Below are 114,769 nucleotides of genomic sequence, written 5' to 3'. Positions count from 1 at the left end.
CTGCCCACGGGTGCCCAGCCGGGCCGGGCGGCGGCCATCCTTTCCATCGTGGAAGGCATAAGCCTGCTGGAAGCCGCCAGCCCGGGCAGCACAACGGGGGTCGCGGCCTATCTGGCTGCGCTGTCAGACCCCGCGCCGCCCCGGCCTGACAGCCCGTAACGGACAGCTTATCCGTGCTGTCAGGCGTGCCTTGGGCATATTGCCTGAACATGCGCGAAAAACAGCCTTTCTGGGGTGCTGCCTTTTTTCAAAACGGCGGTGTTCGTTGAAGCTTTTTGAAAAAAGCTTCGCCAAAAATTTTCTTATGATTACGGGATGTTTTCTGAGCTAACTTTTCAAACAGTCTCTTAAAAAGAACGCCGCTTTCCTCAAGAAAAGCGGCGTCCGGATTTTTTGATTACATGCCGCAAAAGCGGTCTTGTCAGGTCACCGCGTTCAGGCCGTGCGCGGGCGATCCGTGGCTTCAAACAGCAGCGGTTCACCCTGCGCGGTAGGCGCAAGCTGGTTTTCCCACATGACCACGTTGCCGCGGATGATGGTGCCCATGGGGCGGCCCGTCAGTTCATCGCCCACAAACGGCGACCAGCCACATTTGGAGGCCAGCCATTCCTGCTGCACCGTCCAGCGCGCGCCAAGATCGACCACCGAGAAATCCGCGTCATACCCCACCGCGATGCGCCCCTTGCGCACCAGCCCGAACAGGCGCTGCGGGCCAGCCGATGTCATGTCCACCAGGCGGCGCAGCGACAGCCGGCCCTGCGCCACATGGTTGAGCATGAGCGGCAGCAGGGTCTGCACGCCCGGCATGCCCGATGGGGTATCGGGATACGCGCGCTGCTTGGCCGCGAGCGGATGGGGCGCATGGTCCGAGCCGATAATGTCGGGCACGCCCTGGCCCATCCAGTACCACAGCCCGTCGCGGTATTTCTGGCCGCGGATGGGCGGGTTCATCTGCGCCAGCGTGCCAAGCCGGGCATACGCGTCCTCGCCTGCCAGCGTCAGGTGCTGCGGCGTTACCTCGCAACTGGCAATGTCCTTGTGGCCGGACAGAAACTCAAGTTCCGCCGGGGTGGTGATGTGCAGCACATGGATGCGCCGCCCCGTGCGCCGCGCCAGTTGCACGATGCGCCGTGTTGCGCGCAGGGCCGTTTCCTCATCGCGCCAGACCGGGTGGCTCGACGGGTCGCCTGCCTTGCGCTCCCCCATGCGCTCATGCAGGCGGGTCTCGTCCTCGGCATGGATCGCAACACGGCGGCGGCCCGAGCGTAGCACCCGCTCCAGCACCGCATCATCGGACACCAGCAGGCTGCCGGTGGAAGACCCCATGAAAATCTTGATCCCCGCCATGCCCGGCAGCATTTCCAGCTCGGCGCAGCGATCGGCGTTATCGGTCGTGGCCCCCACATAGAAGGCATGGTCGCACCACATGCGCCCGCGCGCGTGCTCCAGCTTGGCCACCACCGCCTCGGGGCAATCGGTGGGCGGCTTTGTGTTGGGCATTTCAAACACGGCGGTGACGCCACCCATCACGGCGGCAAGGCTGCCGGTGGCCAGGTCTTCCGCCGCCGTCAGCCCCGGCTCGCGAAAATGCACCTGCGTGTCGATCACGCCAGGCAGCACAGTCAGCCCCGTGCAGTCAATGACCCGGCCCGCGTCACCGACGCCGCCAATGCGGGCAATCCGCCCGTCACGCACGTAAACATCGGTCACAACCGTGGCGTCCGGCAGGACAACGCTGCCATTTTTCAGACAGAGATCAAAAATGGGTAAGGTCATGGAATTATCCTGTGGCCATGAACCCGTAACCGACCGCATGCGGCAGGCGGGCGCAGGGATTGCTGATCGTATTTTTATGGCATGCGTCCGGCCGCGTGCAAACCACCCATACAAAGACACCCCGGCCCTTGCGGGCCGGGGTGCGGATCATGAAGACCGATGCAGGCAGGGGCCTTATTTGCTGGCGGCGGCCTGGCTTTCCTTGGCTTCCTTCAGCACGGCGGAGAGACGGTCGTTACGCAGCCATTCCTCCAGCTTTTCGGGTGTCATGGGGCGGGCGAACAGGTAGCCCTGCACCACATCGCACCCAAGCTGGCACAAAAGGTCAAGCTGGCGCACGGTTTCAACACCTTCGGTCACCACCGTCATGCCAAGACGGCCGCCAATGCCGATCACCGCCGTGGTCACGGCCTGGGCGTTGGCATCGTGCTCGAGGTTCATGATGAAGCTGCGATCGATCTTGATCTCGGTCAGCGGCAGGCGCGTCAGCCTTGAAAGCGACGAATACCCCGTGCCGAAATCATCCATCGACAGCGCAACGCCAAGGTTGCGGATGGACTGGAGGACCATGTTGGTGTCCTCGTTTTCGGTCATCATCACGCTCTCGGTAATCTCGACCGTCAGGCGGTGGGGCTCGAGCTTGCTGTCACTGAGCAGGCGGGCAATGAAACCGGGCAGGTTGCGGTTGCGGAAGTGCCCGGCGGAAAGGTTGACCGCCACCGTGGGCACGTAAATGCCATGGGCATCCCATTCCAGGATCTGCCGCACCGCGCGCTCGAGCGACCAGGTGCCGATCGCCTCGATCTGCCCGGTTTCCTCCGCCACGGCAATGAAGCGCGAGGGGTAGATGTTGCCCAGCGTGGGGTGGTTCCACCGCGACAGCGCCTCCACGCCATACAGCGTGTTGTTACGCACGTCGACCTGTGGCTGGTACTGCAGGTTGAGCAGGCCCTGCGCCAGCGATTCACGCAGTGCCGAGCCCAGCAGCAGCCGGTCCTGCGCGGCCTTGTTGTCTTCCGAGCGGGCAAGGTGGGTCATGCCCAGCCCCGAGCGCTTGGCCTGCCGCATGGCCTGCTCGGCATAGCTGAGCAGGGATTCGCCATCCGGCCCGTTCTCGGGGAACAGGCTGATGCCGATGCCCAGCGTGGGCACGATCATGTTGCCGCCGATCTCGATGGGCTGCTTGACGCTGCCATGCAGGATATCGGCGAATTTGAGCGCCTCCTCCCGGCGCGTGTTGGGCACGATGATCAGGAACTCGTTCGGGCCGGAACGGCTGAGCACGTAGTTGCTGCGCGATACCCCCTTGAGCCGCTCGGAAACCGATTTCAGGAAGCCATCGCCATTGATATGGCCCAGCGCGTCGTTGATATCGCGGAAGCGGTCGATATCGATCATGTACAGCGCGAAATGATTATCCCCCGGCTGCCCGATCAGCGAGCGGATGACCTTGTGCACCGCCGTGCGGTTGAGGAAGCCGGTCAGCGGGTCGTAATTCGACAGTTGCGAGATGTGCTGGCGCGCCTCGTGCTGCTCGATCAGCACGCCACAGAACGGCACGCAGCTATTTACGATCTGCGCGGGCCAGCCGCCCCGGTTGCGCTCGGAGCGCGAATACAGCGCGAAGATGCCGGTAATGCGCCCGTTACGCGTGCGGATGGCCGAAGCCCAGCAATGATGCAGCCCCAGCGAGATGCCAACCGAGCGGTAGCTGTCCCACACGATGGTCGTCGCCTCGTTCAGGTCGTTGGCGAGGGCGGCGATATCGGCCTCGGTCAGGCGCATGTCTTCGAGGGCTGCGGCGAAGCGGCGCGGCATGCCGGGACCCGAGAGAATACGCAGGCGGCTCTGCTCATCAAGCAGGATCAGCACGGCCACCGTATTGGGCACCAGCGTCTCGACCTCGCGGCAGACCATGTCCGCCACGTCCTGGATCTGGATCTCGCTTGATAGCGAGCGGAACACCGTATTCTGCAGTTCGACCACGCGGCTGCGATGGCCCGCGCCGGTAATGCCGCGCACCATCATCAGGCGGTAGCGGCGCCCGTCGGCCCCCACGCGCGCCGCGGTCAGGCTGACCTCGGCGGAGATGTAGTCGCCGCTGCGGTTCTCGAACGTGACCTCCCCCGACACCGGCTCAACCGCCTGGATCGAGGCGTTGATGTCAAAGGGTGCCGCCCCATTCTCCACCGATGCGGCCATGAGTTCCCCCACGGGCCGCCCTGTGAGCTGGCCCGGGTCGTAACCCCATAACGTCTCGGCTGCCGGGTTGGCATAGAGGATCGTGTTATGGTCATCGATGATGACCATGCCATCTTGCGCCTGATGCAACAGTTCAAAACTGATCTCAGGAATGGCTACAACGGCTGGTGAAGGGGTAGGGTTCTGCGTTTTCATAGGGATCCAAGGTTAAGCAGGCCTGTTTCCAACCAGGCATGGGGACAGCGAACAAGCCAGGGATGGGGGCGAAACTATTTCTTCGTCTTGCTTTCGGCCGCATTCGAGGCAATCAGCTCGAGCGCAAGGGTCTTGGCTGGCCCCTGCGACCATTCAAGCAGTTCCGCCGGTGGCATGGGCCGCGCGAACAGATAGCCCTGCACCACATCGCAGTTCAGTTCCTGCAGCAGCTTGAGCTGGGCCTCGGTCTCGACGCCCTCGGTCACGACGGTCATGCCCAGGCGGTTGCCGATGCCGATCACCGCCGTGGTCACGGCCTGGGCGTTGGGGTCATGATCAAGGTTCATGATGAAGCTGCGGTCGATCTTGATCTCGGTCAGCGGCAGGCGCGTCAGCCGCGAGAGCGACGAATACCCGGTGCCGAAATCATCCATCGACAGGCCAACACCGAGGTTACGGATGGCGGCGAGGCCTTCCATCGTATCCTCGTTCTCGTCCATCATCACGCTTTCCGTAATTTCCACGCACAGGCGCTCGGGCGAGATCTGGCGCTCCTTGAGGATGCGTTCGATCAGCGCAGGCAGCCCGCGATTGCGGAAATGGGCCGCCGACAGGTTGACCGAAACGGTCGGCACGTAAAGCCCGGCGCGCTCCCAGTCGATGATCTGCCTTGTCGCCTCTTCAAGCGACCAGGTGCCGATCGTCTCGATCTGCCCGGTATCTTCCGCCACCGCGATGAAGCGCGAGGGGTAGATGTTGCCCAGCGTCGGATGCTTCCACCGCGAGAGCGCTTCCACGCCATACAGCTTGCCGGTCTTGATATCGACCTGCGGCTGGTAGTGCAGGTTGAGCATGCCCTTGGCCAGTGAGTCCCGCAGCGCCGAGCCGAGCAGCAGCCGGTCCTGGGCGGCGCGGTTGTCAGCCGTGCTGGACACGCAGTAGCCGCCGCGTGCCTCCTTCTTGCACCGGCGCATGGCAATCTCGGCATGGCCAAGCAGGGATTCGCTATCTGGCCCGTTCTCGGGGAACAGGCTGATGCCGATGCCAAGGGAGACGACGAGCAGGTTCCCCGCGATCTCGATGGGTTCCTGCATGGCCTTGATCAGCGTTTCGGCAAAGGCCACGGCCTTGGCTTCATCACTGTCGGGCATGACGATGACGAACTCGTCCCCGCCCGACCGGCTGAGGATGTAATTGCTGCGCGACAGCTCCTTGAGCCGCTGGGCCACCGCCTTGAGGAAGGCATCGCCATTCATGTGGCCAAGCGTGTCGTTGATATCGCGGAAACGGTCGATATCGATCATGAACACCGCGAACTCGTTGTCACCCGGGCGGTCAATCATCGACTTGATGACCTTGTGGATGGCGGTGCGGTTATGGAAGCCGGTCAGCGAATCATGGTTGGCGAGCTGGGCGATATGCTGCTGCGCCTCATAGTTCTCGATCACCACGCTACAGAAGGGCACGCAGCCCGACACGATCTTCTGCGGCCAGTCGCTCAGCTTGTACTGGTTGCGCGAATACAGCGCGAAAATGCCCGAAATCCGCCCGTTGCGCGATTTGATGGCCGAGGCCCAGCAGTTGTGCAGCCCCAGCGAGATGCCGAGCGAGCGGTAGCTGTCCCACACGATGCTGTTGGCTTCCGACAGGTCATTGCCCAACGCCGCAAGGTCGCCTTCGGTCAGGGACATGTTCTCGAGTGCCGCGGCATAACGGCGCGGCAGGCCGGGACCGGACAGGATGCTCAGGCGGTTGTTCTCATCAAGCAGGATGATGACCGAGACCGTGTTGGGCACGAAGCTTTCCACCTCGCGGCACACCAGATCGGCCACGTCTTCAACCAGCATGTCGTTGGAGATGGCCTGGAACACCGTATTCTGCAGGTCAAGCAGCTTGCGGCGGTGGCTCTCCTCGGTCACGCCTTTCATGAAGGCCATGTAATAGCGCTTTTTTTCCGGCCCGAGCAGCGCGGTCGAAATCGACATCTCGCCCGAGATGTAGTCACCCGCCTTGTTCTCGAACGTCACCTCGCGCGAGGTGCCGACAATGCGGTTCATGCCCGTCTTGCGGTTCTTGTAGATATAGCTGTCATGATCGCCACGATAGACCGATGGCACGAGGCAGCTCACGTTGCGGCCCAGCACCTCGTCCTCGGAATAGCCCCAGAGCTTCTCGGCCGCCGGATTGAAAAAGACCACCTCGTTGCGTTCGTTGATGATGACCACGCCATCGGTCGCCTGCTCGAGCAGCTGGAGGCTGACATCGGCGGTCATGTCAAGTTCGCGCTTCGGGGTCTGGGCAGACGTCATTGCGGGGGCATCGTGAGGATTCATTACATGCTCTTGCTGTTTCATGAGAAAATTAGCGCCTCTCAGGTACAGGGACTGGATACGGGAGAAGAGACGGCGCGTATGGAACCGGCGGGAGACCCCGCTCCTGTCATGGCCGCGGCCTGGGCCGACTGCGCGGGGTGGCCGATCAGATAGCCCTGGCCTTCGTCACACCCTTCGGCGGAAGCGATGCTGAACTGGCCTGTGGTTTCGATCCCCTGTGCCAGAACCGATATGCGCAGCGCGTGGCCCATGAGCAGGATGGAGCGCACAAGCTGCGCCGCCACCGGGTCAGTATCGACCTGCTGCATGAGCGAACGATCGATCTTGAGCTTGGTGAAGGGGAACGCACGCAACATGTGCAGCACCGACTGGGCGCCCCCAAACTCATCGAGGGCAAGGCGCACCCCGAGGGCCTGCAGGCTGTTGGCCATGGCCAGCGCACGGTCGGGATTGCGCTGTACGGTTTCTTCCGTGATCTCGATGACCAGGCGGTCAGCCGCCAGCCCGCTGCGGGCAAGGTTTTCCTGCACGGCCACGACAAAGCGCGGCTGGAGGAACTGGGCGGCGGACATATTGACCGCGATGCGGATGTTTTCATCCCACCCTGCGGCAGCCGCACAGGCGGTCTGGAGCACCCATTCGCCGAGCTTGATGATCAGGCCGCTTTCATCCGCAAGCTGCAGGATCTCGGGCGGGGTTATGGCGCCGCGCTCGGGGTGCTCCCAGCGCAGCAGCGCCTCGTACCCGGAGATCTCACCCGTGGCCACCACGGTCTGCACCTGATAGTGCAGCGAAAGCTGCCCGTCGGCCATGGCGGCCTTCAGGTCCTCGCCCAGCGCGCGGCGTTCGCGCATGTTCTGGTCGAGCGTGCTTTCATAATACCAGATGGTGTGGTGCGGGTCGGTCTTGGCGCGATACATGGCCATGTCCGCGCGCGAAATCAGGGTCTCGCTGTCGGTCGCATCCACGGGGTAGACCGCAACGCCAATGCTGCCGCCACTGGTCACCACGTAATCCTCGATGGGGATCGGCTGGTTGAGCGCCTGCTGAATCCGCTCGACAAAACCGTGCAGTTCGGCACTGTCGGACGTGCGGTGGATGGCGATGAACTCGTCACCGCCAAGTCGGGCCACGAACTCGCCATCCGCAAGCAGGGCACTGAAGCGCTCGGCCAGCGTGGTCAGCACGATATCGCCTGCGGCATGGCCACGGGTATCGTTGATTTCCTTGAACTTGTTCAGGTCGATGCCAATGACGGCAAACTGTTCGCCATCGCGGTTGGCCCGGCTGACCTCGTTTTGCAGCCGCTCGTTGAAGCTAATGCGGTTGGGCAGGCCGGTCAGCCCGTCCGACATGGCCATGCGATGCAGTTCCTCATAGGATTCCTGCCGCACGCTGCCATCAATGACGAACGAGGCGATACCGGCGATGAGCATGAGCAGCGTGCCCCCGATGACCGCAAGCCCCAGCACCATGAGCTGCCCGTTATCGTGCGCGGCCAGCATGTGCTGCGGCATGGCCACAACATGCATGGCTTCCATGCCGGTAAAATGCAGCCCGGCAACGGCGCCGACGAGGGCGAGCGTCGTCTCGATCTCGCGGCGCGGATTGACCGGCCGCAACGCCAGCATGAAGGCGGTGGCGGACAGGGCCATGCCAACGACGATCGACACCACCACAAGCAGGCTGCTCCACACCACGGGCGCATCAAGCCGGTAGGCGGCCATGCCAGTGTAATGCATGCCGGCAATGCCAAGCCCGAGCACGATGCCACCGAGCATGCAGCCGCCACGGCCATACAGCCCTACGGCCAGCATGACCGCCAGCGGCACCGCGGCGAGCATGACAAGAAGCGAAAGCCCCGTGCGCAGCGGGTCAAGATGTAGATGGGTATTGCAGTGATAGGCCAGCATGGCGGCAAAATGCGTGCACCATACGAAACTCGCCCCCGCCATGCTGGCAAGGCAGTACCAGCCCAGCCGCTGGCGGCCATGGGTCTGCGCCACCCGCGTGACCAGCCGCATTGTAATCCACGCGCCTGTTACGCAAACGATCAGCGCACCAGCGAGCAGGAAGGGATCATACACCTTCAGTTCATAGATATGATTGCTCATGACTTCCATTTTTGAGCGCCAATACCATGCGTTTACGAAAACAGGTTCCAACAAACACCTGGCTCCACATGGGGCATTGTGGAAACCTTCTGGCATCAACCGCTCGCAACAAGGGCATCCAATGGGTTAATCAGCCATTTGTTTTTATATTTGCTGAGATTAATCGTATATTAGTAAACATTCATTCATAATGCAACAAAAAATTATCCTAAGAAAATTTAATGAATACCTTAGAGCATCCATAGCCCTGACAGTTAAAGATATTTCCTATTTTAAAGTCGTAACGGCTAAATTCCAGAATAAGGAGATTTAGGCTTATATTCCTATTTTTTTATTTATAGAGAGATGATCTTTACCATTGCCAGACGCCATCAGGACAAACATCCTTGCCCATATCCGTCAGGGTAACATCCGCTGAAAAATTCGGTCACGATAAATGAACAGGTGATAAAACCCTGCAAAACCATGAAAGAGCGCAACCCAGAACAGTAACCATGCATTCCAGTGATGTAATCCTGAAAAAAAGGAATGCGTCCCGTGCATCAACATGGGCAGGGGGGAGTTGATCGGCACGCCAAACGCCATGATGGGCCGCCCGGTAGACCAGCGCGCCATGTAGCCGAACACGATCTCGCCGCCGAGCAGCATATAGAGCAGGCGATGCACGCTGCGCCCTACGCGGTCCTGCATTGTCACGATGGGGAAATGAATGGCCCGGCCGCCGGTCAGGGCCCATACCACGCGAATGATGAACACCGTGGCCAGCACCACGCCGAGCGAGGTATGCGTGGCTACCAGAAAAGGCCGCCACGGCGCCGTGCGGGCCATGAAATGCCAGCCCACCTGCCCCACCACGAACTGCTCGAGCACGAGCACGGCGGTCAGCCAGTGCAGCCACCGCGTCTCCCAACTGTAGTGCTCTGGCCGCGAGGGTAGAGAAGATGCGGTCATCCGGCGACCTCTAATCAAATTTATCTATTAAGAAGGCCGTGGCTTACCCCGGCCTGCCATCAGTTGACGCCTGGCAGAATCGCGCTGTCTTCGCCACCAATATTCATATTGGTATAGTTGCCATCGGTCATGCCGGGTGCAGCACTGCCCGAGGCGGAGCCAGGCATCATCATCGCGCCGCTCATCTGGTCGGATTCCGCATTGTCGTTGCGGAACTGCGGCACGCCCCCACCGGTTCCGGTCTCGGGGGCGCTGTAGGCAGGCGGCATGCCTGCCGCACCATCACCATTATCCTCGCCCGCCGCATAGCTGCCCCCGCCTGATGCAGCACCTGCCGAATGACCGCGCGCATGAGCCACGCCAGCCGGGCCGCAGGCCAGCACTGCGCCAAACGCCAGGACCGCCAGCCCTTTCGTGATTTGACCTGCCATGTGGTTACCCTCCCTCTGTGGAGCATGGAGCTGTTTCCATGGCCCCTTTTTAAATTGGCGCAGTCGCCCCATATTACCAATGTTAATCATGCATGCATGAACGGCTGTGCATTCCCGCCACGCATGAAGCATGCGCATGCCATGTAACATTATGCCACGTAGCACGTAACACCGGCAGGGGTGCATGGTTGTCATGAAACGTAACGGAGCGCACAGTCCGCTCCCGCGTCCCCTGGCAACTGCCGCGATGGAGAATGAAAAATGACCAGACTCGCCACCCTTCCCCTGTCAGACCTGATTGTGGTGCCCGACCTGCTCGCAGCACCGGTCGGCACCGTGATGCTCGCCTCGGAAATCTCGCGCGATGACCAGAAAATCGTCATCCGCAGCCACCTTGTCGGCCCCAACGGCACGACGCCCGGCCTGATATTGATGACAGCGGATGCGCGGGGCTATTTTGCGCCTGATGAAGCCTGCACCGCCTTCGTGCGCACGGCCATTGACGTCACCGCTGCCATGCCGCTGCTCTTGACGAAGATCGTACCCGGCTTTCGCTACAAATACGACGCCGTGGTGCGTGGCGATGTGTGGCAACTGAAGGATGCGCAGGGCAAGCCGTTCACCGGCCTTGCCATTGGCTCATCAGATGAGGAGGAAAGCAAGGTCTTCGCCTATGCCCGCATTGAAGGCGGCCGGATTGGCGATATCGTACCCGGCGAGCGCGTGGCCTATCTGGGGCAGCTTGATTTCGGGGCAGGTCCCGCCGTGCCCACGCTGGGCTGAACCCCTTCCCCGCCCGCCTGATGCGGGCGGGGAAAACCACAAGCGCGGGTCATGCCGCGCCGGGCTGGCTTTCAAGGCTGGCCGAATTGGGCGTGCGCGGCAGGAAGAAGCGGATGATGCGCGCAAGGTTGGGCGCAAGCTTGGGCCGCACCAGACGCGGGTCATAACCCGAGAAGCGGCGCTCGTTCTCGATCAGGCAGATATCGATCATGTCACGCAGCTTCACATCGACATCGGCCACTTCCTTGGTGCCGTTGACGGTGAAGTTGTTGTCCTGCTCGTGCTTGTTGCCATCGGCATCGAACGTGGTGACCATGCCCAGCCGCTCATAGAGCAGGAAGAACCATACACCGAGCACGCGCGCCTCGAACCACGGGCGCTTCCACCACGGCATGGTGGCGCGGTGCCAGGCCAGCCAGTTGGCGAACAGAAGGATGTGGCGGCATTCCTCCTGCATCACCGGCTCGAACGTATCGATCAGCGCGGGCGGGAAGAAGGCGGATTTCTGGGCAATGGCAAACAGGCCGAAGGCAAAGAAGCTGTCCACGCATTCGGAAAAACCGGTGACCATATAGGCCCATTCCACATCGCGCGGCTCGATGTAGGGCGGCTCGGAGGCGAGCGGAATGTTGTAGGCCGCCACCATCTTGGACAGCACTTCCTTGTGCCGGTTCTCCTCCCACGCATTGCGTGACAGGGCGTCCTTCATGTCCGGGTCATCGATCAGGTGGGCATAGGCTGCCATGCGCAGGCGGGCCTTGCCTTCGGTCTGGACCGCAATGTCCCAGATCGGCAGGGAGGTGACGCGCTGCAGCGTCTCGTCATCGAGCTTGGGCCACTCGATGACGGATGGCTTGTAGGGGTTGAAGGTCTCGCGGAACATGTCCGCCACGGCCTTCTTGTGCGCGGCCGAACCCGGCTTGAGCGGGCCGGCAACCGGGCTGGACCAGTGCCGCGCATTGAAATCGGCCTTCGCCACGGCATCCGCCGTGGCGGTACCCGGATCACGGGCTTCAGGCAATGTTGTGTAAATGTCAGAAAGTGATTTCGTCATGTCGGCTCGCTGTTCGGAACGGTGTCGCGTGAATACGCCGGCCGATGAGGCGTTCATTCAAACTGCCTGACACCCTCGTTGCCGGTTCCCATATCATAAGTCCATGCAAAGTGCAGAACTGTTATCTGAAATCCGCAGAAGAGGTTTTTACCCTCTCCTGCGGAACGGAACGCCAGCATTATGGGCGAGCCCGAAACCTCGCCTTGCCCTAGATCAATGCAGGTCCGAGATCTTGTCGATCACGCGCGTCACCAAGCCATAGGCAATCGCTTCGTCAGCCGACATCCAGTAGTTACGGTCGGTGTCCTTGCACACCTTCTCGTAAGGCTGGCCGGTCTCGCGGGCGAACAGGTGGTTGAGCCGCGCGCGCATCTTGACGATCTCGCGGGCCTCGATGTCGATATCGGTGGCAGGCCCCCGCACGCCGCCCATGGGCTGGTGCAGCAGGAAGCGCGTGTTGGGCAGGCAGTAGCGCCGCTCCTTGTTGCCGGCGGCAAAGATCAGCGCACCAGCGGAAGCAACCCAGCCCGTGCCGATCATGTTCACCGGCGCCATCGAATCGACAAAGCGGATCATGTCGTGAATGGTGTCGCCGCTCTCCACATGGCCGCCGGGCGAGTTGACGTACACATCGATCGGCTTGTCGGACGCACCGGCAAGGGCCAGCAGGCGGCCGGTCACGTCACGGGCGATCTTGTCGTTGATCGGGCCGAACACCAGCACCTTGCGCTGGTCGAACAGGCGGCTTTCAAGCTCGCCAATGGGCGAGGACAGCGTGCGGTTCTTGTCGGGCTCCTCGGTTTCCGGGCCCTGGGGTTCGGGGATATCGGGATCTCTCGGGTCTTCATCATCCATGCGGATGCGGTAGTTCGGCTGCATGCCGTTCATCGGGTTCTCCCTCTTCTCCGGGACTGTCCTGGTCATGCCCTTATCCTGCGCTGCCTTGCGCCCGGTGCCAAGTCCCGAGCGTGCAATCAGGTGGAGAGGTGGTGCACGTCATGACGCAAGTGACGCAACCCCTCTCGCTAAGAGCGGCATTGCAGGCTAGTTTGCCCCGGTCGTGTCGTGTGCAGGCCACAAGGGCCATGGGAGCTAGAGATTGGGAAAGCGGGTGCCATCGCCAAGTCCCGGAAGAATTTTTTTTCCGCCATCATGCAGCGCGCGTGCCGCACGGCCCGCCATGCTGGCCCTGTGCGCGGCAGCGCTTGCGGGCTGCGTGCACCACCAGGACACGGTCGATACCGTGACACAGTGGTACCACCAGTACCAGGGTGGCGTGATCAGCCACCAGCGCCCCCCGCCACCGGGCACCCACCAGCCCTACCCCAAAATCGGGCTTGGCCCGCGCAAGGCGCCTGAACTCCCCTCGCCCGACCTGCGCGAGGACATTACCGCCGACCTCGAGGCCCAGCACGAACTCAACGAGCGCCAGGATGCGATCATGGGCACCATGCCCACGATGGCGGATATTCCACCCATCCCCTCGCACACGCAGTTCGGCACGCAGTCCGCCTCGCTCAAGGCGGCGGACAGCCCCGACACGCCTGCTACCCCCGCCCCCCGCGCCACGGCCAGCCCGGCGGCGGACGGCGCGCCCGCAGCCCCCCCCGCCACGCAGACCGGCCCGGACGGAAGCCCGCTCTATGGCAGCAATGGCCAACTGCTCATGCCCGCGGTCTCGGCGATGGTGAGCGAACACCCAGAGGCCATTCCCACCAACCTGCCCCCCATTGCCCAGGAAGCACCCGCCCTGCCCAAGGTTGGCGGCATCAGCCTGCCCGACAACGCGGCGCGTGACGGGCTCGACCTGCCCAGCTACCACCTTGCCAGCGCCGATGACGGGCCAACGGTGCATTTCCTGCCCGGCTCGGATCACATTGCCGATGGCGAGGATGAGGTGGTGGACAACGCCGTGAAGGAACGCGGCGACAATTTCGTGATCGTGAACGGCTACGGCAACGCCACCAGCGCCACGGCGGAAGGGCAGACCGCCGCCCTCAACCTCGCCATACTGCGCACCCGCACCATCACGTCCATGCTCGTGACCCGTGGCGTGCCCACGTCAAAAATCGTGGTGCGCGCGCATGCCTTTGGCAATGGTGCAAGAATTGCCGTGCTGCGCTAGAGTACTGCCCGCAGGCCCGACACGCGGGCCTGCATGAGCTGATTCATAACCCGGCGCGCGCATTTTCCGCCCGCCCGCAACAGAGCGTCCCATGACCGAAGAATTCCATCGTATCCGCCGCCTGCCGCCCTATGTCTTCGCTGAAGTCAACAAGGCCAAGGCCGCCGCCCGAGCGCGGGGGGAGGATATTATCGATCTCGGCATGGGCAATCCCGACACGCCCACGCCGCCGCATATCGTGCAGAAGCTGGTCGAGACCGTGTCGGACCCGCGCGCGCACCGCTATTCGGTCAGCCGGGGCATTCCCGGCCTGCGCCGGGCGCTGGCGGGGTATTACGAGCGCCGCTTCAACGTAAAGCTCGACCCTGAGACCGAGGTGATCGCGACCCTTGGCTCAAAGGAAGGGCTGGCCAACCTCGCCTCCGCCATCACCAGCCCCGGCGACACCATTCTGGTGCCCAACCCGTCCTACCCCATCCACCAGTTCGGCTTCATCATCGCGGGTGCCTCCGTGCGCTCGATTCCGGCCACACCGGATGATGAAATGCTCGAGGCCCTCGACCGCGCGGTGCGCCATTCGGTGCCCAAGCCCACGGCGCTGATCGTCAATTTCCCGTCAAACCCGACCGCGTACCTGGCCGATCTCGATTTCTACCGCAAGCTCGTGGCATTCGCCCGCAAGCACGAGATCTGGATCCTGTCCGATCTGGCCTATGCCGAGATCTATTTTGGCGACAACGTGCCGCCCTCGATCCTTGAAGTGCCGGGCGCGAAGGATATCGCGGTCGAGTTCACCTCGCTGTCCAAGACCTATTCCATGGCGGGCTGGCGCATGGGCTTTGCCGCGGGCAACCCGAAACTCATTTCGGCGCTGACACGCATCAAGTCCTACCTCGATTACGGCGCATTCACCCCCATTCAGGTTGCAGCGGTGGCGGCCCTGAGCGGCCCGCAGGACTGTGTTGCCGAGATTCGCGACATCTACCGCAAGCGCCGCGACGTGCTGATCCAGGGCCTGCACGCGGCAGGATGGGACGTGCCCTCGCCCGAGGGCTCGATGTTCGCCTGGGCGCCAATTCCCGAGCGGTTCCGCGACCTTGGCAGCGTCGGCTTCTCCAAGCTGCTGCTCAGGGAGGCAGGCGTTGCCGTAGCGCCCGGCCTTGGCTTTGGCGAGCATGGCGAAGGCTTCGTGCGCATCGGCCTGGTGGAAAACACCCAGCGCCTGCGGCAGGCCTGCCGCTCCATCCGCCATTTCATGACCGAACATGGTGGCATTGCCCCCACCAGCCAGCAGGCAGCCCCCCTGCCCGATGAACAGCCCGCCCATTCATGACGGCCCACCCGGTTGACGGAAAACAGATGACTTCTTCACCTTCCCCCTCCCCCGCACCCAAACCGCCCCTGCGCATCGGCATTGCAGGGCTGGGCACGGTTGGCGCTGGCGTTATGAAACTGCTGCGCGAGAACGCGGCCCTGATCCGCGCCCGCGCCGGCCGCGAACTGGCAGTCACCGCCGTGAGCGCGCGCGACCGCACGCGCGACCGCGGGGTTGACCTGTCCGGCGTGGCCTGGTGCGACACACCCGAGGAACTGGCCACTCACCCCGATGTGGACGTGGTGGCCGAACTGATTGGCGGCGCCGAGGGCGCCGCCCGCCTGACCGTGACCCGCGCGCTGGAAAACCGCAGGCCGGTGGTGACCGCCAACAAGGCGCTGATCGCCATCCACGGCGCGGAACTGGCCTGCACGGCGCAGGCCGCAGGCGTGCCGCTGATGTTCGAGGCGGCGGTGGCCGGCGGCATTCCCGCCATCAAGACCGTGCGCGAGGGGCTGGCGGCGGACCGCATCCTTCAAATCGGCGGTATCCTCAACGGCACGTGCAACTACATCCTGAGCGTGATGCACGAGACCGGCCGCGACTTTGCCGAGATCCTGGCCGATGCCCAGAAGCTGGGCTATGCCGAGGCTGATCCCTCCACCGATGTCGATGGCATCGACACCGCCCACAAGCTGGCCATCCTGGCGGGGCTGGCCTTCGGGCGGCCGGTGGTGTTTGCCTCGCTGTATATCGAGGGCATCCGCCGCATTGGCGCGCTGGACCTGCAGTTCGCGCGCAAGATGGGCTACCGCATCAAGCTGCTGGGCATTGCCCGCCAGCATGAAAACGGCATCGAGGCCCGCGTGCATCCGTGCCTCGTGCCGCAGGATGCCCCGATCGCGCAGGTCAATGGCGTGTTCAACGCCGTGGTGGCGGAAGGCGCGTTTGTCGGCCGCCTGATGCTTGAGGGCCGGGGTGCTGGCGAAGGGCCAACGGCCACCGCCGTATGCGCCGACCTGATCGACATCGCGCGCGGGGCCGCCATTCCCGTATGGGGCTGCGATGCCGACAGCCTGACGCAGGCCGTGGCCCTGCCCGCCAAATCGTTCATGGGCGAATACTACCTGCGCCTGAATGTGGAAGACCGCCCCGGCGTGATTGCCGACATCACCGCCGTGCTGCGTGACAATGGCGTTTCGCTGCGCAGCATGCTCCAGCATGCCGATGCGCATGAAACCCGCCCCGACGGCACCCATGCCGTGCCACTGGTGCTGCTCACCCACAAGACCAACGAGGCGGCCATGCAGCATGCCCTGCATCATATTGCCGAACTAAGCGCCGTGCTGGACGAGCCTGCCCTGATCCGCATCGACGCGGGCTAGGAACGGCGCGGATGGGCACAGTTCCATCCGCGCCCCGCCGCTGATTCTGGCCCCTGCACAAGGACCTGCCCGTGCCTGTTACCGACCTGACATCGCCCGCTCCCGCCACGCAACTGGCTCAGGACGGGGCAGCGCCCGCCGTGCTGGGCGTAACCCGCAGCGTGACGGGGCGGCGATGGACATGGCGCGCGGGCAGCCAGGCCAGCCATGCCGACCGCATGGGCATGGCCATTGCCCAGCAGACCGGCCTGCCCGAGATCGTGGCCCGCATGCTCGCACTCCGCCATGTCAGCCCCGAACAGGTGGAGAGCTATCTCAAGCCCGTCATGGGCCAGATGCTACCTGACCCCTCGACGCTGGTAGATATGGACGTGGCCGCCGCGCGTATGGCGCGCGCCATACGCGATGGCGAGACCATCGGGCTGTTTGGCGATTATGACGTGGATGGCGCATGCTCCACCGCACTCCTGACCGCCTTCCTGCGCACGCAGGGCTGCACGGTGCTCACCCACATCCCCGACCGCATGACGGAGGGCTACGGCCCCAACATTCCCGCCCTTGAAGCCATGCAGGCGCAGGGTGCGCGCCTGATCATCTGCCTCGACTGCGGCACGGCGGCGGTCGATGTGCTCGAGCATGTCAGCCAGAGCTGTGATGTGATCGTGCTCGACCACCACCAGGTGCAGGGCGCGCTGCCCCGCGTGGTGGCAACGGTCAATCCCAACCGGCCGGACTGCCCCTCTGGCCTGCGCCACATCTGCGCGGCGGCAGTCGCCTTTCTGGCGGCAGGGGCCACCACGCGCCTGCTCCGCCGCGAAGGGTGGTTTGAAACCCATCCCGACCCGCAGCTCAAGCACAGCCTCGACCTGGTGGCGCTGGCCACCGTGTGCGACGTGATGCCGCTGACCGGGCTGAACCGCGCCTTCGTCATCCACGGGCTGAACATCATGGCCCAGCGCGGGCGCACGGGGCTTGCCGCCCTGCTGGAAGCCGCAGGCGCGCGTGACCCGCTCTCCGCCTTTACCTGCGGGTTTGCGCTCGGGCCGCGCATCAATGCCGGGGGGCGCATTGCCGATTCCGGGCTGGGGCTGCGACTGCTGCTGTCAGATGACGCCGCCGAGGCGCAGGCACTGGCCGACAAGCTGAATTCCGTCAACCATAACCGCCAGAGCGTAGAAGCGGGCATTCTGGACCGCGCCATGGAACTCGCCGCCGCCCAGCTCGAACAGGGCCATGCCGTGCTGGTGCTTAGCGGACGCGACTGGCACCCCGGCGTGGTGGGCATCGTGGCCGGGCGCATAAAGGAAAAATTCAACCGCCCCGTGCTGGTGGGTGCGGAACTTGATGATGGCAGCGTGAAAGGCTCGGCCCGCTCCGTGCCGGGGCAGGACCTGGGTGGCGCCATCATCGCAGCACGCCAGGCAGGGTTGCTCACCTCGGGTGGCGGCCATGCCATGGCAGCAGGGTTTGGCCTGCCTGCCGAAGGGGTTCCGGCGCTGCACGACTTTCTCGACCGCTACCTTGCCTCCGCGGCCGACCTGCCTGATGCGGTAGACCTGACCATTGATGCCGTGGTGAACGTGGCCGCGGCCGACGTGGCGCTTGCAACCGACATGGACCGCCTTGCCCCCTTTGGCGCAGGCAATGACGAACCGCTCCTCGCCCTGCCCCGCGTGCGCGTGGCCTATGCCGAGCGGATCGGGCGCGAGGGCAATACCCTGCGCCTGACACTCCAGGGCGAAGGCCGCGGCCCGCGGCTCAAGGCGCTGGTGTTCCGCGCCAATGAAAGCCCGATCGCCCCGGTGCTCGAAGACCGCGACGCGCCCCCGCTGCACCTTGCGGGCTGGCTGCGGGCCGAGAGCTGGAACGGGCGGACATCGGCCACGTTCTTTATCCGCGATGTGGCGATCGCTCAATAATTTCAGTCTTTTTTGAATCAGGGGGTTGACCTGCCCCCCATGGCGGGATACTTACCGCTCACGCCTTTAGTCCCGTTCGTCTAGAGGCCTAGGACACCGCCCTTTCACGGCGGCAACACGGGTTCGAATCCCGTACGGGACGCCAGCTACTTTACCGCAGTTTTCTGCAGGTCATGGCTGATTACAGGTACTTCTCTGATTTCCAGTCTGTTGGGGCTTGAGCCAGACGGGTTTCCGTCATTTGGCTATATCAGAAATTGTCGTGAGAAAATCACGGTCAATGTATCCGCAAAACATGCGCCTCAGCCGCTTTGCCGCAACGCAAAACGGGCCGAGATCGATTCGAGCCGGTTTCGTGATATCTCTGCCATTGAACAGCATCCCGATCGGGCAGTTGATCGAACGCTATCGGGCGTCCGCACAGATTCTCTGCATGTGCGGAAGTGGCATTTTACGAAGGTACTGATGCGGGCAAGGATGCCAGAAACTGACGGGGAAAGCATCGGGAAGAGAATGTTTATCGCCCCATGAAGTGCGCTTCAGATTAAATAAGAATCCTTACTTGCATACGGTTTCAACTAGGAAACCCGCACTATCATCTCCGTTCATGACTTTGGCTACAGCCTGACCACACGCCGATTGACGACGATTCAAATACGCATCTGGCGCCACTCCAGACGCAATGGCATGGTTGACCCCGGCTTCATTTAGACGATCTTCAATCGTGGAGCTGAGAATACTGTTGGCGTTAGCATTAGTGTCGTCCAGTTCCAATCTATATTCGTTAGTCGATGCATCAAGAACCAAGTGACAGTTAAGAATTTCTATATCTTTGGGATTATAAGAAGAACCACCATGCACTTCATAACGGTCGGGTTGTGTCGGCCTGGCATAATGCTTCTGAACCATATTTCCATTTACAAAATCGGTATCATCATATGCCGTATGAATATACTCGATGATATCACCCTTTTTATAATAATCATCAGGATGTGTTACCAGAATCCTGCCCTTGCAGTCTGGTTCGGCATGCGCGATGCCAGCCATAAAACCGGCAAAAGTTACGAGGAATAGAGTTATTTTTTACGATGATTTCTTTCTGGTGTATAATAAATTTTTATAAATCATCTGCCGTAATTATTAATTCAGAACTTAACAGATTTAAAATATAGAATCACAATTCAAAATCAGAGATCTTCACGCAATGTGCGCGCGGCATACCCATGATCGCAAACAACATAGACCGGTAGGTGTGCCGAATCATCAAACAGGCATACCCCCCGGCCGTTCGTGCGCCTGTCCACGTAAAAGAGCGTGGGGGGGGCAATGTCCATCCGCAGCCACGCCGCTCACTGATCAGGCGCGGGCGCGAAACGATAGCTTTCGGCCTGGCGTTCCAGCGCGCGGACAGTGTCATAGGGCACGGTCATTTTCAGGCGTCCGGCGAGCGTGTCCCAGCGCTGGGCCACAGACTGAAGCGTCGCCTGGCATGGCATGGCGGGCGGGAGCTGCTCGGTCCAGGCCAGAATGGGACCGGACCCGAACAGGATGCCGGCCGAGGCCGCGACCAGCACAATGGCCAGCAGGCGGCGCGTGGGGGATGGATTGGAAGCCTGCATCATCAGAACTGGAAATAGATGAAGGGGGCGACGCCGCTTGGCCCCGCGGCGTCAATCATCAGCACGCACAGACCAAACGCAACGGCCAGCGCCCAGTCCGGCATACGCTGCACGGCGGCAAGGGCGCCCACACGCTCGGGTATGTTCCTGGACACGAAATGCAGGCTGATCCCGAGCACGATCAGCCCCAGCGTGAAAGGGGTGACCTGGGCAAAGCCGCCCGGGTGCAGGGGCGTCATGGAGGTCAGGTAAAGCCACACGCTTTCCATGTCTTCCGCATGGAAGAACAGCCATGTGAAACACACAAAGTGGAAGATCGCTAGCACGGCGGCCACGCGCGCGATCCCCCGCGTGTTTTCCAGGCGATCGGAGAACGGACGCTCCAGCAGCAACCCACCGCCATGCAACGCCCCCCACATGACGAATTTCATCGCCGCGCCATGCCACAATCCGCCAAGCAGCATGGTGATCATGAGATTGGCGGAGGTACGCAGCCGACCATGTCGGCTGCCGCCAAGGGGAATGTAGAGATAGTCACGCAGCCAGAAAGACAGCGTCATGTGCCACCGCCGCCAGAAATCGCGCAGCGACGGGCTGCGGTAAGGCTGGTTGAAGTTCTGCGGGAACGTGAACCCCAGCAGCGCAGCCAGACCGATGGCGATATCCGTATACCCGGAAAAATCACAGAAGATCTGCACGGCAAACCCATAGAGCGCAAATAACAGGTCCAAGGTGGAAAAACTGGCAGGATCGGCAAAAACCGGGTCGACAAGCTGCGTGCCGAGGTAACTGGCCAGGATCACCTTTTTGAACAGCCCGCCCGCAATCATCAGCAGCGCTGTCGCGATGGGCGGCGGCGTGGGCGAGGGCCGCTCGAGTTGCGGCAGGAATTTGGAAGATCGCACGATCGGGCCTGCCACAAGCTGCGGAAAAAAGGACATGTAGAGCATCATGTCTGTAAAACGGCGGCAGCGCGTGACCTTGCCACGATAGACATCGACAATATAGCTGATGCCATGAAAGGTAAAAAACGAAATGGCAACCGGCAGAAGGATTTCAATCAGCGGAACGGGCTCGCCCCAGCCGATATCGCGCGTCATTCTGTTAAAGGACGTGGCGAAGAAATCGTAATACTTGAAAAAGGCCAGAACAAGTAGCTGGATGCCAATCCCGCAGCCAACCATCCATTTGCGCAGCCGTGGCCTGTCTTCCCCGGGGAGCCATCGCCCGACCGAATAGCTGACCGCCGTGCTCGACAGCAGCAGAATGCAGAAATGCCAGTTCCAGAACGCATAAAAAACATAGCTTGCGACAACCAGGAAAAGCTTCTTGATTTCCCACAGGCCACCGATCAATGCCAGGATGACCGCAACGGCAATAAAGAACAGAGCGAAGTTAAGTGTCGGGAAAAGCATTATTTCTTATGTTTCTTTGAAGACCACAGCCCGTAACCTTCCATCAGGTCATGATGCAATGACACGGCCGTCTGCTGGTAGCCTGCTTTCAGAAGATGGACATGGTCCTTCGCCGCCATGGGGGGCGTGCGACTGCCCCAGACAAGAATGGTGCAGCGCCCGTCGGGATGCGTGGCGTCAGCCATGGCCTGCCGCCAGTCCCACTGCATCCAGTGGTTACGCCGGGCCACCTCCGTCTGGGCCCGCCGGACGGTATCGAGCGCGGGCGGCGTAGCGAAGCCCCTGGCCCCGGAGGCCAGCTGGTCGCACGAGCGGGCATAGGGGGCCTGGCGTTCGGGGTGAACGCCATCAGGCGGCAGCGTCACGACAAGGCCCGCCATGGGCGCCGCATTGTGCAGTTCCTGTATGACCTGTTCATACCGGGCCGCATAGGACTCGAAACCCGTCGTGCTGTTGAAGCCTTCATTGGTGCCAAAGGCCACGATCAGCAGGCTGGGCCTGAGGCGCCTGATTTCCTCGGACAGGATTTTGGGGTCAACCCTGCCCAGGATATCGATGGTCGAGCCGATCACGCCCAGGTTGGAATACAATATGCCCGGCTCGGGCCTGGTCTGGGTGCCCCTGCCCGCTTCCCAGCCCAGGATGTCGACCGGGCCATCGCCAATGGCCGAGACGGTGACCGAACGGGTATCGGGCGTGGTGGGCATGCGCAGCCACTGCGCCTCCGTGCCCTGTGCCGAGGCCGTTGGAATGACGACGCGCCCGCCAGTATCGGCCTGCACGACAATCTGGCCACCGCCGGGCTGGCTCAGGAATTCCACCCTGCCACGGCCAAGGCCACCGGGTTCATCGGCAGTGATGGTCATGCTGGCAGGCCCATCGGCATGCTGCCTGAACAGGCTGATGCCCCACGGGCCCTGTGCCGTCTTGCTGAAGGCGCTGACAGCGTTCCACCCCGTAGAGGCAACCGTAACCTGCGCGGGGTGGGCGTAGCGGAACGGCACGCCGGGTTGCAAAAAGCCCCTGCCCGCATTGCCGAACTGCTGTTGCAGCGCGGTGCGCATCTGGTCGCTGAACGCATCGTTGGCGGTGTGGCTGTCGCCAATCTGCAATATGGTGACGGGTTCCGTGGCCTTGCCGGCCTGCAGGGCATCCAGGGCTTTATAAAAAGGTGCGACGGAAGAATAGCGGCCCAGTTTTTCAATGGATCGGGCCGGCGCCGCATCACGGGATGCGGCACACCCCATTAACAGCACCGCACAAAACAGGGACAAGAAGCCATTACGGAACAGGCTATTGCCCAGCATGAGGCGTGTGAGTGACACGGAGTTCCCAGTAAAAGTTTTTATTGCCTGAATTCTACCATGGAACACGATAAGCCGTAACCACATATTTTTACCACATGACCAGTATCGGGCCTGTCCGGCAACCCGCCCCGTGCTCCGCCGTTGATGGAAGTGAGCACGACCAGCACAAGCATGAGGAAACAGTCCTGTCATGTCCTGTTACAATATACATCATGTTGCCATAAATTGAATCATACCTGAACAGGGGCTGATTAACGGAATGGGATTCTGGCATTTATTTATTTTGGAATATCTGTTACCAGCCGTCATCATGCGGTCTGTTTCTCATCCCCTGAAGCACGGAATGACAGGTCTTTTTTCCGTTGCATCTATTGCTGTTTTTTCTTTGGCAACAACATTCTGTCAGACATCTGGCGCTTTCGCTCACGCCCGGCCGGCAGATGAAGTGGCCATGGCCGCACCCATGACGCAGGGGCAGCCTCCCCTGCTCCATCCCCTTTCCGCCAGCGATGCCGCCCGCATCCGTGCTGCTTTCGCCGCCCAGTCCGCTGGCAATTTCGAGGGCGCGGATACCCTGCTGCAACAGGTGAAAGACGATGGCCTGACCGGCACCATCGTGGCGGAACGCTGCCTTCATGCCGCACATGCCTGTTCCACCCCCATGCTGGAAAGCTGGCTGGCACGCTACCCGGACCTTCCCCACGCCCCCATGATGCGGGCCATGCTGGCAGGGCGCAGCACTGCTGCTGCCCCTGCGGGCGGGAGCATCAGCGCGGCCGAGGCGCAGACCCTTTACACGCAGGGGCAGGACCAGATCCTGCTCGGCAGGGCCATGGCGCCATCCGCCTTCAGGGAAGCGAGTGGCACGGTGGCGTTTTACGCGGGCCTGTCCGCCTGGCGGCTGGCCAAAATGCAGCAGGCACAGCAACTCTTCGCGTGGGCAGCCAGTGCCGATAAAGGCTCGAAGGATGTGCGCAGCGCCGCCGCCTGGTGGGCCGCCCGCGCAAGCGAACAGGCTGGCAATACGAAGGATGCCATGCGCTGGCTTGTACAGAGCGCGGGCTGCAGGGACTGTTTTTATGGGGTCATCGCCCGGCGCGCGCTCGCCAAAACCGACGCACGCAACGATGCAGCCGTACCCACGATTGCCGATGTGAACGTGGTTGCCGCGCGGCCCGCAGGCCACCGGGCGCTGGCATGGCTGCAGGTTGGCCGCAAGGATCTGGCCGAAGCCGAACTGCATGATGACTGGGCGGATGCAGGAAATACCACGGAACGCCAGTCCATCGGGCTTGTGGCGCACGCGGTTGAAAATACCGCCACCACGCCCTATGCCCCAGCCCGCTACGCGGGGGGCAGCAGGCTTGTGCCGGGCCATGCCCTTGCCCTGCCGCAGCGCTTTACGCCACAGGGCGGGTTCGTAGTGGACCCGGCCCTCATCTATGCCATCATTTCCATTGAATCGCGCTTCCAGCCCACGGTCGTCTCATCGAGCGGCGCAAGGGGGCTGATGCAGCTCATGCCGCGCACGGCCGCGAATTTCGCTGGTGGCCAGACGCAGGATCTCAACAACCCATCCGTCAATCTGCTGATTGGCCAGCGTTACCTGATGGCGCTGGCGCGGGACCGCCACATCAACAACCACCTCATCCGCCTGCTGGCAAGCTATGCGGTGGGCCATATCGAAGTCGCCCACTGGAAGGCGCCCGCACAGAGCACGGATGAACCTCTTGTGTTTCTGGAGGCCATTCCCAAACCCACGGTCCGGCACTGGATCGAGACCGTGCTCCTGCATAGCTGGATCTATTCGGAAAAGCTCAATCTGCGCCCCGCAACCCTTGATTCACTGGCCCTGGGCGAGAAAGCCAGGCTCCCCCTCGCGGCAGAAACATCCCTCCAGTAAAACCTGCCCACACAATGACGGACCAGTAAGGCCCGCATTGCACAACCTTTTTTTCCACCCTCGCGGCATATTTGACCAGAGCTGGACCATTTTTTACGGGACAGGGTGGTTTTTTCAAGGACATCGGCACACCATCCCCCTATAGATCAGTTTTTTATATCTTAACTATTCTTTATAAAAGAAAATATTTTTTCTTTTTGAAGTTAAACCCTACGATAAAGAAATTATTGATGTATCCTGTTCTTCCGGGAAATGTGTTGTAATTAGCCCCTATCAAAATCAGGGTTTTCTAGTTAAATTCTCATCACCGTGCACCAGTGCGGCCGCGAATGCGTTTGAGGTATTTATGTTTTTTTCTTCCGATTGGCTAAAAGAAAATAGCGTTTTCCAAAGCCGGTTTCGCCATCTCATATGTGCAACCGCGCTGTTTTCCGCGCTATGCACTGGTGCCAATGCACAAGCCCCCGCCGCAACACCTGAAAGCGGAGCGTCCCAATCCACTTCCCCTGCCACACCGGCACCTGTAGCCGCACCACAGTCCAGCACGGCACAGCCAACACCCGCCACATCGCAGGCCGCCGATGCCGCCCCCGCGGCAACAACCCCGCCCGCCGTGCCGGCCTGCGTTCCCACGCCGGGTGAAACCGGGCGGGTGCTGGTCATTGGTGATTCACAGGCCCAAGGGCTGGCAGGCGGGTTGCGCTGGCTTTATCGCACGAACCGAAATATGCGCGTTCTGGACCACAGCAAGATTTCCACCGGCCTGGTATCCGTCTCATTCTATAACTGGCCAGATGAAGTACATAAACTGGCCGCCAGCGAACATGCCGATGTTGCTGTTGTCATGTTTGGCGCCAATGACAGGCCGCCGGTCAGGGTGCATGGTGCCGTTGACCCGGGCCAGTTGGCCAACTTCACAAAAATCTATTCCGCCCGGGTGCGCGATATTATGGTCACGCTGAAAAATGCCCATATTCCCGTTATCTGGGTCGGACACCCGATGGTGCGTGATGATGTTTTCTCGGCGGACATGGCCATCCTGAACAACATCTTCCAGGACCAGGCCGCCAAAAACGGCGCGCAGTTTGTGCCGCTATGGTCGGTTTTTGCTGATGACGGGCATTTTTCTGCCTATGGCGAAGGGGTCGATGGCTCAAAAGTGCGCCTTCGCGCGGATGACGGCGTGCATCTGACCCCAAGCGGTTACCAGAAAGCAGCCAAGATACTCGAACCCCTGATTGCCTGTTACCAGCCCAACGCGGTGCAGAAAGCCAGGGCGGCCGAGGCCGCAACGCCCACATCAGGTCAGCCTGCCGCCGCGCATGATCCATCCTGACACGCCATTGACATGGCGCGTTGCGGAGTGGTGCAGCGCAGGATGCAATCCGGGGTAGCCTGTCATGGTGTCGGCACGCCCTGCGTCACCTTTCCACCATTATGGTGAAGTATGCCATACTGCCCCGCTACCGAGGGAGATAACAGGCTCATGGAACCGTGGAATTCATTCACGCTGTTTGGAAAATCCGGCACGCTCTACCAGTTTCATCGCGTGCCCACGCCCCTGCCGGACCAGGCGGGCGTGTTTCTGCTCACCACCGTCATGGGGTCAACGGCCAAGGGTGGGTCATGGCAGTTTGTTGAACCCGAAATCGGCACGGTCACATCCCTTTCGCGCCAGTGGGAGAGCGTGGTCAAGCCCGCGCGCGAGGCGAAAGCGGAAAGCGATGACGTTCTTGTCTGCTTTCCTGAAAGTGGCGACGTGCAGGATGCCTTTGCCGACCTGATCGAAGGGGGGGCTACGCGCCTGCCCGGCTGAACCGCCTGACCGGCACGGACGTGAATGGACGCAGGCGCACCCGATGGGCAACACTGCGTTATTGCCCGTGCCTGATGGAGGTTCTGCATGCCCCGCTTCCGCCCTGCCCTGATGGCCGTCCTGGCCAGCCTGCCCGCCCTGTGCGGCACCGCCCATGCCCAGACGGCAAGACCTGTGCTGCTGCGCCATACCACCGTCATTGACGGCACGGGCCAGCCTGCGCAGGCCGATACGGATATCCTGATCGAAAACGGGCATATCGCCGCCACGGGGCATGGGCTGAAGCCTCCCGCCCGGACCCACGTGCTTGACCTGTCAGGCGCAAGCGTGCTGCCGGGACTGATTTCCGATCATAGCCATGTGGGCCAGGTCAGCGGCACTCATAACGGGGCGGAAAACTACACCCGCGCCAATATCCTCTCCGAACTCGCACAGTACGAACACTATGGCGTGACGACAGTGGTCGCCCTCGGGCTGAACCGCTCGCCGCTGTTCGATGACCTGCGCCGTGAACAGCATGCGGGCCTCAACCCGGGCGCCGACCTGTTTGGCGTGGATCAGGGCATTGGCGCGCCCGATGGCGTGCCGCCTGAAAACATGTTCCATATCGGCCCCGATCAGGTCTTTCGTCCCACCACACCTGCCGAGACGCGCGCCGCCGTTGACCGCATGGTTGATGAAGGCACGGACCTGATCAAGCTGTGGGTGGATGACTTCCGCAACGGCGTGCCCGGCGCACGCCCCCTGCCCAAGATGCGGCCTGCGATCTACCGCGCCGCCATTGCGCAGGCGCATGCGCGGGGCAAGCGGATTGCGGCCCATATTCATGACCTGGCCGATGCCCGCGCACTGGTGGCGGCCGGCGTGGACATCCTGGCCCATGGCGTGCGCGACCGGCCCATAGACCCAGCGCTGCTCAACGCCATGCGCACGCAGGGCACGGGCTATATTGCCACGCTCTCGCTTGATGAGGCCGGTTACATCTTTGCCGAGCACCCGGAATGGCTGGATGACCCCTTCCTGTCCTTCGGCCTCTCGCCCGCGCTGCGCCAGCAATTTGCCGACCCCGCCTGGCGGGCCAGAACGCTGGCCGCCCCGCTCAGTGCCGCCGCCCACCGCGCGCTGGCCATGAACATGCAGAACCTGATGGCGGTGTACCGCGCGGGCATTCCCACAGGCTTCGGCACGGATTCAGGAGCTACGCCCGTGCGCATTCCCGGCTTTGCGGAACATCGGGAAGTGCGCCTGTCCATCATGGCGGGGCTCACGCCGCTGCAGGCCATTACGCTGGCCACGGGCGATGCCGCACGCCTCATGCACCTGACCGACCGGGGCACCATAGCACCCGGCCAGTGGGCCGACCTGCTGGTGGTGCAGGGCAACCCCACGATGGAGCCTGCCGCGCTGGACCGGATCCGGCAAGTCTGGCATCGTGGCCAGCCGGTTGCAGGCCCGCTGCCCGGCCAGCCCCTTCCCCGCAAATGACAGGAAACTTCATGCCCGCACGCAAGACCGCCCTGCGCCTGAGCCTGCTTCTGCCACTACTGGGGGCGCTGGGTGCCTGCGCGGGGCCTGAAGGCCCGCAGCTTTCTGGCCCGGATGGCCCCATGATTACCAATAATGACTGGAATGAACATAATTACGGCATGGGGTATTATTCAGGCCCTTACAATGATGGCTTCGAGGCCGAAGGGCTGGATGGCGGGCCGCCTGATTACATGGGGGATGCGTTCTTTGGTGGTCCGTAAAAAATTCCGGGCGCTACGTTTTCTGAAGCTTTTTGAAAAAAGCTTCACCAAAAACTTTTTTCTTTTTTCATATCAATACTTATAAAATATATTTTTATTATATCATGTATTGTTTTATATAGTTTAAATTATATTTTTATTACCTGAAAATAATAAACGTTTCTGGTGAAGATTTTTCCCAAAAAATATTCCCTATTAGCAACGGGTGGAAAACCGGTCCCACGGGGTGATCCGCGTCACCGGCAGATCCACCGGGCGGGCAAAGACCTCCGCTTTCAGATAGGCCAGTTCCGCCTCCACCTCCGCCTCGGGCAGGGAGATAGACCACGCGCGCGGATTGCCATCCGTACCGTCATTCCACCGGTAGCCGCGCTGGCGCAACTGGTCCTTGAACTCATAGGGCGCGTTTTCCGCCCAGATGCGGCAGCGCACCTGCCGGGCATTTTCCAGCAATGCCGCAAGGGCAGGCTGGCCTGACATCGGTAGCACCCGGTCAAGAATGGCAATGCCCGCCTGGCAGTCATCCACCGCGCGGTGCCCGTCAAACCAGAACCCTGCCTGCATGCCCAGATAGGACAGCTTGCGCCCTTCAAAGCCTTCCGCCGCCCAGTCCACGTCCTTCATGGAGCATGCCCAGGGCTTGGTGGTGAAGGCCGGGGTAAAACGCTCGGCGAATTTGCGGTCAAAATCTGCATTATGTGCGATAATAAGTGAGGCAGGCGCCACGAAACTGGCTACCTCCTCCGGCGTGACCGACTGGCCCACCACCATGGCCGGGGTGATGCCGGTCAGCGTGGTGATCTGGGGCGGAATGGGGCGGGAAGGCTCACGCAGGCGACTGAACGGTTCGAGGCTGCCCAGAATCCGTCCATCCAGCGTGTAAACAAAGGGCACGATGCCGAATTCGATGATCTCATCCTTCGCCGCACTCAGCCCCGTGGTCTCGAGATCAAGGAACATGCCCAGCCGGGTGCCCGGCTCGGGCGGGTATTCGGCCAGCACGCGCGGGGCGAGCGGGCGCAGCACGCGGTAGCGGCCCGTGCCTTCCAGCGTGGTGGCCATGTGTTCCATCTCGTCGGGGGTCAGCTCTGCCATGGGGTCTCCTGCCGGGCGGGTATGCATGGATATGCGACGGGCGCACGCCCCTCTCTATCATGCAGGGCGTTGCCCCGCCGGGGCGCATGTCATATTACAAAGTTTGTCAGGCCGATCTGTCCTGGCCCCACACCACACGCGCAGGCAGGACACGCCATGGCACAGGACGCCGGGCCACAAACGCCCCCACGCCCCAGCCCCCCGGCAGGCGACAGGCCGCCATCCCTTCACAAGATCGAGGACCAGGGCCACGACACCATCGTGCGCGTGGGGCACGTGGACCGCATCTGGTCCGATTTCTACCACCATGCCCTCACCGCGCCGTGGCGCACGTTCTTTTACAGCTCACTGCTGGTTTACGTGGGGGTCAATCTCCTTTTCGCGCTGCTGTACATGGCTGACAGCCAGGGCATCAAGGGAGCTGCCCCGCACAGTTTCGCTGATTTCTTCTTCTTCAGCGTGCAGACCCTCTCGACCGTGGGCTATGGCGGCATGGTGCCCGTGAGCCGCACCGCCAACATGATCGCGACCGTAGAAGTGCTGGGCGGCATGATGATCAACGCCCTGGCCACGGGCCTCATCTTCGCGCGTTTTTCACGCCCGCGCGCGCGGGTCATGTTCAGTGACAAGGCGCTGATCCTTGCGGAAGGCGGCCACCTTCACCTTGACATCCGCATTGCCAACTGCCGCCGCAGCCCCATCCTGTCAGTGGATGTGGAGTTTGCACTTGCCCGCCTCATTCACACGCCATCAGGCCGGGTGGTTCGGCAGTTCGACCCGCTTGCGCTCCAGCAGTCGCATGTGCCGGTGCTGCGCTTTGCCTGCACGCCCACCCATGTCATCAACACCGACAGCCCGCTTTATGGCCTGACGGAAAACGACCTTGCGGCACAGGAGGCGGAAATCATCGTCAGCCTGACTGGCACCGACGAGGCCTCGGGCCAGACCGTTTTCGCACGCTCCGCTTACGGATTTGACCGCATGCTGTATAATCACCGCTTTGTCGATATCATCAACGCCGGGCCAGATGGGCGGATTACCGTTGACTACACCCGCTTTGACCAGACCGAATCCCCCCTCGATGAAAATGCCGGGATGGCGGAATACCTCACGGACCAGCCGGACTGACCCGCGCGCGGCACGGCTTGTGCGTGCGGGCGCCGCGCTGCTTGCCCTTGCAGGCAGCCCGCCCGCCCATGCCGCCCGGCACGCCCCGCCTCCCGCGCCCGCGCTGCGCTATGGCCTGCCCGCCGCCTGCCTGACCCATGTCATCGCGGCCCCGCTGCTGACCAATAGCGGCAGCCCCATCATTCCCGCCACGTTCAATGACATGACCGGACTGGCCTATGTCAGCGTCACACAGGACGAGGTGGGCATTTACGCGCCCAACGATACGACCTTTCCCGTTCTGTCAGCCATCAGCATCCAGACCATCGCAGGCGTCGACACCACCTACACCACGGTGCTGCATGACCTGCGCATCAGCAACGGCCGGGCCGATGACGTGCCCGCCCTGATCGAGGGCACGCACCAGCCCCGCCTCAGTAACCAGCCCGTGCTCGGCGTGATCGGCTACGACATACTGGGCAATTACGATGTGCTGTTTGATTTCCCCGCCCGCGTCATGGTGCTGTTCGTTGCCAGCACGCAGCCCGGCTGCCCGCCATTGCAGGACTGGCTCGGGCCGGACAGCATGGCCCTGCCCCTGCAACCCGACCGCCGTGGGCGCATGACCGGCATCAGCATGCAGGTGGGCACGCAGGGCACGCGCATGGAGGTCGAACCGGGGGCGGACATGTCCTCGCTTTCACGCAAGGATGCCAGGGCGCTGGGCCTGACCGCCGCCATATTGCATGATGACATTCACGTTCGGACCAATGCAGGCAAGATCCTGAACGGACGCAGGCACCATTTTGACAATATTGCCATTGGTGGCTGGCATGACCTGCCGCTGGACGTGAATGTGGAAAAAACCAGCTACAGCGTGCTGGGCATGAACTTCCTGCGGCGCAGGCGCGTGCTCATGGCTTTCCCGCAGGGCATGATGTACATGACTCCCCAGGCCGACATACCCGATGACCACGGCCAGGCCGCCCACGGCATGCTCACCACCCGCACGGCCATTGCCCGGCTGACAGACACACCGCCCGCACCCGCCACGCCGGGCGAGCCGATGCAGCCTCATCCCGCCCTGCGGACTGACCAAAAACAATGAACGTGACCGGCGACCTGAAAAGAATGCCGGAAAATAACGCATTGATAAGCAATAATAAAAGTTTTCGGGTACCGCCTTTTTTTAAAAAAGGCGGCGTTCTTCGAAGCTTTTTGAAAAAAGCTTCACCAAAAACTTCCTTGAATTTGATGTTCTGGTAGGCACGCAGGGCATGCCTGCCTGATCAGGGCGTGATCCTGCCCACCAGCAGCGCCACGACCTGCTCGAGCCTGTGCTGGTCCGCTGGGGTGAAACGGTTGCGGCGGGGGCTGTCCACATCCAGCACGCCCACGAGCCGTTCCCCGTGCAGGACAGGCACCACAATCTCGGCGGCAGAGGCGGCGTCACAGGCGATATGGCCGGGAAAGGCGTGCACGTCAGGCACGATTTGCGTCCTGCGCTCGCGCGCGACCGTGCCGCACACGCCCCGCCCCGGCGCAATGCGCGTGCAGGCCACCCGCCCCTGAAAAGGCCCGAGCACCAGCATGCCGTCCTTCCACAGATAGAATCCGGCCCAGTTGAGGTCTGGCAGCGCCTCGAACACGAGGGCTGCGATATTCGCCATGTTGGCGATCAGGTCCGTCTCGCCCGCAAGAGTGGAGGCCACCATGGGCACGAGGTCTTCGGGGCCTATGCGGTGGGTTGGGGCCTGCATGGGTTTTCCTTGTTGTTTGATGAGAGACTGTATGAAAAGTCAGTTCGGAAAAGATCCAGAAATCATAAGGACGTTTTTGGTGAAGCTTTTTCAAAAAGCTTCAGAGAACGCCGCCTTAAAAAAAAGGCGGCCCCCGAAAACTTTTATCATTCTTTATCAAAGCATTGTTGCGGACACTGTTCACGACAGGGGCGAAAGACCCGGCACGGGGGCCAGCAGGTCGCCTGTCGCCAGCAGCCGGTCACGATACGGGCCGGGCACGGCCTCAAGTTCGGCCATGGTGCCCGTCTGGGCAATATGGCCATGCTCCATCACCACGATCCGGTCAAATCCGCGCAGGGTGGAAAGCCGGTGGGCGACGGCTATGACCGTGCGCCCCACCATCAGCCGCTCAAGGGCGGCATGGACATGGCGCTCGCTTTCCCCATCAAGCGCGCTGGTCGCTTCATCAAGGATCAGGATGGGCGCATTGCGCAGGAAGGCGCGCGCAATGGCCAGGCGCTGGCGCTGCCCGCCCGAGAGCATGACCCCCCGCTCCCCCACCACGGTAGCGAACCCCTGCGGCATGGCGTTGATGAAACGGGTGCAGCCCGCCGCTTCAGCCGCGGCCTTCACCTCCTCATCGGTGGCATCGGGGCGGCCATAGCGGATGTTCTCTCCCACCGAGCGGCGCAACAGGTACACCTCCTGCGGCACCACGGCCATGGCAGCGCGCAGGCTGGCCTCGTCAAGTTCAAGGATATTGACGCCATCGAGTTCCACCGCCCCCGCCTGCACGAAGCGCTGGCGCTGCAACAGGGCCAGCACCGTGCTTTTGCCCGAGCCCGACACCCCCACCAGCCCCACGCGCATGCCTGCGGGAATGTCGAGGTTGAAATGCGAGAGCACAGGCGCGCCACCGGGATAGGCAAAACTGACATCACGCAACTGCACATGCCCGCGCAGCATTGCGGGCGGCAGCACCACCGTCTCGGCCACGCCGCTGCCCTCATGCGGCACCAGCAGGTGGCCCAGCGTCTCGGCCAGGCGGGTGACGTGCTTCATCGCCTCCACCATGGAAAAGGCCAGGTCGCGCGTGCAGTTCAGGATCAGGAAGCCCAGCGTGGTCACCATCACCACATCGCCCGTGGTGGCGCGGTGCATGCGCCACAGCAGCACGGCCCATAGCAACAGCCCCGTAGTCATGAAGGCGGTGACGACGGAATGGATCATCCGCAGCTTTTCCATATAGCGCAGCGAGCGCGTATGCAGCCCGATCTCGCCACGGATGCGCTGGCGCATGCGGCCATGCTCCACCCCCATCATGCCATACGCGCGCACAAGGGGCAGGTTCTGCATAACGTCCAGCATCTCGCCATCCACCTCCGCCGCTTCCGCCGCGTAGGCCAGGTGCATCTCCTGCCCATGGCCCGCCAGCAGGTAGATGCATAGCCCCAGCAGCAGCGTCATGCCCACCAGCACCGCCGCCATCAACGGGCTGACCGTGCCCAGCGTGATGATGGCGAGGAACAGGTTCAGCACCGAAGGCAGCAGGTTCCATGCCGCCATGTTCTCCAGCGCCACCACCGCGCCTGCCGCCGCCGAAACGCGAGCCGCGAGCGCGCCGGAAAGCCGGTCGGCAAAATAGGTCGCGTCATGCCCGCTGAGGTAGCGGAACAGGTCGCCGCGCACATCGCCGCCCACGCGCACGAACACGCCCGAGGCCATCCACCCCGCCACCCGCCAGGCCGCGTTGTCGCAGATGATGGTGGCGCAGAACAGTCCGATGGATACCCAGACTGCTCCCATGCCCCGCCCGCCCTCGGTCATGCCATTGACCAGATGACGGATGATGGCCGACATGCCCACGTTGCACGCCACCGCGATCGCAATCGCGCTGACGATGATGGCGTGCCACCGGCCATGCAGAAGCACGTAATGGAAAATGAACCCCAGCGGGCGCGTGCGGTAGCGTGCCAGCGCGGGCATGGGGCGGGTATCGGGGGGGAGTACGGAGTCTTTCACGTTCATGCGAGGATGCTGCCTTGAGGACATGGCGGGGAAAAGGCTCCGCACTTATGCCGCATTTGGCCCGGTATCATGCCTGCATGACAGATGCACCTCTATCCCGCGTTGCGGGACGCCTCGCCTTCGTGTCCCTGCTGGTCGTGTGGCTGGCCATCATGGCGCATGATCCCGTTCCGCTGCCCTTCTGAAACCCGGCCGGGCGGCGGCGGTTCATAACCAAATACCGAACGCCCGCCATAATCATGCGATCGGGCGCGTTCCTCGCCCATAATGGCGGAAAAAGACGGGCCACGCGCATCGCGCTCCAGCCTGCGGGTAGCGGAGTCAAGCCTGCGGATGGCATCGAGCCGTTCCTCGCGCCCCAGCTTTGCCGCAGCCACGGCTGCCTTCATGACCGAGAGCGTGCGGTCATACACCGCCACCGGCACGGGATAGGGGTGGCGGTCCTTGCCGCCATGCGCCAGCGAGAAGCGGGCCGGATCATCAAACCGGCACGGTGCTCCATGTACCACCTCCGCCACCAGCGCCAGCGCCCGCACCGTGCGCGCCCCCACGCCGGGCACGCGCAAAAGGTCGGGGAAGTCACGCGGCCCCGCCTCGCTTGCCGCCGCCAGCGCGCCGTGCAGGCGGCGCATGTTCACGTCCTGCGGCTGCACGTCATGGTGGGCGGGCATGCACAGATAGGGCAGTTCACCCTGAGCGGGGGGCTGCGGGGGCGCACGGCCCTCAATGCGCATGAGCTCGCGCGTCAGCCGGTCCGGTCCCATTTCATGCAGCAGTTCGACCTGCCCCGTGCGTGAGGCAGCCGCCCGGCGGTCGGTCAGGTTCATGATGGGGCGGCCTGTGGTGCGGCCATCAATGGCGGCATGCGGGGCCTCGACAAAACTGCTCACGTCATCGGACAGCCAGTGATAGCGCCGCGCAAGGCGCTGGCCCGCATGCATGCCCTGCTGCACCACGGCCCATTTGCCATCTGCCGCCACGACAAAGCCATGCAGGTACAGGTCGAACCCGTCCTGCACGGCGGCACTGTCCACCTTGGCCACCATGCGGCTCGTGGCCACGAGCGGCGTGGCGTCAAGCCCCGTAACTTCACCCACGGCCAGCAGTTCATCGGGCGTGCGGCGCGAATGGCGGCCACGGCCCCCGCACACATACAGGCCCAGCTCATCCTGCAATGGCGCCAGCCCGCGCTTGAGCGCGCCGATCACGCTGGTGGTGATGCCGGAGGAATGCCAGTCCATGCCCATGACCGCGCCAAAGGACTGGAACCAGAACGGGTGGGCCAGCCTGCGCAGGAATTCGTCCCACCCGTAATGATGCACGACCGCCTGCGTGATGACCGCCCCCAGCCGCGCCATGCGCGGGCCAAGCCACGCGGGCACGCGCCCGGTATGCAGCGGCAGGTCGGCGGAACCCGCGCGTCGGGTCATGGGGCGTTCCCTTCCCTTGGTGGATCAGTCGTCGTGGCGTTTGCCTGCCTTGGCCGCCATGAAGGTCGCCAGCCCCGCCTCGAGCGCGTGGCGGAAGGCGCGCAGCGTTTCCGCTCCCACATAGTGTTCCATGCCCTCGGCATCAATGCGGGCACTCGCCTCGCTCACCCCAAGGGCGCGCAGGAACTGCTCGACCGTGTGGTGGCGCGCGCGGCTGGCGCGTGCCATCTCCTGGCCTGCCCCGGTCAGGAAAATGCCGCGATAGGGCCTGCGCGTCACCAGCCCGTCCGCCTCGAGGCGGACCAGCATCTTGGCCACGGTGGGCTGCGATACGCCAAGGCGGGCGGCGATATCAACCTGACGCGCTTCCTGCCCGTCATTGAGCAGGTCATCGATCAGTTCGACATAATCCTCGATCAGGGCGGTCTTGCGCGCCAGTCGCGCCTGACGGAAGCCCGCGCACTGCGTATCCGCATCGGGCATGGGGGCTGCGGCTGGCCTGTGGTCCGGGCCGGGCATCAGGGATTGAACACGATGGTCTTGCGCCCGTTGGGAATGACGCGGCACTCGGTAAAGTAACGCACGGCGCGCGCCAGCACCCGGCGCTCGATATCGCGCCCCTTGCGAATCAGGTCATCGGGGGTGTCGGCATGGGTAATGCGCTCGACATCCTGCTCGATGATCGGGCCTTCATCAAGGTCGGGGGTAACGAAGTGCGCGGTGGCGCCGATCAGCTTCACCCCGCGGGCGAAAGCCTGATGATAGGGCCTTGCCCCCTTGAAGCCGGGCAGGAAGGAGTGGTGGATGTTGATGCACCGCCCCGCCAGCCACGCGCTCATGGAATCGGACAGGATCTGCATGTACCGCGCCAGCACCACCAGCTCGGCCCCTGTACCGCGCACGATCTCGGCCATCCGTGCCTCCTGCGCAGCCTTGGTGGCGGCTGTTACGGGCAGGTAGTGGAAGGGGATGCCGTCAAGGTCGATATGGGCATAGGTCTCGCGCGGGTGGTTGGCGATGATGGCCACCGGCGCAATGGCCAGCTCGCCAATGCGCCAGCGATACAGCAGGTCGACCAGGCAGTGATCGAAGCGCGAGACCATGATGACGGTGCGCGTGGGCTGCAGGCTCTCGCGCAGCGACCAGTGCATGTCGAACCGCGCGGCCAGAGCGGCCAGCGCCTGCTCAAGCGCGGCGCGCGCCACGTCGCCTGCGGGCACGCTGAACACCACGCGCATGAAGAAGATGCGGCTTTCACGTTCATCGAACTGCTGGGCACCGGCAATGTCGCCATCAAGCTCGAACAGGGCCTGGCTGATCGCCGCCACGATGCCGGGCCGGTTGGGGCAGGACAGCGTGAGCACATAGGACAGGCGCGGACACGGCGCAGGATCAGCCATGGCGTTACTGCCCGCGCTTGCGGCCCGTATCGGGCACGGGGTTATAGAACCAGCAGCCATTCCCCCCGACCTTGCGCAGGGCGGCCTGCGTGGTGGGCACGGGGCGCACCACGTCGCAGCCCGGCGTCCAGCCCTCCGGCGTCATGACCGCATTGCCCTCGCTGCGGCGCAGGGCCTCGACAAGGCGCAGCAGTTCCTCGACCGAGCGCCCGACCGACATGGGGTACCACACCAGCGCGCGGATCACGCCATCGGGGTCGATCACGTAGGTGGCGCGCACGGTGGCGCTGTTCTGCGCGGTCAGGTCCAGCATGCCGTAGGCGCGGCAGACCGCCATGGAGGGATCTTCGACCAGCGGGAACGGAATCTCGACGCCAAAGCGCTCCTGTATCGTCTCGAGCCAGGCCAGATGCGCGTACAGGCTGTCAACCGACAGGCCCAGCAGCGCGCAGTCAAGCTGCTCGAAGCGATCCACCGCGCGGGCCAGGCCGATGAACTCGCTGGTGCAGACCGGCGTGAAATCCGCCGGATGCGAGAAAAACAGCAGCCAGCGCCCGCGGAAGTCCGACAGGCGCATTTCCCCCTTCGTGGTACGGGCCTGAAAGTCTGGTGCCACGTCCCCGATCCGCAACGGGCGCGTTTCGATCATGCCGTGGTTTGCGGGTGTATTCGCCTCTGTGCTCATGCCCTGCCCTTTTGCATCTGCCGCGCCTTGACGCAAGCCATCTTATAACATACATTTATTATGTAATTCATAAACTATGGATGATATTCCATGTCCGACCCCGCCCTCGAAGCCGCTGCAAACCAGGTGACGACATGCCGTGCAACAGGCCAGGCGCCGGTTGTCCGGACATTCTTTGACCTGCCCACCTTCACCGCCACCCATGTGGTGCATGACCCCGCCACCCGCGCCTGCGCCATCATCGACAGCGTGATGGATTACGACCCCGCATCCGGCAAAACCGACCATGCCATGGCGCAGGACATCGTGGACTACGTCACGGCGGAAAAGCTCAAGGTGGAATGGCTGCTCGAAACCCATGTCCATGCCGATCACCTCTCGGCCGCACCCTGGCTGCAGGAGCGCCTTGGCGGCAGGCTCGGCATTGGCCATGCCATCCTGAAAGTACAGGACATCTTCGGCAAGCTGTTCAACGCAGGCACGCGGTTCGCGCGCGATGGCTCGCAGTTCGACGCGCTGTTCGATGACGGGGCGCAGTTTACGCTCGGCGTCCTGCCCGTGACCGTGCTGCACGTGCCCGGCCACACGCCAGCGGACATAGCCTATGTGATCGGCGAGGCCGCCTTTATTGGCGATACGCTGTTCATGCCCGATTACGGCACCGCACGGGCCGATTTTCCCGGTGGGGATGCGCGCATGCTCTACCATTCCATCCGCCGCCTGCTCGCCCTGCCTGCCGAGACGCGGGTTTTCCTGTGCCATGATTACAAGGCCCCCGGCCGCGACGCCTTTGCATGGGAAACCACCATTGGCGCGGAACGCGACAGCAATGTTCACGTTCATGATGGCGTAGATGAAGAAGCCTTCGTGCAGATGCGCACCGCGCGCGACGCCACCCTGTCGCTGCCCAACCTGATCATGCCCTCAGTGCAGGTCAACATGCGTGGCGGCCATCTGCCCGAACCCGAGGATAATGGTGTAAGCTACATCAAAATACCACTCAGCCGTTCCTGACGCGCATCCATCGCAGCCTTATCTATCAAGTCATTCCGGAGACCCTTCATGACCGATACCGCCCCCTCCACCCCGAACCTCGCCAGCACGGCGCGGGGCCTGACCTATGATGTCGTCGTGGTGGGCGGGGGGGCTGCCGGCCTGTCCACCGCGGCGAGCATTCTCAAGCGGCGCGGCGGCATCACGCTGGCCATCATCGAGCCGTCGGGCTCACATTTCTACCAGCCGGGCTGGACGCTGGTGGGCGGCGGCGTGTTCAAGCAGTCACAGACCCGCCGGGCGGAAAAGAAGCTGATCCCCGCCGGCGCCGACTGGGTGCAGGCGGCAGCGACCGGCTTCGAGCCCGAAGCCAACCTCGTGCACCTGTCCAACGGGTCATCCATCCGCTACGAGGTGCTGGTTGTCGCCACCGGCCTGACGCTGGACTGGGACGCGATCGAGGGGCTGAGCGAAACCCTTGGCCGCAATGGCGTGACCTCCAACTACCGCTATGACCTGGCCCCCTATACCTGGCAGATGGTGCAGACGCTGGGCCGCGGCAATGCCGTCTTTACGCAGCCGCCCATGCCCATCAAATGCGCGGGCGCGCCGCAGAAGGCGATGTACCTGGCATGCGACGCCTGGCGCAGGCGCGGCCTGGCCGACAACATCAACGTCTCCTTCCACACCGCAACGCCGGGGCTGTTTGGCGTGAAGGAATTCGTGCCGCCGCTGATGGACTACATCAACCGCTACCATATCGACCTGTGCCTCAAGTCCAACCTGACGAAGGTGGATGGCAAGGGCCGCATCGCCACGTTCGAGAACGTAGCGCAGGATGGCAGCAAGACGACCTCGGAAGTGGAATTCGACATGCTGCATGTCGTCCCGCCCCAGCGCGCGCCCGACGTGATCCGCAACAGCGCGCTGGCGGGCGATGGCGGCTGGGTGTCGGTTGACCCCGCAACGCTGCGCCACACCAAATTCGCCAATGTGTTCGCACTCGGCGACGTGGCGGGCACCTCCAACGCCAAGACCGCCGCCGCCGTGCGCGTGCAGGCCCCGGTCGTGGCCGTGAACGTGCTGGCAACGCTGGACCACAAGCCCGCCGTGGCCGATTATGATGGCTATGGCGCCTGCCCGCTGACCGTCGAGCGCGGCAAGATCGTGCTGGCCGAGTTCGCCTATGGCGGCAAGCTGGCCCCCACCCTGCCCACATGGCTGCTCAATGGCCGCAAGCCCACGCATCTGGCCTGGTTCCTCAAGGAATGGGTCATGCCCGTGCTGTACTGGGATGGCATGCTGCGCGGCCATGAACTGATGGTGGCCCCGCACAAGATCGGCACGCCGCGCTGATCTTTCGCAACCACTGAAAAATGCGCCATGGCCGCGCGGGGGTGGACCTCCGCGCGGCCATGCGTATGTTTGGGGCCATGAACACCAGCAGACAGGGCCAGCACCATGTGGGCCACAGCCGCCCGCTCCGCCTGGCCGATGACGTGGTCAGCCATGCCATCTATGGCGGCCCGGACAAATGCTACCGCTATGAACTGACCCGCACCTGGAACCCCGACGGGCAGGCAGTGATGTGGCTGATGATGAACCCATCGGTTGCAACGGAAGACGGCGATGACCGCACGGTGGCCAAGTGCCAGCGCTATGCCCGCGCCTGGGGCTACGGCACGCTGCTCGTTGGCAACACCTTCGCCTATCGCTGCACCGACCAGAAGCGCCTGACCGAGGTGCCCGACCCGGTCGGCCCCGACAATGACCGCCACCTGCTGGCCATGGCACAGCGGGCCGACCTGGTGGTGGCGGCCTATGGCTCGCCGCAGATCAGGAGCCTGCTGCCCCGTGGGCCGGAGGTGATCCGCATGCTGCAACAGCACGGCATTACGGTCAGCGCCATGCGGCTGAGCAAGGGGACAGGCCGCCCCGAGCATCCGCTTTACCTACCCAGCAGCCTGAAGCCGGAACCCCTGCCGCCTTTTGTCCCGGCCTGACCGGACCATGGGGCCTGAAAAAAGTTTCTGGCAGCGTCATTTGAAGTTTTTTGAAAAAAGCTTCACCAAAAACTTTTATTATTTCAGGACAGGATTTCAGTAGTCGAAATCGACCGAGAAAGACCCTTCGGCCATCTCCACGCGCAGGGTCAGCCCGGTCCAGACCGGCTGGTCGCGGGCCGGGTTCTCACGCCAGAAGGCGGCGCGCAGTTCCAGCAGTTCGTGCTGCAGGTCGTGCAGGTAGCGGATATGGCCTTCGGTCGATTCGTCCTCAAACGGGCTGAAATTGACCTTCTCGCCTTCCTGCGTTTCGTAATCGAAGCCGAAATACACATTCGTGTCACCAAGCTCGACATTGCCGGTAAAGGCCATGTGCATCTCGATGGCGCGGCAGGTTTCCTCCTCCTCTTCCGGCACGGCAATCAGCACGAGTTCGGCAATGGCGTTGAGAATGGCCTTTGAGCCGGGAGGGGCTGCGTTGTTCATAGCATCCTGCTTCGTATGAGGAAGGTCATCCAATGACCTCAATGCGACCTGCCTACAATCGATAAGAAGTTTTTGGTGAAGCTTTTTTCAAAAAGCTTCAAAAGAACGCCGCCTTTTTGAAAAAAGGCGGCCGCCCATATCATCCAAACAGCGCAAGCTGCCGCGCGGGCGGGACAGCGCCAGGCACGCGCAGGCCCGATACGGTCACCCCAAGCAGCCTGATGCCCCGTGGCGGCGGAAAGCATGGCTCCAGCAGTGCCAGCGCCCTCTGGGCCAGATCAGCGCCGTCCGCTACCGGCTCCGGCGCCGTGCGCCCGCGCACGATCTGGCGGAAATCGTTGTATTTCACCTTCAGCGTCACGGTCACACCCGTCAGGCCACGCGCAACGCAGCGCCCCCACACGCGCTCCGACAGGCGCAGCATGCTGTCACGCGCGGCAGCCCAGTCATGAATATCGGCATCGAAGGTCTGCTCGCCGCCAATGGAGCGCCGCGGTCGGTTGACCTCCACGGGGCGGTCATCAAGCCCGCGGGCAATACCATAATAGAAATCCGCCGCCTTGCCGAAATGCCGCAGCAGGCGCGAGAGCGGCTGCGTGCGCAGGTCCAGCCCCGTGCGAATGCCAAGGCCATGCATCCGCGCCGCCGTGGCCGGACCAATGCCATGAAACTGCTCGACCGGCAGGTTCGCCACGAAATCCGGCCCCATGCGCGGTGTAATGACAAACTGGCCATCGGGCTTGCGGTAATCGGAGGCCAGCTTGGCGAGGAATTTATTGTAGGACACGCCTGCCGAGGCGGTCAGTGCCGTCTCATCGCGGATACGGGCGCGAATGGCCGTGGCGATTGCCGTGGCGGAGGGATAATCCAGCAGTGGGCGGGTGACATCCAGATACGCCTCATCAAGCGAAAGCGGCTGGATGATGGGGGTAAAACAGGCAAAAATGGCATGAATCTGCGCGGAAATCGCGCGGTAGACATCAAAGCGCGGCGGCACGAACACAAGGTCGGGGCATTTGCGCTGCGCCACGACCGAAGACATGGCCGAGCGCACCCCGAACCGGCGGGCCTCATAACTCGCGGCGGCAACAACACCGCGCCGCCCGGCACCACCTACAGCAAGCGGCCTGCCCCGCAGGGCCGGATCATCGCGCTGCTCGACCGAGGCATAGAAGGCATCCATGTCAACATGGATGATGCGCCGGTGCCCTGCCCCACTCACGGCCGGGACCGCACCAGGGCCATGCCCGCAAGGGACATGACCGGCACGGCGTGACTGCGCGAGATCAGTCGTTGCACTTCTTTTTCTTAAGGAAAAACACGATGGCGCCGACAATCGCACCGAAAACCAGGATGCCCTTGAGGCAGGGAGACTTGGAAGGGCACTTGGTTGCACATTCAGACATGATTCATTCCTTGATAAACAGCGCCACCCCAGACGGGAGCGGCATGGCCCATACTAGCGCATGCATGCGCCGTGACCAGTGGGCTTTTGGCACGCAGGCGCCCGGTCGGGGCTGACATGCGGCAGCAGGGCAGCCGCATTGCGTTGCCACATCTTTTGTTACAGATGGCGTCGGGCAATGATGCTGCCAACAAGACCGGAGAATGAACCATGAAGAAATATGCATTCCTGCCTGCAGCCCTGCTCATGCTGGGCACGGCAGTCGGCGCAGCGCATGCCACCCCCTCGGCCGGGCGTGCGGTCAACCGTGACTTTGCCAAACTCTCGGCTGATGGGAGCCGGGCGTTTGATGATATTGACATGGCCCGCATGGCCCTTGCCAACAACGACACCGCTGGCGCCATCAAGCTGCTGACCGATGCCAATAACGCCCTGACCCGCGCCAAGAGCGACAACAAGGTGTTCATGAAGGCCGAGGCCCAGCTCACGCCCCCCAAAAAGGCCCCGGCTGGCGCGCCCGCGCCCAAGGCTGCCCCCTCCACCCAGCCCGTGGCCTGGCTGCCGGTTGATGGCGAATACATCGTGACCGAAGACCTTGAGCCGACCTCCACCAAGGGCACGGCGGTGGCTTCGGCCAATACCAGCCTGAACAAGGGCAGGCCCGCGCAGGCCGCGCAGAACCTGCAGGTTGCCGCGGTGGATGTTGACTTCGTGCTGGCCATTGCCCCGCTCGATGCCAGCGCCAGCGATATCTATCGCGCCTCCAGCCTGCTTGCGGGCACAACCCCCAACACCAAGGATGCGGACGCCGCCCTGCTCGATGCGCAGAACAGCATCCGCTTCGTGTCTGAAGACATGGTTGGCACGCCTTCGGGCACGAAAGCCGCCGGGCACTGAGTCCCGGTTGTTTCCGGTCATTACCATGCCGTGCCCAAGGCCAGCCTGCCCCCCATCGCCCCCGGCGCAGGGGGGTGGGCTGGCCATCGGGCAAGGCATATGGGTGGCCCTGACCGGACTCTGCCTGGCCCTTGCCGCCCACCCGGCCTGGGCGGGTGGCCAGATCGAACTCTGCCTGGCCCGGCACCCGGTTGAAAACAGCTTTGTGCAGAATGCCGCAGCCCATGGCCCGATCCATGTGCCCGCAGGCACCGCGCTCAGTTACGCAGGCCATGCCTTTGGCCCCGCATCGGATCCCCTCGATCGCGCCCATGCAGCCCCCGATGGCGATGGCTGGCGCAACATCCCGCCCGCCGAGGAAACGCGCCGCCGCAACCTGCAGATGGAAGATATTGGCGGCGACAGCCACTACCACCGCCCGCAGGCAGCCCTCATGACGACGGCAGCCGTCACCCTGTCACCCACGCGCCCCTGCGCGCAGGTAGGTGCCACGGCCCTCCTGTCCGATGACTGGACATGGACGATGGACACCATTCCCGCCCGCCCCGACATGTATTTTCAGGCCTATGGCACGGTACGGGGCGACCAGCTTGACCCCACCTTCAATAACGATGCCGATCCCTTTCAATGGACCGCAGCACATGGCGCGCTGAATGCCATTGTGACACAAACAGTTGACCAGTCGCTGACACTTCATTCTCCAGACTGAAGGGCGGGCAGAAAACAGGGCAATGGCAGATTTTGTGAACAACCCGTTCAGCCAATCGCCAGTTTCTGATAAGATTTTTAATAAAATTGCATTGGAAAACTTTTATTTATTTAAATAATTCCGTTAATTTTATAAAATATTACGATGAATATTTACCGAAATAACGAAGCCACTTATTCCATTTGTAAATTTGTTATTTTATGTATCCAATAATTTTAATCTGTATCAACAGGAATATAAATTACATTTTACATTAATACGTATGGAAATTTAATTCTGTACTAAAAAGATATTGGCTTTTGACAGATGCCCTCATAAACAATCTACCTGCCCCGCACGGGGCGCAATACTCACAGGCGGGAAAAAAGCACAGGATTATCGCATGCTGCGTGGTGGGATGGATGTGCCACCACATAAGATGCATGCTAAAGGTTAGTTTAACAGTTCAGCCAGCCGATGAAAAACAATGGAGAACGGGATGGCCCTCTACCAGTCCGCACAGTTTATTGATACGTGGACCGATCCTGAATTCGACAAGCTTCATCCGCCCCGCACCGTTGCCCCTCATTCCGGCATTTACCGTTGTGCCGGGTGCGGCGTGGAAATAGCCGTAAGCGAAGGGCAGCTCCTGCCTGCCATCCATGCCCACCCCCATCGACTCGGCACGCGCGAAGCCTGGCAGATGGTGGTCTATGCGGACCATCGCCCCAAATTTACCTGAAATTCCGCCTGCACCAGAGCGTTTCTGGCACGGTTTTTTTTCACAAAACCACAAGGAAATACCGCCTTTTTGGGAAAAGGCGGCATTCGAAAACGTTTATTATTTTATCAATGCGGTGTCTGCTGGCAGCGCCTTACCACCAGCCGCCGCCCCACGGGCCACCCCAGCCGCCGCCGCCCCAGCCCCACATGCCCCAGTTCCAGGAGGCATCTTCATACATATCCGCCGTCATCTGCTGCTGGTCAGCCAGATTCTGGGCCTGCACATAGGACATGTAGCGCCCATAGGCCGCCTGATTGCCCACATACAGGCAATTGCACACCTTGGGGTCGGAATAGATGTAGAGCATGTGGTCTCCAAACGATTTCTGGAGGAACCGGTTGGGGGGAAGTTTCTGCAGCATCAACTGCCGTTCCGGATTATTGGCGGGGCGCGCCACGAAACCCGCTGCGGCAAGGCTGTTTTCCTTATCCACGATCTGGTCGTGCACACTTTCGCAGGCGGTCAGCCCGGTGGATATGGCAAGCAGCAACGCACCACCTGCGTAAAGATGCCTCAGCGCTTTCTTGTTTCCCATCGACGTGCCGCCTGTTTCCATCCTGTTAATCAGCGCATCCTGTCCCATCAACGAGATGGAATAAAGATGCGCGGAAAAAAACATACGAATTATTTCTACCGAGTTTGATTTATCTCATGTCCGGGTCGGCACGCCAATGCAATAACGGTCGGGCGATGGGGGCATCGCATATCGAATCATCACTTTAAAAACTTTGGCAGGCGCACCTTCTGGGGTGGGCCTGCCATTTTTCTTTGCACAATCATTTTAACAACGGCAGCCCGGTTCGGGTTGCAGCTACTCAGGCGTAACAGGCATCACGCCGCCGTTACATGGGAAACCGAAGCACCCAGAGGGGCCGTGGCCAGGGTCGGCGCCTCGTCGCGCAGCACGTAGCCCTGCCCCCACACGGTGGCGATGAGCTGCCCTGCACCCGCAACCTGCAATTTCTTGCGCAGCTTGCAGATGAACACATCAATGATCTTCATTTCCGGCTCATCCATCCCGCCATACAGGTGGTTGAGGAAGGCATCCTTGGTCAGGACCATGCCCTTGCGCAACAGGAGCAGTTCCAGAATCATGTATTCCTTGCCGGTCAGATGCACGCAGTGCCCGTGCACGCTCACCGCGCGGCTATCAAGGCACAGTTCAAGCGCCCCCGCGCGCAGGGTCGGCTCGCTATACCCCTTGGAGCGACGGATTACCGCCTGCATCCGCGCTGTCAGTTCCATCGATTCGTAAGGGCGGGTCACGTAATCATCCGCCCCGGTGGAGAAGGCCCTCACCTTGGTGGTGGCCGCGCGCTCCTCTGACAGGACCAGAACGGGCGTGGGCACCCTCGCAGCCCGGCTGACCCGAATGACCTCGAACCCATCAAGATCTTTCAGCCGGACCTCCATGACGGCAAGGTCATAATTATAGGATTTTAACATTCCCAGTGCATCATGCCCTGTATCAACATGATCTACTGTAAATCCGGCTTTTTCCATATGCCGGGTGGTCTCTTCGGCTTTCCGGGCATTGGGTTCTACAAGCAAAATCCGCATATCGACCATCCAGTAGATATTTTAACTACACCTACCTATAAGTGTGCCTTATGCATTAAACAACCTAAAGTTGCCTATATATTACCATTCTTCCATAGAAATAATAAATATAATGACATTCATTTTATTAATGAATTATTAATACGCTATCCCATCCCACCCGCACCATGATTCAACGGGCCTGCGCCCGCGCCATAGCCGGGTGCGGCTGCAATGGCGCGCAGCACATAGGCCTGTGCCCGGATCACGGCATCCGCCAGGCTCATGCCCTGCCCCAGCCCCGTGGCTATGGCACTTGCCAGCGTACAGCCCGTGCCGTGCGTATGGCGAGTGTGGATGCGCTGGCTCACGAATTCCTGTACCGTGCCATCGGCCTGTACCAGCACGTCCAGCAGTTCATCACCTTCCATATGGCCGCCCTTGAGCAGCACGGCGCGCGGCCCAAGTGCGAGCAGGGCGCGGGCTGCGGGCAGCATGTCCGCACGCCCGGCAATGCCGTGGCCAAGCAGGGCCTCGGCTTCGGGAATGTTGGGGGTCAGCACGGTGGCCAGCGGCAGCAGCCGCGCCTTCAGCGTGGCCAGCGCGCGCTCCTGCAACAGCGCAGCCCCCCCTTTCGCCACCATGACCGGGTCGAGCACGTAGGGAATGTCAGCGGTGGTGAGCAGCACATCGGCAATCGCCTCGATCACCTCCGGCCGGTCGAGCATGCCACTCTTGAACGCATCAACGCCCAGATCATCCATCACGCAGCGCATCTGGGTCACGATAAAGGCAGGGGATACCGGCATGACCGCCTGCACGCCCAGCGTATTCTGCGCGGTCAGGGCTGTAATCGCGGTCATGGCGAAGCCGCCCAGCACGGTCACGGTCTTGATATCGGCCTGGATGCCAGCCCCGCCCCCGCTATCGCTGCCCGCCATGATGAGGATGCGCCCGTGCATGGCTCAGCCCGCCATCTGGATGGCGGTGATCGCCTCGCACATGTCATCGACGACTGCATTGACCAGCGCCTCGTCCTCGGCTTCCGCCATGACGCGCACCAGCGGCTCGGTGCCGCTTTCACGCAGCACGAGCCGCCCGCGCGCACCCAGCCGCTTTTCCGCCGCCTTGCGTGCATCCTGCACCTGCGGGTCATGCAGCGGGCTGCGACCGGCAAAGCGCACGTTGCGCAGCAGTTGCGGGTAGGGCTTGAACATGCGGCACACCTCGCTTGCGGGGCGACCGGACTCCACCACTTCGGCCAGCACCTGCAGGGCTGCCACCAGCCCGTCGCCCGTGGTGGCGAAGTCCGACAGCACCATGTGCCCTGACTGCTCGCCGCCGATATTGGCGCCAAGCTCGCGCATTTTTTCCACCACGTAGCGATCGCCCACCGCCGTGCGCACCAGTTCCAGCCCCTGTGTCTCGAGATAGCGCTCAAGCCCCATGTTGGACATGACGGTCGCCACGATATGCCGCCCCGACAGCCGCCCCTGCCGCGCCCATGAGTGCGAGATCAGCGCCAAGATCTGGTCACCATCGATCAGGCGGCCTTTTTCATCGGAGATCAGCACGCGGTCGGCATCGCCATCCAGGGCGATGCCGATATCGGCCCGGTGGCGCTGCACGGCGGCGCACAGGGCCTCGGGGCGGGTGGAGCCACAGCCTTCATTGATGTTGATGCCATCGGGGTCGCAGCCAATGCGTACCACTTCCGCCCCGAGTTCCCACAACGCCGTGGGCGCCACGCGATAGGCCGCCCCGTTGGCGCAGTCGATCACGATGCGCAGCCCGTCAAGCCGCAGGCGGCGGGGGAAGGAGGACTTGGCGCTTTCCACATACCGGCCCGCCGCGTCATTGAGGCGCGAGGCCCGACCGATCTGGTCGGGTGCAGCGAGCATGTGGGTCAGGTCTTCGCCCATTGCGGCCTCGATGTCCGCTTCCGTCTCATCGGAGAGCTTGAACCCGTCGGGGCCAAACAGCTTGATGCCGTTATCGCCATACGGATTGTGCGAAGCCGAGATCATGACGCCCAGATCGGCGCGCAGGGAACGGGTGAGCATGGCAATGGCCGGAGTGGGCATCGGCCCCACCAGCGTCACGTCCATTCCGGCAGAAAGGAAACCCGACACCAGCGCGCATTCGATCATATAGCCCGACAGGCGCGTATCCTTGCCCAGCAGCACGCTATGGCGGTGCGTGCCCTGTATAAAACGCAGGCCCGCAGCCTGGCCCAGCTTCTGCGCGACTTCCACCGTCATGGGAAAGCGGTTGGCCATGCCCCGAATGCCATCAGTGCCAAACAGCTTTCTTGTTTTTACCATGACTGGGAATCTCCGGATACGTTCTGGTCGGACATCGACCTACCTTACCTGTTAGTGCTGATCCAGTCCCTGCTGCACCCGCATGGCCTGGATCATGGCCGTTGCATTGTGAACCCGGAGCACCGCGCCGGGAAAGACCATTCCGGGCAGGCTGGCCGCAATCGTGCCCGGATCGCGCGCGGCTGCGTCGGGTTCATGCGCCAGTTCGCCAATCATGCGCTTGCGCGAGGTGCCGAGCACCACCCGGCAGCCCAGATTGGCCAGCAGCGGCAGACGGCCCAGCAGGGTCAGGTTGCCTTCCAGCGTCTTGGCAAAACCGATGCCGGGGTCAACGAGTATGCGCGCGCGTGCAATACCTGCCGCCACCGCCGCCTCCACGCACTGGCCGAGTTCACGCACGACATCCACCGCCACATCGCCATATGCCGTGTGCGCGCGCATCGTTTCAGGCGTGCCGCGCATGTGCATGAGCATGACCGGGCAGCCATGTCGCGCCACGACGGCGCGGGCGGCGGGGTCATGCGTCAGCGCCGAGACATCATTGATGAGCGTGGCCCCCGCTGTCAGCGCCTGGTCCATGACCGCGGCCTGCCGCGTATCAATCGACAGATGCAGGCCATCAAGCGCGGAACAGGCCCGCACGGCACGGATGACCGGGCCGATACGCCCCCATTCCGCCTCGGCGGATACGGCAGGTGCGCCGGGGCGGGTGCTCTCGCCGCCAATATCCACGATCTGGCACCCGGCGGCATGCAGCGCCTTTATGCGTGCCAGCGCCGTCTCCACGCGGTCATGCTGGCCGCCATCGCTGAAACTGTCCGGGGTGACGTTGATGATGCCCATGACCTGCTGCCCCGGCGGCAGCCCCGCATCGGGCGCGGGCGCGCTGATGCGCCGGGCCGCCGCCTCCCATGCGGGGGGCAGGGCCGCAACCGGCACGATCATGTGCTCGTGCGCCGGTCCGATCAGACGGGCGAGCGCATAGGCCTGCGGACCGCCTGCAAACCAGCGCGCAACACCCCGCGCCACCGCCTGCCGGGCTGCTTTGCCATGCAGCAGGGCCAGGGGTTCAATCAACAACTGGCCTGAAAAATGCGCCATGCAAGACGTACCCGATTATGAAAATATTCTGGCGAAGCGTTTTGAAAACGCAGCCCCCGAAACTTTGATTCTCTCTTTTCCACGCGCCCCTCATAGCCTGCCCGCGGGCATGGGGCCGGATACAAACATGGCGGAACAGCCTGAAGCTGTCCCGCCATGTTCATATTAACGGACTGTTTGAAAAGCCTGCCAGCTTAAAGCTTCAAAAGAATGCTGCCTTTTTGAAAAAAGGCGGCACCCAAAATTTTTACTGTTTTCTTTCAAAACGTTCCTAGCCAGCCGGGGCTGTGCCAACCCCGCCCTCACCTTCCGGCGCGGGCAGCGGCGCCACGGGGGCGGAAGGCGCTGAAGGCGGCACGGAAGGACGGCGGTTCTCCGGCATCGGATCATCCACCACCACGCGCTCGATCTTCTCGCCCCGCAGTACCTGGCGAATTTCCTCGCCGGTCAGGGTTTCATATTCCAGCAGGGCCGCGCCAAGACGGTGAAGCTGGTCGATATGCTCGAGCAGCAGGCTGCGGGCACGCTCATAGGCGGCATCGATCAGCTTGCGCACCTCGTTATCGATCTCGCGCGCCGTTTCCTCCGACACGTTCTTGTTCTGGGTCACGCTATGGCCAAGGAACACTTCCTGCCCGTTGCCGCCATAGGCCACCATGCCCAGCTTTTCGCTCATGCCCCATTCGGTCACCATGCGGCGGGCCACGTCGGTCGCCATCTTGATGTCGCCCGAAGCGCCGGTCGAGACATTGTCCGCCCCGAAGATGATTTCCTCCGCCGCGCGGCCACCCATGGCCAGCGTCAGCTTGCCAATGCACCACGAGCGGCTTTCGGAGTAGCGGTCCTTCTCCGGCAGGCTCATCACCATGCCCAAAGCCCGGCCACGGGGAATGATGGTGGCCTTGTGCACCGGGTCGGACCCCGGCGTGAGAATGCCCACCAGCGCATGCCCGCCCTCATGGTAGGCGGTCATCTTCTTCTCGTCCTCGCTCATGACGAGGGAGCGGCGCTCGGCGCCCATCATCACCTTGTCCTTGGCGTTCTCGAACTCGAGCATCGCCACCGTGCGCTTGCCCAGGCGCGCGGCCATGAGAGCGGCCTCATTGACCAGGTTGGCAAGGTCCGCACCAGAGAAGCCGGGCGTGCCACGGGCAATGACCTTGGGGTCCACATCGGAGGCCAGCGGCACCTTGCGCATGTGCACGCGCAGGATCTTCTCGCGGCCCGCCACGTCGGGGTTGGGCACCACCACCTGGCGGTCGAAGCGGCCGGGGCGCAGCAGCGCAGGGTCAAGCACGTCGGGGCGGTTGGTCGCCGCAATCAGGATCACGCCTTCATTGCTGTCAAACCCATCCATCTCGACAAGCATCTGGTTAAGTGTCTGCTCACGCTCGTCATTGCCGCCGCCAAGGCCCGCGCCACGGTGGCGGCCCACGGCGTCGATTTCGTCAATGAAGATAATGCAGGGTGCGGCCTTCTTGCCCTGCTCGAACATGTCACGTACGCGCGATGCGCCCACGCCCACGAACATTTCCACAAAGTCGGAACCCGAGATGGTGAAGAACGGCACGTTCGCCTCACCCGCAATGGCGCGGGCGAGCAGCGTCTTGCCGGTGCCGGGCGGGCCTACGAGCAGCACGCCCTTGGGGATCTTGCCGCCAAGGCGGGTGAACTTCTGCGGATCGCGCAGGAAGTCGACAATTTCCTGCAATTCGCCCTTGGCTTCATCAATGCCGGCCACGTCATCAAACGTCACTCGGCCCTGCTTTTCGGTCAGCATGCGGGCACGCGACTTGCCAAAGCCCATGGCACGGCCACCACCCGACTGCATCTGGCGCATGATGAAGATCCACGCCCCCACCATGAGCAGCAGCGGCGCATAGTTGATGAGGTAGCGCAGGATGGGGTTGGTATCCGCCTCGAGCGGCTTGGCCACGACCTCCACGCCCTTTTCCGTCAGGCGGGAAATCAGGGTGGGGTCCTGCGGGGTATAGGTATCGAACGACGTGCCATCCGTCAGCGTGCCGGTGATGTTGTGCTCCTGCACCACGACAGAGCGAACATGCCCGCTGTTCACGTCTCCGATGAAATCGGAATACGCCAACTGCTGCGATGCATGCTGCACGCTTCCCGGCTGGAAGACATTAAACAGCAACAGCAGCAGGACGATGATGATAACCCACAGGAGCAAGTTCCGGCCGAAATTGTTCATCTTGTCCACTGTTCCATCCGCTGGCCCCTCGCCCCTGCCCCACAGCGGGCAGGCGAACAGATGCCACGTTCACTACGTCCTATCATACATAGGACGATCAGGGGATATTCACACCCCCACCCGCCAACCTTTTATGCCAGCCTCGCCGCCTGGTCGTGTCCGGCGCCACCAAATACAGCGCAGTCGAGCACGGGATGGGGGGGCTGGTTCATGAAAACCGCATGGGCGGCAAAAGGTTCCCGCGCGCGCAGGCCCATATGGGGCACGGCCTTGACCTGCCCATCATGCCATAGCGCGGGCAGCGTGCGCAATAATCGCGCAGGCCAGCATGACCGCCCCCTGCCCTGCGGCCACCACGCCGCCACCGGCCCCGCCGCACCCACGCACCAGCCCGGCGGCAGGGGGGGCGCGCTCAGGACAAAACGCCGGTCCCATATGGCCCCGGGTGCCGCGGCCATGGGGAGGGCGAGCCCTGCTTCTTCACGGGCCACGAGCCACTGCCCCTCGCGCCAGGGCATGAGGGCGACCCCGGCCAGCGTGGCGGCCCGGGGCCGGGCCGCAAGCGCTGCCACCGCCTCGCGCGCCGGGGCATAATCCCGCCCTCCCACCACGCGGATCAGGGCCGACAGCAATCGTGGTGGCGCAAGGCCAGGCGGCAGGACCACCCAGCCACCGGGATGAAAGCGGGCATGGGCGGCCAGCCAGTGTGCATCCTGCATATCGCGCGCCTTGCGGGCCTGCCCGGCCTGCCCGGCATCGGCCAGCAGCGTACCTGCCAGGGAAGAATCCGCTGCCAGCGCATGCCGCGCGCGGGCACGGGCGGTGCGCAGGTCGGAATTGGAGGGATCTTCCACCCAGTCCACCCCCGCTGCCCGCACCGTGGCATAAAGCGCGGCCTTGCCCACACCCAGCAGCGGGCGGACAAGACGCACATCCGCCATGTCCGTCGCCACCGCCATGGCGGCCAACCCGTCATCCCCGCTTGCAGCCTGCTGACGCATGAGCACCGTTTCCGCCTGGTCGCCCGCATGATGGGCCACAAGCAGGTCAAGCGCGCCAAGGTCGCGGCAGGCAGCTAACAGGGCCTGGTAGCGCATGCGGCGGGCACGCTCGGCCATGCGGGGGCCGCGCGCCAGCCCTTCAAGGGCCAGCAGGCGGGCCGGCATGCCAAGCCGGGCCAGGCGGGCCACCGTCTGCTCTGCCTCAAGCCGCGACTCGGCACGCAGCCCGTGGTCCACCACCAGCCCTGTCACATCGCGCCGCCAGCCGCGCGCCAGAATAGCCAGCGCCATGCTGTCCGCCCCGCCCGACACCGCAACGCATACGGGCGTGCCCTGCCCCGGCCATGGACCAAGGGCCGCCATGCGGGCGGCAAAACGGGCCGGGCTGACCGGTTCGGAAGGCTGCATGCGCCTTACGCCCGCTCAGGCAGTCAGTTACATTTGGCGCGCTTGCGGTAAACCTGCTCGGCGGATTTGATGCGCGGCGCAGGCGCAGGAAATTCACTGGACAGCTTGTCCAGCGCCTGACAGGCCGAAGCCTTGTCGTTCAGCGCCACCAGTGTTGCCGCCACACCCAGCAGGGCACTTGGCGCGCGCTGCCCGTGCGGCGCGCGGTTATAGGTATCGTAATAGGCAAGGGCGGACTGACGATACTGCTTCTGCCCCGCAAGGGACTGGGCCATCAGATACTGCGCATCAATCTGCCTGGCGGATTTGGGGCCGGAGAGCACCTGCTGCGCATCGGCCTGCGCCGTGACGTAATCATGCTGCAACAGCGCATCGTTACCCGCCTTGAGCACATCATCAAGGCTGCGCTTGGCCGTGGCGGGGGCGGGGGCTGCTGCGGCAGGCGTTACGCCGCCTGCCGCCGTGACCGGGGCCGGAACCGCAGGCGCGGCATGGCCATGCTGCTGCATGGCAAAATTCATGTCATCGATCTGCTTGCTCATGGCGGCATTCTGCTGCTGCACCTGATTGGTCAGCTGATCGATCTGCCCACGCATCTCACGCGTCTGCTCTTCGAGCGTATTGACCCGATCAAGCAGTTGCAGGGTCAGGCTATTGCTGTCAGCCGCCTGCGCGCAGCCCAGCGAGGCCAGCGATATGCCGCCTGCCAGCATGCCAGCCCGCCCCCACAATGAAAGCCGGCCAGAAACCGAAAGGAAACACGACATAACAGACCGCATGGACCATACCCTTCAAGCAACACGATGCACGTCTACCTAAAACAAAACCGGCCGGGCGATAAGCGCCCGGCCGGTTCCATACTGCCACATTCCGTAGAAGTGCTGGCAGAAACTTACTGTACCGCCGTGATGGCGTTACGGTTCTGCGCCCAGGAAGCCTCGTCATCGCCAACAGCGGTGGGGCGATCCTTGCCATAGGAGATGGTGGTGATGCGCGATGCATCGACACCCTTGGCCACCAGGTAGTCATGCGCTGCGTTGGCACGACGCTCGCCCAGCGCGATGTTGTATTCCTCGGTGCCGCGATCATCGCAGTTACCGGCGATCTGGACATGTACCTGCGGGTACTTGGCCAGCCATGCGGCCTGCTTGTCGAGCGTTGCCTTCGCATCGCTGGACAGCGTGTTCTGGTTCAGCGCGAACAGCACGCGGTCACCTGCGGTCGCGACCAGATCGGCCTCGCTGCCGGGAACGGGGCCAACCTGCTGCTGCATGGCAGCGCCGGTGTTCGCGTTCTTGTTCGCATGGTCAGAACAGGCCGCGAGGAAGAGAGCCAGACCGGCGGCACCAAAAAGCTTCAGTTTCATTACTTTGGATCCTGGATCGGTTTCTTGTTTCGAAACCATTTGTTGAATTTCCGGATTTAAATATAGAACGGTCCCGAGTCTCGTTGCGCCCTGCCAAACAAATTGTAAAACAGAAACTCGCGATCGCTGGAAACCGCCACAAGCATAGCTGTCAAATCCGGCTTCAGTCAACGCGGAACAAACACATACCCGCCATTTGCCAAATGAGTGGGTTCTGGCGAAGTGTTTGTCCAACGCATTGAAAAGAATTACTTATTTAGGCCAGACCATGCCGGGTCAGACGAACTGCCCGCCGGCAGGGCGCGTTCATGGAAGCCGGTGATGTCAATTGTATTGATACCTGTTGCAAATCCGGCACCATTTGCCCCGGCCGAACTCTGGCGGCAGAACGCCAGCACGCGGCCGTTGGGGCAGAAAGTCGGGCTTTCCACCGTAAAGCCCTCGGTCAGGATTCGCTCGCCCGTGCCATCGGGTGCCATCACCCCAAGCGAGAAGCTGCCATTGGCAATGCGCGAGAACGCGATCAGATCACCCCGCGGCGACCATACGGGCGAGCCGTAGCGCCCGTGCCCATAGGAAATCCGCTTCGCCTCACCGCCCGATGCACTCATGATATAGAGCTGCTGCGAGCCACCACGGTCGGAGTTGAACACGATCTGCGAGCCATCGGGGCTGTAGGACGGGCTGGTGTCGATCGCCCCGGACGAGGTGATCTGCCGGCGCGCCATGGTGGCCAGATCGACCACAAAGATGTCCGACCCGCTGCCGCGCGTGACCGACAGGATGACCGACTGCCCGTTGGGCGCAAAGCGCGGGGCGAATGAAATACCCGTAAAGTCACCAAGCAGGCGCTGCTGCCCGGTATTGAGGTTGAACAGGTAAACACGCGGCCTGTAGTTGGCATACGACATGAATGCCAGTTCACTATTGGCCGGGTTGAAGCGCGGCGTAAGCGTCAGCCACTGGCCGTTGGTCAGGTAGCGGCTGTCTGCCCCATCCTGATCCATGATGGCAAGCCGCGTGATCTGGCGCGCGCGCGGGCCGGAGCGCGCGATATAGGCGATGCGGGAGTTGAAGTAGCCCTGCTCGCCAAGCAGGCGGCTGTAGATCACATCGGCAATGACATGCGCGATGCGGCGCCAGTCCTGGCTGCCCGCCGTATAGGCCGTGCCCTGCAACTGCTTGCCGGTCAGCACATCCCACAGGCGGAACTCGACGCGCAGGCTGCTGCCCTGCTCGACCACCTTGCCGGTCATGACCGCGCGCGCGCCCATTGACTTGTAGGTGGCAAACGGCGGCGTGCCCTGCGGCATGCTGGCGCTGATGGGGCGGAACAGGCCGCAATTACCCAGGTCAGCCGAGATCACATCGGTGATCTGCTGGGCCACGCCACTGCCAAGCGACGGCAGGACAATGGGAATAGGGGCGGTACGGGCCTGGTCAACCGTGATTTCGGCGGCCCCGGCATCCTGCGCATGGGCCGCACCTGCGGCGAATAGCGGCGTGGCCATGAGGCCGCCCGCCACACCCGCGCCCATGAACCCACGCCGGCTGAAGGCCGATGCCAGCCGTGCGGCATCATCATCCGGGATCAATGGCTTTACGCTTGACATCTTTTTCCTCTCCTCGCCTTCGTCCGCTTTGTATCAGGGACGGAATACGAATTTCAGTTGCCGGGTCTGGCCCAGCAGGTTCTGCGGAATGGGCAGCTTGGCACAGGTCGGGCTGAGCACCGCATCACGCGCGCGTTCGGCCAACGCGCGGTAGGACGGGTCGGCCTCCATCTGCGCCTGTGTCTGCGGCGCGAAGTCCACCATGCGCGCCGTGCCGGTGCCATCCACGGTCACGACCAGATGCGCCACGAACTGGGCATAATTACGGGCCGCCGTATCTTCCGAGTAGCAGCGCCGCACGGAATTGCCGATCGCCTTCTGCTCGGTGGCGGTCATGGAACTCGTTATGTCGCCATCAGGCGTGCCACCGCCATCGGGTGCACCACCCTGCTGCGGGTTGGGCCGGGCCTTGGGCGGGTGGGTCTGCTTCTGGTCCGCGCGGAAGGCATCGAGCGTTGCCAGCAGCGAGTGCGTATCAGGCACATGCTTCTTGGCCTCGTTGGGCTGCGTGGTGCGCGACTGCTCCTGCACCTTGGGCGCTGCCGTGGGGTCCGGCTGGGCCGAGGGCGGCACGGGCGCATGCGCCTGCGCGGGGGCCGCCTTGGGCGGCGTGGGCGGCAGCTTGACCGCATCGGGCGAGGGCGTCTGCTCACGCGGCGGGGTTGGCGCATCCGGCACGGGTTTTGACACCTGCTGCGGCGGCGGCATGGGGGGAGGCGGCGGTGGCGGTGGGGCCGCCTCCTCGTTGGGTTCCTTTTCAGGCGGCGTGGGCGAAGGCGGCGCCTCCTGCCTGACCGGCGCTGGCGCAGGCGCGGGCTTGGGGGCAGGCTTGTCGCCCTTGTGGGGCGTTGCCGTGCCCGTATCGGCCGCGAATTCCATCTCGATTGTGGGTGGTGGCGGCGGCTCCTTGGGCACCGGCACGGGCAGCTTGAGCAGCACGGCCACCAGAAGGGCAAAATGAAGCCCGCCCGAAACCAGGATGGAACGCCGCATGAGGATGCGTTCGGAACGACGCGGTGGGACCACGATCAGACGGCTCCTGGCATCAGATTCTGTTTAGTGACCAGGCGGCTGCTGGGCCAGCAGGGCCACATGCGTAAAGCCACCCGACGTGATCTGCCCCATGATCTGCATGACACGGCCATAATCGATATGCTGGTCGCCGCGCACGAAAATACGGTGTTCGCTGTCATTCTGCGCCGCCGCCCTGAGCTGGTCCACCAGCTGGTCCTGCGATACGGGTTCATCGCCCAGATACAGGTCACCATTGGAGCGGATCGACACCGTGATGGGCTTGGTGTCGGTATTGACCGGGGCCGCATCCGTCTTGGGCAGGTCCACGTTCACGCCGCTGGTCATCATGGGGGCTGTCACCATGAAGATGATGAGCAGCACCAGCATCACATCCACCAGGGGCGTGACGTTGATCTCGGCCATGGGGCGCCGCTTGCGCCGCCGCCCCCGCAGGTCGCCCAGGCTTGCCCCCATATTACGCGCCCCTTTCTTCCGACTGGCGCGACAGGATGGCGGCGAACTCGGTGCCGAACGCATCCAGCCGGTCCTCGAACACGCCCATGCTGTTGCTGACCACGTTATAGGCGATCACGGCGGGAATGGCCGTGACCAGGCCGATGGCGGTGGCGAACAGCGCCTCGGAAATGCCCGGCGCCACAACCGAGAGATTGGTGTTGTGCATGGCCGCGATCGAGCCGAACGCGTGCATGATGCCCCAAACCGTGCCGAACAGGCCGATGAAGGGCGCCACCGGCCCGATGGTGGCGAGGAAGATGATCCAGCGGTTCAGCCGGTCCATCTCGCGCGTAATGGTAATAGCCATGGCGCGGTTGACGCGGTCCTGCACGCCGCCATGCACCAGGTCGATGCCCGAAATGCGCGAGGAACGCCGCCATTCGCCCATGGCCGCGCCAAAGACGGCAGCCATCGGGTGCACAGGCTTGGCGCCATCGGATTCGTACAGATCCTCAAGGCTGCCACCAGCCCAGAAGCGCTCCTCGAAATCGTTGGCCTGCCGGTTGACCCGGCGGATGGTGGTGAATTTATCAAAAATGATGGCCCAGACAATTACACTGCTGGTCACCAGCCCGATCATGACGAGCTTGACCACGATCGAGGCGTGCATGAACAGCGCCCACATCGAAAGATCACCCGCTGCAGCCCCGAGATTTGCTGCGTTAACCGCTTGGTCCAAATACGCCTCCTGCCCACCTTGGCCGTTCGCTCAAACACGAAGATTGCCCGTTTGGCAAGCCACGGCCAACCTGCTTTCCGCACAGCCCTGCATCATGGTCAACCCATGACACAAAAAGAACACACGCCTTGCATGGCTCTGTTGCGCTCAGCCGACCAGCCCGCGCAACAGATCACGCCATAACGGCGGAAATCGGGCCGCGCGCCCATCGGCTGCCCGCACGCAGGCCAGCCGCACGTCCAGCGTGCCGCAATCGAGTTTTTCAGCCGTGCCCGCCCGGTGGAAGGTCTGGAGCAGCCTGCAGCTTGCGGCACCCAGTTCTGTCAGGCGAGTCGTAACGCACACGATGTCATCGAGCCGCAGGGGGGCACGATAATCCATGGCGGCATGGCGCACCACGAAAGCCAGCCCGAAATCACCCAGCAGGTCGGCAGCCGAATGCCCCTGCGCGCGGATGGCCTCTGTGCGGGCGCGCTCGCCAAAGGCAAGGTAGCGGGCGTGATAGACCACGCCGCCCGCATCCGTATCCTCGTAATAGATGCGAAAATCGATATTATGCTGAACCATCAGTCCCCTCTCCGAGCAGGTCGCCCTGGCCGGGCACGCGCGCGGGGGGCTGCAGGCCAAGATGCCGCCAGCCCCGCTCGCCCAGCATGCGGCCGCGGCTGGTGCGTAGCACAAGCCCCTCCTGGATGAGGTAGGGCTCGATCACGTCTTCGAGCGTGTCACGCGCCTCGGCCAGGGCCGCGGCTAGCGTCTCGACGCCCACCGGGCCGCCGTGATGGTATTCGGCAATGCGGCGCAGGTAGCGCCGGTCCATGCCATCAAGCCCCATCGAATCAACCTCGAGGCGGGAGAGCGCCGCATCGGCCAGCGCGCGGTCCACCGGCCCCCTGCCCGCCCGGGCCACGGCGGCAAAGTCGCGCACCCGGCGCAGCAGGCGGCCTGCAATGCGCGGCGTGCCACGCGAGCGGCGGGCGATTTCCTCCGCCCCTTCCGGGGTGAGGTCAAATTCCAGCTTGCGCGCCCCGCGCACCACAATCTGGCACAGCTCTTCGGGCGTGTAGAACACCAGCCGCAGCGGAATGCCGAAGCGGTCGCGCAGCGGCGTTGCCAGCAGGCCCGCCCGCGTGGTGGCGGCGACCAGCGTGAACGGCGAGAGATCGATGCGCACGGACCGCGCCGCTGGCCCCTCGCCAATGATCAGGTCAAGCTGGAAGTCCTCCATCGCCGGATACAGCACTTCCTCGATGGAAGGATGCAGGCGGTGGATTTCATCAATGAACAGCACGTCACGCGGCTGGAGATTGGTCAGGATGGCGGCCAGGTCGCCCGCGCGCTGGATGACCGGCCCCGACGTGGCCCTGAAGCCCACGCCAAGTTCCCGCGCCACGATCTGCGCCAGCGTGGTCTTGCCCAGGCCCGGGGGGCCGTGCAGCAGCACGTGGTCCAGCGCATCGCCGCGCTGGCGGGCGGCAGCGATGAAGATGGCAAGGTTCTCGCGGCTGGCCTTCTGGCCGGTGAAGTCATCAAGCGTCTGCGGGCGCAGGCTACCTTCGTTGCCGTCTTCCTCCGCCCGGCGGGCGTCGATCTCGCGCTCGGGGTGCTCACTCATCGGGCCAGTTCCTTCAGCGCGTCACGGATCACCACGTCAAGGTTCACATCCCCCTCGAAGCGGTCAATCACGCGCTCGACCACAGGCTGCGCCTCCGCCCGCCGGAAGCCAAGGCCGGATAGCGCCAGCACGGCATCCGCCGCAATGCTGCGCGGCGTGGGCATTGTAATGGTCACGCCCGGCACGCCGCCAGCCGCAGGCGCACCCGTGGGCATACCCTCGCACTTGTCGCGCAGTTCGGTCACGATGCGCTGGGCCAGCCGCGCGCCCACGCCGCCCGCGCGGGTGAGCATGGTCTTGTCACCACTGCCAATGGCCACCATCAGTTCCGGCGGCGGCAGCACCGACAGGATGGCCAGCGCCACCTTGGCCCCAACGCCCTGCACGGTGGTAAGCAGGCGGAACCACGAACGCTCCGAGGCTTCGGCAAAGCCATAGAGCAGGATCGCATCCTCGCGCACCACGGTCTCGACCAGCACGAGGGCGAGTTCCGGCGGCTGCGGCAGGGCTGCGAGCGTGCGGCTCGAGGCCTGCACGAGGTAGCCCACGCCGCTGACATCAATCACGCAGCGATCAGCCTCGACCTGCGCCAGCAGGCCGCGCAACTGCGCGATCATGCCATCCTCGTGGCATTGGCGAGATGGATGGCGGAGGCACGGTGATGCGCGTGGCAGATGGCCACCGCCAGCGCATCCGCCGCATCGGCGCGCTTGAGCAGGGCGGTGGGCAGGATACGGCGGACCATCATGCTGACCTGCTCCTTGGTGGCGGCACCCGTGCCCACCACCGCGCGCTTGACCGTCTTGGCGCCGTATTCGGCCACGGGAATGTCGAGCAGCATGGGCACCAGCAGCCCCACGCCACGGGCATAGCCCAGCTTGAGCGTGGCGGCGCCATTGCGGTTGACATAGGTTTCTTCCACCGCCGCTTCATCGGGGGCGAAATTGCGCGCCAGTTCAAGCAGCGCATCATGCAGGTGGCGCAGCCGCTCGGGCACCGACAGCGCCGAATCGGTCGCGATCACGCCATCAGCCACATGGCTCAGCCGGTTGCCCTGCGCCGTAATCACCCCCCAGCCCGTAAAGCGCAGGCCGGGGTCGATGCCCAGGATGCGGACCACAGGCCGGGTCAGGCCGAGAGCTTTTCGGCCACGTCGTCCGGCACGTCAAAATTGGCGTAAACGGCCTGCACGTCATCATGGTCTTCAAGCGTATCGATCAGCTTGAACACGCTGCGCGCCTTGTCCTCATCGAGTTCGACGGTGTTGGACGGCCGCCAGTCCAGCTTGGCGGAAGCCGGTTCACCAAAACGGGTTTCCAGCGCGTCACGCACGGCAAAGAAGGATTCGACCGGGCAGGTCACTTCATGCATGCCGTCCACGGTCTCGACATTCTCGGCCCCGGCTTCAAGCCCGGCCTCGATCAGGTCGTCCTCGCTCGCGGCATCGAGCGGGTAGCTGATCACGCCCAGGCGGGTGAACATGAAGGAGACCGAATTCGTCTCGCCCAGCGAACCGCCATGCTTGGAAAACGCAGCCCGCACATCGGATGCCGTGCGGTTGCGGTTGTCGGTCAGTCCTTCCACGATCACGGCAACGCCTGCCGGGCCGTAGCCTTCGTAGCGGACCTCGGTGTAGTCATCGCCGCCACCCGCGCCGCTGGCCTTCTTGATCGCGCGCTCGACCGTATCCTTGGGCATGTTGACTTCACGCGCGGCCGAGATGGCGGCGCGCAGGCGCGGGTTCATGGCCGGATCGGGCATGCCTTCGCGCGTGGCCACGGTAATTTCACGGATGACCTTGGCAAACTGCTTGGCCCGCTTGGCGTCCTGCGCGCCCTTGCGGTGCATGATGTTCTTGAATTGGGAATGACCTGCCATCGTTCGTCCCTGATCGTGCTGTTCTTGTTACTGTCTTGTGTATCGGCCCGGGTGGGGCTGGCCGTTCAGACCAGCCGCCCGTGGCAATGCTTGTATTTCTTGCCCGACCCGCACGGGCAGGCCGCATTGCGCGAGACCTCGCCCCAGCTTGAGGGGTCATCGGGCATGATGGCCGCAGCCCCGATCGGCCTGCCCATGGCGGGGTCGGGCAGGTTGCCCGCCGCATCGGGCATGAGGCCGGGGCCCGGCTCGTTCTCCAGCCCCGGCACTTCGGGGTCGGAATGGATTTCGGCAACGCCTGCAAACGGGTTGTCGATGGGCGGCGGCGCGATTTCAACCCGCGCCATGGAGGAGGTCACGCGCGTGCGCAGGTGGTCGAGCATGGCGTGGAACAGTTCAAACGCCTCGTGCTTGAACTCGTTGAGCGGATCCTTCTGCCCATAGGCGCGCAGGCCAATGCCCTGGCGCAGCTGGTCAAGGGCGAGCAGATGCTCCTTCCACACCGCATCGAACGTGGTCAGCAGCACCTGCTTTTCCACAAACCGCATGACAGAAGGGCCAAAATTGGCGGCCCGGCTGGCCTGGGCCTGGGCTGCCGCCTGCTCGATGCGCTCGGTCACCACCGTGCCATCCACCCCATCTTCAGCCGCCCACTCGGCAATGGGCAGCGTGAGGTTGAGCACGGTCTGCACGTCGTGGGCCAGCTCATCCTTGAGCCACTGCTCGGGGAAGGATTTCTCGGGGATGCGGCGGGCCACGATCTCGTGGATCACGTCCTCGCGCATTTCGGTGATGATGGGCGAAAGGTCTTCCGCTGCCATGTATTCCCGGCGCTGGGCGTACACTTCCTTGCGCTGGTCGTTCATCACGTCGTCATATTTGAGCGTGTTCTTGCGCATGTCGAAGTTGCGAGCCTCGACCTTTTTCTGCGCGCGCTCAAGGGCCTTGTTGATCCAGGGATGGACGATGGCCTCCCCTTCCTTCAGGCCCAGCTTCTGCAGGATGTTGCCCATGCGGTCGGTGCCGAAGATGCGCATGAGGTCATCTTCAAGCGAGATGAAGAAGCGCGAATTGCCCGGATCGCCCTGCCGCCCGGCGCGGCCGCGCAGCTGGTTGTCGATGCGGCGGCTTTCATGCCGCTCGGTGCCGATCACGTACAGGCCGCCCGCCTTGCGCACGATATCGTGATCCTGCGCCACCCTGGCGCGCAGGGCCTCTTCCTGCCGGGCGCGTTCCTCGGGGTCTTCAATGCCGCCCAGCTTCTGGCTGATCAGCATGTCCACATTGCCGCCCAGCTTGATGTCGGTGCCGCGCCCGGCCATGTTGGTGGCGATGGTGATCGCCCCCGGCGCGCCGGCCTGCGCCACGATCTCGGCCTCGAGTTCATGGAAGCGGGCATTGAGCACGTTGTGCCGGATGCCATTGCGGCGCAGCAGCGAGGACAGATGCTCGCTCTTCTCGATCGAGGTCGTGCCCACCAGCACCGGCTGGCCTGACGTGGTGCTGATTTCCTTGATCAGGTTTGCCACCGCCTCGTATTTCTCGCTGGCGGTGAGATAGACTTCATCATCATCGTCCTTGCGGGCGACGGGCAGGTTGGTGGGAATCTCGATGACGTCGAGCTTGTAGATATCAGCGAATTCATCGGCTTCCGTCATGGCGGTGCCGGTCATGCCCGACAGGCGCGGATACATGCGGAAGTAGTTCTGGAAGGTGATGGAGGCCAGCGTCTGGTTCTCCTGCTGCACCTCCACGTGCTCCTTGGCCTCGAGCGCCTGGTGCAGACCATCGGAGTAGCGGCGGCCTTCCATCATGCGGCCGGTGAACTCATCGATGATGACCACCTTGCCGCCGCTGACGATGTAATCCACATCGCGCGTGAACAGCGTATGCGCGCGCAGCGACTGCTGCACGTGATGGATCACCGCCACGTTCTGGCTGTCATACAGGCCGCCATCATGCAGCACGCCTGCACCCCGCAGCAGTTCCTCCACCTGTTCGGCACCCTTTTCGGTCAGGATGACGGAGCGGAACTTCTCGTCCTTCTCGTAGGCTTCGGGGTCGGCTACGAGGGCGACCATCACTTCATCGACCGAGCGGTAGAGGCCGGAGCTGTCCTCGGCCGGGCCGGAGATGATGAGCGGGGTGCGGGCCTCATCGATCAGGATCGAATCGACTTCATCGACGATGGCATGGTGGAAGGGCCGCTGGACCATGTCTTCCACGCGGTATTTCATGTTGTCGCGCAGGTAGTCGAAGCCGAATTCGTTATTGGTACCGTAGGTGATGTCGGCGCGGTAGGCGGCGCGACGCTCATCCTCGGGCATGTTGGGCACGACCACGCCCACGCTCAGGCCAAGGAAGCCATACAGCCTGCCCATCTGCTCGGCATCGCGGCTGGCGAGGTAGTCGTTCACGGTCACGACATGCACGCCCTGCCCCGCAAGCGCGCTGAGATAGACGGCAAGGGTGGCGACGAGGGTCTTGCCCTCGCCGGTGCGCATTTCCGCAATCTTGCCATCATGCAGCACCATACCGCCAATGAGCTGCACATCGAAATGGCGCATGCCGAGCACGCGCTTCGCCGCCTCGCGGCATACAGCAAAGGCTTCGGGCAGCAGGGCGTCAAGGCTTTCGCCCTTGGCGATGCGGGCGCGGAATTCCGGGGTCTTGGCGGCAAGGGCTGCGTCATCGAGCGCCTGAACCTGCGGCTCGAGCGCATTGATTGCGGGCACACGCCGCTGATACGATTTCAGCGCCCGGTCATTGGCGGTTCCGAACAGGGCGCGGGCAATACTGGCGAACATGAAGACCTTCCCGGAATGACATTCCCGCACGCCCGCACACAATAACTGGCGGGGACGGGGCAGGCGTGCGGATAAAATTCTCGCGCGGAGACATGAGATAGGACCCACGCCGCCACGGGTCAACCGATGGCGCGCGGCGGCATGGAAAAAGCGGGGGAAAACGGCCATCCGCCATACGGCCCTTGCAGGGCGGGCCGCCCTTCGCCATGATGCCCGCCGAACGCGTTCATAACTAGGGTTTTTTGCACATGCGGACTATCAGTCCGGCAAAGGCTGTCGCAACGATGGCCCTGCTTGCTTCCTCTTTCATCATTCCTCCTGCAATGGCGGCCTCCCCCGCGCCGGCGGCGCCCGCCGCCCCGGCCACGGCGGACCAGAATCCGCTGCTCGCCAGCGTGAACGGGCAGGACATCCGCCTCAATGACGTGCGGCAGGCCATGGCCACGATGCCCGAGCAGCTGCGCAAGCTGCCCGACAACATCATCGTGCCGATCCTGCTCAACCAGCTCGTTGACCAGCGCGCCATCCAGCTTGCCGCCACCAAGTCCGGGCTCGACAAGCAGCCCGACGTGCAGCAGCAGATGCAGCAGGCCTCGCAGGGTGCGCTGCAGAATGCCTACCTGTCGGCCCAGGTCGCGCCCACCCTGACCGATGATGCGGTCAAGGCGTATTACGACAAGAACTACGCCAACAAGCCGGGTGCAGAAGAAATCCATGCCCGCCACATCCTGGTCCAGACCGAGGCCGAGGCCAACGACGTGATCAAGCAGCTCAAGGGCGGCGCCGATTTCGGGCAGCTGGCCACCAAGCTGTCGAAGGATCCCGGCTCGGCCAAGCAGAATGGCGGCGACCTGGGCTGGTTCAAGAAGGGCGACATGCTGCCGACCTTCTGGGATGCGGCATCGGCCATGCAGCCCAACAGCTTCAGCCAGACCCCGGTGCACACCCAGTATGGCTGGCACGTGATCCAGGTGCTGGGCAAGCGCACCGCCCCCACCCCCACGCTTGACGCAACGCGCGACCAGATCCGCCAGAAGCTGATCCAGGACGGCGTGCAGAAGGCGGTTGCCAACGCGCTGGCGCAGGTCAAGGTCGTGCGCTACGGCCCCGACGGCAAGCCCCTGCCTGAAAACCAGCCCGCCCACTAAAGGCGGCCTGCCGCGCGGCGGGGCCCATGCCCTGCCGCGCCATCCGAGTTTTTCCCCGTCCCTGCACCGGAAGCCGACCGACCATGGCCAAAGCCCTGCCCGTCTCCCCCCTTGCCCAGCCCCTGCCCGAACTGCCGCCGCTGGCTGGCGTGCGTTTTGGCGCAACCGAGGCCGGCATCCGCTACACGGGGCGCACCGATCTGGTCATGGCTGAATTCGCGCCGGGCACCACGGTGGCGGGCGTCTATACCAAAAGCAAATGCCCCGGCGCCCCGGTGGACTGGTGCCGCGCCGCCATGGCCGATGGCCGCGCCCGCGCGCTGGTGGTCAATGCGGGCAATGCCAATGTCTTTACCGGCCGGGCCGGGTTTGAAGCGACGCAGGCCAACGCGGCCGATGCCGCCCGCCTGGTCAACTGCGCTGCCAGCGAGGTGTTCCTCGCCTCCACCGGCGTGATTGGCGAGGTCCTGCCCTACCAGAAGATTTCGGCCGCCCTGCCCGGCCTGTACGCAACCCTCTCGGCTGATGGCTGGGCGGATGCCGCGCGTGGCATCATGACCACCGACACCTTCCCCAAGGCCGCGACCCGCACGGCGAAGATTGGTGAGACCACGGTGCGCATACAGGGCATTGCCAAGGGCAGCGGCATGGTCGCCCCCGACATGGCCACCATGCTCTCCTTTGTCGCAACCGACGCGAAGCTGCCTGCCAGCGTGCTCCAGTCCTTCCTGACCGAGGGCGTGAACCGCAGCTTCAACTGCATCACGGTGGATTCGGATACCTCCACCTCCGACATGGTGCTGCTGTTTGCCACAGGCCAGGCCGGCAATGCCGAGATCACCGACCCCGCATCACCCGCGCTGGCCCATTTCCGCGCGGCCCTTGATTCGCTGCTGCTGGAACTGGCCCTGCTCGTGATCCGCGATGGCGAGGGGGTGACGAAGATGATGCATGTTGTCGTAACGGGCGCCACCTCCGATGAATCGGCCCACAAGGTTGCCATGGCCGTGGCCAACTCGCCGCTGGTCAAGACCGCCGTTGCGGGCGAGGACGCCAACTGGGGCCGCGTGGTCATGGCGGTGGGCAAGTGCGGCGAGCCTGCCAACCGCGATACGCTCTCCGTCGGGATTGGCGGCACATGGATCGCCGAAGGGGGCACCGTGGTGCCCGACTATGACGAAACCCCGGTCGTCGCCCACATGAAGGGCAAGGAAATCGAGATCACGATCGACCTTGGCCTGGCCAACGGTACGGCGCAGGCATGGGGCTGCGACCTCACGCATGGCTATATCGACATCAACGGCTCCTATCGCAGCTAACAATTACTGATAAAAAACAAAAGTTTCCGGGCGCGGCCTTTTTTCAAAAAGGCCGCGTTCCTTTCGACGCTTTTTGAAAAAAAGCCTCACCAAAAACTTTCTTCTGTTTTTATACAGTCGCCCTGCCTGATGGACGGCGCTTTTTTCCCGCTTCCGCTTCGCACCGGGCAGTGGCATTGCTGTACGGGTGAACTCCTTGGCAGCAAGACAGGAATGCCCTGCATGACGAACCCGTTTTCCCGCCCTGCCTCCCCCACCGAGATCTGGACCTATGCCGGGTTCTGGATGCGCGTGGTCGCCCATGTAATCGATGGCATCATCCTGTGGGCGGTGCTGGGGCTCATGGGCCTGCTGCTGGTGCCGCCGAGCCTTTCAGTATCGATATTCGATCCGCAATCGACGGGCGGCAGCGGTGGTGACTACCGCATCTCCTACATCGAACCCGCAGGCTACACGCAGGCCGACTACACCATCGTCTCGAGCATGCCCCACCTGCACTGGAACGGGAACGGGCTGTTCGAGCTGGCGTCGATCCTGCTGCCAGCGCTCTATTTCATCATGTTTGAATCCTCGCGCTTCCAGGCGACGCCGGGCAAGCTGGCCTGCCAGATGCGCGTGACCGACCTTTATGGCAACCGGATCACGCCGCTGCGGGCCGCGGGGCGTTATTTTGGCAAATACCTCTCGGCGCTGCTGCTTGGCATTGGCTTCCTCATGGTCATGTGGACACAGCGCAAGCAGGCGCTGCACGACATTCTGGCAGGCACCTGCGTGATCCGGCGCGAGGCCCGCGCCCTGGCCCCGCAGCCGCCCCAGTGGGGCTGAAAAACGCAAAAAAGGCATGCCAAGAATGCAACCATGCAGGCTTTGGCAATCTTTTGTCCTGATATTGCATGCTTTCAGGCGGTAGGATGGCACACCCCGCGCCCACGCACGGGCGGGGGTGCTGTGTCATTCGACAGGGGAGCCTGAACCCGCTGCGGCGGGGTTTTATATTTTCAAGGAGGTGAACAATCGGCATGTCCGCCCATTTCACGACGCACGCCCATCCCGTATCCAGACAGTCCCGACGGGGCGGCATCCTGACAGTGCTGGCGGCTTTCCTGCTCGCCCTCCTGCCCTGCATTCCCCACGCCCATGCTGCCGATCCCGGCACCGCCGCCGCCCAGGCCACGGGGCAGACCATCACCGCCCAGCAGGCCCAGCAGGTGCTCTCGGTGATGAACGACCCGCAGAAGCGCGAGGAATTCACCAAAACCCTTGATGCCATCGCCAAGGGCCTGCCCGCGCCGACCACCCCTGCCGCGGCACCCGCCCCTGCCCCCGCCAAGAAGGCCGCCGCCGCCAATTCCGACGTGGAAGTCGAACCCGGCAGCATCAGCAGCGAAACCATGAACGAGCTGGGCCATATCCGCGATGTAGCGCTCAAGCAGGGCCAGAACTTCATGGCGCTGTTTGCTGATCTGGCCTTTGTGGGAAGGTGGGTTCACTCCATCCTGTCCAATGCGGATTCGCGCCAGATCCTGCTTGATGCGATGGGCCGCGCGGGCATCATCTTCATCCTCGCGCTCGTGGCCGAGCGTGGCCTGTCCATCGTGCTGCGCAAGCCGCTGGCCAGCGTGACCGCGCGCGCCGTGGCCACCGAGCAGCGCCTCAACCAGCGCCTCGCGCGGGAGGATGCGGCGGATGCCAACCAGCCCGCCCCCCCGCCCGCCACCGCCGCCGATGCCCAGGCCGAGCAGCAGACCGAGCAGACCCGCGAGCAGGATGACCGCCAGCAGCATGAAACGCTGCGCATCATCACGCGCATTCCCTTTTCGCTGCTGCATTTCCTCATCAAGCTGCTGCCGGTCGCGCTGTTCTTCGGGCTGGGCTATGGTGCCTCCGCCCTGTTCACCACCACCAACCAGGCGGCGATGGTCACCATCACGCTCACCAACGCCTATGTCATCGCGCGCGTGATCTACCTGCTGCTCGAGACCGTGTTCGTGCCGCACTCGCCCACCATCCGCCTGTGCAGCGCATCCGACGCGACAGCGCTCATGGTCACGCGGTGGTGGAACTTCCTGGTGGCCGCACCGTCCATCGTGGTCTGCCTGTCCACGCTTGGCGGCGTGTTCCACATGCCCGCCCGTGGCACCGAGGCCATCATCCGCGCCGTGGTGCTGATCGAGCATATGCTGATCGCCATCTTCATCTGGCGCATCCGCCACCATGTGGGTGCCGCACTCCAGCCCTCGGGCCGCCTGCGCGAGAAGCCGTTCTGGATGTTCGTGGGCAAGATGGTCCGCTTCTGGTGGATCCCGGCCATGTTCTTCGACTTCGCGCTGTGGCTGGTCTGGGCCACCCAGATCCAGGGCGGCTATGCCTGGATCCTGCGCACCCTGTCGCTGACCATCGTGGTCATTCTGGGCGCACGGCTGCTGTCGGTGCTGGCCTTCAGCGTGCAGAACAAGATCTTCCACGTGCCCGAGGCGACCGAGAAGCGCTATCCCGGCCTGCAGGCCCGCGTGGACTACTACTACCCCATGGCGCGGCGCACGCTGTCGGTGCTGCTGGTGTTCTTCACGGTCGTGCTGCTGCTCCAGTCCTGGGGGCTGCCGGCCATCCGCTTCTTCGTGCATGGCTCGCTGGGCACCAAGATCGTGGGCGCGATGCTGACGATCATGATCGCCTACACCATCGCCATCGTGGTGTGGGAAGTGGCCAACGCCACCCTGCAGAACCAGATCACCCGCTTCGAGACATCGGACCAGGCTTCCCGCGCCACACGGCTGCGCACGGTGCTGCCCATCATCCGCACGGTGCTGCTCACCTTCATCATCATCATCGTGACCGTGACCACGCTGTCGCAGATCGGCATCAACGTGGCCCCGCTGCTGACGGGTGCGGGCATCATGGGTGCGGCCATCGCGTTCGGTTCCCAGAGCCTGGTCAAGGACTTCATCACCGGCTTCTTCATGCTGGTTGAAAACGCCATGCAGGTGGGGGACTGGGTTACGGCGGGCGCCGTGTCGGGCACGGTGGAGCACCTGTCCATCCGCACGCTGCGGCTGCGCGCGGTCAATGGCGACCTGCACATCATCCCGTTCTCGTCGGTCACCTCGATTGCCAATACCTCGCGCGATTACAACCTCGTGGTGGTCAGCTTCATGCTCGACCTGTCGGAAGACCCGCACCGGGTGGCCGCCATCTTGCAGGATGAACTGGCGATCCTGCGCAAGGACCATGTCTATGGCCCGCTCATCAAGTCGGATTTCTCCTTCCTCGGGCTGGAGCAGGCCGATGGCAATGGCTCCAAGTTCCTTGGCTCCATCCGCACCGCGCCGGGGTCGAAGTGGAAGGTCTACCGCGAGTATTACAGCCGCCTGAGCGCGCGCATGGTGAAGGAGCAGGTCAAGTTCCCCACCCCCACCTCGCTCAACCTGCTGGCCAATGGCCCGACTGGCACGCTGCGCATGAACATGGAGGAGAACTTCCCCCGCGCCGCCCTCGAGAAGCCCGCGCAGCCTGAAGCCGGGAATGACGCACCTGATGCACCCAAGGCTGAAGGCGCAAAGGACGCCGCCCCCAAGGCCAACCCTGCGCCAAAGGGAAGTGACTCCACCCATGGCTGAGGATACAGCGGACGTACTGGCCCATCTTGAGGCCCCCCTGCGCGCGGATGGCTTTGCCTTCGTGCCCGCGGGGGCCATGCGCGCCCTGCTGGGCCAGCAGGCCGTGGCGGACTGGGCCAGCTTTGCTGCAAGCTGGAACCGGCTGGGGCTGGACCGCTACATGGCCGATGGCGGTCGCTACCGCCGCCGCCGCCATGCCACCTTCGCCATCAGCGCCGAGGGCATAAGGCGCAAGAAGCACCAGCCCCACTACCAGAGCCGCGACTATAACGAGCTCAATGGCGGCATCGAGCGCTGGTTCCGCGCCATCGAGCCCGAGATGGGCAACCACCCCGCCCTGCTGGCCATCCTGCAGCTCATGCACCGCATCGTGACCGACCTGAGCGAGCCGGCAAGCCAGCCCGACGTGTGGCATACCGAGGTGCACCAGTTCCGCATCGAGGCGCTGGAGAACAGCCCCGGCCAGCCCACGCCCGAGGGCCTGCACCGCGATGGCGTGGACTGGGTGATGGTGATCATGGTGCGGCGCGAGAACGTCATGTCGGGCGAGACCTCCATCCATGACCTGCAACGCACACTGCTTGGCGGCTTCATGCTCGACCAGCCGCTTGATACGGCAGTGGTCAATGACAACCGCGTCTATCATGGCGTGACGGCGGTGCGCCCCCTCGACCCCACCCGCCCGGCCTACCGGGATGTTCTGGTCGTGACATTCCGCCATCAATGACGCAGGCCGGGTGTGGGCAGGCAGGGCCGTGGCGGCGCTTTGCCCTGCTGGCCGGGCTGGCGATGGCGGTGACGGGCGGCGGGCTCTACCTGTTCATCGTAACCGTTGACCCGTGGAACATCCTGCCCTTCTCGCCGCCTCTTGCGCGCATACCCGTTACCTCCAACGCGCGCTACACCATGCCCGCGCTGGCGCGCGCGCCGCAGTTTGACTCCGTCATCATCGGCACCTCGACCAGCCGCCTCATGCAGCCTGCCGTGCTGGGGCCGCCGCTGGGCGCGCATTTTCTCAACATGGCCATGAACAGCGCCAGCCCGTGGGAGCAGTCGCGCGAACTCGACGCTTTCCTGCACGCGCACCCGGCCCCGCGCATTGTCCTGATCGGCATCGATGCCGCCTGGTGCCACCCCCGCCCCGGCAGCCTGAGCGGCCCCAACCGCCCCTGGCCGGAATGGATGTACGGCCACCCCGCATGGACGGGTTACCTGCACATGGCCAGCCTGTATGCCCTGCAGGAGGCGGCCAATGAATTCCTGTGGCTGGCAGGCCGCAAGGCCCAGCGCTTTGGCAGTGATGGCTATACCAGCTTCGTGCCGCCTGACAGCCAGTACGACCCCGCCCGCGTGCAGGCCATCTTCAGCCGCTGGGCACCGGCGGACAACACCCCCGCCCCGCCCGGCATGGCCGACACCCCGCCTGCGGGCATGGACCTGCTGGCCGGCATGCTGGCTCGCATGCCTGCCACCACGCGGCGCGTCGTGTGGTTTCCGCCTGCCTCCACCTTCCTGCACGGCACGCCGGGCAGCGTGGCCGATGCGCGGCTTGCGGCCTGCCGCCTGGGCGTGCGCCAGATTACAGCGCCCCGCCACGACACGCTCGTGCTCGACTTCAACCAGGACACCGCCCTGACCGGAAACCGGGATAATTTCTGGGATCCGCTCCATTACCGCCAGCCCGTGGCCAGGCGCATCATGGCCATCATCACCACCGCCATCACGACCGGCCATGTGGACGACCCGGCGGTGGAAATCTCTCCCGCCCACGCGCCGCCCTGAGCGCGGGCGGGCCAAAGCCATGCGCTCCCATCGCGGAGCCTTCACGGCAGCGGGGCTTGTGCCGGGCGGGTCATCTGGTATGGAAAACAGAACACCGTGAGAGACCCGCCACCTGCCTGCTCACAACAGGCGGATGACGAGAACGGGGATCGTTTTGTGCATGCCGCCCCGCAACCGGGTGGGCGAGGTTGCGGCACTGAGGTTGGAGAGGCTGGTGAAAACGTCCGTCAATGGTGCGCCGCAATGGCATCTGCAGCCCGAGGCGAACCGGACCCTTGTTACATTGTCCGGGGACTGGATTGCACAGCAGGGCCATCTCCCGGACTTTCCTGAATCCGGGTTCAGGGATGTGCCGCACGGCGAACCGGTTGAATTCAGCACCGACCAGCTTGGCAAATGGGATACCTCGCTGATCAGCTTCCTGTGGGAGCTCAAGCGCACCGCACGTGAAGACAACGTGCAGCTACGCATCGATACCCTGCCCGAATCCGCGCGCAAGCTGCTCGACCTGCTGCCGGAAATTCCGCCCACGCCCGCGCCACCACCACCGCATAAATTCCAGCCTGTTACCGCCGTGGGCCAGCTCACGCTCGATACGCTCAACGAGGTCGGCTGCGTGAGCGAAATGGGGGCGGCCGCCGCCAAGGGCGGGTTTGCCGCCCTGGTGGGTCGAGGCATGATGCGCACCGTGGACCTCATGTCCGACCTGAGTGCGGCGGGGCCTGCGGCGCTGCTGATCGTGGGCGTGGTCAACTTCCTTGTCGGCGCGATCCTAGCCTTTGTGGGGTCGGTGGAGCTGCATAAATTCGCAGCCGACATCTATGTGGCGAGCCTTGTGGCCATTGCCATGGTGCGAGAGATGTCGGCGGTGATGACGGCCATCATCATGGCCGGCCGCACCGGTGGCGCCTATGCCGCGCGCATCTCTACCATGCAGGCCAATGAGGAAATCGACGCGCTGCAGGTATTCGGCATTCCGGTTTCAAGCTACCTGATCCTGCCCTCGGTGCTGGCGCTCGCCTTCACCATGCCGCTGCTTTACCTCTATGGCTGCCTGATCGGCATGCTCGGCGGGTTCTTCGTCTCCTACATCATGCTCGATGTCTCGCCGCTGGGTTATTTTCATGAAACCCTGCAGGCGCTGCCACTCGACCAGTTCACCTTCGGTTTCATCAAGAGCTTCGTGTTCGGCACCTTCATCGGGCTGACAAGCTGCCGCATCGGCCTCAAGGCCGGGCGAAGTGCGGCCGATGTGGGCATCGCGGCCACCAAGGCCGTGGTGGTGGGCATTGTGGGCGTGATCGCGCTCGATGCGGTGTTTGCGGTTATTGCCAATGTTATCGGGATCTGATCGCCATGAATAACCAGATGCCCTCCACCGATGACCGCCCCGTCATGATCGACGTGAATGACGTGACGCTGGCCTTCGGCCCGCGCGTGATCCAGCATGATGTTTCGTTCCAGGTGCGGCGCGGCAGCATCTTTGCCGTGATGGGCGGCTCGGGCTGCGGCAAGAGCACGCTGCTCAAGAGCATGATCGGCCTGCTGCGCCCCACCCACGGCACCTACATGGTGCAGAAGGACAATTACTGGGCTGGCGATGATGACAGCCGCGTGCGGATCGGGCGGCGCTTTGGCGTGCTGTTCCAGAGCGGGGCGCTGTGGAGCTCGATGACCGTGGGCGAGAACGTGGCCCTGCCCATGCAGATGTTCACCAAGCTTGAACCGCATGTCATCCGCCAGCTTGTGGAACTCAAGCTCGGGCTCGTGGGCATGCTGCACGCCATTGACCAGTATCCATCCGAGCTCAGCGGCGGCATGCGCAAACGCGCGGGACTGGCGCGCGCCATGTCGCTCGACCCTGACATCCTGTTCTTCGATGAGCCTTCTGCCGGTCTTGACCCCATTACCTCGGCCAGGCTGGATGAACTGATCCTGAACCTGCGCGACGGACTGGGAGCTACGATCATCATCGTCAGCCACGAGCTTTCCAGCCTGTTCCATATCGCCGATGATGGCATCTTTCTTGATGCCGAGCAGAAAACCGCCATCGCCCACGGTTCGCCCACCTGGCTGCGCGATCACTGCACCGACCCCACGGTGCATGCCTTCATGCACCGTGAGCAGCTGGACAGTTCCAGCTCCCATGGAAACGGGTAAGGCGGATGCCCGGCAGGCAGACACTGATTGGCGCGGTCGTGCTCGGGGTGGCGGCCCTGGGGCTTGTCGTGCTGGCGGTCAAAGGCGACCTGCCCCTGCCCGGTCGCAGCAGCGAGGCCGTGGTGGTGTTTGAAAGCCCCACGAACGGGCTGGATATCGGCTCGCCGGTCAATTTCCGCGGGGTGCCGGTGGGTGCGGTCGAGCGGATCACGGTCAAGGTGGACCCGGTCGATCACCACACCTACATGCCGGTCTATATCCTGTTCGACCCGGCCCATGCGCCAGGGAGGGGCGACCTGCCGCCGCTGCCGCAACTCGTGGCCAACGGGCTGCGCGCCGACATGACGCTGCACAGCCTGGTCACCGGCCAGACCGAACTCGACCTTGACCTCGACCCTGAAACGCCCGTGCGCCTGCACCCCAACCTGACCGACCTGCCCGAAATACCGATGGGCCAGACCGCGCTGCAGCAGCTTGAGGCGATGATGATTTCCACCTCCATGGCGGGGCTGCGCCATGACCTCGCCACCGCGCTGGCCAGCGTGCATAAGCTTGTGGCCGACGTGAACGCCACCGTGCCGGGCATGATGACCAGCATTCATGACACATCGGCGCGAAGCGAGATGGCGGTGCGCCAGATCCGCGCCACCGTCATTGACGCGCAAAACCGGGCCAGCGTGACCATAAACAAGCTGGACCGGTTGATTGCCACCAATACCCGCCAGTTCGAGGGGCGCCGTGCCGAACTGCTCGCACTCATTGCCAACACAAGGCAAACCATGGCGCAATCGCGTGAAACCCTTGCTGGCCTGCGCGCCCTGCTCGACCCGCAGTCCCGTGACATGCTCAACCTGAATGATACGATGCGTGACGTAATGGAAGCCGGCTACGGGCTGCGCGGATTCGCCAATGAAGTCGAAAGTAATCCGCAACTTCTGCTGATGGGACGCAATCAATGAAAACGCGCCAGCCCGCCCTTTCCCTTTCGCGCCTGCATCCGGCCCTGCGGGCGGGTGGTGGCCTGCTGCTGTCAGCCATGGTGCTGTCGGCCTGTTCCTCGGCCCCCGTGCGCTTTTACACGCTGGGCGCGCCCGCCATCGCCACCGGCGCGGAAACCACCTCCACCACCCCCATTACCGAGAGCACGCCGGTCATCGAGGTCGAGCGGACCCGCCTGCCTGATTACCTGGACAGCCAGGACATCATGGTGCGCAATGGCCATGAGATCGAGCGTAGCGGGCTCGGCCGCTGGGCCAGCCGCCTTTCCGTGGGGGCAACCGACCTGATCACGGCGCGGCTTGCACAGAAATGGCCGAACCTGTTCGTGACCGACCAGCCCCAGCCCGACCGCCCCACCTGGCGGCTGCAGCTCAATATCAGCCGCCTTGATGTGAGCCGCGATGGTTCCTCCGCGCTGAATGCGGACTGGGCCATCATTCCGCAGGATTCGCGCCAGCCCATCCAGCGCAACCGTACCATCATTCTGGGCAGCGGGGCGACTGGCAGCAATGACAACATTGCCAAGGTGACCGAGGGTCTGCTGAACCAGCTCAGCGACCGCATCGAGGCAAGCTGGCCCACGACGGCAGCGCAACCTGCCACCAGCACTGGCCATCATGGACGCAACTGAGGCCTGTTTAGGGTAAAGCCTGTTTGCAGCAGGCTTTCAGGAACGCCGCCTTTTTGAAAAAAGGCGGCACCCAGAAACTTTGAGCTGTTTTAATCCGGTTCACCATGGATCGTTTTCGGGCGTCCATTCTGGCGATCAGATCCGTAGTATTAACGATGGCCGTTAGCGGTAACTTTCTCAGCTCATCAGTAATATCAAAACGTTTTTGGTGAAGCTTTTTCCAAAAACTTCAGGAAATGCTGACCGCTTGAAAAACGCGGCTTTTGCCATGGGCAGGAAGACGGCACGGAACCTTGAAGGGTGCCACGCATTGGGTTCGCTATGGTTTTGTCATTGCGGGAGTATGCCCTTCATGCCGTGTATCCGTTCCCTGCTGCGTGCCTTCGTGCTTCCTGTCGCGCTCATGGGGCTGGCGGGCATGAATGCGGCATGGGCGGAAGGCGGGCCGGTCATCCTGGCGCAGCATCCGGGCACCGAACTCGACCGGCAGGCCCGGCTGCTGGTCGCGCCCGACCTGCATGATGCCGCCATGCAGAATGAACGCCCGGTGCTGTTGACCGGCTCGGGCCGCCTGTCGGATGATCCGCCGCGCACGGCGCTGTTCGTGCAGTTGCAATCGGCCAGCCTGTGCGGCTCGGCGGGGTGTTCCACCTCCGTTTACCTGCCGGACGGGCGTAAATGGATACAGATCCTTGATTCCATCAGCGGTCCGATCACTATCACGCCCGAGCTGCATGAGGGCATGCATGACCTGCTGGTCGATGGCACGGATCGGTGGATCTGGAACGGCACGACCTATACCGACACGCAGGCTACTGCCGAACCTGCCCCGCCCCGATAAAAGGCAGTAAAGACAAAAGTTTTTGGTAAAGCTTTTTTCAAAAAGCTTTGAAAGACGCCGCCTTTTTGAAAAAAGGCGGCACCCAAAAACTTTTACTTTTCCAAACAATTACCAAATAATGGCATTATTATTTTACTTGTTATTGATATGATAATTTATTTCAATGATGTAAATACATCAATTGTGAAATATTATTGCATCAAGATGCCAATATTTCCCTAAAACATACCCTGATGACAATAACATTTTTCATGATTGTCTGGAACAGTTCCCGCCCCGTTATTGAAAACAGCTATTACAGTCCGGTCATCATTCCTGAAAATGACATGCGCACAGCCAGAGCATGATGGCCACAGTCAGGATAACGATTTGGGGGAAAGCTGGAGCGGGTGAAGGGAATCGAACCCTCGTATGCAGCTTGGGAAGCTGCCGTTCTACCATTGAACTACACCCGCAGGCCCGCCCTCTATACTGCACAAGCATGGCAGATGCAATCACCCCTTTACAGGTCAGGCCAGCAGTTGACGCACCCGGCCCTGATCCGCAATAAGCATGCATGTCCGGGCAAGGTTGCGTCCGGGCCCTCGTGATTTGATACGGCCGGCTTGCGGCGAGGTAAAACATACGCGCTAAAGAGGCCTGATCCCGCCGGTGACAGGGCGCGGGCATCATGGTTTCCACGGTCGTGCACCGCCTTTCGGGCCAGTGCCGGGCATCAACCGGCAACTGGCCTGCCTTCACACCACCCTGTTTGCAGGAACTGCCACCCACCATGACTGACCAGCCCGACCCCAAATCCTTCCGCCCCGCAACGCGCCTGATCAATGCGGGCCTCGAGCGCACGCCCTATGGCGAGACCAGCGAGGCGATGTTCCTGACCTCCGGCTTTGTCTATGACAGCGCCGAGCAGGCCGAAGGCACCTTTACCGGCGATGTCTCGCACTACCAGTACACCCGCTTCGGCAACCCCACCGTAGCCAATCTCGAGCGCCGCCTGTGCGACCTTGAGGGTGCCGAGGCCTGTGCCCTGACCTCCACCGGCATGGGGGCCGTCTCCTCCGCGCTGCTGGCACAGGTGCGCGCGGGCGACCGCGTGGTGGCCTCGCGCGCGCTGTTCGGCTCGTGCCACTGGATCGTCTCCGAACTGCTGCCGCGCTACGGCGTGGAAACGGTATTCGTCGATGGCGGCGACATGGCGGCGTGGAAGGAAGCACTCAGCAAGCCCACCCGCGCGGTCCTGCTCGAAAGCCCCTCGAACCCCATGCTCGACGTGCTCGATATCCGCATGATCTGCGACCTTGCCCACAAGGTGGGGGCGACGGTGGTGGTCGATAACGTATTCGCCACCCCGCTGTACCAGAAGCCGCTCGAACTCGGGGCCGACGTGGTGGTGTATTCATGCACCAAGCACATTGACGGGCAGGGCCGCGTGCTCGGCGGCGCCGTGCTGGGCACGGAAAAATGGATCAACGAGGTGCTGCGTCCCTTCCAGCGCAATACCGGCAACAGCCTCTCGCCGTTCAATGCGTGGGTCATGCTCAAGAGCATCGAGACCCTGGCCCTGCGCGTGAACGCCATGACCCAGAACGCGGCCAAAGTGGCCGACTTCCTAGCCGAAGCCCCCGGCATTGCCCGCGTGTTCTACCCCGGCCGCAAGGACCACCCGCAATACGAACTGGCCAAGAAGCAGATGGCGGCGGGTTCCACGCTGGTGGCGTTCGAGGTCGAGGGCGGCAAGGCGGGGGCGTTTGCCTTCATGAACGCGCTGCGGCTGATCTCGATCTCGAACAACCTTGGCGATGCCCGCTCGCTGGTCACGCATCCGGCCACGACCACCCACATGAAGCTGGCCCCTGAAGAGCGTGCCCGCCTTGGCATTACCGATGGCGCGATCCGCTTCTCGGTCGGGCTGGAAGATGCCGATGACCTGATCGATGACCTCAAGCGCGGCCTCGCGGCGCTGGCCAACCGGTAAACGCAGGAGCGTCGCCACCATGAGCAAGAACCGGCCTTTCCTTCCCCCCGGCGGGGAAGGTGCTGACGCCGCACTGGGCGAGACACTGGACAATACGCCGTGTTTCGAGGCGACGACCGACAGGGTGCGCGTGGTGGTCCAGACCTTCTGGCTCGATGACCAGTCCGAACCCGATGAGCACCGCTATGTGTGGGCTTACCGGGTGCGGATCGAGAACCATGGCGACACGGCGGTGCAGCTCCTGCGCCGTAGCTGGCGCATCGTGGACGGGCAGGGCCGGATCGAACGGGTGGAAGGCGAAGGTGTTGTGGGCGAGCAGCCCCTGATCGACGCCGCCGCCAGTTTTGAATACATGTCAGGCGCAGCGCTTGAAACGCCAACCGGCTTCATGGGCGGGCAGTACCACATGATCCGCCCTGCGAGCCGCGAGCATTTCGATATCAGCATCCCGGTGTTCAGCCTCGACAGCCCGCACCACCCGACCATCCTGCATTAAGTTTTTCCTTCCGTGGCCTGTCCCTGCCGGGCAGTCCCCTGCAACAAGAACCCACAGCATGACCCCCATCGATTCCCGCCCCACCCGCACGGAAGCAGAAGAAGCCGTGCGCACCCTGCTGCGCTGGGCGGGCGAAGACCCCGACCGCGAAGGCCTGCGCGACACGCCAACCCGCGTGATCAAATCCTATGGTGAATTCTTCGCAGGCTATGCCGAAGACCCGGTGGACATGCTGCGCCGCACCTTCTCCGAGGTGGATGATTATGACGAGATGGTGCTGCTGCGCGATATCCGCGTGGAGAGCCATTGCGAGCACCACATGGTGCCCATCATTGGCGTGGCCCACGTGGCCTACCTGCCGCGCAAGCGGGTGGTTGGCATTTCCAAACTGGCCCGCGTGGTCGATGCCTATGCGCGGCGCTTCCAGATCCAGGAACGCCTGACCGCACAGATCGCCAACACCATCAATGAAGAACTCCAGCCCTATGGCGTGGGCGTGGTGATCGAGGCGGCGCACCAGTGCATGACCACACGCGGCGTGCACCGCCCCGGTGTGTCGATGGTGACCAGCCGCATGCTTGGCACGTTCCGCACCAACTCCGACACGCGGCGGGAATTCCTGTCCATTCTCAACCGCCCGGCCATGAGCAGCGCGGGAATCTGAATACAGTGAAAAGTTTTTGGTGAAGCTTTTTTCAAAAGCTTTGAAAATAACGCCGCCTTTAAAAAAAAGGCGGCGCCCAAAAACTTCTATCCGCTTTTAGCCAAGCGTAACCTTCGCGCCCAGCACGGCAATGAACTGCGCAAGCCACGCCGGGTGCGCGGGCCATGCGGGTGCGGTGACCAGCATCCCATCGGTCACGGCAGCATCTATGGCAATATCGGCATAAACGCCGCCCGCCAGTTCCACATCGGGGCGGCAGGCGGGATAGGCGGAAACCCGCCTGCCTGAAATGACACGGGCCGCAGCCAGAAGCTGGGCGGCATGGCAGATCGCGGCCAGAGGGCGATCGGCAAAGGCGCGGACGAGTGTTATCACCCGCGCATCGAGTCGCAGATATTCCGGCGCGCGACCACCGGGCAGGATCAGGCCTGCGTAGTCGGCGTGGTTGATGGACTCAAAATCAGCATTAAGCACGAAGCGGTGGCCCGGCTTCTCGCTATAGGTCTGCGCACCCTCGAAATCATGGATGGCGGTCAGCACGTAGTCGCCCTTTTTCTTGCCGGGGCAGACCGTGTCGACCGTGTAGCCGAGCATGGTCAGGGCCTGGTAGGGCACCATGATCTCGTAATCCTCGATATAGTCACCTGCCAGCAACAGCAGTCTTTTCGTGCCTGTCATGCCTGTTCTCCCTGACCTGCTTCACCGTGATTGATGCCGCCTTCGTGCACGGAGGCGACGCTTACAAACCGTTATCCTTTTACTTCGCCTCAGTCCTCATCGCCGGGGGGCAGATGCTCACGCAGGCGGGGCATGAGCTCAACAAAATTGCAGGGCACATGACGGCTATCGAGTTGCCAGACCAGAATGTCATCCCACCCGTCCTTCACCGCGCCGGTCGACCCGGGCAGGGCGAACAGGTAGGTGCCCCCCGCAACGCCTGCGAGGGCGCGGGACTGGATGGTGGATGTGCCGATCTTCTGGTACGACAGCATGCGGAACAGTTCGCCAAACCCTTCGATGCGCTTGTCGATCACCCGCTCAAAGGCTTCCGGCGTAACGTCACGCCCGGTAACGCCCGTGCCCCCGGTGGAGATGACGACATCGACCTGCGGGTCGGCAATCCAGCCCGACAGCGTAGCCGCAAGCTGGTCCGCATCATCGGGCACGATGGCGCGCGCGGCCACTTCATGGCCCGCCGTGGCAATGCGGGTTGCCAGTATATCGCCCGACCTGTCGGTTTGAGGCGTGCGGGTATCGGATACCGTGAGCACGGCGATGCGAACGGGCAGGAAAGGTTTTTTCATATCAAGGCGTGACATGGGGCCATGTTCAGCATTCCAACGGGGTTGCGTCAACGGGCGGCCGGGCGGAGTACGCTATCATTGGCCCGGGCAGGGCAAATGAGTAATATGTGAGAACAAACACAAAAATCTGATGTATTTGTGCATTGCACAAAAAAACATCGTCAGGAATAGTAACATTTTATATAAATCTATTGATATAACAAAAAAAATATCTTTACCAATATTTTGCAAAACATTAGTTCTTATACAATTCCCCTGCCAAGGTTTAAATTCGGCATGAAATATGCTACCGATATGCGAATGACCCGAACATTTATCCGCTCTTTTGCGCTGCTCCCCCTGTTTCTTCTTGCTTTTTTCACCTGTGGCGAAGGCGGTGCCTGGGCACAGGCCATTCCGGGGGAAGGCCAGGGCGTGGTTGGCGCACAGCCGAGCCTCAACATCAACGCGCGCCGTAATGCGACGGTGCAGGATCCGGGGCTATTCTACAGCGCACCCTACGGCAACCAGCATTTTTTTGGCGACTGGGCCGGGATTCAGCCCTATCTGCAGAAGCACGGCGTGCATATCGAGGCCGACGTGCATGAGGAACTGGCAGGCAACTTTCACGGTGGCGCGCAGAAAGGCGTGACCGATGCGGGCCAGGTCGGCGTGGAAATCGATATCGACTGGCACAAGCTGGCTGGCGCGCCCAAGAATTTCTGGACCCATACCATGATCGTGAATGGTCATGGCCGGAACGAAAGCACGGACAACATCCACGATTCGCTTGGTGGCGTGCAGCAGATCTACGGTGCGCGTGGTAACGTGGTTGCCCACCTTGTGTACATGTATGCCGAACAGTCACTGTTCCATAACCGGCTCGACATCAGCGCGGGCTGGATTCCGGTGGGCAGCTTCTTTGCCGCCTCCCCCCTGTTCTGTGACTTCATGAACGTGTCGATCTGCGGCAATCCCGCGCCGGGCAAATACGTGCCGGGCGGGCGCGACTGGCCATCGGGCAACCTTGGCGTGGTGATGCGCGTCATGCCCACGGTCGATACCTACATCATGGCCTCGATGTTTGCCGTGTCCCCACATTCCTATAACGGTGGCATCTCGGGCTGGGCCTGGGCGCAGAGCGGGCTGGGCAAGTTCTCCACCCCGGTGGAATTCGGCTGGCTGCCGGAATTCGGCAAAAATCACCTCGCCGGTCACTACAAGGCGGGCTATGGCTATGACAACTCGCAGTACAACGACCTGTATTCCGACATCAACGGCAACTCCGCCGTGCTGACGGGCCAGCCCTTCCGCAAGCAGTCAGGCGTCAGCACCGCGTGGTTCCAGGCCGACCAGATGTTCATCCGCAACGGCAAGGGCCCGACCAACGGCCTGATCGCGCTTTCGGGCTTCATGTATACATCGGGCAAGGTCTCGGCGATGAAATACCACGCCTGGGCCGGCATGGTGGAAACGGGCGCCGCATGGGGCCGCCCGCTCGATACGGTGGGCGCCATGTTCCATTATTTCGAGATGAGCCGCGCCTCGGTGCTGCAGCAGGAGTCCTCGGTGCTGGCGGGCACGCCTTACCTGACCAACCAGTGGGGCAAGACCTGGGGCATCCAGACGCATGAGGATGTGTATGAAGTTTTCTACAACATCCATACCGCGCGCGGCATGAGCTTCCAGCCGGATTTCCAGTATATCAACCGCCCCGGCGGCACCACCACCTATCATGATGCGGCGGTGATGGGCCTGCAGTTCAACTGCATTCTCTAACCCGGCCTTCATCAATACGCGCCCAGGCGGTATGGGGGAGGGATCATGACCGATCCCGCCCCCCTTTACCGGCTGGCCCACGCAGCGCTGGCCGAGTACCCGCTGCGTGATGCGCAGCCCAGCCTGCTTTCCATTTCAGAAAACGTCGTCTTTCGCATCGACACCCCATCCGGCCCGCGCCATGTGCTGCGCCTGCACCGGCCCGGCTATCATACCGCCGCCGAGATTGGCAGCGAACTGGCCTGGCTCGATGCCCTGCATGCAACCGGGCTGGACGTACCCCGGCCCCGGCCCGGCCGTGATGGCGGGCGCATCCGCACCCTTTGTGGTGCTGATGGCATATCCCGCCATGCCGTGCTGTTTGACTGGATGGAGGGCACCGAACCCACCACCGATGTCGATCCCGCCGCCTTCGCCCGGCTGGGGGGCGTAACGGCCCGCCTGCATGCCCATAGCCGACAGTGGCAGCGCCCGCCCGGCTTCACCCGCAAGGTCTGGACCCCTGCCACCATGACCGGCCCCGATGCCCTGTGGGGCCGGTGGCCCGACGCGCCGGGCATGACCGATGCCGGGCGCGACCTGATTGCAGGCTGCCTGCGCACGGTTGCGGCGCAACTGGCGGAGTATGGCACCGGGCCTGCACGATTCGGGCTGATCCATGCCGACCTGCGGCTGGCCAACCTGCTGATCAGCGGCACGCATACCCGCCTGATTGATTTTGATGACTGCGGCATCAGTTGGTTCATGCAGGACCTGGCGGCAGCGCTGAGTTTTTACGAAGACCATCCGCAGGCCCCGCGCTGGGTTGACCACTGGCTGAGTGGTTATGGCACCACGGGCGCGCTGACGCAGGCTGACCTCGATATTCTGCCAGCCCTCGTCATCCAGCGCCGCATCCAGCTTCTGGCGTGGACCGGCACCCACGCCCAGACCCAACAGGTACGCAGCCTTGGCCGGGACTGGACCGGGCGCACATTCGCCCTGTGCCAGGCATGGAAGGACGGGCGACTCCTGCGCCATATCGGCTGAGACACAGTTTGAAACAACGCATTGATAAAAATGATAAAAGTTTCCGGGTGCCCGCTTTTTGAAAAAAGCTTCACCTAAAACTTCCTTATGATTCCTAAGATATTTTCCGGGCTGGTTTTCCAAACAGCCCCGGAGGATCAGGATGCACTGCCCGTTTTTTTGGCCAGACGACAAAATTTAGATAATTTTTTAATTCCTGCGGGTCGATAAAGCGCCCAGATTACTTTTCGGAAAGGTTCCAGAGGAACGTGGTCCTATTCCTGAGTTTCATATGATAAATTAAATGTGAACGAAAAAACGAGCTTTTCGGATCAGTATGTCTTTTATGCCTCAATTCTGACATGTATGAAAATTAGGTAATGTGTCGTTCGGTTAATAATCCGACTTACCGGAGCTTGTCCTGTCCTTGGCACATAACGGAAAAACAGCAATGACCCCTGCAGTTGATACGATCGCCCCGTCTGCCGCAGCTTCGCCCATCGCAGCCGGTGCCCTGCCGTTAGTCACGGATGAAATCCCGACCCGGTCCCTGACCACACGGATGATCCATGCCCGCCACCGCCGCGCGCTGCTCGATTATGCCCGCACGCTCGACACGGCAACCGATCCGTCCTGATCCTTCGCCTATCTGAGACCGAATAGCGCCCGGCAACCACGACAAAAATCAAACTTTGTCATTTTTTACAATTCAGGGTTGCCCGAAGTGCCAGTTCCTCCACCGCGTAACGGGTGGGGGTTGTCAGGTTTTCCGGCAGGGCATCGCGCGCGAACCAGCGCGGCCCCTCATGTTTGTCCGGCTCCATCAGCCGCGGCTCACCCTGCCAGGACGTAACCAGATAAACCGGGGAAACCCAGAAATGCCCCGCCGTGGTGTCGCGTTCCTCCACCAGGCATAAAAATTCCGGGGCCTCTACACGCAACCCCACTTCCTCCTCAATTTCGCGGGCCATTGCCTGGCAGGTCGTCTCGTTTGCATCCACCTTGCCGCCGGGCAGGCCCCAGCACCCCGCCTGCGGCGGACGCAGGCGCCTGAGCAGCAGGATGCGCCCTTCCCCATCAATAATGGCAGCGCCACAGCCCACGCGCGGGCCGGTCTGTCCGGTCATGTCAGCCATCCTTTTGCAGTTGATGCATGGCCCATACAGCAAGGGGGCGCCCGTAGGCACCCCCCGCTTTCAGGCCATGACGGCGTGCATGTTTCAGCGCGCGGCAGGCGGCCGGGCATTGGCAGCCGCAACGCGCCGCCCCCACGAGATCAGGTCGCTCGTGCAGTCATCACGGTCGATCTGGCATTCGATCAGGGTCGGGCCTTCCTTGTTGGCGAGGGCTGCGGCAATCGCCTTTTCCATCTCCGCACCCGTGGTGGCGCGGAAGCCCAGTCCGTGGCCGTCCTCGGCGTTGAACACCTTCATCAGCCCGGCATAATCCCAGTTCTTGACGTTGTTGTAAGGGCCGTCATGAATCTGGACTTCGATGGTGTAGCCGCGGTTATTGACCAGGAAGATGATGACCGGCAGCTTGAGCCGCACCATCTGGGCCACTTCCTGCGCGGTCAACTGGAAGGAACCATCGCCGATCATGGCGATGATGCGCCGCTCCGGCTCGGCCACGGCGTAACCGAAGGTGGCGGGCACGGACCAGCCGATATGGCCCCACTGCATCTCCAGTTCCACGCGCGCGCCACGCGGCAGCTTCATCTGCATGGCGTTGAACCACGAATCGCCCGTCTCGGCGATGACCGAGGTGTTCGATGTCAGCAGCGCCTGGATCTGGCGCGCCATCTCGGCGCGCACCAGCGGGGCATCGGGGGCGGCAGGTACCATCGGGGCCACGGGGGTCTTGATGCGGTTGTATTCAACCAGCGTCGCATCCTTTTTGGGCTGGCCCTTGATGCGGGCGATCAGCGCATCGATCACGTCGCGCAGATGCACGCCATCATAGGTGGTGCCTGCCGCCTCGATATGCCGCGCCTCCATCAGCGCCACGTTGTCGCCCTTGGGCCACGCGGTCCAGCCAACGGTGGAGTAGTCATTGAACACCGGGGTCAGGCACAGCACGCCATCCGCCCAGTCAAAGATCTGCTGCGCGCCGGGGCTGCTCACATCGCCCCAGTAGGTGCCGGCATAGGCCGGATGATCCTCGTGGAAGAAGCTCTTGGCCGCCGCCATGCTCACCACGGCGCAGCCCAGCGCATCGGCCAGGCGGATGGCCGCTTCCTCGCAGCCCGCGGCCCGCAGGCGGCTGCCAACCAGAATGATAGGCTTCTTGCGGGCATCAAGGAAACGGGCCAGCGCATCAACTGCCACTTTCAACGTGGCGGGGTCGGACGGCACATCGGCCAGGATGGCGCTGACCGGGCCGGGGCGCGAGCAGGGCTGGGAGGCAACGTTACACGCAATCTCGATATAGGCGGGCTTCTTCTCGCGCAGCGCCGTGCGGATGGCGTGGTCGATCTGCACCGGCGCATGCTCGGCCGCGGTGATGGACACCGCCGCACAGGTCAGGCGCTTTGCAATTTCAAGCTGGTAGCCATAATCCGGCGTGCCGGTGGTGTGGTGCAGGATATGCCCGCTGCCGTGGTCGTTTGAATTGGGCGCGCCCGAAATCAGGATGACCGGCAGGTTCTCCGCATAAGCGCCGCCAATGGCGTTGAGTGCTGACAGAGCGCCCACGCTGAAGGTGACAACCGCAGCACCCGCCCCATTGGCGCGGGCATAGCCTTCGGCGCTGAAGCCGCAGTTCAGTTCGTTACAGCAATAGACCTGGCGCAGACCCTCGATTTCAAGAAGCTGGTCGAGCAGGACGAGGTTGTAGTCACCCGCAACCGCGAAATGATCCTTGAGCCCGATCTGCGCCAGGCGTTCACCAAGGTAATGGCCAACTGTATATGTCATTATGACAACTTTCCTTCCCTTGCGTGGCGGGCGCGGCAGGCCGCGCCCCTCCCCCATCGGGGGGAGGATCCACATGAATGGCCCGCAGCCGGGCCATCATGCCAAAAGCATGGTAAGGCTGTTCGCGCCTTACCCTACGCTTTCGGCAACCCAGTTCCGGCGCTTGGTCGCCTGACCAATGCCGGGGTTGAAACAGTTGCACGGATCAAGCTGGCGGTAATGGGCCAGCACGTCCTCGGGCGCCTGATAGAGATGACCGAAATTATGCTCCGCCGGATAGCGCGCGCCGCGCCTGTCCAGGCCAGGCAGCATGCGGTGCTCGAGCGCGATACAGTCATAACCCTTACGCACCACGTAATCCTGATGCATCACGTGGCACAGGAAATGGCCGTAGTACAGCTTGACGATGATCTCGTCCTCGATGTCCTTGGGCAGCACCTCGAACCACTCGCGGTCGTTACGGCGCAGCGCCACGTCAAGCGCCACGATGTTTTCGGTCGTGTCGGTATGGACATTGCGGTAACGCACGGCAGCGCCCGCGGCTGCAAAGCGGTGCAGGAAGGCCTTGGCCCCTTCATCGGGCGTGCATTCGAAGAATTCGCCTTCATGCGTGGCGAAATGGCTTTTGAGGAAGTCACGCGCCTCCTGCGCGCCCGAGGCGCTGACCTTGAGCATGAGATGATGCTCGAAGCGGTCGCGATAGTCCCGCATGCGCGCGGGCAGGTGCTGCGGAAAGAAGTTGCTCATGAACTGCATGAACCGGTCGCTGAAATGCTTGGGCAGGAACCCGATTTTATCGGCCAGTCGGTCGAACGCATTTTTCATGGCGAACATGGCGGGCAGGCGGCTGGTGCCGATCATGCGGATGATGACGAAGGTGTCCTTGCCGTATTTCTCGGCAACGTTGAACGCATCGCGGTGCAGGTATTCGCCTGCGATCGGCAGTTCCTTGAATTCCGACAGGATATGCCGGCGCACATCTTCAAGCACATCGGTCTGGTTGGTGCCCATGTAGAAGACGACCGGGTCCTTTTCCGCCTCGAACGTGTCAAGCCGCACGGCAAACAGGCCGAGCTTGCCCGCACAGCCTGCCCCTTCGTGCAGGCGCTGCAGGTCGGCGTTGAAGCGGGCGGGCGTATCGGCGTTCACGTCGCGCACATGGGTGGCGTAGCCATCATCATGTCCGCGGCCAGCCTGCCAGTTGATGCTGGCATCGGGGAAGTTGCCTTCCTCCGCGCGTTTGAGAATTTCCTCGGGGTCGGCGCCGAGTTCGATGCCAAGGTGGTTGACGAGTTGCAGCTCACCCTGCGGCGAGACCTGGGCGAACAGCGCCATGTCGGTATAGGCCGGGCCACGGCGCACCAGCGCGCCACCCGAATTGTTGCTGACCCCGCCAAACACCGAAGCGCCGATGCATGATGAGCCAATGACCGAATGCGGCTCGCGCCCGATGGGCTTGAGCATGGTCTCGAGCTGGTCAAGCGTGGCACCGGGCAGGCACACCACCTGCTTGCCGCCACCAATGAGGTGAATCGTGCGCATGCGCATGCTGTGCACGATCACGATATCACGGTCATAGGTGTTGCCATCGGGCGTGGAGCCGCCGGTCAGCCCGGTATTGGCCGCCTGCATGATCACGATCACGCCTGCCTTCACGCAGGCCTGCAACACGCGCCACTGCTCCACGAGCGAGCCGGGCATGACGACCGCAAGAGCGCGCCCCTCACCAAAACGGAACCCCCGCCTGTAAGGAAGGGTCGCCCCATCCTCGGTCAGCACATGGTGGTTGCCCACGATCTGCTGGAGTTCCGTAACCAGTTGCGCGCCCGTTGTGGATGCCATGTCCTGTGCCGCTTTCAGCATTTTTACTTTTCCTCGGTGCATTCCCTCACGCCCGCATGCCTGTCACGGCCTGGGGGCATTCGTGAAATGATGTTTTGTAGTCTGGCATGTTCCGCATCGGGCGACGTGCGCATAAAATGCTGATGTCGCATGCCCAAACAGAACGGCCCGCCCGCCGGTCAGGGCGTGGCGGGCCGGTTTGAAATACGCCGGGCCGGGTTTTACGCCGCGGCCGAGGTCTCGCCAAGGGTTGCCAGCGGCTTCATGAGCAGATGGTTCTGCGAGTAATCCACCGGCACCGAAATCACGACCGGGCCTTCAATGTCCATGGCCTCGCGCAGGGCGCCCGCCACGCCATCGGCGGAATGGACGGCAATGCCGTGCGCGCCGCACGAGCGGGCGAACATGGCGAAGTCGATCGGCCCGAAATCCACGCCAGAGCCGCGACCGTACTTCTTCTTCTCCTGCATCTCGACCATGTTGTAGGCCTGATCGACCCAGACCATGTGGATGAGGTTGCACTTCAGCCGCACCGCCGTTTCCAGCTCCATGCACGACATCATGAACCCGCCATCGCCCGAGATCGAGATGACCTTCTGCCCCGGATTGACCAGGCTTGCGGCAATGCCCCACGGCAGGCCCACGCCCATGGTCTGCTGGCCGTTGCTGATCAGCATCTGGCGCGCGCGGAAGGACAGCAGGTAACGCGCCAGCCAGATGTGGAAGGTGCCCATGTCGAGGCACATCGTCACGTCCGGGGTCACGAACTGCTCAAGCTCACGCACGATCTGCAGCGGGTGGACGGCGGTGTTGGACGTGCTGCGCGCGCCCGACAGCGCGGCAAGACGGGTGGCGTGATACTGGCTCAGGATCTCTTCAAGCTGCGGCGCGCGCGCAAGCTTGCCAGCCTGTGCCGCCAGCGCCTTGATCGACGCTGCGATATCGCCAATCAGCTCGACAGCCGGGTCATAATGCGTGTCAAGCTCGGCGGCGACGACATCGACATGCACGATCTTGCGGCCGTTATCGACATTCCATAGCCACGGATCATATTCGATCGGGTTGTAGCCGATCGAGATCACGAGATCGGCCTCATGCAGCAACTGGTCGCCCGGCTGGTTGCGGAACAGGCCCACGCGGCCGCCAAAGCGGTCGGACAGTTCCTGCGATACCGCACCGGCAGCCTGATAGGTGCCAATGACCGGCACGCCCGTAGTCGCCACCAGCGCGCGCACCGCATCGGACACGTCGGGACGGCTGGCCAACAGGCCGAGCAGGATGACCGGGCGCTGCGCCTTGCGGATCAGACCGAGTGCCTCGTTGATGGCCTCGGCCGGGGCCGCGCCATTTTTGGGCAGTTCGCGCCCGGCCAGCACCTTGCCTTCCGCCGGCATGGACAGGATATCCATCGGCGTGCTGACAAAGGCGGCGCCAGGGCGGCCGCTCTCGGCAAAGCGCAGCGCGTTGGCGATGGATTCCGACACGGCGGCAGGCGAGGTGATTTCCGCGCTGTATTTGGTAATAGGCTGGAACAGGGCCACCGTATCCATGCTCTGGTGGGTCAGCTTGAGGCGGTCAGCCAGCTTCACCGCGCCACCAATGGCCAGCACCGGGTCGCCTTCGGAGTTGGCGGTGGCGAGGCCGGTCACGAAGTTCGAGGCGCCGGGGCCGGATGTTGCGATGGCAACGCCCGCCTTGCTGGTCAGACGGCCAATGCCACCGGCAATGAAGGCGGCATTCTGCTCATGGCGGGTCACCACCGTCTCGATCGGGCTGTCAACCAGCGCGTCGAACAGGCGGTCCACCTTGGCACCGGGAATGCCGAATACGTGGGTCGTGCCGTGCGCCACGAGGTTGCGCACGATCATGTCCGCCCCGCACTCAGGCGCGGCCGATTGGGTCTTGTCAGTCATTGTTCCAGCTATCCTGAAAGATTATGTGCCGCAGCCTTGGCCGCCGGGCAGGGAAGTGACGGGAGGGGCTGCCCCCTCAACCGCCCTCGGCCACGCGAATGGCCTCGTGAATGTTCTCGGGTGAAAGATTGGCCTTCGCGAACTGCTCGGTGCGGGGCAACTGGATCTCGACATCGGAGATGATGCCCACCTCCAGCCTGCCCTTGAGCACGGCGTAATCGGTCAGGTGGCCGCCACGGCGCCCGTCTTCGGTCAGGAAGTGCAGGTGATAGCCCGCCACGTTCACGCCCTGCATGTAGCCCGGCGTGCGGAAGCCGAGCATGGTGCCGGTGGCCGCGCCAAGCTGCATGGTCGGCTGGCGGCTGACCACCTCGAGCATGGGCGGGTACGGGTGGCACTGGCAGAACACGGTGCGGGTCTCGACGCGCTCGAACAGGCCGGTAAAGCGCACGGCGGCAAACAGGTTGGGGTTGTTGACCAGACGGTCGACAATCGCCTCGAAGCCTTCCTTGTCCTGGGCCGTGTCGATCATGTACTCCTTCTCCGGGTTGAAGAAGGTGACGCAGGCGAACGGGGTCTTGAGGTCGCCGGGCACGCGGCCGGCCTGCCCGTCGGCGCGGAACTGGTGGATGACGCTGTCATTGACGATCATCTCGCCATCGAGCGCGTTGAACGTGCCAAGGCCGAAATTGCCGTGCTGCAGCAGTTCGTCAAGCGTGGTTTCCCCATCATAGACGGCATCGAGCAGCGCGGCCATGGTGGAGGTCTGGTACAGGCGGTTCATGCGCGGACGCACACCCGTCGCGTCAGCGGCGCTGGAGCGGGTATCGATATCGCCTACCGAGTAGCATTTCAGCTTCAAGACCTGGGTCTCCTGCAACGGGGCGGCGGCGCAGTAGCACGGCCTGCTTCCCGATCATGTGTAGATGGCACGATGATGGTGCGGCACGCCGTTCAGTACGTCCAATATATATTCAAGGGTATTTCCATATGTAAAATATATGGCACGGCACGGGTTGCAGGGCCGCCCCACGGGGCTTGCGGCTTGCCCTGCCCGCGCCCCGCCTGCATTGTGAACGGTCAATGAACAGGCAGGATGACCCGATGATGAAACCCCTCCACATGGCGATTGCAGCCCTGGGCCTGACCGGCGTGCTCGCGGGTGCTGGCATAGCCCGCGCTGACCAGCCCGACCCCAAGCCCCCCTATGGCCCCGGCGCCTATACGGGCGAGTGGACGGCGCTTGGCCTCCAGCCCGTCACCATCACCGCCAACAAGGCGCTTGGACCTGCGGCGCGGCTTTACCTGAAGCTGCCGAATTCGCTGGGCAAGATCACGGGGCTGACGGGCCGCACCATCGAACTGAAGGTGCAGGATGATACCTCGCTGCGCTCGGTCAATGACGACCCGCGCACCGTCTTCCGCCTGACCTCGCCCAATGCCGCCGACCTGCAGATGCAGGGCGCCAAGCCGGGCCAGAAGCTGGACCTGCCGCTCAGCCGCGCGGACTGAGCCAGAAAAAAACCCCCGTGGCCGGATGCGCTCACGGGGGCTGGTGGTGTCAGTCCTGCGCGCTGGTCAGCAGGCCGCGCAGGCGTGAACGCAGTTCGTTTTCACGCGGGATGCTGATCGCCTCGCGCAGGCGCAGCATCTGGCGGCGGGCGGCGTAAAGCTGGTCTAGCAGCGAGAGCACCACCGGCATGCCTTCGTCATTTATGCCCATGTCATCGCGCAGTTCGATGATCAGCCGAGCCCGCGCCTCGTCAATCTCGCGGAACAGATAATGCCCCGGCGCGCCCTCGGGCCGCAGCCAGTCGCTGTCGATCCATGCCTGCACGTCCTGCTGCGGCACGTTGCCGATGCGCAGGCACAGGGTCTCGATCGTAATCATGCTTTCTTGTCCTCCGCAGGCTCCGCCTTCCCGGCTGCCGTGTCATTGCGCAGGAATTCCTCCAGCGCCGGGTCAATCTTGCCCAGTGTCACGACCAGCTTGACATACAGGTTGCCCGCCTCGGTCTTGCCATGCGCCTTGACCCCGCGCCCGCGCAGGCGCAGCACGCTACCGCTGTCGGAATGGGCGGGCACGTTCATCTTCACCGACCCCGCGGGCGTGGGGATGGTGATGCTGCCGCCAAGAACCGCCGTTTTCAGGTCCACCGGCAGCGACATGCGGATGTCATTGCCATCACGCGTGTAGGTGCTGTCGGGCGCCACGGTGATGGTAATCAGCGCATCGCCCGCAGGGCCGCCCTGCTGCCCCGGATCACCCTTGCCGCGCAGGCGCATGACCTGGCCATCGGTAATGCCGGGGGGGATCTTCACGTCAAGCTGCGTGCCGCCGGGCAGCGTAATCCGCTCCGTGCCGCCATTGACGGATGCAAGGAAGCTTACGGTCAGGGCATACTGCCGGTCCGCCCCCTTCATCGGCCCCTGCGGCCTGCGGCGGAAGCCACCGCCGCCACCACCGAACATGCCGAAGATGTCGCCAAGATCCTCTTCCGAGAACTGGCCGCCACCGTAATGGAAGCCCTGCGGCCCTTCGGCATGGTCGCGGTAACCGCCGCCACCGCCAAAGCCGAAGCCTTTTTCCTGCCCGGTTTCATCAATCTCGCCGCGGTCATAGCGCGCGCGCTGCGCCTCATCGGACAGCAGGGCGTTGGCCGCCCCGATGGCCTTGAAGCGTTCCTCGGCCACCTTGTCGCCGGGGTTGAGGTCAGGGTGGTACTTCTTGGCCAGCTTGCGGTAGGCCTTGCGGATATCATCCTGGCTGGCCGTGCGCGTCAGGCCGAGTACTTCGTATGGATCCTTGCTCACTTAAAAATCATCCCTCCGTCAGGAATGGGCCAGCCCGGCCATGCGCCACGCCCCTGCCCCCTGAACACCATCAATACAGCCTTGCGGCCCTTCATGCTTCAATAATGGGAAGTGGGGCAGGCAGGGTCAATGAAGGGTGAGGAAATCTTCGATCCACGCATGGCTGGCAGAAGAAAATAACACAACAGGAACTTCAAAATAACATCTTTTGTATTTTTAATTCATGCAAAAATGAAGTATTTCCACAATGCAATAGAACTATAAAAAAGACCACGCCAGATGCATGCCGTTTTCATCACCCTTGCATTACTGACCGTTACCGGGATCAGCAGCCTGATTTCGCGCGTGGGGCGCATTCCCGTGCCCCTGCCCCTGATCCAGATTGCAGTGGGGGCCATAGCGGCCCTTGCGGGACTGAATATCGGCTTCGACCCCGACATGTTCCTGCTGCTGTTCATTCCGCCACTGCTCTATGCCGATGCCTACCGCATGCCGATGCGCGAGTTTGGCGAGCTGCGCAACATCATCGTCATGATGGCGCTGGGGCTTGTGGTGTTCACCACGCTGGCGTGCGGCTACTTCATCCACTGGCTCATTCCGCCCATCATGCTGCCCGCGGCCTTCGCGCTCGCCGCCGTCATGTCGCCCACCGATGCGGTCTCGGTGGGCAGCATGATCGAGGGCGGGCGCGCGCCCGCGCGCGTGGTGCACATCCTGCATGGCGAGGCGCTGCTCAACGATGCCTCGGGGTTGGTATGCTTCAAGTTCGCGGTGGCGGCGGCCATGACGGGGCTGTTCTCGTTCCAGCAGGCGCTGGGCAGCTTCATCTTCATGGCGACGGGCGGCATCGTGATCGGCATCGTGGTGGCGTGGGCGGCATGCCGGGCGGAGCACATGCTGCTGGTGCGCGGCTATGACGACCCGCCCACCCACATCACGCTGGCCATGATGCTGCCCTTTGGCATCTACCTGCTGGCCGATGCGGTGCAGTGCTCGGGCATCCTCGCCGCCGTGGCCGGCGGCATGACGGTCAAGTTCACCGGCGTGATGAACGAGGCCCGCACCGAAACCCGCCTCAAGGCCACCACGGTGTGGGACATGGTGAACTTCACGTTCAATGCCGTGATCTTCCTGCTGCTGGGGCTGCAACTGCCTGATCTGGTGAGCGGGGGCGCCGCCATTGCGCGCGCGGGCGGCATCTCGCCATGGTTCCTGATCCTGGCCATCGTGGGCATCCAGCTCATGATGAGCCTGATCCGCTTCGCATGGATCTGGATTTCCATTTCCGCCCGGCGGCTGTTCGCCCATCTGCGCCACCGCAACACGGTCATCCCGTCCGCGCGCAACGTGCTGCTCATGACCGTGGCGGGCACGCGCGGGGCCATTACGCTGGCGGCCGTGCTGTCGCTGCCGGTGGCAACGCTGGCGGGACCGGGCTTTCCGGGCCGCGACCTGCTGGTAACACTGGCGGCGGGCGTGATCATCTGCTCGCTGGTACTGGCAAGCGTGGCCATTCCGCCGCTGCTGCACGGCATGAGCACCGATGAGGACGACCCCAGCCTGCACGAACTGGACATGATGCGCATAGAACTGGCGCAGACCGCCATCGAGGCCCTGCATGCCGAGCAGGCCGTGCTGGCGCAGCAGGAACTCGACACCATGCCCGATGGCTCGGAAAGCGTGGATCTCAAGCAGGAAGCCATTGGCCGCCTGCTGCACGAATACCAGGACACGCTGCGCAGGCTGGACAATTCCCGCGCGGCGGAAGCCAGCATCCGCGCCACCGCCATCCGTGAAAAGCGGACCGAACTCGCGCTGCGCTTCCGCCTCATCCGCCACATGCGCGAACGCCTGCACATGCGCGTGGTGCAGAAACTCATCAATGACGAGACCGAGCTGACCATCAATCAGGAGCTTGATTTCATCGAGCAGGAACTCCAGATCGAGGCCCGCTCCCTGCCCCGCCCCGATGGCCTGCCGCATGCCAGCACCCATGATGGCGCAGCCCTGCCTGAAACGGGATGCATGACACCCGCCCTGACAGACTGATAAAAGAGCCTCTACCCCGCCCCCGACAGACCGAAACTGCAAGAGGAACCGCCCCATGCTGCTGCGTATCCGTATCCTGCTGGCCTGCCTGTGCCTCGGCACCGTCGGGGTGGCGGGCGCACAGGCCCGCTCGCACCACTTCAACGTGCGCGAACACCACCCGCACGGTAACTCGCCCTATGGCGATATCAGCGGTTTCATTCCTGCCGTCAGCGAAAAGGACCCCCTTTACGTCGCGGCGTCGCAGCGATGCCAGAGCAAGGCTGGCGTTGGAGCCGCCGCTAGCGGGAACAGCGGCTCCGCCCAGACATGGGTCGGGTCGGGGCATATGGGCTTTTACGCCGAATGCATGGTCGAGGCCGGGGCATGGAAAACCCGCTACAGCACCAACGTGGGGGCATCGGTCGACCCCTGAGCCCTGCCGTCAGCGCAGCAGGGCACGGGGCAGCGCCCGTCAGGCGCCCGGAGGCGCCATGAAGCCGGGGCCAACCGGGTCGGGAATGCAGCGCGCCAGGATCGCATCGATCTCGCGCCGGTCATCAGCGCTCAGGTGCCAGCCCATTGCATCGGCCACGGCGGCGATCTGGTCGGGGCGGCGCGCGCCCCACAGGGCAATGGTCGGCCCCTGGTCCAGCACCCAGCGTATGGCCAGCGCGAGCAGCGACTTCCCATGCTTTTCACGGGCGAAGTCCTGCAACTCGCGCACGGCCTGCAGGTAATGGGCAAAACGGGGCGGCTGGAATTTGGGGTCGGCGCTGCGCAGGTCATCGGCGCCGAATTTCGTCTGTGCCGTCATCTTGCCTGACAGCAGTCCACGGCACAGCGGGCCATAGGCGAGAATGGCCAGATCGTGCTGGCGGGCATAGGGCAGGATGTCGTGCTCCATCGCGCGCTCGAACAGGTTGTAGGGCGGCTGCACGGCACAGAGCGGCGCGAACTGCCTGAATGCCTCCATCTGGGCAATGGAGAAATTGCTCACCCCCAGCGCCAGCACCTTGCCTTCGCGCACCAGGGCCTCGAGCGTGCGGGCGGTTTCTTCCATCGGCACCGAAGAATCGGGCCAGTGCACCTGATAGAGGTCGATGTAGTCAGTGCGCAGGCGGCGCAGCGAATCCTCGATTTCCTTGCGGATGCGCGCGGGTGATGAATTGCGGAAGGGCTTGTGGTCATCCTTCCAGTCAAGCCCCACCTTGGTGGCGATGGCCACCTTGTCGCGCCGCCCAACCAGGGCCTGGCCCACGATCTCTTCCGAATGGCCAAAACCATACACGGGCGCGGTATCAACCAGCGTTATGCCTACATCGAGGGCTTCGTGGATGGTGGCGATGGCATTGCGGTCATCCGGGCCGCCCCACATCCACCCGCCAATGGCCCATGTGCCCAGCGCAATGCGCGAGACGGGCTGCCTGAGCCCCCGGATCTGGATGGTTTCCGTAACAGGCGCCTGCGTCATGAAGTGCTCTCCCTTGAAGTAAAACGGTCGTGGCGATGGCGTGACCGCCAGACTGAAGAGTGTGCCACGACACGACACGCGGCGTTACCCACCCCCACGAAGCGGCGGCATGCATGCCCGCGTGCCCTGCACAACACCCGGCGCGTGGCGGCGTTGCGTTCTTTTTCGGGCTGGAAAGGGGCGCACCCCTTCCGCAAGGCCGGTCCGCGCCGTATGGGTAAAGGCATATGACCTGTTACGGAGTGCCCCTTGCGCAAGACAGTCCTGCTCGCCCCCCTGCTCGTGCTGGCTGCGTGCGCGCATACTCCGGCCAATCAGGCCCATCGGGCCACCACCCCGGTCGCGCAGTATGCCAACGGGGCCGGGCCGCTGGCGGTCAACACCCATGTGCCCGATTTCGCCACGCGCAACTACGAGCCCTTCAACCGGCAGGACGTGGTGGCGATTGCGCTGCGCGAATGGCGGCTGTTCGGCCAGCCGGTCAGTGATGACGACCCGCTGCAGCGCCCCGAGCCGACCACCCCGGTGGTCAAGCCCGAACGCACGGCCGGATTGTGGCAGCGCGTGGGCGAATACTGGTGGATTGGCCAGGACCCCGCCGAGACCGAATCCTCATGGGATGGCAAGCATGATGCGAACGGCCACATCACCGATTTCGTGCATGATGGCTATTATGCGTGGTCGGCAGCGTTCATATCGTATGTGATGCGGGTGGCGGGTGCGAATGACCGCTTCGCCTATTCGCCCAACCACGCCACCTATATCAACGCCGCCGCATCAGGGCAGGAAAAGGGCGTCAAGGCCCGCAATCCCGCCCGTTATGCGCCCAGGATGGGTGACCTGATCTGCGTGGGGCGCGGGGCGAGCAAGTCGGTGCGCTTTCGTGACCTGCCCACACCGCAGGGCTTTCCCGCGCATTGCGGCATCGTGGTGGCCGGACCGCATGATGATGCCCCCTTTGGCCACGAAATCAGCATCATTGGCGGCAATATCGATGACGCCGTGGCCCTGACCCATGTGCCCGTAGGCCCCAATGGCCGCCTGACCGACAGTCATGGCCAGAGCCTCGACTCCCGCTACCCTTGGTGCGTGGTGCTGCAGGTGCATTACGATGCGGACCGCGAGCCGCAGGCCGACCAGTAAGGCAGGCTTTCAACTGTAAAAGTTTTTGGTGAGGCTTTTTTCAAAAAGCTTCAAAAAGAACGCCGCCTTTTTGCAAAAAGGCGGCATCCAACAACTTTTATAAATGGAGCCCGGTCACTCAGCCGCGCGTCCATGGCAGTTCGGATGCCTGCCAGCCCGCAAGGCGGCCACGGCTGCCAGTGGCGTCTTCCGGCCCCTCGAATCCGTCGGCTACGTTAAAAACATTGTGATAGCCCGCGTCATACGCCGCATGGGCAGCAGCCATGCTGCGCGCGCCGGAGCGGCAGATGAAATAGATCTCGTCGGTCTTGCCGATCCCGGCCTTTTCCAGCGTGGTCAGGAAGTCCGGGTTGACCTGGCCCGCGGGCGGGAGCTGCCAGCTATCGCGCACCAGTTCGCGCCCAGTACCCGAAAGGTCAGGCACGCCAATATGTTCCCATTCCATGGGGGTACGTACATCCACCAGATGGGCGTTGGGGCGGCCACTGACCGCAGCCCACGCGGCGGCGGGCGAGATATCGTCAATCATCATGTTTCCTTTCGGCTGGAAAAACCTGTGCGGCGGGGATATGCCAGCCCTGCCCCATTCCTGATAGTAAGGATGCAACAGGCACTGCATGGCCACCACCCGGCCTGCCGTGCCGCATGGTACGACCCAGATCAAGCGAAGGTGCTGCCTTATGGCCGAAAGTGCAAATCCCGTCTCCTCCCCTAGTGCTGACATGCCCGCAGCCATCGGCCATACGCCGCTGATCCGCCTGCGCCATGCGTCGGACATCACGGGGTGCGAGATCTACGGCAAGGCGGAGTTCATGAACCCCGGCGGCTCGGTCAAGGACCGCGCGGCGCTGGCCATCATTGATGATGCCGAACGCCGCGGCACGCTCAGGCCCGGCGGCACGATTGTCGAGGGCACGGCCGGCAATACCGGCATTGGCCTCACCCTCGTGGCCAATGCGCGCGGCTACCGCTCCATCATCGTCATGCCCGAGACCCAGAGCCGCGAGAAGATCGACTTCCTGCGCATGATCGGCGCCGACCTGCGCCTCGTGCCCGCCAAACCCTTCCGTGATCCGGGCAATTACGTGCATGTGTCGCGCCGCCTGGCCGAGGAAACCGGCGGCGTATGGGCCAACCAGTTCGACAATACCGCCAACCGCGAAGGCCACCGCCACACCACCGCCCCCGAGATCTGGCAGCAGATGGGCGGAAAACTCGATGCCTTCACCTGCTCATGCGGCACCGGCGGCACGCTGGCGGGGGTGACGCTGGGGCTGGAGGATGAAGCCCGCAAGGCCGGTGTCGCGCGCCCGCGCATCGTGCTGGCCGACCCCGAAGGCTCGGGCCTGTATGGCTGGGTGAAGTCGGGTGACCTTTCGGTCAGCGGGTCTTCCGTGACCGAAGGCATCGGCCAGTCCCGCGTGACCGGCAACCTCGAGGGGCTGCATTTCGATGATGCCGTGCGCATCCCCGACCCCGAGGCGCTGGAGCAGATCTACAGCCTGCTGATCCATGAAGGGCTTTCGGTTGGCGGGTCGGCGGGCATCAACATCGCCGCCGCCATCCGCGTGGCCCGCGCCATGGGGCCGGGGCACCGCATTGTCACCATCCTGTGCGATGGGGGCGCGCGCTACCAGTCCAAGCTGTTCAACCCGGAATTCCTGCGCGGCAAAAACCTGCCCGTGCCATCCTGGCTGGCCTGAACACCCTGCTGTCACGGCCATTGAAACGGAGTGAAACACCGGATGCGGGCCGCTGCGCCATGGTGTAGGATCAGCGCATGAACCCGCTGCCGCATATCCTCATCATCGATGATGACCGCGAGATCCGTGACCTGCTGGCACGCTTCCTCGAACGCAACGAACTGCGCGTCACCACCGCGCGTGACGGGCAGGAAGCCCGCCGCCGGTGGGGGGAAGGGCATTACCAGCTCGTCATCCTCGACCTCATGCTGCCAGGCGAGAGCGGGCTGGACATCTCGCGCTGGCTGCGCACGCAGGCCAACGTGCCCATCGTGATGCTGACCGCCATGGGCGATGATACCGACCGCATCATCGGCCTTGAACTTGGCGCGGATGACTACGTGCCCAAGCCCTTCAACCCGCGTGAACTGCTGGCGCGCATCCGCGCCGTGCTGCGCCGCGCAAGCGACACGCCCGACCCGCGCAGCGTGCCGGTGCTGCACACGCTGCGCTTTGCGGGCTGGTCGCTCGATACCGGGCGGCGGCGGCTGCACAACCCCGAAGGGGTGGAAGTGCCGCTGACCGGCGGCGAATACGACCTGTTGCTCGCCCTGCTCGACCGCGCCAACCGGGTCATGACTCGCGACATGCTGTTCGACCTGCTGCGCGGGCGGCAGGCCGGCCCGTTCGACCGCGCCATCGACGTGGCCATCAGCCGCCTGCGCCGCAAGCTTGAAGATAACGGCCGCAACGCGCAACTGATCAAGACGGTGCGCGGCGGGGGCTACGTGCTCGCGGCCGAGGTCGAGCGCACCTGACCCGCCCCATGCAGCCGCACCCCGGTTCCTCCTTCCTGTCAGCGCCCCCACCGGCGGAAAAACCGCCGGGCGCGTGGCCGCGCCTGTGGCGTCGCCTCCTGCCGCAGTCACTGGCCGCGCGCACCACGCTGCTGCTGATCGGCGGCCTGGGCATCATCCAGATCATCGGGCTGACCATCCACGCGCTCGACCGGTTCGATTTCGACCAGCGCATGATCTATGAGCGCGCGCGCAGCAAGATGTTCACCTATTACCGCGCCATCGTGGAGACCGCGCCCTCGGACCGTGACCGCGAGCTTGCGGCCCTGCACCTGCCCGAGAGCGTGCACATCACGCTGACCCCCGGCCCCGAGCCGGACATGATCAACGCCATGGCGCTGCCGCCCCACCCCCAGCACCACATGCCGCCGGGTGAGTGGAATGGCGTCCACATGTCCGATGACGTGGGCCCGGTGCCCTTCAGCCACGGCGGCCCGCACGGGCCGGGTGGCCCCTTTGGCCCCGACAGCCCCGGCGGCCCGCATGGATTCGGCCCCGAAAACGACCCCGGCATGGGGCCGCTGCCGCAATCGATGCGCCCCGAGCAGGTGCTGATCACGCCCACATCGGGGCGCAGGCGGGCTGTCGCCTTCCTGCTGCCCGATGAGCGGCGGTGGGTCACGATCCATTACATCCTGCCCCGGCCCAGCCCGTTCCGCTCGCCCACCTTCCCCATCGCCTTCCTCATCATGACCTTCGCGGGCGGCGTCCTGATCCTGTGGGGCGTGCGCAGGCTGATCGCGCCCGTCAGCACGCTTGGCGCCGCCGCCGAGGAACTTGGCCGCAACGTCAACGCGCCCCCCATGCCCGAGGATGGACCCAGCGAGGTGGCGCGCGCCGCCCATGCCTTCAACACCATGGCGCACCGCATCCGCCGCTACCTGACCGACCGCACGCTGATGCTGACCGCCATCGGCCATGACCTGCGCACGCCGATCACGCGCCTGAAGCTGCGCGCCGAATTCATCGTGGATGACGAGATGCGGGCCAAGATGCTCGGCGACCTTGATGAACTCGAGGCCATGGTGGCCGCCACCCTGGCCTTTGGCCGCGACGCCTCGCAGCGCGAGCCGATGGGGCAGGTCAACCTGACGGCCCTCCTCCAGACCATTGCCGATGAAGCCGCGGAAACCTATCTCGATGCGGCTGACAACATCGCATTTTCATCGGAAATGCCCGACGTGCTGGTGCGCGCGCGGCCCATGGCGCTCAAGCGCGCATTGAGCAACTTTGTCACCAACGCCATAAAATATGGCGGCGGCGTGCGGATCGTGCTGCTGCCGCCCCATCAGGGCGCGGGTGAAAACGGCGCGGAATCCACCGTGACCATCCTGATCGAGGATGATGGCCCCGGCCTGCCTACCGAGGACCTCGAGCGCATGTTCGACCCCTTCGTGCGCGCCGAACAGAGCCGCAACCGCGAAACCGGTGGCACGGGGCTTGGCCTGTCCATATCGCGCAATATTATCTGGGGGCTTGGCGGCGATATCCGGCTAGGCAACCGGCACCCGCATGGATTACGTGTGACGGTCACACTTGTCTGCTAAGGTCCGATTCCAGTACGGACAATTCAGGATATAGCGCTCGATGCCGGATAGAACACACCGTTATCAGGTCTCCCTTTTATGGACCGGAAGCGGCGAACATGACGGGGCTTCCCGGCAGGCCCATCATCAACGCAGCTACGAACTGCACTGCACGGGCCGGCCGGTCATTGACGGCTCGGCCTCCCCCGCCTTTCGCGGCGACTCCCAGAAATGGAACCCCGAGAAACTGCTGCTCGGCGCGCTGTGCGCGGACCACCAGCTCTGGTTCATCCATCTGTGCACGGCAATGGGAATCGGCATCCTGTCCTATGCCGACCATGCCGAGGGCATTCTGGAGGAGTTCGAGGACGGGTCATTTTCCTTCACGCAGGTCATCCTGCGGCCCCACGCCGCCCTTTCCACCGCGCATGACGTGCAGCAGGTGATCGACCTGCACAACGATGCCGCCATGCGTAGCTGCATCGCGCGCTCGGTACGCTTTCCCGTGACGTGCGAGCCACGCGTAACCAGCGCGCAATAAGTCCTTGCCGCCAGCAGGCGGTTAATGGCATTGCCCGATAATGCTTGATCGCCTGTATGCCCGCATCACTGCCCTCGCCGCCAGCCGGCATGCCGTTTTATGGCTGGCAGTGATCGCTTTTGCCGAGGCCAGCGTGTTTCCGCTGCCGCCCGACATCATGCTGCTGCCCATGGTGCTGACACAGCGCGAGCGGGCCTTCCGGCTCGCCGCCATCTGCACCATTGCCTCCGTGGCGGGGGCCGTGCTGGGCTGGTGCATCGGCTCGTTCCTGCTGGAATATGCGGCCATGCCAATCGTGCATTTCTATCATGCCGAGCACACATTACAGGCCCTGCAGGACCGCTTCCGCGAATGGGGGGTGTGGATCATCCTTATCAAGGGCCTGACGCCCATCCCGTTCAAATTCGTTACCATTGCCAGTGGGGCGGCGCACCTGTCGCTCGCACCGTTCCTGCTGGCCTGCGCGGTGACGCGGGGGGCGCGCTTCTTCCTGCTGGCCGCCCTGCTGCGCCGCTATGGCGCGTCGATCGAGGGCTTTATCGAAAAGCGCCTGCCGCTGGTGGCCGGGCTGTTTGCCGTCGTGCTGGTGGGCGGCATCGTGGCGCTGAAATATATCTGAGGGGCGCGCCCCTGCCTGCGTGATGGTGTTCGCCCGCTGCAGGCCGTGATAGGGTGCCGGTCATGATTTTCAGCCCGCGCGGCGTTGCCCGCGCGGTTCTTGTTACCAACGGGTGGGAGCATCATTCATGCCGCAGCAGGTTGCCGTCATTACCGGAGCGGGCGCGGGAATCGGCCGCGCCACGGCCCGCACACTGGCCCGGGCCGGGTGCGATGTCGCCCTGCTTGGCCGCAACCGCGACCGGCTCAATGATGCCGCCGCCGAACTGCGCGAACTCAAGGTGCGCACCCATATCGTCTGCGCCGACGTGGCGGATGCGGCGACGGTGGAACAGGCGGCTGAGGAAATAGAGGAAAAGCTCGGTCCCATCACGCTGTGGATCAACTGCGCGGGCGCGACCGTAACCGGGCAGGTCGCGGCCCTTGAAGCCGATGAGATCCGCCGCGCGACCGAGGTGACCTATCTTGGCACCGTCAACGGCACGCGCGCGGCGCTGACGCGCATGCGCCGCCGGGGCCACGGCACCATCGTCAACCTCGACCGGCTGGCCAGCCTGCGGCCGCCGCCGCTGCAAGCGGTGGAAAACGGGGCGCGCGCCGCCGTGCGGGCCTTCTCCGAGAGCATCCGCCCCGAAATCCTGCATGATGGCGACCGCATCCATATCGCGCTGGTGCACCTGCCCGCCATCAACACGCCGCGCTTTTCATGGACACGCAACCACACCGGCAAGCGCCTCAAGCCGATGGGGCCGGTCTATGAGCCTGAAATCGCCGCCGAGGCCATCTGCCGCGCCGCCTTCGGGCGCGAGCGTGACATCTGGGTGGGCCTGTCGGGTGTGCGCAACTGGGCGCTGTCCACCTTCCTGCCCGGCCTGTCAGACCGCTGGCTGTCGGGCAAGGGCTACGCGAAGCAACTGGAAAAAACTCCGGTGGCAGGCAATGAGCCAGATGACCTGTATGAAACCGTGCCCGGCGCCTATGCCGCCCATGGCCGGTTTGACATGGTCACACGCAAGGCCATGCCGTTCCTGCTGACCAGCCGCCATGCCCAGCTTGCCACCGTAACGGGGCTGATGGGCATCGTGCTGCTGGCCCTGCGCCGCAGGAAAAACTGACAAAAATTTTTGGTGAAGCTTTTTTCCAAAAAGCTTCTAAAGACGCCGCCTTTTTGAAAAAAGGCGGCACCCAGAAACTTTTATCTGTAAAACGCCCGTCCTGTTCAGGCGGGAATAGACGTTCGCACATCCGCACTACTGCGGCACAGGTCACCCGCCCACACCCACCAGTGCGCACCCACCTGCTGCACGGCGGCCTGCGCCGCACGGGCGGCCTCGGGGCTGTCGAACAGGGCAAAGCACGTCGCCCCCGAGCCACTCATGCGCGCAAGGCGGCAGCCGGGTGCGGCCTGCAAAGCATCGAGCACGGTCAGAATTTCCGGGCAGATGGCGCAGGCAGCCTCCTGCAGGTCGTTGGTCTGGGCGGCAAGGTCGCGCACCATATCGGCCAGCGTGGCCCAGGCGGGGGGCAGCGTGGCGCGGGGGGTGAAGACCGGCGCGCGGGCCTTGAACACCTGCGGGGTGGAGACGCTCTGCCCGCAATTGACCAGCATCATGCCACAGGGCGGCAGATGGGGCGCGGGTGAAAGCACCTCACCGATTCCTTCCATGCGCGCGGCACGCTGCTCAAGGCAGACCGGCACGTCCGCGCCAAGCCGCGTGGCCACCGCATTGAGCCGGGCAGGCGGCAGCGACAGCTTCCACACATCCAGCAGCAGCCGCAGGGCAGCCGCCGCGTCGGCCGAGCCACCGCCAATGCCCGAGGCCACCGGCAGTTCCTTGTGCAGTGTAATCCCTACATCCGACAGGTCACGCGCGGCCTGCTCGCCTGCCACTTCGCGCAGGATCGCCCCGGCGCGAACGATCAGGTTATCGGCACAGTCCTCGCCGCCCAGCCCTGCGGAAAATCGGCCCTTGATATCAAGCGCCACATGCCCGCCCCGGCCGCTGCCCACTGTCAGGTCCAGCCGGTCCGCGGCACCTGCGAATACGGCAAGGCTGTCAAGCAGGTGATAGCCATCGGCCTGCCGCCGCCCCGTGACATGCAGGTACAGGTTGATCTTGGCATGCGCCAGTTCGTGCAGCGACGACATCAGTGACGGGTTCCATTTGGCTGGGAAGGGGAAGAAGGCGGCGTTGCCACCGGTTTGAGGTCGGCAGGCACGGCCATGGGCCTGTGGGCCTGCCAGGCATGGGCATAGTCCAGCGCCGCCGTGATCTTGCGGCGGTCCATCGGGTCGGGCTGGAACGCGATGGCGTTCTGCCATTCATTGACCGCCTCCAGCCTGCGGCCCGCCATCCAGTACGCTACGCCAAGGTGATAATTGATAGCCGGGTCCTGCGGCATCTGCTCGACCGACTGCTCAAGCAGCGGCAGGCCCTCCCCCACATGGCCCAGCCGCATGAGCACCCAGCCCACGCTATCGCGGATCTGGTTATCGGACGGGGCAAGGGCGAGGGCGCGGCGCAGGTAGGATTCGGCCAGGGCCGGGTTTTCGCCGTGCTCGACCATGGAATAGCCAAGGTAGTTCAGCAGTTCCGCCTCGTTGGGCGCAAGCTGGAGGGCATGCTGCAACAGCACCCGCGCCTGCGGCCAGTGGTTCTGGCGCTCCTGCGCTATGGCCTGGCCAAACAGCAGCCGCCAGTCATCGCCTTCCAGCCGGTGGGGGGTCAGTGCGGTGGCATGCTGGTAGGCATCAAGGGCTTCGGGCCATTTCTGCTGGTCGAGCAGGGCATCGCCGAGGCTGCTCCACAGCATGCGGTCATCGGGGGCCTGGCGCAGCAGGTCGCGCAGTTCCTGCGCCGCCTGCTCCTTGTGGCCGAGCACCACGTCAAGATCAGCCTGTTCGGCGCGGTAGACCGGCAGCAGCGGGTCGCTGGCCGGGGCGCCATCAAAGGCGGCGCGCGCCTGCCGGTCCTGCTTGCGGGCATGCAGCATGGAGGAGAGCAGCAGCCGCGCCTCCGAATCCGCAGGGTCAAGGGTGAGCGCCATGCGCAGCATCATCTGCTCGGTGCCGCGCAGGGTGCCGATTTCCATCGCGGCATCGCCCGCGTGGTCTTCATCCCCGCCCTCATGGGCATAAAGCTGCTGGTCGATCAGCAGCGCCACCAGCCCGTAAGCCTGTGCAAGCCCCTGGGTGGCATGGTTCACCACCGGGTGCTGGAGCATGGCCATGATGTTGCCGCGTGCCGTTTCCAGCACCGGCATGGCCGCGATGCGCTGGTTGATCAGGTCGCGCGCCGCCGCCTCCTGCCCCTGGGTGACCAGCCAGCGCGCCATCACGATGGTGGTGAACAGGTCGCCGCTGCCCTTTTCCGCCGCCTGGCGGAACAGCGTATCAGCACGCATCTGCATACCGCCAAGCTGGGCGATCAGGGCCGAGTGCAGGGTATAGTAGCCGCCCAGCCGGGCATCGACCTCGGCAGGCGCCAGGGCGGCGAGGGCCTCATCCGTCTTGCCCGCGCCCTGCAGCGCCCAGCCGCGCAGCAGCGGGCGCAGCAGGCCCATGATCTGGTCGGCGGGCGCGTTCTGGTAATGCGTTGCCGCCTCATCCCACTGCCCCGCAAGGGCTGCGGCATTGCCCATGATCAGTTCGGGCATCACGCCGGAGGGCTGCGCGTGGGCAAGGGCTGCAGCCTGCGGGCTGCCCGCGAGGATGCTGTAGAAAAACGCCCGCTCGCCAAACAGCCGGAAGGTGGGTGCAAGCCCTGCCGCCACGCCATAGGCCCGCGCGGCCTCGGCATTGTCGCCCTCGGCCGCGGCCACGTTGCCAACGAGCAGATTGGTGGCCAGATCCTGCCTGCCCGCCGCGATGATGGGGTCAACCGGCGGGGCGGCCCGCATTTCACGGTTGGGAATCCCGGCAAGGAGCGGTACAACAAGGGAGGCCACGACCATGCGTGACAGACGAGGTAAGAGCATGACGCCAGAATCTACCGCGTGCGGCGTCCGCTGCCAAACCCTGAGCGGGGAGGCAGGACGGCGCGCGGCTGCATGGCCCGTGCCGGTGCGGGGTATATCCATCCGATGACTGATTCCCTGTCCCTGTTACGCCTTTATGTAGAGTGGGGCGCGGATGACGCGCTGGACCCCGACCCGCATGACAGGCTTGCGCTTCCCACGCCGCCACGCAACCCTGCCCTTGCGGCACAGCCCCTCCCCATACAGCCAGATGCGGGGAATGGACACCCAAAACCCGCCCGCAGGCCCCGCCCGCCAGCCCCCCCCTCACGCGCCACGCTGATTGACGAGGCGGTAGCCGCCGCCTGCGCAGCAGCGGCGGCGGCGGATACGCTGCCCGCGCTGCGGGCGGCCATAAGCGGTTTCGAGCCATGCGGGCTGCGGGCCACCGCCACCCACAGCGTGTGCGTGGAAGGCCCCGAACAGGCCCCGCTGATGCTGATTGGCGAGGCGCCGGACGCGGATGAGGACCGCAGCGGCCACCCCTTCGCAGGGGAAGGCGGCGCGCTGGTCACGACCATGTTCGCCAGCATCGGCATCGACCGCGCCGAGCTGCTCGCATCCCCCATCATTCCGTGGCGGCCACCCGGCGGCAGGCCGCCTTCGGTGGCGGAAGCGCGGATCTGCCTGCCCTTCATCGAGCGCGCCATCGTGCTTGCGCGGCCGGAGCGGGTGGTGCTGCTTGGCAACCTCGCCGTTTCCCTCATCACGGGGCAGAACACCACGGCGGCGCGCATGCGCGGCCGGTGGCGTGACATCACCCTGCCCACCGGCCCCGATGGCGCGCCTGCCATCACGCTGCCAGCCCTTGCCATGCGCCATCCGCTGCAGTTGCGCGCCAGCGCCACGGCGCGGCGTGATGCATGGAAAGACATGCTGCTCATACGCGAAACAATCGGAAACATACCCTTGAAATCATAAAGGGTATTAACATAATCATTCCGGCATATTAGCCTGTGCAAAGCAGCTATTCATTCCAGTTTGCGCATATGTTTCACGGTGTTTACATAAGTTCCCCCGTTCTGTTCTGAAAACTTATTTACTGGCCTGATCTGCGTTAGCTATTGCTTTCCTTGCAGGCACGGCTTACATCCGCTTCGCCATGCGAGGGACAATCAATACCCCCCATCACGCGGTGGCAGCCTTTCTGGCTGGCGCCGCATTTCTGGCAGGAGCGGCGTTTGCGCCGTTGCGTGCCCAAACAGTGGCGCCAGGCCGGCTGGACGATGATCCAGCCAGCCATGGCGACCATAACGAGGAAACGGCGCTTGCCCTTCCGCGCCTGCACGCGCACGGTAACGCCGGGATGCCGCGCCCGCTCTCGCCCGAGGATGTAAGCCACATCCGCCGGGTGCTGCGCCTGCAGGCCGATGGCAAGTTCGATGCCGCCATCCGCGAGACTGCCGCCATCCATGATGACACCCTGCTGGGCGACATCCTGGCCGCCCGCTACCTCAACCCGGCCTATCACCCCAATGCGGGGCAGTTGCGGCTGTGGCTGCGCACCTTCTCGGGCCTTGCGGATTCACCCGCCATCTATTCCATGCTGGCCGCCATGCCCGCGCCGGTCCGTGGGGGGCCACTTCCCCCCGCGCCCAGCCATGACATGCTCGACAGCAGCCGCTCGCCGCAGCACATCCACCTGCCGGAGGAGGATGACCCCTCCCTGCGGGTGTTCACGCGCAGCGCCATGCTTGACCGCGCCGTGCGCGAGCGTACCGCCCAGGGCGTGAAGGGGGCCCGCAGCGCCCTTCACCTGATTGCCACGACGCCGGGCATAAACGACCTGTATGCCGCTCATCTGCATGCCGAAATTGCCATGACGCTGTTCAGCAGCGGCGAAAACCGGCTGGCCATGTCGATTGCGCGCGATGCATTTGAAAAATCCGGCCAGCGGCTTGGCTTCGCAGGCTATGTGGCCGGTCTTGCCGCCTGGCGGCAGGGCCGCGCCGACATGGCCAAACCCCTGTTCGAGGCGGCATCACGCGCCAGCCTGACACCGGGCAGCATCCGCGCGGGCGCGGCCTACTGGGCTGCCCGCGCGCACCAGGCAACGGGCGATGTCGCGGCCTATCAGCCGTGGCTGCACCGGGCCGCGGCGGCGCCGCATACGTTCTATGGCCTTCTGGCCTCACAGATCCTGGGCCTGCGGGCCGCACCGGCCAGCCGGTCGGCCCGCACGCCCGACACCATCAGCAGCGATGCCGACATGACGCTGGCGGCAGCCCAGCAGACCATCCATGCAGGCAGCCCGGTATTGGGTGAAATCGATATCGAGGCGGTGGCCGCCACCCCTGCCGGGCGCAGGGCGTTTGCCCTGATGCAGGTGGGTGAGCGCGAACGTGCGGAAGCCGCGCTGCGCAGGCTGTGGCCCGATATCCAGAACGATGCCGCCCTGTGCCACTCCACCCAGATGGTGGCCGACGCCATGGGCCTCAAGGAACTGGCATCGCAGATGCTCATGCTCATCGACACCAACGAGAGCGAGCACAACACCCATGCGGCCCGCTACCCGCTGCCACCTCTCCACCCCGAGCATGGCTTCCGCATGGACCCGGCACTCGTTTATGCGCTGACCCGGCTGGAATCGAATTTCGACCCCAATATCGTTTCCGGCTCCGGAGCGCACGGGCTGATGCAGCTTATGCCGATGACTGCCGGTTTCATCGCCCATGAAAAGGACCGCTTCATCCGCCACCCCGCCGACCTGCATGATCCCGCCACCAACCTCGATATCGGGCAGCGCTTCGTGCTTTATCTCGCCCAGATTTCCGCCCAGGCAGGCGGGTCGCATGTGCCTGCCGGTGGCGACATGATCCGCGTGCTGGCCAGCTATAATGCCGGTCCGGTCGCCATCTCGCGCCATAGTGCCATGATGAATGAGGATGACGATCCGCTGCTCTATATCGAGAGCCTGCCCAATGGCGAAACACGCGAGTATGTGCGCCGGGCCTTCACCTATCTGTGGATCTATGCCGACCGGCTGGGCCTTGCGACCCCCTCGCTCGAGACGCTGGCACACGATGAATGGCCCGGCTTTGGCGCCGAGATCGCCATGGCGGGCCACACCATCCACTAAGCCAGATCCAGTTTGAATGGATACATTCGAACTGGTAACGATGCCCGATAAACAATGAGTTAGAGCAATTGCACTGCGTCAGGGTTCAGTGGAATTGCTTCAGGATAAGAGTTTCAGGGTGCCCTCTCGGAGAATGTTTGAAAAGTCAGCCCGGGAAACACGCAGCAATCATGAAGCTTTTTTCAAAAAGCTTCAAAGAAGGCCGCCTTTTTGAAAAAAGGCGGCACCCAGAAACGCCTTTATGTTCAGGCAGGCTGCATCAGTTCTCAGCCAGAAGCTGGCGGCTGGCCTGCACGCGCACGACGCGGCGGCCTTCCATTTCCAGCACCTCGAACAGCCAGCCCGAGAACACCACCTTGTCCCCCTTGGCGGGCACGCGGCGCAATAGCGCCAGCACAAGGCCTGCCAGCGTGTGGTAGCTGCCCTCGGCTGGCAGGTCGGACAGGCCAAGCCGGTCCTTGACCTCATCGGCGGGCATGGCGCCATCAAGCACCAGCACATTGTCATGCGCCAGGCGCTGCGGCGGGGTACTGCCCGGTTCGTGCTGCTCGCCCACGATCGCGCCAAACAGGTCGGATGAAGTGACGATTCCCTCAAACGAGCCATATTCATCAAGCACCAGCGCCATGCCCAGCGGGGAAGCCCGCATGCGCTCGAGCATGTCAAAGGCGGAGAGCGTATCTGGCACCGAGATGGGGTGGCGCAGCCCGATCTCGACCGAGGGGCTCTTTCCATCAAGGAACCGGTCGAGCATGTCCTTGGCCAGAATCACGCCCACCGGGTTATCCACGCCGCCTTCACACACCACGATGCGCGAATAGGTGGTCGAGCGCAGCACCTGCAGCAGTTGCGCGCGCGGCACATGGCGCTCCACCCAGCACAGTTCGGTGCGCGGCGTCATGATGGCGCGGACCGGGCGCTCGGCCAGGCGCAGCAGGCGCTCGATCATGTCGCGCTCCTCCTGCTCCAGCACGCCCGCCTGCGCGCCCTCGGCAATATAGGCGCGCAGTTCCTCCACCGAGACCGACTGGCGGATGGCATTGCCAATGCCCATCATCCTGAGCACCAGTTCCGATGAACGGCCAAGCAGCCAGACGATAGGGCGCGTGAGCCACGCCATCCACTCCAGCAGCAGCGACAGGCGGGCGGCAATCAGTTCCGGCTGGCGCAGCGCGATCTGCTTGGGCACCAGTTCGCCCAGCACCAGCATGACCGCCGTAATGGCGCTGACCACAAGGAACATGGCCAGTTCATCGGCAATCGAACGCAGGGCCGCAATGTGCGAAAGCCACCGGCTGACTCCGGCCTCGATGCTGTTGCCGCCAAACGTGCCCTCGAGAATCGAGACCAGCGTCATGCCGATCTGGACGGTGGGCAGAAAACTCTGCGGGTCGCCTGCCAGTTTCAGCGCGCGGTCCGCCCCCTTGGTGCCATCACGCGCAAGAATGGCAAGCCGCGCCCGGCGGGCGGAAATCAGCGCCAGTTCGCCCATGGCAAAAAGCCCGTTGAGCAGAACGAGGCACAATATGACAATCAGGGAGACAAGCATGATCCCACGCTCTTACAGCATATTCACTCAGGCGGGCATATTTTGCCCTCGGCCCGCGCGCAAAAGAAAAGGCGGAGCAAATGCCCCGCCTTCCCTTAACCATCCGGTCGATATGATGCCGGACTGCGTAATCAGTCGGCGGCGTCTGCCGTCTCGGCCGGGGCCGCGACCTTCTTCACGCGCGGCGGGGCCGCAGGCTTCTTGCGCGCGGCCAGCTCGGCCATCTTGGCATCGACGTGCTGGGTAAACACGTATTCCGCCGGGCGCTGGTGGTCGAGCGGGATTTCCGGCGCCATCGGCTTTTCCGTCTCGGGCCCGAACAGGGCAACCTTGGCAATGTGCCACGGCCTGCGGACCGCATCCATCACCGCGGTCGACTCGTAGCCCGAATGGACCATGCAGTCGGCGCATTTTTCGTAATTGCCGGTGCCGTAGGCATCCCAGTCGGTATCAGTCATGAGCTCGTTGAAGCTCTTGGCGTAGCCTTCACCCAGCAGGTAGCACGGGCGCTGCCAGCCAAACGGGTTGCGCAGCGGCTTGCCCCACGGCGTGCAGTGATACTGCTCGTTGCCCGCCAGGAAGTTCAGGAACAGCGGCGACTGCGTGAAGCGCCACTTCTTGCCCTTGCCAAGGCGGAAGATGTCGCGGAAGAGCTGCTTGGTCTTCTGCCGGTTGAGGAAGTGCTCCTGATCAGGCGCACGCTCATAGGCATAGCCCGGCGCGGTCATGATGCCGTCCACGCCCATGGCCATCACTTCATCAAAGAAGGTGGCGACGCGCTTGGGGTCGGCCCCATCGAACAGGGTGCAGTTGATCGACACGCGGAAGCCGCGCGCCTTCGCCTTCTTGATCGCGGACACGGCGCGCTCGTACACACCGTCCTGGCAGACGGAGGCATCGTGCATCTGCGGGTCGCCATCAAGATGCACATCCCACGAGAAGAACGGATTCGGCTCGTAATCGTCCATCTTCTTTTCAAGGAGAAGGGCGTTCGTGCACAGATATACGTACTTCTTGCGCGCGATCAGTCCGCGGATGATCTCGGGCATTTCCTTGTGCAGCAGCGGCTCGCCACCGGCCACGGCGATAACGGGCGCACCGGCCTCGGTATCCGCATCAAGGCATTCCTGCACGCTCAGGCGCTGGTTGAGGATCTGCGCGGGGTAATCAATCTTGCCGCACCCGGCGCAGGCCAGGTTACAGCGGAACAAGGGCTCGAGCATAAGCACGAGCGGATAACGTTTACGCCGCGTGACATGCTGCTTGACAACATAGGCGCCGACGCGGACTGCCTGCATAATAGGAACGGCCATGAAACCTCTGCTCCTGCACCGGCCCAACCGCCGGTCTCATATTTCAAGTCTGGTAGGTCGGACTATGGACACATCCACCTACAAGAAAACAAGCCCAACATCACCCAGCCGTGCACACAGAGCATGCCGAGAATGCGAACTTGTACGACACATGAAGCCTTTCGCGAGGGTATAGGACAGAAACCATCCTGTATTCAATTGCTATTGCCTTCAGTGTGGCCAATTAACAACAGTCGGGGAATTAGAGACTGTATTTGCATGCCTAACCGGAGTAACACATCGCGATTACGCTAAGGTCGCCATGGTCTTTTTGCCATGAGCCGCCATTCATCGCCGCCGGGGCAGCCCTGCCCGGCCCTTTTCCGGGGCGTGGGGCCTAACCGAAAACCGGGTCGGTTCCTCCCATATGGGCAAGGGCCGACACAGAACAATGGACGCGAACATCATGGATCAGACCAAACCCGCGATTCCGACCCTTGGGCGCTACGCCCAGCTTGACCGGGTGCAGTGGCCGCACGACATGCGCAACCTCTCGGTCGAGCAGCTCAA

At 63.4% G+C, this 114,769-nt stretch carries 103 protein-coding genes, 2 tRNA genes and 1 riboswitch (1 of these 106 cut by a window edge); of the genes, 49 read left to right on the top strand and 56 right to left on the bottom strand.

Annotated features, from left to right (window positions below; translation table 11 throughout):
* A protein-coding gene (locus QEG70_RS13770; protein WP_308721195.1) for a TetR/AcrR family transcriptional regulator crosses the window boundary here: on the top strand, positions 1-159 show its 3' portion. Its footprint begins 447 nt before the window's first position; the window shows 159 of its 606 coding nt (coding positions 448-606); its start codon lies beyond the left edge, outside the window; the stop codon is at positions 157-159.
* Positions 160-435: 276 nt separating this feature from the next.
* Here the strand turns inward: QEG70_RS13770 and QEG70_RS13765 are convergent, their stop codons facing one another.
* From QEG70_RS13765 to QEG70_RS13740, 6 genes are all read right to left on the bottom strand, one after another.
* A complete protein-coding gene (locus tag QEG70_RS13765) occupies positions 436-1,776 on the bottom strand; it encodes a dihydroorotase (RefSeq protein WP_308721194.1) in 1,341 nt (446 codons plus the stop codon).
* Between the two features lie 174 nt (positions 1,777-1,950).
* Positions 1,951-4,173: a sensor domain-containing protein gene (locus QEG70_RS13760; RefSeq protein ID WP_308721193.1), complete on the bottom strand. Its 2,223-nt coding sequence runs from the start codon at positions 4,171-4,173 to the stop codon at positions 1,951-1,953.
* Positions 4,174-4,247: 74 nt separating this feature from the next.
* Positions 4,248-6,506, bottom strand: coding sequence for an EAL domain-containing protein (locus QEG70_RS13755; protein WP_308721192.1), 2,259 nt, complete (start codon positions 6,504-6,506; stop codon positions 4,248-4,250).
* A 38-nt stretch (positions 6,507-6,544) separates the two neighbouring features.
* Positions 6,545-8,620, bottom strand: a complete 2,076-nt coding sequence (locus QEG70_RS13750) for a putative bifunctional diguanylate cyclase/phosphodiesterase (protein ID WP_308721191.1) — start codon at positions 8,618-8,620, stop codon at positions 6,545-6,547.
* Positions 8,621-9,019: 399 nt separating this feature from the next.
* Positions 9,020-9,571: a cytochrome b gene (locus tag QEG70_RS13745; RefSeq protein WP_308721190.1), complete on the bottom strand. Its 552-nt coding sequence runs from the start codon at positions 9,569-9,571 to the stop codon at positions 9,020-9,022.
* A 59-nt stretch (positions 9,572-9,630) separates the two neighbouring features.
* Complete coding sequence (locus QEG70_RS13740; RefSeq protein WP_308721189.1) at positions 9,631-10,002, bottom strand: hypothetical protein; 372 nt, start codon at positions 10,000-10,002, stop codon at positions 9,631-9,633.
* Positions 10,003-10,263: 261 nt separating this feature from the next.
* On the opposite strand from QEG70_RS13740, the gene QEG70_RS13735 reads away from it, so the two are divergent.
* Positions 10,264-10,785: a hypothetical protein gene (locus tag QEG70_RS13735; protein ID WP_308721188.1), complete on the top strand. Its 522-nt coding sequence runs from the start codon at positions 10,264-10,266 to the stop codon at positions 10,783-10,785.
* A 49-nt stretch (positions 10,786-10,834) separates the two neighbouring features.
* Here the strand turns inward: QEG70_RS13735 and QEG70_RS13730 are convergent, their stop codons facing one another.
* Both QEG70_RS13730 and QEG70_RS13725 read right to left on the bottom strand, forming a co-directional pair.
* Positions 10,835-11,839 carry a ferritin-like domain-containing protein gene (locus tag QEG70_RS13730; protein ID WP_308721187.1) on the bottom strand — a complete coding sequence of 335 codons (1,005 nt, stop codon included), beginning with the start codon at positions 11,837-11,839 and terminating at the stop codon, positions 10,835-10,837.
* Between the two features lie 213 nt (positions 11,840-12,052).
* Entirely contained in the window at positions 12,053-12,727 is a 675-nt protein-coding gene (locus QEG70_RS13725; RefSeq protein WP_130730752.1) for an ATP-dependent Clp protease proteolytic subunit, read from the bottom strand.
* Between the two features lie 211 nt (positions 12,728-12,938).
* On the opposite strand from QEG70_RS13725, the gene QEG70_RS13720 reads away from it, so the two are divergent.
* From QEG70_RS13720 to QEG70_RS13700, 5 genes are all read left to right on the top strand, one after another.
* The gene (locus QEG70_RS13720) at positions 12,939-13,964 is read left to right on the top strand and encodes a hypothetical protein (protein WP_374762609.1); all 1,026 of its coding nucleotides are present in this window, start codon (positions 12,939-12,941) and stop codon (positions 13,962-13,964) included.
* Positions 13,965-14,055: 91 nt separating this feature from the next.
* Complete coding sequence (locus QEG70_RS13715; protein WP_308721185.1) at positions 14,056-15,297, top strand: LL-diaminopimelate aminotransferase; 1,242 nt, start codon at positions 14,056-14,058, stop codon at positions 15,295-15,297.
* Between the two features lie 26 nt (positions 15,298-15,323).
* Positions 15,324-16,664 (top strand): homoserine dehydrogenase, encoded by a 1,341-nt coding sequence (locus tag QEG70_RS13710; RefSeq protein WP_308721184.1) that lies wholly within the window; start codon positions 15,324-15,326, stop codon positions 16,662-16,664.
* Between the two features lie 71 nt (positions 16,665-16,735).
* Positions 16,736-18,583: a single-stranded-DNA-specific exonuclease RecJ gene (gene recJ, locus QEG70_RS13705; RefSeq protein ID WP_308721183.1), complete on the top strand. Its 1,848-nt coding sequence runs from the start codon at positions 16,736-16,738 to the stop codon at positions 18,581-18,583.
* A 69-nt stretch (positions 18,584-18,652) separates the two neighbouring features.
* Positions 18,653-18,728 (top strand) — tRNA-Glu (locus tag QEG70_RS13700).
* A 413-nt stretch (positions 18,729-19,141) separates the two neighbouring features.
* On the opposite strand, the gene QEG70_RS13695 is transcribed toward QEG70_RS13700, so the two are convergent.
* The 4 genes from QEG70_RS13695 to QEG70_RS13680 all read right to left on the bottom strand — a co-directional run bounded on the left by QEG70_RS13695 (position 19,142) and on the right by QEG70_RS13680 (position 22,942).
* Positions 19,142-19,630, bottom strand: coding sequence for a hypothetical protein (locus QEG70_RS13695; RefSeq protein ID WP_308721182.1), 489 nt, complete (start codon positions 19,628-19,630; stop codon positions 19,142-19,144).
* A gap of 302 nt (positions 19,631-19,932) precedes the next feature.
* Positions 19,933-20,205 (bottom strand): hypothetical protein, encoded by a 273-nt coding sequence (locus QEG70_RS13690; RefSeq protein WP_308721181.1) that lies wholly within the window; start codon positions 20,203-20,205, stop codon positions 19,933-19,935.
* Positions 20,205-21,617: an MBOAT family O-acyltransferase gene (locus QEG70_RS13685; RefSeq protein ID WP_308721180.1), complete on the bottom strand. Its 1,413-nt coding sequence runs from the start codon at positions 21,615-21,617 to the stop codon at positions 20,205-20,207. Before QEG70_RS13685 ends, QEG70_RS13690 begins: the two co-directional genes overlap by 1 nt.
* A complete protein-coding gene (locus QEG70_RS13680) occupies positions 21,617-22,942 on the bottom strand; it encodes a GDSL-type esterase/lipase family protein (RefSeq protein ID WP_308721179.1) in 1,326 nt (441 codons plus the stop codon). Before QEG70_RS13680 ends, QEG70_RS13685 begins: the two co-directional genes overlap by 1 nt.
* Before the next feature lie 433 nt (positions 22,943-23,375).
* Between QEG70_RS13680 and QEG70_RS13675 the strand changes: the two genes are divergently transcribed.
* The 5 genes from QEG70_RS13675 (at position 23,376) to QEG70_RS13655 (ending at position 28,391) form a co-directional block, all read left to right on the top strand.
* Positions 23,376-24,827 carry a transglycosylase SLT domain-containing protein gene (locus QEG70_RS13675; protein ID WP_308721178.1) on the top strand — a complete coding sequence of 484 codons (1,452 nt, stop codon included), beginning with the start codon at positions 23,376-23,378 and terminating at the stop codon, positions 24,825-24,827.
* Positions 24,828-25,440: 613 nt separating this feature from the next.
* Positions 25,441-26,163 carry a DUF459 domain-containing protein gene (locus tag QEG70_RS13670; RefSeq protein ID WP_475704683.1) on the top strand — a complete coding sequence of 241 codons (723 nt, stop codon included), beginning with the start codon at positions 25,441-25,443 and terminating at the stop codon, positions 26,161-26,163.
* A gap of 150 nt (positions 26,164-26,313) precedes the next feature.
* The gene (locus QEG70_RS13665) at positions 26,314-26,643 is read left to right on the top strand and encodes a hypothetical protein (RefSeq protein WP_308721176.1); all 330 of its coding nucleotides are present in this window, start codon (positions 26,314-26,316) and stop codon (positions 26,641-26,643) included.
* Positions 26,644-26,730: 87 nt separating this feature from the next.
* Positions 26,731-28,128, top strand: coding sequence for an amidohydrolase family protein (locus tag QEG70_RS13660; protein WP_308721175.1), 1,398 nt, complete (start codon positions 26,731-26,733; stop codon positions 28,126-28,128).
* An 11-nt stretch (positions 28,129-28,139) separates the two neighbouring features.
* Positions 28,140-28,391, top strand: coding sequence for a hypothetical protein (locus QEG70_RS13655; protein ID WP_308721174.1), 252 nt, complete (start codon positions 28,140-28,142; stop codon positions 28,389-28,391).
* Positions 28,392-28,586: 195 nt separating this feature from the next.
* On the opposite strand, the gene QEG70_RS13650 is transcribed toward QEG70_RS13655, so the two are convergent.
* Entirely contained in the window at positions 28,587-29,486 is a 900-nt protein-coding gene (locus QEG70_RS13650) for a 3'-5' exonuclease (protein WP_308721173.1), read from the bottom strand.
* Between the two features lie 156 nt (positions 29,487-29,642).
* Between QEG70_RS13650 and QEG70_RS13645 the strand changes: the two genes are divergently transcribed.
* Both QEG70_RS13645 and QEG70_RS13640 read left to right on the top strand, forming a co-directional pair.
* Positions 29,643-30,614 carry an ion channel gene (locus tag QEG70_RS13645; RefSeq protein ID WP_308721172.1) on the top strand — a complete coding sequence of 324 codons (972 nt, stop codon included), beginning with the start codon at positions 29,643-29,645 and terminating at the stop codon, positions 30,612-30,614.
* Positions 30,568-31,701: a retropepsin-like aspartic protease gene (locus QEG70_RS13640; protein ID WP_308721171.1), complete on the top strand. Its 1,134-nt coding sequence runs from the start codon at positions 30,568-30,570 to the stop codon at positions 31,699-31,701. Before QEG70_RS13645 ends, QEG70_RS13640 begins: the two co-directional genes overlap by 47 nt.
* Before the next feature lie 181 nt (positions 31,702-31,882).
* Here QEG70_RS13640 and QEG70_RS13635 read toward each other — a convergent pair whose 3' ends face one another.
* The 6 genes from QEG70_RS13635 to QEG70_RS13610 form a co-directional block, all read right to left on the bottom strand.
* Complete coding sequence (locus tag QEG70_RS13635) at positions 31,883-32,353, bottom strand: GAF domain-containing protein (protein WP_308721170.1); 471 nt, start codon at positions 32,351-32,353, stop codon at positions 31,883-31,885.
* 180 nt (positions 32,354-32,533) lie between these two features.
* Positions 32,534-34,363 (bottom strand): ABC transporter ATP-binding protein, encoded by a 1,830-nt coding sequence (locus tag QEG70_RS13630; protein ID WP_308721169.1) that lies wholly within the window; start codon positions 34,361-34,363, stop codon positions 32,534-32,536.
* Positions 34,364-34,455: 92 nt separating this feature from the next.
* Positions 34,456-35,793, bottom strand: coding sequence for a DUF763 domain-containing protein (locus QEG70_RS13625; protein ID WP_308721168.1), 1,338 nt, complete (start codon positions 35,791-35,793; stop codon positions 34,456-34,458).
* Positions 35,794-35,817: 24 nt separating this feature from the next.
* The gene (gene mntR / locus QEG70_RS13620) at positions 35,818-36,312 is read right to left on the bottom strand and encodes a manganese-binding transcriptional regulator MntR (RefSeq protein ID WP_308721167.1); all 495 of its coding nucleotides are present in this window, start codon (positions 36,310-36,312) and stop codon (positions 35,818-35,820) included.
* Positions 36,312-37,193, bottom strand: a complete 882-nt coding sequence (gene purU, locus QEG70_RS13615) for a formyltetrahydrofolate deformylase (protein ID WP_308721166.1) — start codon at positions 37,191-37,193, stop codon at positions 36,312-36,314. Before purU ends, mntR begins: the two co-directional genes overlap by 1 nt.
* Positions 37,194-37,197: 4 nt before the next feature.
* A complete protein-coding gene (locus QEG70_RS13610) occupies positions 37,198-37,878 on the bottom strand; it encodes a peroxiredoxin (RefSeq protein ID WP_308721165.1) in 681 nt (226 codons plus the stop codon).
* 90 nt (positions 37,879-37,968) lie between these two features.
* Here QEG70_RS13610 and QEG70_RS13605 point away from each other — a divergent pair, with 90 nt between their 5' ends.
* The 3 genes from QEG70_RS13605 to QEG70_RS13595 all read left to right on the top strand — a co-directional run bounded on the left by QEG70_RS13605 (position 37,969) and on the right by QEG70_RS13595 (position 40,874).
* Positions 37,969-38,892: an MBL fold metallo-hydrolase gene (locus QEG70_RS13605; RefSeq protein WP_308721164.1), complete on the top strand. Its 924-nt coding sequence runs from the start codon at positions 37,969-37,971 to the stop codon at positions 38,890-38,892.
* 48 nt (positions 38,893-38,940) lie between these two features.
* Positions 38,941-40,227, top strand: coding sequence for an NAD(P)/FAD-dependent oxidoreductase (locus QEG70_RS13600; RefSeq protein WP_308721163.1), 1,287 nt, complete (start codon positions 38,941-38,943; stop codon positions 40,225-40,227).
* 77 nt (positions 40,228-40,304) lie between these two features.
* On the top strand, positions 40,305-40,874 hold the full coding sequence (locus tag QEG70_RS13595; protein WP_308721162.1) for a DUF1643 domain-containing protein: 570 nt from the start codon (positions 40,305-40,307) through the stop codon (positions 40,872-40,874).
* A 96-nt stretch (positions 40,875-40,970) separates the two neighbouring features.
* On the opposite strand, the gene QEG70_RS13590 is transcribed toward QEG70_RS13595, so the two are convergent.
* Together QEG70_RS13590 and dinB are read right to left on the bottom strand one after the other, a co-directional pair.
* Positions 40,971-41,360 (bottom strand): immunity protein YezG family protein, encoded by a 390-nt coding sequence (locus tag QEG70_RS13590; protein WP_061272938.1) that lies wholly within the window; start codon positions 41,358-41,360, stop codon positions 40,971-40,973.
* Positions 41,361-41,499: 139 nt separating this feature from the next.
* A complete protein-coding gene (gene dinB, locus QEG70_RS13585; protein WP_374762611.1) occupies positions 41,500-42,543 on the bottom strand; it encodes a DNA polymerase IV in 1,044 nt (347 codons plus the stop codon).
* 432 nt (positions 42,544-42,975) lie between these two features.
* Between dinB and QEG70_RS13580 the strand changes: the two genes are divergently transcribed.
* The 3 genes from QEG70_RS13580 to QEG70_RS13570 all read left to right on the top strand — a co-directional run bounded on the left by QEG70_RS13580 (position 42,976) and on the right by QEG70_RS13570 (position 45,092).
* Positions 42,976-43,662, top strand: a complete 687-nt coding sequence (locus tag QEG70_RS13580) for a YfdX family protein (RefSeq protein WP_308721160.1) — start codon at positions 42,976-42,978, stop codon at positions 43,660-43,662.
* A 103-nt stretch (positions 43,663-43,765) separates the two neighbouring features.
* On the top strand, positions 43,766-44,371 hold the full coding sequence (locus QEG70_RS13575) for a hypothetical protein (RefSeq protein ID WP_308721159.1): 606 nt from the start codon (positions 43,766-43,768) through the stop codon (positions 44,369-44,371).
* Positions 44,372-44,849: 478 nt separating this feature from the next.
* Entirely contained in the window at positions 44,850-45,092 is a 243-nt protein-coding gene (locus tag QEG70_RS13570; RefSeq protein ID WP_174520918.1) for a hypothetical protein, read from the top strand.
* A gap of 133 nt (positions 45,093-45,225) precedes the next feature.
* On the opposite strand, the gene QEG70_RS13565 is transcribed toward QEG70_RS13570, so the two are convergent.
* The 19 genes from QEG70_RS13565 to secA form a co-directional block, all read right to left on the bottom strand.
* On the bottom strand, positions 45,226-45,669 hold the full coding sequence (locus QEG70_RS13565) for a hypothetical protein (protein WP_308721158.1): 444 nt from the start codon (positions 45,667-45,669) through the stop codon (positions 45,226-45,228).
* 296 nt (positions 45,670-45,965) lie between these two features.
* Complete coding sequence (locus tag QEG70_RS13560; RefSeq protein ID WP_308721157.1) at positions 45,966-46,694, bottom strand: response regulator transcription factor; 729 nt, start codon at positions 46,692-46,694, stop codon at positions 45,966-45,968.
* A gap of 146 nt (positions 46,695-46,840) precedes the next feature.
* Positions 46,841-47,635 carry a bifunctional hydroxymethylpyrimidine kinase/phosphomethylpyrimidine kinase gene (gene thiD, locus QEG70_RS13555; RefSeq protein WP_308721156.1) on the bottom strand — a complete coding sequence of 265 codons (795 nt, stop codon included), beginning with the start codon at positions 47,633-47,635 and terminating at the stop codon, positions 46,841-46,843.
* 3 nt (positions 47,636-47,638) lie between these two features.
* Entirely contained in the window at positions 47,639-48,997 is a 1,359-nt protein-coding gene (glmM, locus tag QEG70_RS13550; RefSeq protein WP_308721155.1) for a phosphoglucosamine mutase, read from the bottom strand.
* 51 nt (positions 48,998-49,048) lie between these two features.
* Entirely contained in the window at positions 49,049-50,098 is a 1,050-nt protein-coding gene (gene folP, locus QEG70_RS13545) for a dihydropteroate synthase (protein ID WP_308721154.1), read from the bottom strand.
* 271 nt (positions 50,099-50,369) lie between these two features.
* Positions 50,370-52,310: an ATP-dependent zinc metalloprotease FtsH gene (gene ftsH, locus QEG70_RS13540; protein ID WP_308721153.1), complete on the bottom strand. Its 1,941-nt coding sequence runs from the start codon at positions 52,308-52,310 to the stop codon at positions 50,370-50,372.
* Positions 52,311-52,441: 131 nt separating this feature from the next.
* Positions 52,442-53,719 carry a tRNA lysidine(34) synthetase TilS gene (gene tilS / locus QEG70_RS13535; protein WP_308721152.1) on the bottom strand — a complete coding sequence of 426 codons (1,278 nt, stop codon included), beginning with the start codon at positions 53,717-53,719 and terminating at the stop codon, positions 52,442-52,444.
* A 23-nt stretch (positions 53,720-53,742) separates the two neighbouring features.
* Entirely contained in the window at positions 53,743-54,498 is a 756-nt protein-coding gene (locus QEG70_RS13530) for a tol-pal system YbgF family protein (RefSeq protein WP_308721151.1), read from the bottom strand.
* Positions 54,499-54,611: 113 nt separating this feature from the next.
* Complete coding sequence (pal, locus tag QEG70_RS13525; RefSeq protein WP_159261934.1) at positions 54,612-55,085, bottom strand: peptidoglycan-associated lipoprotein Pal; 474 nt, start codon at positions 55,083-55,085, stop codon at positions 54,612-54,614.
* A gap of 248 nt (positions 55,086-55,333) precedes the next feature.
* On the bottom strand, positions 55,334-56,698 hold the full coding sequence (gene tolB / locus QEG70_RS13520; RefSeq protein ID WP_308721150.1) for a Tol-Pal system beta propeller repeat protein TolB: 1,365 nt from the start codon (positions 56,696-56,698) through the stop codon (positions 55,334-55,336).
* A 33-nt stretch (positions 56,699-56,731) separates the two neighbouring features.
* A complete protein-coding gene (locus QEG70_RS13515; RefSeq protein ID WP_308721149.1) occupies positions 56,732-57,724 on the bottom strand; it encodes an energy transducer TonB in 993 nt (330 codons plus the stop codon).
* A gap of 30 nt (positions 57,725-57,754) precedes the next feature.
* Positions 57,755-58,186 carry a protein TolR gene (tolR, locus tag QEG70_RS13510; RefSeq protein ID WP_061272903.1) on the bottom strand — a complete coding sequence of 144 codons (432 nt, stop codon included), beginning with the start codon at positions 58,184-58,186 and terminating at the stop codon, positions 57,755-57,757.
* Between the two features lies 1 nt (position 58,187).
* Complete coding sequence (gene tolQ / locus QEG70_RS13505; protein WP_159263761.1) at positions 58,188-58,853, bottom strand: protein TolQ; 666 nt, start codon at positions 58,851-58,853, stop codon at positions 58,188-58,190.
* A 201-nt stretch (positions 58,854-59,054) separates the two neighbouring features.
* Positions 59,055-59,474 carry a YbgC/FadM family acyl-CoA thioesterase gene (locus tag QEG70_RS13500; RefSeq protein ID WP_061272897.1) on the bottom strand — a complete coding sequence of 140 codons (420 nt, stop codon included), beginning with the start codon at positions 59,472-59,474 and terminating at the stop codon, positions 59,055-59,057.
* Positions 59,461-60,522: a Holliday junction branch migration DNA helicase RuvB gene (gene ruvB, locus QEG70_RS13495; RefSeq protein WP_110569028.1), complete on the bottom strand. Its 1,062-nt coding sequence runs from the start codon at positions 60,520-60,522 to the stop codon at positions 59,461-59,463. Before ruvB ends, QEG70_RS13500 begins: the two co-directional genes overlap by 14 nt.
* Positions 60,519-61,139 carry a Holliday junction branch migration protein RuvA gene (ruvA, locus tag QEG70_RS13490; protein ID WP_308721148.1) on the bottom strand — a complete coding sequence of 207 codons (621 nt, stop codon included), beginning with the start codon at positions 61,137-61,139 and terminating at the stop codon, positions 60,519-60,521. Before ruvA ends, ruvB begins: the two co-directional genes overlap by 4 nt.
* Positions 61,136-61,642: a crossover junction endodeoxyribonuclease RuvC gene (gene ruvC / locus QEG70_RS13485; RefSeq protein WP_308721147.1), complete on the bottom strand. Its 507-nt coding sequence runs from the start codon at positions 61,640-61,642 to the stop codon at positions 61,136-61,138. Before ruvC ends, ruvA begins: the two co-directional genes overlap by 4 nt.
* Before the next feature lie 8 nt (positions 61,643-61,650).
* Entirely contained in the window at positions 61,651-62,400 is a 750-nt protein-coding gene (locus tag QEG70_RS13480; protein ID WP_130730713.1) for a YebC/PmpR family DNA-binding transcriptional regulator, read from the bottom strand.
* Positions 62,401-62,465: 65 nt separating this feature from the next.
* The gene (gene secA, locus QEG70_RS13475) at positions 62,466-65,207 is read right to left on the bottom strand and encodes a preprotein translocase subunit SecA (RefSeq protein WP_308721146.1); all 2,742 of its coding nucleotides are present in this window, start codon (positions 65,205-65,207) and stop codon (positions 62,466-62,468) included.
* A 284-nt stretch (positions 65,208-65,491) separates the two neighbouring features.
* On the opposite strand from secA, the gene QEG70_RS13470 reads away from it, so the two are divergent.
* The 11 genes from QEG70_RS13470 (at position 65,492) to QEG70_RS13420 (ending at position 77,704) form a co-directional block, all read left to right on the top strand.
* Positions 65,492-66,355 (top strand): peptidylprolyl isomerase, encoded by an 864-nt coding sequence (locus QEG70_RS13470; RefSeq protein WP_308721145.1) that lies wholly within the window; start codon positions 65,492-65,494, stop codon positions 66,353-66,355.
* Positions 66,356-66,438: 83 nt separating this feature from the next.
* On the top strand, positions 66,439-67,674 hold the full coding sequence (gene argJ, locus QEG70_RS13465) for a bifunctional glutamate N-acetyltransferase/amino-acid acetyltransferase ArgJ (RefSeq protein ID WP_308721144.1): 1,236 nt from the start codon (positions 66,439-66,441) through the stop codon (positions 67,672-67,674).
* A 222-nt stretch (positions 67,675-67,896) separates the two neighbouring features.
* Complete coding sequence (locus tag QEG70_RS13460) at positions 67,897-68,499, top strand: RDD family protein (protein ID WP_308721143.1); 603 nt, start codon at positions 67,897-67,899, stop codon at positions 68,497-68,499.
* A 194-nt stretch (positions 68,500-68,693) separates the two neighbouring features.
* Positions 68,694-71,291: a mechanosensitive ion channel domain-containing protein gene (locus QEG70_RS13455; protein WP_308721142.1), complete on the top strand. Its 2,598-nt coding sequence runs from the start codon at positions 68,694-68,696 to the stop codon at positions 71,289-71,291.
* On the top strand, positions 71,284-72,018 hold the full coding sequence (locus QEG70_RS13450; RefSeq protein WP_308721141.1) for a 2OG-Fe dioxygenase family protein: 735 nt from the start codon (positions 71,284-71,286) through the stop codon (positions 72,016-72,018). Before QEG70_RS13455 ends, QEG70_RS13450 begins: the two co-directional genes overlap by 8 nt.
* Entirely contained in the window at positions 72,015-73,073 is a 1,059-nt protein-coding gene (locus QEG70_RS13445; RefSeq protein WP_374762608.1) for a hypothetical protein, read from the top strand. Before QEG70_RS13450 ends, QEG70_RS13445 begins: the two co-directional genes overlap by 4 nt.
* 160 nt (positions 73,074-73,233) lie before the next feature.
* Positions 73,234-74,424 carry an ABC transporter permease gene (locus tag QEG70_RS13440; RefSeq protein WP_187353251.1) on the top strand — a complete coding sequence of 397 codons (1,191 nt, stop codon included), beginning with the start codon at positions 73,234-73,236 and terminating at the stop codon, positions 74,422-74,424.
* A gap of 5 nt (positions 74,425-74,429) precedes the next feature.
* On the top strand, positions 74,430-75,233 hold the full coding sequence (locus QEG70_RS13435) for an ABC transporter ATP-binding protein (protein WP_308721140.1): 804 nt from the start codon (positions 74,430-74,432) through the stop codon (positions 75,231-75,233).
* 5 nt (positions 75,234-75,238) lie between these two features.
* Positions 75,239-76,192: an MlaD family protein gene (locus tag QEG70_RS13430; protein ID WP_308721139.1), complete on the top strand. Its 954-nt coding sequence runs from the start codon at positions 75,239-75,241 to the stop codon at positions 76,190-76,192.
* Entirely contained in the window at positions 76,189-76,863 is a 675-nt protein-coding gene (locus QEG70_RS13425; protein WP_308721138.1) for a PqiC family protein, read from the top strand. The genes QEG70_RS13430 and QEG70_RS13425 overlap by 4 nt, the downstream gene beginning before the upstream one ends.
* A gap of 352 nt (positions 76,864-77,215) precedes the next feature.
* A complete protein-coding gene (locus QEG70_RS13420; protein ID WP_308721137.1) occupies positions 77,216-77,704 on the top strand; it encodes a hypothetical protein in 489 nt (162 codons plus the stop codon).
* 381 nt (positions 77,705-78,085) lie between these two features.
* Here QEG70_RS13420 and QEG70_RS13415 read toward each other — a convergent pair.
* A tRNA-Gly gene (locus QEG70_RS13415) sits at positions 78,086-78,159 on the bottom strand.
* Positions 78,160-78,277: 118 nt separating this feature from the next.
* Positions 78,278-78,358: riboswitch (SAM riboswitch) on the top strand.
* 118 nt (positions 78,359-78,476) lie between these two features.
* Here QEG70_RS13415 and metZ point away from each other — a divergent pair.
* The 3 genes from metZ (at position 78,477) to folE (ending at position 80,839) form a co-directional block, all read left to right on the top strand.
* Positions 78,477-79,679 (top strand): O-succinylhomoserine sulfhydrylase, encoded by a 1,203-nt coding sequence (metZ, locus tag QEG70_RS13410; RefSeq protein WP_308721250.1) that lies wholly within the window; start codon positions 78,477-78,479, stop codon positions 79,677-79,679.
* Between the two features lie 85 nt (positions 79,680-79,764).
* Positions 79,765-80,175 carry a Co2+/Mg2+ efflux protein ApaG gene (apaG, locus tag QEG70_RS13405; protein WP_061272983.1) on the top strand — a complete coding sequence of 137 codons (411 nt, stop codon included), beginning with the start codon at positions 79,765-79,767 and terminating at the stop codon, positions 80,173-80,175.
* Positions 80,176-80,233: 58 nt separating this feature from the next.
* On the top strand, positions 80,234-80,839 hold the full coding sequence (gene folE / locus QEG70_RS13400) for a GTP cyclohydrolase I FolE (RefSeq protein ID WP_130730725.1): 606 nt from the start codon (positions 80,234-80,236) through the stop codon (positions 80,837-80,839).
* A 96-nt stretch (positions 80,840-80,935) separates the two neighbouring features.
* Here folE and QEG70_RS13395 read toward each other — a convergent pair whose 3' ends face one another.
* Both QEG70_RS13395 and moaB read right to left on the bottom strand, forming a co-directional pair.
* Positions 80,936-81,517 carry a DJ-1/PfpI family protein gene (locus tag QEG70_RS13395; RefSeq protein ID WP_308721136.1) on the bottom strand — a complete coding sequence of 194 codons (582 nt, stop codon included), beginning with the start codon at positions 81,515-81,517 and terminating at the stop codon, positions 80,936-80,938.
* Positions 81,518-81,606: 89 nt separating this feature from the next.
* Entirely contained in the window at positions 81,607-82,158 is a 552-nt protein-coding gene (gene moaB, locus QEG70_RS13390; RefSeq protein WP_308721135.1) for a molybdenum cofactor biosynthesis protein B, read from the bottom strand.
* Between the two features lie 261 nt (positions 82,159-82,419).
* On the opposite strand from moaB, the gene QEG70_RS13385 reads away from it, so the two are divergent.
* The 3 genes from QEG70_RS13385 (at position 82,420) to QEG70_RS13375 (ending at position 85,546) form a co-directional block, all read left to right on the top strand.
* On the top strand, positions 82,420-83,901 hold the full coding sequence (locus QEG70_RS13385) for a carbohydrate porin (protein ID WP_308721134.1): 1,482 nt from the start codon (positions 82,420-82,422) through the stop codon (positions 83,899-83,901).
* Positions 83,902-83,946: 45 nt separating this feature from the next.
* Positions 83,947-84,930, top strand: a complete 984-nt coding sequence (locus QEG70_RS13380) for a phosphotransferase enzyme family protein (RefSeq protein ID WP_308721133.1) — start codon at positions 83,947-83,949, stop codon at positions 84,928-84,930.
* A 430-nt stretch (positions 84,931-85,360) separates the two neighbouring features.
* The gene (locus tag QEG70_RS13375) at positions 85,361-85,546 is read left to right on the top strand and encodes a hypothetical protein (protein ID WP_130730729.1); all 186 of its coding nucleotides are present in this window, start codon (positions 85,361-85,363) and stop codon (positions 85,544-85,546) included.
* A gap of 58 nt (positions 85,547-85,604) precedes the next feature.
* Here QEG70_RS13375 and QEG70_RS13370 read toward each other — a convergent pair whose 3' ends face one another.
* The 5 genes from QEG70_RS13370 to budA all read right to left on the bottom strand — a co-directional run bounded on the left by QEG70_RS13370 (position 85,605) and on the right by budA (position 92,459).
* On the bottom strand, positions 85,605-86,036 hold the full coding sequence (locus QEG70_RS13370; protein WP_308721132.1) for an NUDIX domain-containing protein: 432 nt from the start codon (positions 86,034-86,036) through the stop codon (positions 85,605-85,607).
* A gap of 93 nt (positions 86,037-86,129) precedes the next feature.
* On the bottom strand, positions 86,130-87,824 hold the full coding sequence (locus QEG70_RS13365; protein ID WP_308721131.1) for an alpha-keto acid decarboxylase family protein: 1,695 nt from the start codon (positions 87,822-87,824) through the stop codon (positions 86,130-86,132).
* A 129-nt stretch (positions 87,825-87,953) separates the two neighbouring features.
* Entirely contained in the window at positions 87,954-89,687 is a 1,734-nt protein-coding gene (gene dld, locus QEG70_RS13360) for a D-lactate dehydrogenase (RefSeq protein ID WP_308721130.1), read from the bottom strand.
* 200 nt (positions 89,688-89,887) lie between these two features.
* Complete coding sequence (alsS, locus tag QEG70_RS13355) at positions 89,888-91,579, bottom strand: acetolactate synthase AlsS (RefSeq protein ID WP_308721129.1); 1,692 nt, start codon at positions 91,577-91,579, stop codon at positions 89,888-89,890.
* A gap of 76 nt (positions 91,580-91,655) precedes the next feature.
* On the bottom strand, positions 91,656-92,459 hold the full coding sequence (gene budA / locus QEG70_RS13350) for an acetolactate decarboxylase (RefSeq protein WP_374762607.1): 804 nt from the start codon (positions 92,457-92,459) through the stop codon (positions 91,656-91,658).
* A gap of 224 nt (positions 92,460-92,683) precedes the next feature.
* On the opposite strand from budA, the gene QEG70_RS13345 reads away from it, so the two are divergent.
* A complete protein-coding gene (locus tag QEG70_RS13345; RefSeq protein WP_308721128.1) occupies positions 92,684-93,091 on the top strand; it encodes a hypothetical protein in 408 nt (135 codons plus the stop codon).
* A 49-nt stretch (positions 93,092-93,140) separates the two neighbouring features.
* Here QEG70_RS13345 and QEG70_RS13340 read toward each other — a convergent pair whose 3' ends face one another.
* Together QEG70_RS13340 and QEG70_RS13335 are read right to left on the bottom strand one after the other, a co-directional pair.
* Positions 93,141-93,470 (bottom strand): chaperone modulator CbpM, encoded by a 330-nt coding sequence (locus QEG70_RS13340; RefSeq protein WP_308721127.1) that lies wholly within the window; start codon positions 93,468-93,470, stop codon positions 93,141-93,143.
* Entirely contained in the window at positions 93,467-94,393 is a 927-nt protein-coding gene (locus QEG70_RS13335) for a J domain-containing protein (protein WP_308721126.1), read from the bottom strand. Before QEG70_RS13335 ends, QEG70_RS13340 begins: the two co-directional genes overlap by 4 nt.
* Before the next feature lie 279 nt (positions 94,394-94,672).
* Here QEG70_RS13335 and QEG70_RS13330 point away from each other — a divergent pair, with 279 nt between their 5' ends.
* A complete protein-coding gene (locus QEG70_RS13330) occupies positions 94,673-96,442 on the top strand; it encodes a Na+/H+ antiporter (protein ID WP_308721125.1) in 1,770 nt (589 codons plus the stop codon).
* A gap of 55 nt (positions 96,443-96,497) precedes the next feature.
* Complete coding sequence (locus QEG70_RS13325; protein ID WP_308721124.1) at positions 96,498-96,857, top strand: hypothetical protein; 360 nt, start codon at positions 96,498-96,500, stop codon at positions 96,855-96,857.
* Between the two features lie 39 nt (positions 96,858-96,896).
* On the opposite strand, the gene QEG70_RS13320 is transcribed toward QEG70_RS13325, so the two are convergent.
* Positions 96,897-97,895, bottom strand: coding sequence for an aldo/keto reductase (locus tag QEG70_RS13320; protein WP_308721123.1), 999 nt, complete (start codon positions 97,893-97,895; stop codon positions 96,897-96,899).
* A 249-nt stretch (positions 97,896-98,144) separates the two neighbouring features.
* Between QEG70_RS13320 and QEG70_RS13315 the strand changes: the two genes are divergently transcribed.
* Positions 98,145-99,038 (top strand): DUF2272 domain-containing protein, encoded by an 894-nt coding sequence (locus QEG70_RS13315; protein ID WP_308721122.1) that lies wholly within the window; start codon positions 98,145-98,147, stop codon positions 99,036-99,038.
* Positions 99,039-99,156: 118 nt separating this feature from the next.
* On the opposite strand, the gene QEG70_RS13310 is transcribed toward QEG70_RS13315, so the two are convergent.
* Positions 99,157-99,567: a rhodanese-like domain-containing protein gene (locus tag QEG70_RS13310; RefSeq protein WP_308721249.1), complete on the bottom strand. Its 411-nt coding sequence runs from the start codon at positions 99,565-99,567 to the stop codon at positions 99,157-99,159.
* 151 nt (positions 99,568-99,718) lie between these two features.
* Here QEG70_RS13310 and QEG70_RS13305 point away from each other — a divergent pair, with 151 nt between their 5' ends.
* From QEG70_RS13305 to QEG70_RS13280, 6 genes are all read left to right on the top strand, one after another.
* A complete protein-coding gene (locus QEG70_RS13305) occupies positions 99,719-100,741 on the top strand; it encodes a cysteine synthase A (RefSeq protein WP_308721248.1) in 1,023 nt (340 codons plus the stop codon).
* A gap of 77 nt (positions 100,742-100,818) precedes the next feature.
* Positions 100,819-101,538 carry a response regulator gene (locus tag QEG70_RS13300; protein ID WP_308721121.1) on the top strand — a complete coding sequence of 240 codons (720 nt, stop codon included), beginning with the start codon at positions 100,819-100,821 and terminating at the stop codon, positions 101,536-101,538.
* Between the two features lie 8 nt (positions 101,539-101,546).
* Positions 101,547-103,124 carry an ATP-binding protein gene (locus QEG70_RS13295; protein WP_308721120.1) on the top strand — a complete coding sequence of 526 codons (1,578 nt, stop codon included), beginning with the start codon at positions 101,547-101,549 and terminating at the stop codon, positions 103,122-103,124.
* 40 nt (positions 103,125-103,164) lie between these two features.
* Positions 103,165-103,644 (top strand): OsmC family protein, encoded by a 480-nt coding sequence (locus QEG70_RS13290; RefSeq protein ID WP_061272792.1) that lies wholly within the window; start codon positions 103,165-103,167, stop codon positions 103,642-103,644.
* A gap of 40 nt (positions 103,645-103,684) precedes the next feature.
* Positions 103,685-104,263, top strand: coding sequence for a YqaA family protein (locus QEG70_RS13285; protein ID WP_308721119.1), 579 nt, complete (start codon positions 103,685-103,687; stop codon positions 104,261-104,263).
* A 127-nt stretch (positions 104,264-104,390) separates the two neighbouring features.
* Positions 104,391-105,377, top strand: a complete 987-nt coding sequence (locus QEG70_RS13280) for an SDR family oxidoreductase (RefSeq protein WP_308721118.1) — start codon at positions 104,391-104,393, stop codon at positions 105,375-105,377.
* 104 nt (positions 105,378-105,481) lie between these two features.
* Here the strand turns inward: QEG70_RS13280 and QEG70_RS13275 are convergent, their stop codons facing one another.
* Positions 105,482-106,411, bottom strand: a complete 930-nt coding sequence (locus tag QEG70_RS13275; RefSeq protein ID WP_308721117.1) for a 4-(cytidine 5'-diphospho)-2-C-methyl-D-erythritol kinase — start codon at positions 106,409-106,411, stop codon at positions 105,482-105,484.
* Positions 106,411-108,240 carry a tetratricopeptide repeat protein gene (locus tag QEG70_RS13270; protein ID WP_308721116.1) on the bottom strand — a complete coding sequence of 610 codons (1,830 nt, stop codon included), beginning with the start codon at positions 108,238-108,240 and terminating at the stop codon, positions 106,411-106,413. Before QEG70_RS13270 ends, QEG70_RS13275 begins: the two co-directional genes overlap by 1 nt.
* A 105-nt stretch (positions 108,241-108,345) precedes the next feature.
* Here QEG70_RS13270 and QEG70_RS13265 point away from each other — a divergent pair, with 105 nt between their 5' ends.
* Both QEG70_RS13265 and QEG70_RS13260 read left to right on the top strand, forming a co-directional pair.
* Positions 108,346-109,200, top strand: a complete 855-nt coding sequence (locus tag QEG70_RS13265; protein ID WP_374762606.1) for a uracil-DNA glycosylase — start codon at positions 108,346-108,348, stop codon at positions 109,198-109,200.
* A 181-nt stretch (positions 109,201-109,381) separates the two neighbouring features.
* Positions 109,382-111,358: a lytic transglycosylase domain-containing protein gene (locus QEG70_RS13260; RefSeq protein WP_308721114.1), complete on the top strand. Its 1,977-nt coding sequence runs from the start codon at positions 109,382-109,384 to the stop codon at positions 111,356-111,358.
* Positions 111,359-111,617: 259 nt separating this feature from the next.
* Here QEG70_RS13260 and QEG70_RS13255 read toward each other — a convergent pair whose 3' ends face one another.
* Together QEG70_RS13255 and hpnH are read right to left on the bottom strand one after the other, a co-directional pair.
* The gene (locus QEG70_RS13255; RefSeq protein WP_308721113.1) at positions 111,618-112,907 is read right to left on the bottom strand and encodes a hemolysin family protein; all 1,290 of its coding nucleotides are present in this window, start codon (positions 112,905-112,907) and stop codon (positions 111,618-111,620) included.
* Positions 112,908-113,038: 131 nt separating this feature from the next.
* Positions 113,039-114,220 (bottom strand): adenosyl-hopene transferase HpnH, encoded by a 1,182-nt coding sequence (hpnH, locus tag QEG70_RS13250; protein ID WP_061272768.1) that lies wholly within the window; start codon positions 114,218-114,220, stop codon positions 113,039-113,041.
* Positions 114,221-114,769 lie beyond the last annotated feature (549 nt).

Origin of the sequence: Komagataeibacter xylinus (assembly GCF_031081985.1) — a bacterium.
GTDB classification, from domain to species: Bacteria; Pseudomonadota; Alphaproteobacteria; order Acetobacterales; family Acetobacteraceae; genus Komagataeibacter; species Komagataeibacter xylinus_E.
Note: the sequence above shows the minus strand (reverse complement) of the source record. Positions and strands in the feature narration are given on the sequence as shown.

Excerpts from the sequence above, each read along its gene's own strand:
- QEG70_RS13765 (WP_308721194.1), bottom strand. The coding sequence starts at position 1,776 with ATGACCTTACCCATTTTTGATCTCTGTCTGAAAAATGGCAGCGTTGTC.
- QEG70_RS13760 (WP_308721193.1), bottom strand. The coding sequence starts at position 4,173 with ATGAAAACGCAGAACCCTACCCCTTCACCAGCCGTTGTAGCCATTCCT.
- QEG70_RS13755 (WP_308721192.1), bottom strand. The coding sequence starts at position 6,506 with ATGAATCCTCACGATGCCCCCGCAATGACGTCTGCCCAGACCCCGAAG.
- QEG70_RS13750 (WP_308721191.1), bottom strand. The coding sequence starts at position 8,620 with ATGAGCAATCATATCTATGAACTGAAGGTGTATGATCCCTTCCTGCTC.
- QEG70_RS13745 (WP_308721190.1), bottom strand. The coding sequence starts at position 9,571 with ATGACCGCATCTTCTCTACCCTCGCGGCCAGAGCACTACAGTTGGGAG.
- QEG70_RS13740 (WP_308721189.1), bottom strand. The coding sequence starts at position 10,002 with ATGGCAGGTCAAATCACGAAAGGGCTGGCGGTCCTGGCGTTTGGCGCA.
- QEG70_RS13735 (WP_308721188.1), top strand. The coding sequence starts at position 10,264 with ATGACCAGACTCGCCACCCTTCCCCTGTCAGACCTGATTGTGGTGCCC.
- QEG70_RS13730 (WP_308721187.1), bottom strand. The coding sequence starts at position 11,839 with ATGACGAAATCACTTTCTGACATTTACACAACATTGCCTGAAGCCCGT.
- QEG70_RS13725 (WP_130730752.1), bottom strand. The coding sequence starts at position 12,727 with ATGAACGGCATGCAGCCGAACTACCGCATCCGCATGGATGATGAAGAC.
- QEG70_RS13715 (WP_308721185.1), top strand. The coding sequence starts at position 14,056 with ATGACCGAAGAATTCCATCGTATCCGCCGCCTGCCGCCCTATGTCTTC.
- QEG70_RS13710 (WP_308721184.1), top strand. The coding sequence starts at position 15,324 with ATGACTTCTTCACCTTCCCCCTCCCCCGCACCCAAACCGCCCCTGCGC.
- QEG70_RS13695 (WP_308721182.1), bottom strand. The coding sequence starts at position 19,630 with ATGGCTGGCATCGCGCATGCCGAACCAGACTGCAAGGGCAGGATTCTG.
- QEG70_RS13690 (WP_308721181.1), bottom strand. The coding sequence starts at position 20,205 with ATGATGCAGGCTTCCAATCCATCCCCCACGCGCCGCCTGCTGGCCATT.
- QEG70_RS13685 (WP_308721180.1), bottom strand. The coding sequence starts at position 21,617 with ATGCTTTTCCCGACACTTAACTTCGCTCTGTTCTTTATTGCCGTTGCG.
- QEG70_RS13675 (WP_308721178.1), top strand. The coding sequence starts at position 23,376 with ATGGCCGCACCCATGACGCAGGGGCAGCCTCCCCTGCTCCATCCCCTT.
- QEG70_RS13665 (WP_308721176.1), top strand. The coding sequence starts at position 26,314 with ATGGAACCGTGGAATTCATTCACGCTGTTTGGAAAATCCGGCACGCTC.
- QEG70_RS13660 (WP_308721175.1), top strand. The coding sequence starts at position 26,731 with ATGCCCCGCTTCCGCCCTGCCCTGATGGCCGTCCTGGCCAGCCTGCCC.
- QEG70_RS13655 (WP_308721174.1), top strand. The coding sequence starts at position 28,140 with ATGCCCGCACGCAAGACCGCCCTGCGCCTGAGCCTGCTTCTGCCACTA.
- QEG70_RS13650 (WP_308721173.1), bottom strand. The coding sequence starts at position 29,486 with ATGGCAGAGCTGACCCCCGACGAGATGGAACACATGGCCACCACGCTG.
- QEG70_RS13645 (WP_308721172.1), top strand. The coding sequence starts at position 29,643 with ATGGCACAGGACGCCGGGCCACAAACGCCCCCACGCCCCAGCCCCCCG.
- QEG70_RS13640 (WP_308721171.1), top strand. The coding sequence starts at position 30,568 with ATGAAAATGCCGGGATGGCGGAATACCTCACGGACCAGCCGGACTGAC.
- QEG70_RS13635 (WP_308721170.1), bottom strand. The coding sequence starts at position 32,353 with ATGCAGGCCCCAACCCACCGCATAGGCCCCGAAGACCTCGTGCCCATG.
- QEG70_RS13630 (WP_308721169.1), bottom strand. The coding sequence starts at position 34,363 with ATGAACGTGAAAGACTCCGTACTCCCCCCCGATACCCGCCCCATGCCC.
- QEG70_RS13625 (WP_308721168.1), bottom strand. The coding sequence starts at position 35,793 with ATGACCCGACGCGCGGGTTCCGCCGACCTGCCGCTGCATACCGGGCGC.
- mntR (WP_308721167.1), bottom strand. The coding sequence starts at position 36,312 with ATGCCCGGCCCGGACCACAGGCCAGCCGCAGCCCCCATGCCCGATGCG.
- purU (WP_308721166.1), bottom strand. The coding sequence starts at position 37,193 with ATGGCTGATCCTGCGCCGTGTCCGCGCCTGTCCTATGTGCTCACGCTG.
- QEG70_RS13610 (WP_308721165.1), bottom strand. The coding sequence starts at position 37,878 with ATGAGCACAGAGGCGAATACACCCGCAAACCACGGCATGATCGAAACG.
- QEG70_RS13605 (WP_308721164.1), top strand. The coding sequence starts at position 37,969 with ATGTCCGACCCCGCCCTCGAAGCCGCTGCAAACCAGGTGACGACATGC.
- QEG70_RS13600 (WP_308721163.1), top strand. The coding sequence starts at position 38,941 with ATGACCGATACCGCCCCCTCCACCCCGAACCTCGCCAGCACGGCGCGG.
- QEG70_RS13595 (WP_308721162.1), top strand. The coding sequence starts at position 40,305 with ATGAACACCAGCAGACAGGGCCAGCACCATGTGGGCCACAGCCGCCCG.
- QEG70_RS13590 (WP_061272938.1), bottom strand. The coding sequence starts at position 41,360 with ATGAACAACGCAGCCCCTCCCGGCTCAAAGGCCATTCTCAACGCCATT.
- dinB (WP_374762611.1), bottom strand. The coding sequence starts at position 42,543 with ATGGATGCCTTCTATGCCTCGGTCGAGCAGCGCGATGATCCGGCCCTG.
- QEG70_RS13580 (WP_308721160.1), top strand. The coding sequence starts at position 42,976 with ATGAAGAAATATGCATTCCTGCCTGCAGCCCTGCTCATGCTGGGCACG.
- QEG70_RS13570 (WP_174520918.1), top strand. The coding sequence starts at position 44,850 with ATGGCCCTCTACCAGTCCGCACAGTTTATTGATACGTGGACCGATCCT.
- QEG70_RS13565 (WP_308721158.1), bottom strand. The coding sequence starts at position 45,669 with ATGGGAAACAAGAAAGCGCTGAGGCATCTTTACGCAGGTGGTGCGTTG.
- QEG70_RS13560 (WP_308721157.1), bottom strand. The coding sequence starts at position 46,694 with ATGCGGATTTTGCTTGTAGAACCCAATGCCCGGAAAGCCGAAGAGACC.
- thiD (WP_308721156.1), bottom strand. The coding sequence starts at position 47,635 with ATGCACGGGCGCATCCTCATCATGGCGGGCAGCGATAGCGGGGGCGGG.
- glmM (WP_308721155.1), bottom strand. The coding sequence starts at position 48,997 with ATGGTAAAAACAAGAAAGCTGTTTGGCACTGATGGCATTCGGGGCATG.
- folP (WP_308721154.1), bottom strand. The coding sequence starts at position 50,098 with ATGGCGCATTTTTCAGGCCAGTTGTTGATTGAACCCCTGGCCCTGCTG.
- ftsH (WP_308721153.1), bottom strand. The coding sequence starts at position 52,310 with ATGAACAATTTCGGCCGGAACTTGCTCCTGTGGGTTATCATCATCGTC.
- tilS (WP_308721152.1), bottom strand. The coding sequence starts at position 53,719 with ATGCAGCCTTCCGAACCGGTCAGCCCGGCCCGTTTTGCCGCCCGCATG.
- QEG70_RS13530 (WP_308721151.1), bottom strand. The coding sequence starts at position 54,498 with ATGCGGTCTGTTATGTCGTGTTTCCTTTCGGTTTCTGGCCGGCTTTCA.
- pal (WP_159261934.1), bottom strand. The coding sequence starts at position 55,085 with ATGAAACTGAAGCTTTTTGGTGCCGCCGGTCTGGCTCTCTTCCTCGCG.
- tolB (WP_308721150.1), bottom strand. The coding sequence starts at position 56,698 with ATGTCAAGCGTAAAGCCATTGATCCCGGATGATGATGCCGCACGGCTG.
- tolR (WP_061272903.1), bottom strand. The coding sequence starts at position 58,186 with ATGGGGGCAAGCCTGGGCGACCTGCGGGGGCGGCGGCGCAAGCGGCGC.
- tolQ (WP_159263761.1), bottom strand. The coding sequence starts at position 58,853 with ATGTGGGCGCTGTTCATGCACGCCTCGATCGTGGTCAAGCTCGTCATG.
- QEG70_RS13500 (WP_061272897.1), bottom strand. The coding sequence starts at position 59,474 with ATGGTTCAGCATAATATCGATTTTCGCATCTATTACGAGGATACGGAT.
- ruvB (WP_110569028.1), bottom strand. The coding sequence starts at position 60,522 with ATGAGTGAGCACCCCGAGCGCGAGATCGACGCCCGCCGGGCGGAGGAA.
- ruvA (WP_308721148.1), bottom strand. The coding sequence starts at position 61,139 with ATGATCGCGCAGTTGCGCGGCCTGCTGGCGCAGGTCGAGGCTGATCGC.
- QEG70_RS13480 (WP_130730713.1), bottom strand. The coding sequence starts at position 62,400 with ATGGCAGGTCATTCCCAATTCAAGAACATCATGCACCGCAAGGGCGCG.
- secA (WP_308721146.1), bottom strand. The coding sequence starts at position 65,207 with ATGTTCGCCAGTATTGCCCGCGCCCTGTTCGGAACCGCCAATGACCGG.
- QEG70_RS13470 (WP_308721145.1), top strand. The coding sequence starts at position 65,492 with ATGGCCCTGCTTGCTTCCTCTTTCATCATTCCTCCTGCAATGGCGGCC.
- argJ (WP_308721144.1), top strand. The coding sequence starts at position 66,439 with ATGGCCAAAGCCCTGCCCGTCTCCCCCCTTGCCCAGCCCCTGCCCGAA.
- QEG70_RS13460 (WP_308721143.1), top strand. The coding sequence starts at position 67,897 with ATGACGAACCCGTTTTCCCGCCCTGCCTCCCCCACCGAGATCTGGACC.
- QEG70_RS13455 (WP_308721142.1), top strand. The coding sequence starts at position 68,694 with ATGTCCGCCCATTTCACGACGCACGCCCATCCCGTATCCAGACAGTCC.
- QEG70_RS13450 (WP_308721141.1), top strand. The coding sequence starts at position 71,284 with ATGGCTGAGGATACAGCGGACGTACTGGCCCATCTTGAGGCCCCCCTG.
- QEG70_RS13445 (WP_374762608.1), top strand. The coding sequence starts at position 72,015 with ATGACGCAGGCCGGGTGTGGGCAGGCAGGGCCGTGGCGGCGCTTTGCC.
- QEG70_RS13440 (WP_187353251.1), top strand. The coding sequence starts at position 73,234 with ATGCCGCCCCGCAACCGGGTGGGCGAGGTTGCGGCACTGAGGTTGGAG.
- QEG70_RS13435 (WP_308721140.1), top strand. The coding sequence starts at position 74,430 with ATGAATAACCAGATGCCCTCCACCGATGACCGCCCCGTCATGATCGAC.
- QEG70_RS13430 (WP_308721139.1), top strand. The coding sequence starts at position 75,239 with ATGCCCGGCAGGCAGACACTGATTGGCGCGGTCGTGCTCGGGGTGGCG.
- QEG70_RS13425 (WP_308721138.1), top strand. The coding sequence starts at position 76,189 with ATGAAAACGCGCCAGCCCGCCCTTTCCCTTTCGCGCCTGCATCCGGCC.
- QEG70_RS13420 (WP_308721137.1), top strand. The coding sequence starts at position 77,216 with ATGCCGTGTATCCGTTCCCTGCTGCGTGCCTTCGTGCTTCCTGTCGCG.
- metZ (WP_308721250.1), top strand. The coding sequence starts at position 78,477 with ATGACTGACCAGCCCGACCCCAAATCCTTCCGCCCCGCAACGCGCCTG.
- folE (WP_130730725.1), top strand. The coding sequence starts at position 80,234 with ATGACCCCCATCGATTCCCGCCCCACCCGCACGGAAGCAGAAGAAGCC.
- QEG70_RS13395 (WP_308721136.1), bottom strand. The coding sequence starts at position 81,517 with ATGACAGGCACGAAAAGACTGCTGTTGCTGGCAGGTGACTATATCGAG.
- moaB (WP_308721135.1), bottom strand. The coding sequence starts at position 82,158 with ATGTCACGCCTTGATATGAAAAAACCTTTCCTGCCCGTTCGCATCGCC.
- QEG70_RS13385 (WP_308721134.1), top strand. The coding sequence starts at position 82,420 with ATGAAATATGCTACCGATATGCGAATGACCCGAACATTTATCCGCTCT.
- QEG70_RS13380 (WP_308721133.1), top strand. The coding sequence starts at position 83,947 with ATGACCGATCCCGCCCCCCTTTACCGGCTGGCCCACGCAGCGCTGGCC.
- QEG70_RS13375 (WP_130730729.1), top strand. The coding sequence starts at position 85,361 with ATGACCCCTGCAGTTGATACGATCGCCCCGTCTGCCGCAGCTTCGCCC.
- QEG70_RS13370 (WP_308721132.1), bottom strand. The coding sequence starts at position 86,036 with ATGACCGGACAGACCGGCCCGCGCGTGGGCTGTGGCGCTGCCATTATT.
- QEG70_RS13365 (WP_308721131.1), bottom strand. The coding sequence starts at position 87,824 with ATGACATATACAGTTGGCCATTACCTTGGTGAACGCCTGGCGCAGATC.
- dld (WP_308721130.1), bottom strand. The coding sequence starts at position 89,687 with ATGCTGAAAGCGGCACAGGACATGGCATCCACAACGGGCGCGCAACTG.
- alsS (WP_308721129.1), bottom strand. The coding sequence starts at position 91,579 with ATGACTGACAAGACCCAATCGGCCGCGCCTGAGTGCGGGGCGGACATG.
- QEG70_RS13345 (WP_308721128.1), top strand. The coding sequence starts at position 92,684 with ATGATGAAACCCCTCCACATGGCGATTGCAGCCCTGGGCCTGACCGGC.
- QEG70_RS13340 (WP_308721127.1), bottom strand. The coding sequence starts at position 93,470 with ATGATTACGATCGAGACCCTGTGCCTGCGCATCGGCAACGTGCCGCAG.
- QEG70_RS13330 (WP_308721125.1), top strand. The coding sequence starts at position 94,673 with ATGCATGCCGTTTTCATCACCCTTGCATTACTGACCGTTACCGGGATC.
- QEG70_RS13325 (WP_308721124.1), top strand. The coding sequence starts at position 96,498 with ATGCTGCTGCGTATCCGTATCCTGCTGGCCTGCCTGTGCCTCGGCACC.
- QEG70_RS13320 (WP_308721123.1), bottom strand. The coding sequence starts at position 97,895 with ATGACGCAGGCGCCTGTTACGGAAACCATCCAGATCCGGGGGCTCAGG.
- QEG70_RS13310 (WP_308721249.1), bottom strand. The coding sequence starts at position 99,567 with ATGATTGACGATATCTCGCCCGCCGCCGCGTGGGCTGCGGTCAGTGGC.
- QEG70_RS13305 (WP_308721248.1), top strand. The coding sequence starts at position 99,719 with ATGGCCGAAAGTGCAAATCCCGTCTCCTCCCCTAGTGCTGACATGCCC.
- QEG70_RS13300 (WP_308721121.1), top strand. The coding sequence starts at position 100,819 with ATGAACCCGCTGCCGCATATCCTCATCATCGATGATGACCGCGAGATC.
- QEG70_RS13295 (WP_308721120.1), top strand. The coding sequence starts at position 101,547 with ATGCAGCCGCACCCCGGTTCCTCCTTCCTGTCAGCGCCCCCACCGGCG.
- QEG70_RS13290 (WP_061272792.1), top strand. The coding sequence starts at position 103,165 with ATGCCGGATAGAACACACCGTTATCAGGTCTCCCTTTTATGGACCGGA.
- QEG70_RS13285 (WP_308721119.1), top strand. The coding sequence starts at position 103,685 with ATGCTTGATCGCCTGTATGCCCGCATCACTGCCCTCGCCGCCAGCCGG.
- QEG70_RS13280 (WP_308721118.1), top strand. The coding sequence starts at position 104,391 with ATGCCGCAGCAGGTTGCCGTCATTACCGGAGCGGGCGCGGGAATCGGC.
- QEG70_RS13275 (WP_308721117.1), bottom strand. The coding sequence starts at position 106,411 with ATGTCGTCGCTGCACGAACTGGCGCATGCCAAGATCAACCTGTACCTG.
- QEG70_RS13270 (WP_308721116.1), bottom strand. The coding sequence starts at position 108,240 with ATGCTCTTACCTCGTCTGTCACGCATGGTCGTGGCCTCCCTTGTTGTA.
- QEG70_RS13265 (WP_374762606.1), top strand. The coding sequence starts at position 108,346 with ATGACTGATTCCCTGTCCCTGTTACGCCTTTATGTAGAGTGGGGCGCG.
- QEG70_RS13260 (WP_308721114.1), top strand. The coding sequence starts at position 109,382 with ATGCGAGGGACAATCAATACCCCCCATCACGCGGTGGCAGCCTTTCTG.
- QEG70_RS13255 (WP_308721113.1), bottom strand. The coding sequence starts at position 112,907 with ATGCTTGTCTCCCTGATTGTCATATTGTGCCTCGTTCTGCTCAACGGG.
- hpnH (WP_061272768.1), bottom strand. The coding sequence starts at position 114,220 with ATGGCCGTTCCTATTATGCAGGCAGTCCGCGTCGGCGCCTATGTTGTC.